Consider the following 98,485-nt stretch of genomic DNA (forward strand, 5'->3'; position numbering starts at 1 on the left):
AATTACAAAAACCAGGTGATAATAATTCTAACCAGCTGAATATGTTTTAGTTATAGTTGGACACTAATGATGTCGTTTTTTTAATTCTTTATAATATATTATGATGCTAGAGCCTCTTAAGCAATTTATCTGCGACACATGCGGAAGTACTATTGAGAAACCTGAAGATGGTTGGGTAGAATGGTTATGTTATTATGATGAGCAAAAAAGTAAGTTAATTAACAAGAGTTTTCGCATTTGCCACCATGAAACCAGATGCATGAAATTAGCAAATCATCGGCATGTTTCGGACAATCATTTGAACAATATACTAGAAGATAACTCAATGGTTATTCAACTGTATGGTATGCTAGATCCTGGTCCTTTTATTAGTCCCAAGCACTATAAGGGGCCCGAAGTTGAAGACATAAGAGAAGTGGTTGAGTTTCTACGAAGGCTAACACTGCCTTATTATGAGGAAGCAAAACAATATTGGCATGATGCTGATGCAGATGAATATTTCTCGGGGTCTAATGAATTATCCAGTTATTTACCATACACACTGAAGAATATAATAGAAAGGTATGGTAACTAATAATACAGAAACTGATACAGCAAATGACCAACTGGAAAACCTGTAAAATCGGTGAAGTAGTAGAACTTAGCCAAGGTCTTGCAATTAATAGCAAGACAAAACACTTATTAGTGCCAAAAAGTACTTTACCTCTTCTTAAAATAAGAAACCTTATCAATGGTATAGAAGAAGAATACGTTGATGAAGATAAAGTATCAACTAAGTGTATAGCTATACCTGAAGACATTATTTATACAAGAACAGGGCAAGTGGGATTAGTATATACAGGTAAGATAGGTGTAGTTCATAACAATTGCTTTAAGGTTATACCTAATCAGGAGATAGATAGAATGTTCCTGTACTGGTTGCTGAAGCAAACTGAAATTATAGAAATTGCTAACAGTATAGCTTCAGGTTCAGTACAGAAAGACCTGAATCACACTGCTTTCAAAAGTATAGATATTTCATTTCCTGAAGACCTCCCTACCCAACGCCGCATAGCCGAAATTTTATCTGCACTGGATGATAAAATTGAGATGAACCGCCGCATGAACAAAACGCTGGAGCAAATGGCGCAAACGCTCTTCCGGCAGTATTTCGTGGATGGTATTGATAAAGAGAATCTGTCAAAGGGATGGCAAGAAGGGAAATTGAGCGATTTAGTTGATGTGAAAGGCGGCACAACACCTAGCACAAAACAGCGTGAGTTCTGGGATGGAAATATAAACTGGACTTCGCCTAAAGATTTATCATCAGTAAGATTTCCTGTCTTACTCAACACTGAAAAGAAAATTACAGCAGCCGGACTAAAGAAGATAAGCTCCGGTTTATTACCTGTTGGCACTTTGCTTCTTTCATCAAGAGCGCCAATAGGTTATTTGGCCATTACACAAATACCAGTAGCTATCAATCAAGGATACATTGCAATACTTTGCGAGAAAGGTTATTCAAACTATTTCATGCTTTACTGGCTGAAAGAGAACATGAGCACCATCATACAAAACGCAAACGGCTCTACTTTCCTTGAGATCAGCAAATCAGTTTTTAAAAATATAGCTCTAAGTATACCACCTATAGAGCTGGTAAAGGAGTTTGACGCCAAAGTTGATGCGCTTTTCCAAAAGTTAGTGCTTAACGAAAAGGAAATCAGTACACTTACTACTCTCCGCGACACCCTTCTTCCCAAACTCATGTCAGGAGAAATTGATGTCATGCAAACCAAACCAGCAGCGCTTTATGAGCCAGTACTTAGCTGAAGAAGCCATAGAGCAGGCGGCCATTGCCTGGCTGCGCGAGCAGGAGCCCTATACCTACCAACACGGCTCCGAGATAAAGCGCGACCTGAGCAAGGCCGTGCTCGAAGACGTATTCGAGGACTTTCTGCAGCGCCGCTACCCGCAGGTGCCGCAAAAGGTGCTGGCCGAGCTGAAGCAGGAGTTCCTCTACAACTCTGGCGCCGATCTGCACCAGCGCAACCACGCCTTCCACCTCAAGCTCAGCAAAGGCATCAGCAAAAGCTGGAAAGACGATACCGGCCGGCAGCACTTCGGTCACTTCTACCCTATTGATTACGAGGACGTTCACCAGAACGAATTTCTGGTGGTCAACCAGTTCACCATTATCGGCAAAAGCAAGCGCATCCCCGACCTCATTATTTTCGTGAACGGCCTGCCGCTGGTGCTCTTTGAGTTCAAAAACCTATTCAACCAGGACGCTACCGTAGAAGCTGCCTACAACCAGGTGCAGCACTATACCTACCAGATTCCGCAGCTCTTCGAGTACAACGCCCTCACGGTAGTCAGCGATGGCCAGACCACCCTGCACGGCATGTACAGCAGCGGTCTGGAGTGGTTCGCCGCCTGGAAAAGTATAGACGGTCGCGAAGTAGTGAACAACGGTTTTGCGCTGGAAACGCTCATTAAAGGTCTGCTCGTACCGGAGCGCCTGTTAGCTTACGTGCGCCACTACATCTTCCATGAGCTAGACAAGGGCCAGCTGGTAAAGAAAGGCGCCAAGTACCACCAGTTCTTCGGCATACAATACGCCCTGCAGGAAACGCTTAAGTCGGTGCGCCCTTATGGCGACGGCCGCATTGGCGTGGTATGGCACACCACCCGCTCCGGCAAAAGCATTACCATGGCCATTTACACCGGCATCCTGCGCCAGTTGCCCGAACTCAAGAACCCGACCATTGTGGTGCAGGTAGACCGCTTCGACCTCAACCGCCAGCTCTTCGACGATTTTGTGGCCGCCAAAGACCTGGTAGGCGACGTACAGATTGCCAACACCACCGACGAACTGCGTGCCCTCTTGAGCGGCGATGGAGGTGGCGTGGTGTTCAGCACCGTGCAGAAGTTCAACCTGAAAGACAACGCCAGCGGCCGCGAGCTGGAGCACCCCGTGCTGAGCACGCGCGACAACATCATCGTGATTGCCGACGAGTGCCACCGCACGCAGTACGGCCTCGTGCAGGGTTTTGCCAACAATCTGCGCCGCGCCCTGCCGCAGGCAAGTTTCATCGGCTTCACCGGCACGCCCGTCGACAGCAAAGACGCCGACACCGTAGCCGTGTTCGGCGACATCATCCATACCTACGACATCCGCCAGGCCACCGAAGACAAAGCCGTGGTGCCGATCTACTACGAGCCGCGTCTGGCCAAGCTGCACCTGGGCAATGCGCAGCTCGAAGAGGAAGCCGAAGAGATAACGGGCGGTCTGGAAGAAAGCGACAAGAACAAGATACTCTGGACTGCGATGGAAGACGCCGCCGGAGCCAAAGAGCGTGTAGAAGCCATTGCCCGCGACATCCTGCAGCATTATATTTCCCGCGCAGAAAAAGGCGCGAGTATAGAAGGCAAAGCCATGATCGTGTGCATGAGCCGCCGCAACTGCGTGAAGCTTTATGATGCTCTCACCGCACTGGAGGGCTGCCCCGAGGTAGCGATAATTATGACCACCAACATCGCCAAAGACCCGTATACGTGGCATCCGCATGTACGTGGTAAAGAGCAAATGGAGGCCGTGAAAGCCCGTTTCAAAGACCCGAACGATCCGCTCAAACTCGTAATTGTGCGCGACATGTGGCTCACCGGCTTCGACAACCCGGCCATGCATACCTTGTATGTCGACAAAGTGATGAGCGGCCACAACCTCATACAAGCAGTTAACCGCGTCGCCACCGTTTTCCGCGACAAGCCCAACGGCCTGATCGTCGACTACATCGGCATAGGTGACAAATTACGTGAGGCTACGAAGAAGTATACCTCCGCAGGTGGAGAGGGCAAAGTAGCGTTTGATATGGAAGAGGCGTTTGAGCTGGCGAGGGAGACCGTTAACCTGTTGCGAGCGATGTTGCCAGGTGGATGCTCCTACAGCAACTGGCCTGCCATGAACGCGGAGGAGCGAAGAGAACTGGCGCTTACGGTCCTGAATCATATGGTGGCAGACGATGACCGGTCCAATCGGTTTCTTTTGAATGAGAAGAAATTGAGCAGCCTTGTGCCCATCGTCAAGAGTCATGCAACCATACAGGAAATCGCCAACGATTATATTTTTTTTCAGAACATCGGTGTGATTGTTCGGAAAGCCAAAAACCCGGTCAGCAACATCCGTAAAAAGGAAGACCAGGTTAAAAACCTGATTCACCGAAGCATCGGAAGCGATAACGTGATTGATGTTTTTGAAATGGCCGGCATTGAGAGATTTGATATCTCTATTATTACCGATGCTTTTTTGGCGACAGCCAAAGAGAAGAAGTCCGGCAACGAATTAAAGCTGGAACTGATCAGGCAGCTCCTTAACAACGAGATTAAATTACGCTCCAGCAAAAACCTGGTGAAGTATAAAAAGCTGAAAGAATCGCTTGAAAAAATAATTCAGGATTATCATAACAACTTTTTCGATAACCTGGTAGCGCTGGAAAAACTCCGGCAGGAAGTGGCAAAGCCTCTGCAGGAAGAAGACCAACGCCGGAATCAGCTCGGATTAACTGATGAAGAAGAAGCGTTTTACGAAATACTGGCTAATCACCCGAACGCTTTGCAGGACTTTGACCTAATTAAAGACCTGGTGCAGAAGATATTGGCAGAGGTAAAAAGAAGTGCCCAACAACCCGACTGGTATAAAAAAGAAGACACCAAAGCCCAATTGATGCTGGCGGTAAAAAAGGTGCTGCGATTTAAAGTAAAGGCCGAGTTGCAGGAGATTCTGGAAGAAGTAATGGAACAAGCCGAGGCCCGATACAAACAGTATAATGTACATGCCGCGTAGGGACAGGTCGCGACCTGTCCAATCGTTCCCGAAAATCGTTCCCAATCGTTCCCGAAAATCGTTCCCAAACGTTACCGAAAATCATTCCCGAAAAAAATAATCCCCTAATCGTTCCACAAAAATTATTTCCTTTCCTTTCTGCTCCTGATGATGCTTTTGATTTGTTGATCGGGTTGGCTTGGGACAGGTCGCGACCTGTCCGTACGAGGTTTGGGGGCTTGGGCATAAAAAAGGCTCCTGCTTTCGCGGTGTGCGTTTGCAGGAGCCTTTTCTTTGTTTAAATCTCTGAAAGTTCTATTTCCCAACTGTTTCCAGCCACTTTCTTGCATTCACGAAAGCCTCCATCCACGGCGACACTTCATCCTGACGACCTTTCGGGTAATTGGCCCACTGCCATTGCAGCAGCGAACGCTCAATGTGCGGCATCATGACCAGGTGACGGCCAGTTTCGTCGCAAATCATGGCCGTATTATAGTCGGAGCCGTTCGGACACGCCGGGTAGGTTTCGTAGGCATACTTTGCCACGATCTGGTACTTATCTTCTAACATTGGCAGGCTAAAGCGGCCTTCGCCATGCGATACCCAAACACCCAGCGTGCTGCCAGCCAGGCTGGATAGCATAACCGATTTGTTTTCGCGGATGGTTAAAGACGTAAAGATGCTTTCGTGTTTCTGGCTCACGTTGTGCAGCATTTTAGGCTTCTTGTCATGGTCCAAGTTGATCAGGCCCAGCTCTACGAACAGCTGGCAGCCATTACAGATACCTACCGATAAGGTGTCTTCGCGCTTGAAGAAGTTCTCCAGGGCTAGTTTGGCCTTTTCGTTATATAAAAAGGCTCCTGCCCAACCTTTGGCAGAACCAAGTACATCGGAGTTAGAAAAGCCGCCGACAGCACCAATAAACTGAATATCTTCCAGCGTTTCTCTGCCACTGATCAGGTCGGTCATGTGCACGTCTTTTACATCGAAGCCGGCCAGGTACATGGCGTTAGCCATTTCACGTTCCGAATTGCTGCCTTTTTCGCGAATAATGGCTGCCTTTATTTTTGGCTTAGAGCTGTCAATCGCCGGCTTCTTCCCATCAAAATTCTCAGGGAACCGGTAGATCAGTTCGTGCTTCTTGTAGTTGTCGTAACGCTCTTTGGCACTCTTCTCACCACTTTGCCTGATATCGAGCAGATAAGAGGTTTTAAACCAGGTATCCCGAAGTTGTGCCACATCAAAAGTGTAACTCTCTGTTCCGTTTTGCAGCTCAAGTGTAGCTGTTGCAGTACTTACACCTAATTTGTGGAATGGAACCGCGTTCGCCTGCAGCGTAGCTTCTACATCGGCAGTCGCCTGAAATACGACACCAATGTTTTCAGCAAATAGCACTTTTATGCTGTCTGCCTCACCAAGCGAGGTCAGGTCGATGTTTGCACCAAGATTGTTATCGGCAAAACACATTTCGAGCAGCGTGGTAATAAGGCCGCCACTGCCAATATCGTGGCCTGCTGCTATTTTACCTTCTTTAATAAGCTGTTGCAACGTATTAAAGCTGTTCGTAAACAGTTCCGCATCGGTCACATCAGGCGTTTCGTTGCCTATTTTATTTACAATCTGCGCAAAAGAAGAGCCACCAAGTTTATAAGCGTCGTTGGAGAGGTTGATGTAGTAGATATTGCCACCATCTCGTTGCAACACGGGCTCTACCACTTGCCGTACATTACTGCAATTTCCGCCAGCCGATATAATGACCGTTCCGGGTGCTATCACATCCTCGTCTTTATACTTCTGCTTCATAGAAAGCGAGTCTTTACCGGTCGGGATGTTGATGCCCAGCGCAATAGCGAACTCAGAACAGGCTTCTACGGCTTTGTATAAACGGGCGTCTTCTCCAGGGTTTTTGGAGGCCCACATCCAGTTAGCCGAAAGTGAAACGCTTTTTAAACCATCTTTCAAAGGAGCCCAAACAATGTTAGAAAGCGCCTCACCAATGGCATTTCGGCTACCTGCTGCAGGATCAATTAAAGCCGAAACAGGTGCATGACCAACTGAGGTGGCAATACCTTCTTTCCCCTGAAAATCGAGTGCCATTACTCCGCAATTGTTCAGCGGTAACTGCAGCGGACCAGCACATTGCTGTTTAGCCACACGGCCACCCACGCAACGGTCTACTTTGTTTGTAAGCCAGTCTTTGCAGGCTACAGCTTCTAATTGCAGTACCTGCTCCAGGTAGTCATGCAGCTGGCTTTTATCGTAGGTTACCGGCTGGTAGGTTCTGGCAACTGTTTTGTCGGCCATCACTACTTTAGGTGAACTGCCGAACATATCGCTTAACTCCAAATCCATTGGTTTTGCACCACTGGATGCAGACTCAAAGGTAAAGCGATGGTCGCCGGTTACCTCTCCTACTGTGTACATCGGAGCACGCTCACGATCTGCTATTTTTTGCAAGGTGGCAATATCGTTCTCGCCTATCACCAGCCCCATCCGCTCCTGCGACTCGTTACCAATAATTTCTTTAGCCGAAAGCGTCGGGTCGCCAACCGGCAGTTTATCGAGGTCTATTTTACCGCCTGTTTCCTCTACTAATTCCGAAAGGCAGTTTAAGTGGCCCCCTGCACCATGGTCGTGAATAGAAACAATGGCATTGTGCTCGCTTTCTACCATACCACGAATAGCGTTGGCTGCGCGTTTCTGCATTTCGGGGTTGGAGCGCTGAATAGCATTTAATTCTATGCCGGAGCCATGCTGGCCTGTATCGGCAGACGATACGGCTGCACCGCCCATACCGATACGATAGTTTTCACCGCCCAGGATTACAATTTTATCGCCGGTTTGCGGCTGCTGCTTCTGTGCCTGGCTGGCTTTGCCATAGCCAACACCACCGGCCAGCATTATTACTTTGTCGTATCCTAACTTTCTGGGAGCTTCCAGGGCATCTGCTTTTTCGTCGTGTTCAAACGTTAAAACAGAACCTGAGATAAGCGGCTGTCCAAACTTATTGCCAAAATCGGTGGCACCGTTCGAGGCTTTTATCAGGATGTCCATCGGCGTTTGGTAAAGCCACTGTCTTTCCTGTGTTGCTTTTTCCCAGGGGCGGTCTTTCTCCAGCCGCGATAAGGCCGTCATGTACACAGCCGTTCCGGCCAGTGGCAATGCTCCCTGGCCACCTGCCAGCCTGTCTCTTATCTCTCCTCCTGAACCGGTTGCGGCCCCGTTAAATGGCTCAACTGTTGTCGGGAAGTTATGCGTTTCCGCTTTAATGGATATTACCGATTCGAAATCGCTTACCTGGTAGAAATCAGGTTCATCGGCTCGTTTTGGGGCAAACTGTTGCACCACCGGGCCTTTTATAAAAGCTACGTTATCTTTGTAAGCCGAAACAATGTCGTTCGGATGCGTTTCAGAAGTTTTGCGGATTAATTTGAAAAGTGAGCTTGGCTTCTCCTCGCCATCTATTACAAATTTGCCGTTGAAGATCTTGTGGCGGCAGTGCTCGGAGTTCACCTGCGAAAATCCGAACACTTCTGAGTCGGTAAGCGGGCGGCCTAACCTGTCGGCAAGCTGATTTAAGTAAGCCACTTCTTCGTCGCTGAGCGAGAGCCCCTCCTGCTTGTTGTAAGCAGCAATATCAGTTACCGGCACAATCGGCTCCGGCTGTATATGAATGGTGAAAATATCCTGATCGAGGCCCTGGTACTTTTGAGAAAGCATCGGGTCGAAATCATTAAAATCTTCTGCTACTACTTTAAACTCCTCTATCCGGATGATTCCCTGAATGTCCATGTTCTGGGTAATTTCCACGGCGTTGGTACTCCAAGGGGTGATCATGGCAGCACGGGGGCCAACAAAAAAGCCATGGAGCGTGGGTTCCTGTTTGCGAGTGGCATCTCCGAAAAGCCATTCAAGTTTTGAGATATCGGTAGAGGTTAATTCTCGCTCTGTCTGGATGGCGAAAACTGTTTCAGGCTGACTAAAAAAGAAGTGAAGCATGCTTAGTTTTTTTCAAGCCACAAAGTTAGGATTTAAATTTTGAAAATCGGACATATGGGCTTCAGGTATCCGGACATTTCTGTGGGTGCTGCCTCACCGGTAGTATTGTCTTCGGGTTCTGCCTAAGGAAAGGCTTCAGAAACCAGGTTTATCTGCAGACAACTTCTGTAGCCATGGAAATAACCTATGCCCTTGGCAAAATTCTGATCAGAAACCTTCTGGAGGGCATTTTCATTTGAATAATTTAAAATTTGTGAACAAAACCAGCTGGCTGGTTTATGTAAGTTACCAGTTCAAATGATGGTAAAGTAGCGACAAACACCCAAGCTAAACCAGACCCTGCGAAACAGCATACTGCACCAGCCCACCCGTGTTGTGTGTATTTGTTTTCTCCATAATTTTCTGACGGTGAGTATTAACCGTGTGGAAACTGATGAAAAGTTTATCAGCAATTAATTTGCTGCTATACCCTTCCGACATCAGTTTAACAATCTCCAATTCCCGCTTGCTCAGGCTTTTAATCGTGCTGCCCGCCTTGTTGTCTTCCACGGAAGTGAAGTGGTACACGCTAGTGCCAGAAGAGATAAAGGAGGTCGCTACATCGGAATGCTTCTTTAAGTGAGAAATATCAGAATAAACTATAAGCACATGCGTAATATTGCCATGGCTATCTGTTTGCAGCACCGAGTTTTGGGCCAGCACTCGCACCACTTTACCGCAGGGTTTAACAATCCTGAAATCATAGGAAAATTTATACTGCACCTGTTCTGCTAAGGGAACATGTAAAATAAAGTCCCAGATTTTCTTTATGAGCTTCCAGGAGTGCTGCAAATCTTCCGGATGGGCAATGGTGTTACTAAACGACAAACCATGTTGCAGGAATTCATTTTTGGAATACCCAAACAACTCGAATACATTGTCGCTTACAAACTCATACTGCTGTGTGCACAAATTAAGTACTTTAATTACACACGGCGAACTATTCAGCATGGCCAGCAGCAAAGGAGAATCCTGAAAAACATCTCCGTAGTTACCCGGAACTGAGGCACAGTTCCTGTTTCTCCAAACATTCACTAAGGACCTGTACTCTTCAGGTTCTGGCGTGGCATGTAACATAGTTGCGGATAATCCTTCTGCTAGTGCTTGCATGGCTTTTCAGTTATGTCTTCTATAGGAACTGTAGGGTTAGGAAACTTCAAGTTTTAAATTAGCTGTTAATGCACCTGGTAAAAGGAGTTTTTAGTCTCTCCAAAGCAGTACTTATGCCATTCTGCTACTGAATAATTGTCTTTTACTTCAGATAATAAAATATAAATAAAAATACATTTTTTATAACTAAAACAAAAGGAATATTCTTCACCAAAAGTAACATAATACTTTTATTCAAAATAATCTATAAATAATTATTAAATTATTATTACTCAAGCTATTAGGGGTTTAGAAGAGATTTATTTGCATTATAAACGATTCAAAGTAACACGGCAGGTCAAGCTCTAAATCGCAATAGAGAAAGTTATTGTATCCAGCGCACTAATTACCTAATGCTGCGTAAAACATTTTTATTTAAAATGAACAATCAAAACTCCTCTCTATGAAAACAAATTTGTTTAAGATTCCCCGTGGATTTTTTTGGTGTATGCTCCTGCTCCTATTGGGCTGTAACAGGGATGAAGAAGCAACTGAAACGTTTATCCAGAAGGTTGATGGAGAACCTTACAAAGGAACTGCTTCTATACAAGTTAACACTGGTAAAGGACCAGGTAACACAATTGAGGGGACAACGAGTTTCCAGTTGATGGATGTGAAAGGAGATTCGGCTACGATTGCCATTACAACGAAGCTTCCCAACAACAACACTCTCAATTTAAAAATAAAAGGAAAACAAGATGGTCAGGCATGGCAATCGGGCGAGAAGGAACTTACCTTTCATGTTTCTGCGCAAGGCATCATTAGCGGCGAAACAACTACTCCGCAGGAGAAATTTAAATTTGATGGCAGCCTTTCTGAAACAAATTTAGTCTTGAAAACACATATTGTGCAACTTGTACAGGTAGATGAATTTCCGGCGGGAACTGAACTGATGATAATGCACAATGCCCAGCGGGAACTGAAGCAAGGTGGCAATGGGTCGAGTGGCGGCTGTAACTTGGTATTACGTCCTATTTCCACACCTACGGGCCTAGTGATGGGGATGGTGCCCGAATGCGACTAATTGAGTTGTATCTGTTATTAATCTTTCAACCGACAGGGGCGCAGGCTACGGTAGTAAGTTTTTTTTAAGTTCTTCTGATTTTTATAAGTTCAAGACTTATCCGGACAAGTACAGAGGGTTATGAAAGGCCGTTTCACACTAGCGGGCTGAAAGGGTTGAATCTTTCAGCCCGTTTTGCTTTACCACTTTGCCAGCCTATCGTCTGGCAGAGTATTTTTAAAATACTGACCAGCAATTACCGTATTGCTGCTGACGTGCGCCAGGGTCTTGTTGAGCATTTTCCTTGTTTTAGCCTTGGTTACATCCAGGTAAACTCCCTGTAGTTTCTCTTCGTAAATCTGTTGGCCGTGCTGGTTGTAGAACCTGACGATAGAATAGTTTTTCTGGGTGAGGTTGGTTTCTACAACCCAACTTCCTTTACCCGGCTCTGGTGCCTGCGCCTTGGCAGACATGCCTGTTCCAAGCACAATGCTTAGGGCACAGACAGTTTTGGTTATTGCGTTTTTCATAGTTTTTAGGCTTGTACATACTTAAAAGTTTATAAAAATAAACATAACATTTATAACCTTTTCAATTTTTAGACAAAGGCTCCTAAAACCTGTCTATACAGGTAAAGAAAATCGATAAACCTATTTTTTCTGCCTAACAACTGATAGCTGCTATGGCACCATATTCCCGATTGCCAAAGAGGCAAATTAGCGTTGAACAATAAATTATTCAAATGAAAATGCTCTTCCAACGGAATTTTGGAGAATTATTGCCAAGGGTAAAAGTTGTTTACGCGTAGCCACAGTTGCCGCAGTACTTTCTGTTTGTCTTTCTGCGACAAAAAGCTTCTAAAACTACCCGAGTTCTTTTCTTTAGATAAGGAGAGTAACGCTGCTTGTGTTTGTTTCAGGTTTGAGTACCCTTATGTCCAGAACTCAAAGCGACAGCCAATAGGTGGGAGTAACAGAATGATTAGAAGAGTCTGAAAATTTTACCCACTACAAACATGGCAATGGTTAAGCCCAGAAAAACGTTGAACCAGATCCAGGCGGTACTGATTTTTTGCTCTTTCTCCAGTTCCTGAATTAAGAAGCGGTGGGCTAGCTGCTCTTTACTTAGCGTCTGCTGTAATGCTTTGTAGCGCTTGTTGGCTACTTCGAGGGCAGCGGTTCGGGCTTCTGTTGTCTGTTTTAGGGCTGCAATGGTTTCGTTATAAAAAGCTACTTCCGGGCATTTTACTTCAGACTTAACCCGAATAACTTTAGCAGGAACAGGAGCAACTTGTTGAGCCAGAGTATCTTTTGGAGCAGGAACAGGTACATGCACAGTTTCGGTTACACGAACGGTATCCCTGATCACTGTTTCAGTCTCTGTGGCTGGGTACCATGCTTTAAACTTTTCAGCCACCAGTTCCTCATGTTGCTCTTTTAGCCGGTCCTGTGTCTTTTCTGCGCGCTCTCTGTTTTTGGTGGCACGCTCTATCGACCTGTCTACGGAGCAGTTTATAAGCAGCAGAAAGAGAAACAGGTAGTAAAGTGGTTTCATAAAACAGGAAGATGCTAGGCGAAGTCGGCACTGGTTACCCATGAATGAGTGGTTTATTTTCCTGATAGAAGCTGTTCTGATAACGGCTACAGTGGCGTTGCTTGTATCATGTTTTCAAATTACTCATACCTACGTAAACTACCAATTTTCTTTGCATCTAAGGCAACAATCCATAACTTTCACATACTTTGGTTTTGATGCACAAGCGTTTATAAGTCACTTCATAACCTCCTGAGTTTTAAATTTGTGTAAGTGATGGAGCACGCGAACAAAGTAAGTATGTAAACTTTACCCTTGGCAGAATTCAGACGAAAAACCTTTTGAAGGCAGTTTTCATGTAAATAATTTGTAATCTATAGACAAAATGGTAGCCTATCTATAGATTCTACCTTACCAATCGGAATTTGAAATTGCACTGCCTCCTGTTAGAAGACACAAGACACAAGAATATCCATTATCCTGTTAAAACGTAAAAATCAACTGTTGATTTCCGATAAGTTGTGTCTCTACCTACAATATTAGAGCTTGCTAATGATAACGCGGTTCTTCCACACCTCCAGCCTTAGCTATGGCTACTTTATGTCAAATGTACTCTCATTAATGCCCAGCTTATTTTTTGAGTGCAGTTCTACCGGAAAGCCCCATAAGTGGCGGATATGTTTCAGGGTGGTTCTGGCAGTTTCAGCATCTAAGCGCCTATCGTTTTGAATGGTGTGGGTCAGGTACAATTTGCTTGTCTGGTGCAAGTCTACTTTGGTGACTTGTATGTTGGGCACATGCACCGACCTGTCATATTGGTTGCTTAGCTGTTCCCGCACCTTTTTGTAGCCACGCTCGTTGTGTATGGCTCCTATTTCGTAACTCGATTCCAGTTCGTTATCTACAATAGTAAACAGCCGCATGTCGCGCATAACCTTCGGCGACAGGTACTGCAGAATAAAACTGTCGTCGCGGAAGTTCTCCATCACATAATGCACCTGCTCCAGCCAGTCTTTACCGATCAGGTTCGGAAACCATTGCTTGTCTTCGGCGGTTGGCTCCTGGCAGATGCGTTTAATATCCATAAAAATATTGAACCCGAGGGTGTAAGGGTTCAGGCCAGAATAGTACTTGCTGTTGTACTCCGGCTGATACAACACCCCACTGTGGCTTTTAATAAACTCCAGCATAAAGCCATCGCTCACGTAGCCGTCTTCGAACATTTTATTAATTATGTGGTAATGCGTAAACGTGGCAAAGCCTTCGTTCATCACCTTAGTGGCTCCCTGCGGATAAAAATACTGTGCCACCTTCCGCACGATCCTGATAATTTCCCTTTTCCAGACAGGAAGTGCAGGAGCATATTTTTCGATAAAGTACAGGATGTTCTCTTCCGGCTCTTTCGGGAACCGCTGTTCTTCTTTGCTGCCTGGTTCCGGTAAATCAGCGGCTGCAGGTAAGGTTCTCCAGAGTTCGTTGTAATTTTCGCGCTTAATCGAAGTTAGTTTTTTCAGCCGCTCGTTCTCTGCCTTAGCCGATACTTTAGATGGCTTTTTGTATTTGTCTACGGCATGGTTCATGAGCGCATGGCAGGCATCGAGCACCTTTTCTACTTCTTCTTCACCAAATTCTTCTTCGCACTTCAGAATATATTCTCTGGCAAACACCATATAGTCTACAATAGAGTCGGCGGAGGTCCAGTCGAGGAACATGTAGTTGTTGGCGAAAAAGGCATTGTGGCCCTGGCAGGCATGGGCAATTACCAGCAACATCATGCAGGTAGAGTTGTTCTCCATGTTGTAGCTGATGCAGGGGTTCGAATTAATTACCAGCTCATAAGACAAGCCCATTCGCCCTTTGGTGTAGTTATTCTGGTTGAGCACAAAATCCTTCCCGAATTTCCAGTGCGGGTACGAGGTAGGCAAACCTGTAAGGGCGTAAGCATCGAGCATCTGCTCAGAAGTCACGATCTCGATTTGGTTCGGGTATGTTTTCAGCTTCAGGTACTCCCGCCCTATTCTGCCGATCACCTCATCTGCCGCCTCCAGCGTTTCGTAGTCCCAGTTCGGGTTACTGAAAAGCGCTTTGTATTTATCTTTGTCTGTCATATTTTTTTCCGTATCACGTATCAAGATACCCGTATCACGACACACGGTTTAAGTAGCACCACTCCTCTTAGCGATAAGGTCAATTGACAAAATGCAACCTGCTGTTCCAGATTTAAAACCTGCCCGCCAAAAGCTATTATTCTCGCTAAGTGGATTAAGAATTCACATCATTCTTTTGCACCTCCAGCCTAAGTAAATTTTTCAAAAACATGCTGGCTAGACCCTTGGATAATTTTTAATCTAAAACCTTCCGGAGGCTGTTTTCATTAGAATAATTCAGAAGCTGATCCTAAATCCTAATAACTTATCTGGCAAAGCTTCCTTGCATGCAAATATTACACAACCAGGTTGTTACTTAAATAAGATCGGCTGTTTATTCTGTTGATGATTAGCTTGATAAGCTTAATTTCCAGTTTTGAATTTACCTACAGATGGCGACACAACATATCGAAAATCAACAGATGATTTTTTTAATATCAACGGAGAGATTGAAAAAAGTCCTGTGTCCTGCATCTAAAAGCTCTGCAATTTCGAATTCCGGAAAATTATGAAGCCGACTTTAGGCACCAGTGGCCTTGTGCAATATACCTTATGCTTCACTCCTTTTCCGAAAGAGTCCCTGGAAAACCGGCCATATCTCGTAAACTTCGTTGATGTGCCTGATGGAGAACTCATCGTCGTTGCTGATTCTGTTGTAGGCTTGCCAAAGGTCGCTTTCGCGGCTCTTGTTATTAATTTCGATGTAGGCCATGTACTGAATGGCAGGAAGAATGGTCTCGAGTACCAGGTTCTTACACTCCCGGGCATCCTCTTTTGACCACACATCACCATCAGAAGCCTGACAGCAGTAAATGTTCCAGTTATCGTCGTACCGCTCCCGAATAATTTTGTCCATGAGTTTAAGTGAAGGGGCCACTACTGTACCGCCACTTTCCCGCGAGTTAAAAAACTCTTCTTCCTCCACTTCTTTGGCCTCCGTATGGTGCCGTATAAACACCAGTTCCACATTTTTGTAAAGCCTGGTCAGGAAAATATACAGCAAAGTAAAAAATCGTTTGGCAATGTCTTTTTCGTGGTAGCCCATAGAAGCCGAGACATCCATAATACAAAACATGACCGCAGAGGTAACCGGCACCGGCACGCGCTCAAAGTTGTTGTACCGCAGGTCTATATCTTCGAAAAAAGGAATGGTGGCTGCCTGTCGTTTTACCTTCTCCAGTTCCAGCGCCAGTGTGGCACGCTCCTCTGGGTCAGAAACAGCTGCCAGTTGCTCTTCCAGCTTCTTCAGTTTCACATCGAAAACTCCTTTCAAGGCCAGCCGCCTCCCCAGCGATTGCTGAAAACTGCTCTTCACGTTTAACCGCGAAGGCACACTGTCGCGGGTATAGCCGGCGCGTTTCATCTCGAAGGTCTCGGTGCTGTTCATGAGTTTCTTCACCATGTTGGGCAGCGCCAGGTCATCAAAAAAATATTGCAGAAACTCCTCCCGCGACAGCACCACCGTAAACTCATCTTCCGTTACCTCGGGGCTATTAGAGCCTTTGCCACCACCGCTGCCGCCCCCGCCTCCTTTTGGTTTCGGAATGCGGTCGCCCTGGTTATAGCGGTCGTTGCCTGGCTTCACGATCTGCTTTCGGCCCGTTTTGGGGTCGTGCCTGAACATCGGTTCTTCCAGCCCCCGCACAGGCACTTTTACGCTCCCGCCAGTTTTGCTGTCTTTTATGCTCTCCTGGCTCATGATATCAGGAATCGCTTTCTTTATCTGGCTTTCGACCCGCTTCAGAAATTTTTGCCGGTTCCCCGTCGATTTCCCTTTATCATTTTTCCTTCTGTCAACGATATGGCTCATGGTGCTTGAATTGAATTGTTGAAAAAATCTGCCGATCGTACGGATAGGTCGCAGTACGGACAGGTCGCGACCTGTCCCTGCATCAGGCCATTGTTTTCCGAACCCGCATAAACCAATCAACCAAAATCCTGATTTGCTTTTCGGTGTAGCCTCTGTCTTTCATCCTTCTGGTAAAATCCCTGTGCTTCTTCTCGTCTTCTTCGTTGGTTTTTACAGTAAAGGTCACTACAGGCAGCAGATCCTCGGTATTGGTGAAAATCTTCTTCTCAATTACATTCTTAATCTTTTCATAAGAGTCCCAGCGCGGACTTTTGCCACCGTGGTTGGCTTTGTGGCGCAGAAAGAAGTTTGTAACCTCGGCACGAAAATCTTTCGGATTGGCAATACCGGCTGGCTTCTCAATTTTCTCCAGCTCATCGTTTAAAATACTTCTATCGAAGATTTCGCCTGAATCCGGGTCGCGGTAATCGTTGTTCTGCATCCAGTGGTCGGCGTACACCACGTACTTCTCAAAAATGTTTTGCCCATACGAGCTGTACGATTCTATGTAGGCTTTCTGGATCTCATCAGAAATAAACTCGGCGTATTTGCTCACCAATACCGATTTAATCAGGTGCAGGTACTTGGTTTCGGTTTCTGGCGGAAGCATCATTTTAATAACCTCCTGCTCCAGCACATACAGCAGGTGCACGGGGTTAGCCGCAATCTCTTCGCTATCGAAGTTAAACACCTTCGAGAGTATTTTAAAAGCAAACCTGGTGGAGATACCTTGCATACCTTCATTTATACCGGCATCGTCGCGGTACTCTTGAATTGATTTGGCATTCGGATCGGTTTCGCGCAGAGTTTCGCCATTATATACCCGCATTTTAGAATAGATATGCGAGTTCTCCGGCTCCTTTAGCCGCGACATCACCGAAAATTCGGCCAGCAGTTCAATCGTTTTTGGGGCGCAAGGGGCATTTTTTAGCGAACTTTCCCTAATCAGCTTTTCGTAAATTTTTATTTCCTCGCTCACGCGCAGGCAGTAAGGCACCTGCACCTTGTAAATACGGTCCAGAAAGGCTTCATTCTTCTTATCGTTCAGAAACTTAGCCCATTCCGATTCGTTTGAGTGCGCCAGAATAATACCATCAAACGGAATAGCGCCAATCGGTTCTGTACCTTTGTAGTTTTTTTCCTGTGTGGCAGTGAGGAGCGGGTTCAGTACTTTTATAGGCGCTTTAAACATCTCCACAAACTCCAGCAAACCCTGGTTTGCCAGGCAGAGGCCACCGGTGTAGGAATAGGCATCTGGGTCGCTCTGCTGATACTCGGCCAGTTTCCGGATGTCTACTTTACCGACAAGTGTCGAAATATCCTGGTTATTTTCGTCGCCAGGTTCTGTTTTAGAAATGGCGATTTGCTCCTGAATAGAAGGATAAAGCTTTACGACTTTAAACTTGTTTATATCGCCGTCGAACTCGCGCAGCCTTTTAGAAGCCCAGGGGCTCATGCAGCCAGGCACATACCGGCCCGGAATATTATACTCCTCCTCCAGTTCTTCGGTATAATCGGCGAACAGCCCCAGCGGACTTTCAAACACCGGGCTGATCTGATCGCCGGCTTTAAGTGCGTAAATAGGGTGTTGCTGCATCAGGTGCTTCAGCTTTTCTGCCAAAGAACTTTTGCCGCCCCCAACTGGTCCCATCAGGTACAGTATCTGCTTCTTCTCCTCAAGCCCCTGCGCCGAGTGCCTGAAGTAAGACACGATTTGCTCAATGGTACTTTCCATGCCATAAAAATCTTTAAAGGCAGGGTATATCTTAATTCGCTTGTTAGAGAAAATTCTGCTCAGGACCGGGTCCTGCCGGGTATCCAGCACCTCCGGCTCCCCGATGGCATCGAGTATTCGCTCTGCTGGCTTGGCATACACTTTTGGGTCCTTCTTACACTCCTCAAGATAGGCAGCTACTGTCATCTCATTCATGGAGGCACTGTAATTAGTCTTGATCTTTTCTAAAATGTTCATAGGGTGCGTGGTCTTAACATTGTCAGAATTATTTTGTCAGAGAGCAGAAGCGGAATCTCAACCTGGGCCGTGAGTTTGGGCAACTGCTACGGAACGCATATAACAAAGGAAATGAAGCGGACGCCTTGCTGCGGCTCTGCTTCTACAACAGAAAATGGGATACTTTTGTGTACGGCGCCTGTCTTAGAGGATCAATGTCCTGAGGTCCCTGCTTTTCTGTCCGTCGGCGTCTGGTAATTACCTGTATAAGTGGCTGCCTGTAACAGCTCCTATAACGAAGTTATATTGTTTCTCATTGTAAGTGGCGAGTACAAACCTTTTAGAATGGCCCGCCAGCATTTATGCTATGCCATACCAACATCTGCACAAGGGCAACACACTATACCCTATGTTACTGCAAACGCATAAATTAGTTGCTTACCACCCTCAGTATTATAAAGTAGTGCAAAAATTTCTGGGTTAAAATTTTTAAGATAAGCTGCGCGGCTCTTTTAGAACACAATTCAAATATTTTAAATTCAAAATTGATAATATTTATTCTTCTTTTTCTAATGCTAATCTGAATAAGACATATTAGCATCTTCATCACTCATGCTGAAAACCTAAAAAACATTGCCGTTTGATTTCTGAAGTAGAAAAGGATGAACATCTTAGCCTACAACTTCTATGAACTACTATTGTCATTAAAAATTAAGGAGTCGATTTCAGAAAGTTGTATCGCAGTTTATAAGTTACAAAAAATTGTTGAGTTGCTAAACAGGATGTTGTAAAAATTAACACACCTTTTGTTAACTTTCAGAGGCAACTTGGCAGCACCAGAATTTATGAACCGTTTAGTACCCCAGGAAACAGCTTTGCAGGTGCTCCAGAAGCTATTGGCTGAAGGTTACGACCTTCGCTACCAGCCCGACAAGCACCGCACCACCGTACTCGACCCGGCCGGAAACGAACTGCTGCACTTCAGGCTTCCGCTTCTGCTGCCACCGCCTTCTATGCTTGGTCAGGTTACGCGCTGGGATATGCATTACATCATCCTGCTAATTCAGTCGGGCAGCTGTGCTGTTGGTTACTTTGAAAATGGTCAGAACCTCGACCACAAGGTTTTCAGGTCGTATATGGTGCGTAAAAAACAAGGCAAGAGCCAGGTAAAGTATTTAAAAACCAAAGGCAAGTCGAGGGCAGGCTCCAGGGTCCGGCTGGGCGAAACGCAGGAGTTTTTCGAAAATATTAATGAGCGGCTGCAGGAATATTTCGAGGAACACGAGATACACCGCATCGCCATGAGCTGCTCCAAAATCCTGATCCCGTACCTTTTCGATTCCAAAGTAGCTACTCCTTTTAACAAAAAGGACGAACGCCTCCTCAAAATTCCGAAGCACATTCACACGCCTATCTATGAGGTGCTACTGAACACGCATAAATTTCTTCTGAAAGGAGAACTGATCTACGACGTAAGCCAGCAACCACTAATCGACAGCTTATTACCTCCTCCTGAAACTGCTGCCTCAGACACCGACTGGGAATTTGAGGAGGAGGAAGCGGAGTATGAAAATGATGAGGAATTTGAAGACGAGGAAGAATAGTTAGTTTTGAGTGGCAGATAAGTTGATTTTCAACAGCTAGTAGCTAACCTTCAAGCTTAAGACGATTATTTTTCTGCAGCCAGCAATTATTCTAATGAAAACAGCTATCCAAAGCTTTTAAGGCCTTTTTTAGCTAAGGGTTGTGTGGTCTGGTTCTTAAAAAGTGCTTGTACAGAAAATCGAAGAAGAGTAAGCAAAGACAAAGGAGCAAGTATAATTTGAAGAGTTGGTGTGGTGCATGTTTATCAGTGGGTACATAAACATAGCGCGTTACACAAACGCTTAGGAAGAAGCAAAGCAGTAAAAACCCCATATACAACCAATTCCGAAGAAAATGTTTCAGTATACTTAAGCTGTAGCGGTTTCTCCATTCCGCCTTCACTATTTTACCCAGTAGCGGCCATAAAAACAGCAAAGGCAATGCATACAATCTCGATTCTACTGCCAAAGTAGTTGTTAGTACCACCGGCGTGTTTATAAAAAGTGTGATGAAAAAGGCTTTCAGCAAGCGTGTATCTTCCTTCCTCCTGTTATGGTTTTCTAAAAACCAATAGACCAGGTAGAGCTGTAGGCCCAGGGTTAAGAAAAAAGAAACAAATGTATTGACAGCGTGAGGAACACTCTGGAAGTTAAAACTGAAATGCAGCAAACGATCCCAGAAATCTATTTTTGAGCTTGGCCATATCTGCTGCTGCTGTATCAGGAAGTACAGGAAAATGATATAAACAGCTATGGGTGTGAGTAACAAGGCAATTTGCTTCAGCACCAGCACCTGAGGCTTATTTGCGTATTTTAATTTGCTCAGGAACAAATACAGCAAACCAGGCAAAAGAAGTATACTACTCTCGCGCACCATCAAACTCAGGCTGAAACAGACGAAGAAGGACAAGTACTTTTCTTTAAAAAAAGCAATCAGGCTCAGTAGCAGAAAGAAATATTGAGCAGGCTCATCATACGTATAAATTGGTGGGAAAAAGATGAAAAGAATGGTGAAACTACCGAAAAAGAAAAGCATGCTGCCAATTGCCTCAGCACCTGTACAGCCAATACACCTGGCCAGAAAATAAACTAACAAAGCGCAGGCAAACAGCAGCAGAAAATTCACAAAGATGAAGGCTTCTCCCAGGCTTAGTGTTGCATGCTGGTGCACCGATTCAATTAAATAAGTGCTGACTGGCCTTCTGGCGAAAGCAGGATGCGCCTTATGATAAGCAACCGCAGCTGCCAGATGGCTCTCAGAAATTTTATCCTTTGCCAGGTTTATCTCCGGTGTTCTAAAATTAAGAATGCTCGGAAAACTATCGGTTAGGTGCAGGGCAAGGATAAGCAAGGTAGCTGCCAAGGCTATGACTGCTGCCAGAAAATTATTTTTCATAAGTTAACTGAAAATCTGCAGCCAAGGCAATTGGCACCCTTGGGCCTAAACCAGGCAATTTCTTTTGGAAGACCGATTTCATCTGAAAAATTTGATGCGTAAGCTAAACCGTAAGCTCATACACCTCCTCCACTTTCGCGGGCTAGAGTTACCGGAAAAAGGCGGTAGTCTGTTAAATTGAGGGCATAATAGAAACCAACCCACCCGATAACCGGAAAATTGCCGGAGCTGCTGATGCCATCGCGGGCAGGCACTGAGAGCATGGCATTACCTGCATAAGAAAGGCCTTCTTTGCCAATGCCCAGCCTGCTGGCCACATGCTGCAAAAAGTCTGCTTTCTCCTGCTCCGACACATGGTAGCCAATTGTTTTTGTAACCGGTCCTGTAGCAGAGCTCTCACGCGCATACACAATAGAGGCATATTTGTCGAGGCTGATGAGGGGCAGCACCACCAGGGGCAACTCCTCGCTGGCAGCTACGGCACCAGCAGATTTCTCCCGCGCTTTTTTGGCAAGATCGGCAACATATTTTACCGGACCAGCCTGTTTTTGCTTTACCGTTTCGGGCTGCGGCCGCTTGGCGATGGGCTCAGGCGGTTGCTGCTCATGTGCTAGTGGCGCACCTGTTTCGTGCCGCTGGTGCACATCTATAATAATGCTGTAAGTAGATATAAAATGATCGGTGTGCTGCAAATGAAACAGCTCCAGCTCATGCAGCCGTTTTTTAGAAACCAGGTAATTATGAATGCGCTTGGTCTTTTCGTGTATGGCTCTGAACTTAGGCTCCTGTGGTGTGCCTTTGTAGCGGTTCTGGAGGTTCAGCAGCATGGTTAGGCGCGTATTGGAGTCGCGGATGTACTGCGCCGCCTTAACGTCTACCTGCACCGGTTGCCCAACAACCATTCTGCTGCCAGACTCCCCCCTCATACCGAAAAGAGAACGCAACATGTCTATCATTTAGATAATATTTTTTTGAGGTGCAGCGTCTCTATCTCTACCTGCACTTTTTCAGATGCTTTTATTGATTCGAAAAAATGATCGAGGTGCTCCTGGTATAAATCCAGCAGCGCGTCCTGCTCCGCTGTCAGAACGCGCTGCTGCTCGTGGGTTTGCGTTTTGTCTTTACTCCGCATTACTCTGTCTCGATCTGTTTAGACTTGCCAAACGACCCGATAATTTTACTGTTCAGCTCTTCCTGCACGGCGGCCAGCTCTTTTACAGCCTCTGCCCGCTTCTTGCTTCCTTCTTCCGATATTTTCAAGACTGCATCCAGCGTCTCCACCATGTCGCGGTTTACCTTTTTCAGGGTTTCCACATCCACAATGCCTCGCTCATTCTCCTGGGCAGCCACCACCACATTAGTTTTAAGCAGCTGCGAGTTCTTGAGCAGCATTTCGTTGGTGGTGTCAGTTACCTTTTTCTGAATCTCAAGGGCCTTTCGCTGCTTCTCCAGGCCTAGCGCAATGGCTACCTGCTGGCGCCACACCGGAATTACGGTAACAATGGAGTTCTGAATTTTCTGGGCCAGCACATCGTTCGTCGTCTGTATCATCCGGATCTGCGGCATAGATTGCGTAGCAATGGTATGCGAGAGCGTGAAGTCGTGTACCTTTTTCTCCAGCCGCTCCTTAAAGGCAATCATGTCGCTCAGGCGCTGCACAGCCAGCTCGTCCTGGTCGCTGCTTTCTACTTCGGCCTGCAGTTTAGGTATGGTTACCGTTTCAATCTCCTCGATTTTCATTTTACCGGCCGCTATAACCGAACGAATTTCGTAGATGTACTCTACCGCCTGGTTAAACATAACCTCCAGGCTGGTGCTGTCTTTTAAAACGCTTTGCCTTGTCTTCTCCAGCTTCACCACCACATCATCCACATTCTCCGAAATAGAGTTGTACTGGCTGGCTATCCGCTTCGACTTGTCCACGAATTTCTTCATAAACGGTATGCGCGAGAGCATGCCGGGCTTTTCGGCCTCGTCTATCTTCACCATGTTTATCTGGTTCAGCAGCTCGTTTATGGCGGCACCGGCATCGCCAGAGTCTTTCACTTTAACCTTGGTCAGGAGCTCGTTCGAGTAGTAGCCCAGCTTGCGCTGCGTTTCCACACCAAAATTGCTTAGCGACTCAGGTTTTGTCGGATCTATGGTTTTCGCCATTGCCAGGGCCTTCTGCTGTATCAGCTCCTTGTTTTCGGCAATCGATACGGGGGTTTTCTCCATCTTATTTTGTTTCTAAAGTAGGTTGTGGTGGGTTAGTGTTACGGAGTTCAGGTATTTTTTAATGTTTTCGTGGCGCTCGGTTACCTCATACCACTCTATTTCGTTTAGCGGCAGGTACTCGCCCAGGAGCCCGTGCACCTCTTTCAGCAGGGCATCACCTTTTTTGGTTCTGAAATCAGGGTTTTTATAAAAGGCGCTCAAATACTGCACCTTTACCTGCCCGTTCTGTGTCACGGCCAGTTCCCTTATTTCCACCACCAGCTCCGACGATTTGTTGTTGTCCGTCACGATGGTGCGGTAAACGCCTTTGTTACCTTCTTCCAGTGCCGCAATGCATTTTTGTTTTACATCTATAAGCGCTGATCGCAATCGCTGGTTTGGCCTGATGTGGTGCCCGTAAATATATCCCAGCACTAATGCTATTACAAACGTCAAAAAAATTGCCATCCTGTTTTAATTTTTACTTTTGAAATTGATCTTCCTGTATATACGCGGAACGCAGCCAGCCGGTCAGACATTGTTAGCGAAGAAGCAGAACTTATAAATATTGGGTATACTTGGACTTTTCTGCTGCATTTACTGTCCTTCTATTCTGATACAATATAATTATTTTTCACCACAAACCCGATGCAGTCGCTTAAATTAACCTTGAAAGCAGATTATAGCACAGCTTCTTCTAATAAAAAAATCGAAATCAACATCTGCTGCTATCACTGCTAAACAAGGGGCTATGCAAACTTGAACCCAGAGCTGCCACTGCTTTAGGATCTCACCCACAAGATGCCGAAGGGATGACAAAGTGGGGGCTGACGGAGAACTAATATGTATTTCGCTTTTGCCGCATAACTTGAATTAATAATAAAAAATTAAAAAAAAAGATTTCAAACATTTTGATACTTATCGAATTGTCGTACCTTTGAATTGAGTTCAGCGCCATGACACACGATACCAAACGACTTACCCGCATCATGAAAGCCCTTGCTAATGAAAACAGGCTGGAGCTTTACCTGCAAATCAGGCGGCAGGAGGCGGTGGCAGTGGCTGTACCTACCGGCTGCGAATGTTTTGTGAGCGACATAGCGGCTAAAATGAAGATCGGGGCTCCTACTATTTCGCATCACATAAAAGAACTGGAGTCGGCAGAGCTGATAACAGTACAGAAAGTGGGCAAACAGATTACGGCAGCCATTAACGAAGAAACATTACGTTACCTGCAGACAATTTTCAAAGTTTAAAAAATTTACTTAAACATTTCGATACTTATCAAATTATTAAATTGAAACCTTACATAAACTTTACAGCTTCTGCAGCATCAAGAATCAACTGCCGGGTTCATGTCAAATTTTTCAAATAAAAATGGCCTTCCAAAGTAAAAACAGGCAAAAGTTGTCAAGGGTCCGGAAGCACGAGTTAATAGAGATGCCAAAGTGCCAGCAGGTACCATAAAGCCTTTCTAGCAGTTATCATCCTGCCGTAAGTACCATAAAATAAAACTATGCAATCACTAAAAAAAACATTAAAAATGATAGGAATACTAATTGGCAGCTTCTTCGGTGTTATCATTCTCGGAGGTGCTATTTTCATGAACGTGAGTCCTCAGTTTGGTGGCAAACCCACTACTGCTCAACAAGCTAGTTTTAAGGAGCTAAGCTATTACGACGATGGCAAATTCCAGAACCAGGTGCCTACCTCAATGGACATGAGCTTTGGAGAAACGGTTAGCACCATGCGCGATTTTATAAAAGGAGACCCCAGTCGCCAGCCGAGCCACCAGTTGCCGGTACACAAACTAGACTCGCTGTCAATTGCAGACCGGTCTGCCGACGAAGCACGGCTAACCTGGTTTGGCCATTCGGCTTTTCTGCTGGAGCTGGAAGGAAAAAACATTCTGCTCGATCCGATGCTGGGCGAGTCGCCTTCGCCGGTCCCGTTCTTTGGCTCTAAACGCTATGCTGCTGATATACCCATAGATGTAGCTAAACTGCCACACATCGATGCAGTTATTATTTCGCACGACCACTACGACCACCTCGACTACAGTTCTATACAGAAGCTGAAAGATAAGGTAGATGCGTTTTACACGCCCCTGGGCGTTGGCGCTCACCTGGCAGCATGGGGTATTGACGAAAAGAAGATTCATGAAATGAAGTGGGGCGACGAGGCGACACATGGTGGCTTCACCTTTATCTGTACACCAGCCAGGCACTTTTCAGGCAGAGGCCTTTTCGACCGCTTCTCAACCTTATGGGCATCGTGGGTTATAAAATCTGGTAGCAAGAACCTGTACTTTAGTGGCGACAGTGGCTATGGCCCTCACTTTAAAGAAATCGGTGAGAAATACGGACCTTTCGACATTGCCATGATGGAATGCGGCCAATACAACGAGCGCTGGGAGAACATCCATATGTTTCCGGAGCAGACGGTGCAGGCGTTTCTGGACGTGCAGGGCAAGCTGCTGATGCCCATCCATTGGGGAGCATTTTCACTGGCCCTCCACTCCTGGACCGACCCTATAGAGCGTGCAAGTGCCAAAGCAAAGGAGCTGAACGTAAACATGGCCACACCCCGCATCGGAGAAACCATCGACCTGAACCAAACCGCCTCCTATACCACCCGCTGGTGGGAACAGCAATAACACTGGAAGAAGGACCCCGCAACTAAATTATTGGCATAAAAAAGGCCTCTGGAAGCTTTTTAAAGAAAATTTAGCCAAGGGTCCTTAAACAGTTAGCTACTTTTAGCTCTTTCATGACTTGCTAAATTTTCAGATTGTACTGCTTTGAGAAACAGGAAAAGCGATGACGAAATTCGTATCACGACCTAATATTTTTTCCTGCTGTTTGAATTATTTTGGAGAACTGGACGGCCAAGACCTCGCAGCGTGCGCAGCTCCTGCGAGCGTCTGAAGGAACAATTGCAGGTTCCTGAAACGAAAAACTTACGGCAACTGGAGCAGTAGTAAATTTTGAAATGTGGCGGTGCAGTTTAGACACAGTGGCATCGGTAATTACGTTGAAGTAGTTACCGGTGCTGTTCATAGGTATTAGCCTGCAACGCGCTACGCAGCTTTTGAACCTGCTCCTCTGTCAGGTCATCAGCTGCAGCTACCTGTATTGCCTCCTGCAGCTGCTTTTGCGTTCGGATACCTACCACTGCCGAGGTAATAGCCGGGTGGTGCAACACAAAACGGGCTGCCACCTCTGCCTCACTCCGCTCCTGCCCTGCCACCTCCGCAACAGCCGCAGCAGCTGCAGTAACCTGCCCTCCGGAATACCCCAGGTATGGCTTCGGAGATTTGCCCAGCAGCAAGCCTTGTGCATAACTGCCCCTTGCCAGCACACCTACTCCATTTTCCTGCAACAGCGCCAGGCTTTCCTCTTCAGGCCGACGGTCCAGGAGGCTGTACTGCATCATCACGCTTACCAGCTTCGAGCGCTGCACATACTCCCGAATTACATTTGGCCTGATGGAGGAAATACCATAATACCTGATTTTGCCTTGCTGCTGCAGCATTTCGAAAGCTTCTATAGTTTCGTCGATGGGATCCTCTAAAGTGCCTCCGTGCAGTTGGTAAAGGTCGATGTAATCTGTCTGGAGCCGCTTCAGGCTTTTTTCAACCGCTTGTAAAATGTAAGCTTTGGTCGGGTTCCAGTCCCAGCCATTGCCATCGAGGCGCATCTGGTTACCTACTTTTGTGGCCAGCACGACCTTATCGCGCATGCCTTTAAAGGCATTTCCAACAAGTGCCTCGTTCTGGCCGTTCTGGTACAGGTCAGCGGTATCGAAAAAATTAATACCTTGATCCAGCGCTTTGTGGAGTAAGGCTTTGCCGGCTTTATCGTCATCACCTAACGACATGCAACCAAAGCTAATTTCACTTACCTGCAGGTCCGATTTACCGAGCAATTTGTAGTTCATGCTGCTATTTTTTAGATAGTTTGTAAAAAGAGGAGGGAAAAAACCTGTTGGCTCCTTCCCTCCTACAATGGGCAGGCAGTATTTACCTGCTGCTTTTTCAGTTTTTGTTTCTATAGTTTCCTAAGAATCCGGGTTATATTTTTTAAAGAAATCGCGGGCACTCTTGTCACCTTTGCGCACAAAAGGCCTGATAATAAGGCGCGTGCCACGCTCAAAGGTAAAGAACCTGTACATCCAGTTACTGATAACTACGAGCTTGTTCCGGAAACCGACCAGGTACATGATGTGCACAAATAACCAGATAATCCAGGCGAAGAAACCACTCAGGTGCAGGTTACCCGGCAGGTCGGCTACAGCACGGTTACGGCCAATAATAGCCAGCGAGCCTTTGTCGAGGTACTCGAAGGGCTCCAGCTTCTCGCCCTTTATTAGCCGTCTCAGGTTTTTAGCGAGCAATTTACCTTGCTGCATGGCAGGCTGTGCCACCCCCGGATGCCCACGCGGGTACTTCTCGGTTTTCATAAAAGCAATATCGCCTATGGCGAAAATATTATTGAAGCCAATTACCTGGCTAAAAGGGTTCACCAGAATACGGCCACGCTCCACCGATTCAGCAGGTAAACCATCGACCAAGGCTCCTGATACACCGGCAGCCCAGATCAGCGTATGCGCTTTTATCTGTTCGCCTCCCTTCAGCATTACCGTGAGCCCGTCATAAGACTCCACCAATGTGCTCAGCTTTACAACAATGCCAAGCTTTTCGAGGTAACGGTGTGTTTTCTCACTCGATTTGGGGTCCATGGGCGGTAACACCCTGTCCAGACCTTCGATCAGGTAAATATTCATTTTACTGAAATCAAGGCCGGGATAATCGGTTGGTAAAATGTGTGTCCGCATTTCTGCCAGCGCACCAGCCAGTTCCACACCGGTAGGCCCTCCTCCTACTATCACAAAGTTTAGCAGGCTGTGCCGTATTTCCTGGTCTTTGGTCATGCTGGCCTGTTCGAAACACTGCAGCAGTTGGCTACGCAGGTTCAGGGCATCCGGAATGTGCTTAAGCGGAAAAGAATACCGCTGAATTTGCTCATTACCGAAAAAGTTAGGCTTGGTGCCGGTGGCTATTACCAGGTAATCGTACTGCAGGTCGCCGATGAGCGTGGCAACCGTGTTGGTAGCATGGTAAATACCTGTTACGCGCACCAGCCGGAAATGAAAATCCTCATAATCGTCGGAGCCGAACATTTTACGAAGTGGTTCTGCAATAGCATCTGGTTCGAGGCCGGCCGTAGCCACCTGGTAGAGCAGAGGCCAGAAACCATGGTAATTCTGTTTATCGAACATCACTACCTGAAAATGTTTGCCCGAAAGCTTTTTGGCGAGGTTAATCCCACCAAATCCACCACCAATTATTACAACTCTGGGCTTGGTTGTGTCTGGTATGTTTAAGGAGAGCTTGTCGAAATTGAGCATAGGTTGTACGGTATATTTTTGGCTGAAAACAGCTGCAGTTTATATGGGGTCTGCAACTTTTCAGGTGTTTACGGTAAATGGCAACAAAGATTTATTTTACCCGATCAAATATTAATTTTTTCTGCTATTACAGCCCCATTGGCGGCACTCCGGCCTTAGGAGTGAGTGAGTGAGAGGGTCTTTTGTTTTATCCTGTTATGTTGCATGAAACCTCATAAAGATCATCCTGCTAACCTGGAGCTATAAATTTTTCTTGTTTTCTCACATACTCACTTATTCTCACCTCCAAAAGTCTGCGCCTTACTTGTTTCATGGAAGCGCTGCGTTAACAGATTATTCTAATGAAAATGGCCTCCGGAGAAGAAAAGGCCTAAAAGTATCCAAGGGTCAGGGGCCTTTATCTAGGTTTGGCGCGCTCGTATTGCAGCGGCCACTGAGGGCTAGCTTGCAACTCATGAGCGGCGTGTAGCGGGAAGTAAGGATCTCGCAGAAACTCCCGGGCCAGTAACACCAGGTCAGCTTTACCGTCGGCAATAATTCTCTCCGCCTGCTTTGCATCAGTTATCAGGCCGACAGCACCTGTTCGTACGCCCGCTTCTTTTTTAATGCGTTCGGCAAACGGAACCTGGTAGCCCGGCTCCACCGGAATTTTAGCTGCTGGCACGTTACCGCCGGTAGAGCAGTCAATTAAATCTACACCGTTCTCCTGCAGCACCTTTGCCAGCCTTACAGAGTCTTCTGCAGTCCAGCCGCCCTCTGTCCAGTCGGTAGCCGATAACCTTACAAACAGCGGAAACTCCTCCGGCCAGACGCAGCGAATCGCCAGTGTCACTTCTGTTATAAGCCGGATGCGGTTTTCGAAGGAGCCGCCGTAGTCGTCGGTGCGGGTGTTGCTCAGTGGCGACAGAAACTCGTGCAGCAGGTACCCATGCGCCCCATGAATTTCTAGCACCTGAAACCCTGCTTCCAGAGCACGACTGGCAGCTGCTTTAAAACTGGTAATAACCTGCTGTATTTCCGTTACCGTTAAGGCATGTGGCGCAGGCTCTTGTTCTGAAAAAGGTATGGCGCTGGGCGCTACTGTTTCCCAACCGTTTTGCTCTGCGACAGGTATGGCTGCTCCACCTTTCCAGGGGCTTTGGTGGCTGGCTTTCCGGCCGGCATGGGCTAGCTGTATGCCCGGAACGGCACCGTGCTGCTTCATAAACCCGCTAATTTTGCGCAACCCTTCTATGTGTTCATCCTTCCAGATACCCAGGTCATCGGGCGTAATTCTGCCCTCCGGGGCTACTGCTGTCGCCTCCACCAGAATTAAACCGGCACCTCCTACTGCCCTGCTACCATAGTGTACAAAATGCCAATCGTTTACAAACCCATCCTCGCTGCTGTACATGCACATCGGCGACATGGCAATTCTGTTCTTTAAAGTTACTTCTCGTATAGTAAGTGGCTGAAATAATGCTGACATATCTTCATTTTTATTTTGACTGCTACTTTAGGCCGGCTCCGGCAGCTGTTAGTAAGCATACGGCAAATCTAGCAAATCAATTACATGTATATACATTATTTGTATAGAAAATTTTCCGACTGCCTTTCAACTTTATACTGCCAACAGTTATAGAAAGGAGGTTTGCCACTTTATGGCTGTTATGGGAGAAGCAGTAGCTGGAGTTTGCAGGCAGTTATACCTTTTAAAGCAGGTCATACCCTTGGCAGAAAACAGGCAAAAACTCTTCCGAAGGCTATTTTTATTCGAATAAATTGAGTCTGGCAGTTTCTGTTCACCTAACATCATAAAAATTGACTTCATAAACCAGCTAAAGGAACAGCCCTAAAAACAAAAAGGCTTCCCGGAAAAACCGGGAAGCCTCTGAACTAGCTTTGTGTTGTGATTATATGTATCGGTTGATCAGGTTTTCGAGGTACTCTTGTTTGCCGCTGCGCGTCTCCGGCTCACCGTGCTCTATGGCATAGGCCCGCAGATCTTCCAGGCTCAGTTTACCTTCCTCAAATGCTTTGCCTTTACCGCTGTCGAAAGAGGCGTATCGCTCTTCTCTTATTTTCTTATAATCTGATTTCTGCAGAATATTATCGGCTGTTACAAGTGCTCTTGCAAAGGCATCGGCACCACCAATGTGCGCGTAGAACAGGTCGGCAGGGTCGGTGGAGTTTCTTCTGATTTTGGCATCGAAATTAATACCGCCTCCTTTAAAGCCACCAGCCTGCAAAATTATCAGCATCGCCTCTGTAAGTTCGTTTATGTTTACCGGGAACTGGTCGGTATCCCAGCCGTTCTGATAGTCACCACGGTTGGCATCTATAGAACCTAACAAGCCAGCATCTACAGCTACCTGCAGCTCGTGCTCAAAGGTATGGCCGGCCAGGGTGGCATGGTTCACTTCCAGGTTCAGGCTGAAATCGTTGAGCAGGTCGTGCTGGCGCAGGAAACCAATTACTGTTTCCGCATCAAAATCATATTGGTGCTTCGATGGCTCGGCTGGTTTCGGCTCAATAAAGAACTGGCCTTTAAACCCTTGCTTGCGGGCATAGTCTTTGGCCGCGTGCAGGAACTGGGCAAAGTGCTCTTTCTCGCGTTTCATGTTGGTGTTGAGCAGGGTCATGTAACCTTCTCTTCCTCCCCAGAACACGTAGTTCTCGCCATTTAAGGCAATAGTCGCATCAAGGGCAGCTTTTACCTGGGCTGCACCATGCGCCAGCACATGAAAATCTGGGTTTGTAGAAGCTCCGTTCATGTACCTGCTGTGCGAGAACAGGTTGGCTGTGCCCCATAAAAGCTTCATGCCGCTTTCTTTTTGCTTCTGTTGCGCGTACTCCACCAGGGTCTGCAGCCGGCGCTCGTTCTCTACCACATCATTGCCGTAATCCACCACATCCACATCATGGAAACAGTAGTATGGCATGTTGATTTTGGTCATAAACTCAAAAGCGGCATCCATCTTGTCTTTCGCTCTTTCTACAGCATCCGATTTTTCATCCCATGGGAAAACATGCGTAGCGCCGCCAAAAGGGTCGGAGCCGTTGCCGTTAAATGAGTGCCAGTAAGCTACTGCAAAGCGCAGGTGCTCTTTCATGGTTTTGCCTGCTACCACGCGGTTCTCGTCGTACCAGCGGTAAGCCAGCGGATTATCAGACTCAAGGCCTTCGAACTGAATCTGGCCAATTCCTTTAAAAAACTCTTTGTCGCCTAAAACTATGTTTGCCATGTTGTTTTGTGTTTTCTACTGTTGATGTGATAATTAAATTCTGGTTAGTTTATCTTGCAGAAGCGTTTTCCACTCCTGGTATACCGGCTCGTATTGTGCGGCCGTCTGGGGTTCTATTAACTGCAAAGGGTGTGTGTTACTGAAAGCTTCGTCGCCGGAGGCATAGGTTTTTGCCCCAATTCCTGCACCCAAAGCTGCGCCAACGCTACCATCGCTTGGGTATAGCTCCACCGGCACGTTGGTGGCATTAACAAACGCTTCGGTAAACAGCGGGCTTAAAAACATATTAGCTCTGCCTGCCCTGATAACCGTAGGATTCATGCCGTTTTCGCGCATAATATCGAGGCCATACCGGAAGGCAAATGCAATGCCTTCCTGCACCGCCCTGAAAATGTGCGGCTGCGTGTGCTTGTAAAGGTCGATGTTCTCGAAATGAGCACCTATTATTTTGTTGTTGAGCATGCGCTCTGCACCGTTGCCAAAAGGCAGCACCCGCAGCCCATCGCTGCCGATAGCCACCTGGCTGCCGAGGCTGTTCATGTCGGCGTAGCTGATGCTGGAACCGATCATATCTTTTGTCCAGCGGTTCAGAATGCCGGTGCCGTTAATGCATAGCAGCACCCCTACCCGCTTCTCATGGCTGGCATAGTTAACGTGCGCAAATGTGTTTACCCGCGACTGCGGATCATATACCAGTTGGTCGCTTACGCCATAAATTACGCCTGATGTTCCTGCCGTGGCAGCGACTTCGCCTGGTTTCAGCACGTTTAACGAAAGCGCGTTGTTCGGCTGATCACCTGATTTATACGTTACCGGAATTCCTTCTGAAAGGCCTAAAGTTGCCGCGATCTCACGCTTCAGCTGCCCATGCTCCGAAAACACTGGTTTGATCTCCGGAATCAGCGCCTTGTCGAAGCCAAAGTACCCGAGCACATCTTCCGAGAGCTGGTCCTCCTGAAAATCCCAGAAAACTCCTTCCGAAAGCGCAGAAATACTGGTAGTGATCTCGCCTGTGAGTTTCATGGAAATAAAATCGCCGGGAAGCATGGCTTTATATATCTGCTCGTATTTTTCAGGTTCGTTTTGCTTTACCCAGGCCAATTTAGATGCCGTGAAGTTTCCTGGCGAGTTGAGCAGGTGCGCCAGGCTTCGCTCTTCGCCGATGGCTTGCAGGGCTCCCTCGCCTATGGCCACAGCCCGGCTGTCGCACCAGATAATGGAATCGCGGATTACACGCTGCTCCCGGTCTACCACTACCAGTCCGTGCATTTGGTAGGCAATGCCAATGGAGCCTATGTCTGCAGGATTAAACCCGGCGTTTGCATTCACTTTTTTTATGGCGGCCTGCACATGCTCCCACCACATATCGGGCGACTGCTCTGCCCACCCCGCCTGGTGCGCGATAATGCCTGACTCTACTTCAGGATATTGTGCCGAAGCCACACACTGCTGGGTGGCAGCATCTACTACCGACACTTTAATGGACGAAGTGCCAACATCTATTCCTAATAGGAGCATATTTTACGAATTTTTAACAGCTTAAATCAACCCATACTTTAGCAGGTTTATAACACTTTCCTGGGCTAATGCGCATAAGTTTATGCCAACGTTGGCATAAACTTAAAAGAAAGTTTTGAAATCCAAAAATTTATCTGCAATTATGTTTAAATTATTTTTCTTTAACGATTAAACATGTAGAAGAAAGGCAACCTTCATCTACCTTTGTAAAAGCGCCATAGCATAACCAAAAAGACAAAAAGTGCAGAAAGTAACCATCCATGATATTGCCCGCGAACTGAACATAACCTTTTCTACGGTGGCAAGAGCCCTAAACGACCACCCCGCCATTAGTGTAACCACCAAAGAGGCTGTGCGCGAAACTGCTAAACGACTCGGGTACCGGCAAAATAAAGTAGCCTCCTCCTTACGCTCCGGTCGCACCAATATTATAGGCGTGGTGGTGCCGAGCCTCGATGTCTCCTTCTTCAGCTCCGTAGTACACGGTATTGAGCGCGTTATGCATGAGAATGGCTACAGTATCCTGCTCTACCAGTCTAACGAATCGCTGAAGCAGGAAACGAAAGGAATTGCCACTTTTCTGGCATCGCGGGTAGATGGTATTATTGCCTCTGTAACGGCAGAAACTTTTCAGTACGAGCACTACACTGAAATAAAGAAACGGAATGTGCCCTTGCTCTTTTTCGACCGGACATTAGATGAACTCCAGGTGCCATCCGTTACGATCAACGACTATAAAGGAGGGTTTATGGCCACAGAGCACCTGATCCGGAAAGGCTATAAACGCATTGTGCACATCTCTTCGGAGCGGAACCTGCCTATTTTTAGCGAACGGCTACGCGGCTACACTGATGCCCTGGCGTATTACGATCTGCCTTTTGATGAGAACCTGGTTTTCAGGGGAAACATATCGATGGAATATGGAAAGACCTGTGTGGATGCGCTACTGGAAAAGCAGGTACAGTTCGATGCCATTTTTGCACTCGAAGATTATATGGCCATGGGTGCCATACACCAGCTATTAGCGCATGGCATTACGGTACCCGACCAGGTGGGCGTTATTGGGTTTGCAAACGAAGCTTTTGGAGCCTACATCACTCCTACCCTCTCAACTATAGATCAGCAAACCGTGAAAATGGGCGAGGAAGTAGCTAATTTATTTCTGAAGCTGTCAAAAAACAAAAAGTTTTATGAAGCAGAACCGGAACGTGTGGTGCTGGAACCTTTGCTCATGATCAGGCAATCTACAGCCAGGTAAGTACAATAAAGGTTTATTACCGGAAAGCAGTAGTGTTTAAATGACGTGCAAATGGCTATACAACTAATTACTAATGTTACGCACTAATTTTTTTGTCTCCTTTGAAAACTCATTTTACAGGGAAAAATCCAGCACTTAGTGCAAAGTGTTTTTCGCTAGTGCAGGCTTACAGGTCGTAACATTATCCCGAAAACTCTGGGTAAAATCAGGTTAGGGCAAGCTGACTCTTTACAATCTATAACTAAACGCGTCTCTTATTTCATCTATTTTACACCAGCGGCCTACGAGCCGTTAAGTGCATGCAATAAAAAATATATCGGGCAGACCCTTGGCAAAATTCGGACGAAAATCCTTTGGAAGGTTATTTTCATTCGAATAATTTGAGAGCATAACATATTACGAGCTATTGTTATAGCTATTTTTCTATGTATACCGCAAGTTTAGGCGCAGCCGCAACTAGTGGGAGAAATGAGGCAAGTTATCAACTTGCGCAAAAGTGAAAGCAGGAGGTATTCGCTAGTTTTGAAAACTTGCCATTATGTTAAACCACAAGTTACGTTACGCTAAACTTTCAGCATAGATAGTTATTACTACCCCTGCATATGTTATACACTCCGATTATTTGAATTCTCTAAATGAACTCAAATTTAATCTATCCGGTAAATTTTAGTTGCATGCACTTAGCATGTTGTACCCAATTTGCACCAGAGTGGCCTGCAATCCGCTAGTCTTTTCAGGCAGCTCAAGACTGCGGTATAAGAGCCAAGTCCGAGGACGCTCACGCCATGTTATATTAGTGCTATGCCGTGGCACCGCAACAATAATTAGGCAGATAGAAGAGTGCTACTTATAGAACTTTACTGTTCACTTAATTTTTGGCAGCCTGCTGATGGCCACAGCAATGCGTAGCTCTAAAAGAGGTTCCTCCTGTTTTACCTTTACTTAAGCTTAACAAATTACTACGGCTATACTTGCCTGCACACACACCGATAGCAAAAGTACCAAGCAGTAGTTAGCTTTATATTGTGCCAGCCAGTCGAGGGCGGCTCTTTTATCGGTAAACATGCGGCTCGGGTTTTTAGGTTTGTTAACGGCTATGTAAAAATTAGCCATCATACGGAGTACAGGAGAGGTAACCAGCAAGGCAGTGGCTGTAACCAGTTCGTTTCCTTCTTTTGCTATAAAATCGCGTGCTTCTTTGGTGGTGTTCCGGACTTTGGTGATGTCAAAAAAGCTGGGGTATGCTGTGCCTGCAATAAGTTCCAACCTATCCTGTACACATTTTTGTGCTATTTCAAGATTCAGTAGCTCAATTTTTTTAAAGTTGCATAGAAAAATGCCGTTATCAATTGACATAACAATATAATCCGTTTCTTTGGACTTACTGTCGCTATTTTTGTCAATATTTGTCATAAGTTTTGAATTAATCTGACCCCGCGGTGTTACACTAGTAACCTAAGCAAATGTACTAATTATATGGCTAAAATCAGGCATAACAATATGCTCGATACAGTTGACTCTGTACTAAACGTTTCAAAGAAAAAAGGCATCATTCACCTTCATGCCGAAGACGAAACCCTTAATGGAAAAACCCTCACCTTAAACGGCCGGCAGGTTCTGCACTTTGGAACCTGCGGATATCTGGGGCTGGAGCACCACCCGGAAATAAAGAAAGGCGCCATAGATGCCATAGAACGCTTTGGCACACAATTCCCGATGTCCAGAACCTACATCTCTAATCCATTATACAGAGAATTAGAAAATTTGATACAGGAAATGTACCATGCACCTGTTGTTATTTCTAAAAATTGTACACTTTCTCATCTCACCACCATCCCTAGTATTATCAGGCAGACGGACTTGGTTATACTTGACCACCAGGTGCATGCCAGCGTGCAGGAAGCGGTAAAGAAAATGCTGAGCCAGGGTATTACTGTGGAGATGATCCGGCACAATAACCTGGAGATGCTGGAAGAACGCATAAAGAAGCAGCGAAGCAAGTTCGACAGAATCTGGTATATGGCTGATGGTGTGTATTCTATGTACGGAGATTTTGCACCTATCAAAGAAATGATAGCCTTAGCAGAAAAGTACGAGCAATTGCACTTATACGTAGACGATGCCCATGGCATGAGCTGGGCAGGCCAACATGGCACCGGTTATGTAATGAGCCAGATGGAAGGCGGACTCTACCGAAAAATGATTCTGACCGCGAACCTTGGCAAAGGCTTTGGGGCCTGCGGAGGTCTGTCGCTGTTCCCGAACGAAGAATGGTACAACAAGGTCAATAACTTTGGTGGCCCGCTCACGTTTTCGGTTCAGATAGAGCCTGCGACCCTAGGCGCTGCCCTTGCCTCTGCCAAAATACACATGAGCGATGAACTCGTAGGTTACCAGCAGGAACTACAGGATAAGATTGCCTATTTCAACGAGTTACTAAAGCAGACAAACCTGCCGCTTGTACACGAATGCAACAGCCCGATATTCTTTATCGGCACCGGCACCATGGACATGGGCAACCACCTGGTACAGCAATTGCTAAACGATGGCATTTACGTTAACCTTGCTACTTTTCCAGCTGTACCCGCCAAAAACATCGGCATCCGGATTACCATATCGCGGAGCAACTCTTACGAAGACATAGCTGAGCTGGTGGCAAAGCTACAGTTGCATTTTAACGAAGCACTGGCTGAAACAAACCAGACGGTAGACAAAATAAGGAAGGCTTTTAAAATGGCCCCGCTGCCGGAAAGCCAATCGCAGGTGAAACTCGTATCGGATGGCACTTTACGCTTAAAAAGCTACAACTCCATAACCGAACTCAATGAAGCCACCTGGAACACCTATCTGGGTAAAAATGCCTTGTTCGATTGGGCTGGACTTAAATTTTTAGAGAATTCCTTTACTGGCAATCATCAAAAAGAAAACAACTGGGATTTCAGGTATTATGTAGTTGAGGGTCCGGAAGGCAATATCGTGCTCATGACCTTTGTAGTAATCGCGCTCCAGAAAGACGACATGTTCTCGGAAGCATCTATATCGAAAGCCATGGAAGAAGAGCGGTTGCTGAACCCCTATTACCTCACCTCCACCGGTATATTAATGGGCTCTCAGTTCACCGAAGGCAACCACATGTACCTCGACCGGCAAAGTCCTTACTGGAAAAGTGCACTGAAGGCACTGATAGCTGAACTGTATCAGGAACAGGAAAAGACAAACGCCAGTAACATTCTGCTTCGGGATTTAAATGCAACCGACCCCGAAATGGACGAGTTTATGGTAGAGCACGACTTCGTTAAAATTGACCTGCCGGAATCTTGTGTTGTTGAAAATCTGGACTGGAAATCGGAACAGGAGTTCCTAAGCACACTTTCCAGGAAAAACCGGAAAAACTTTGTGCAGAAGGTTAAGCGGAACGAACCTTTTTATACCGTTGAAATCAAAAGTAAGCTCACGCCGGAGGAGCTTGCCTATACAATTGAGCTCTATAAAAATGTAAAAAACAATAACTTTGGCATCAATAACTTTGTTTACCCTGCAAATGTGTTCCAGCAGATGAACGAAGACAGTGCCTGGGAATTTGTAGTGCTATATTTAAAAGAGGAAATCACAGACAACAGACTACCTGTTTCTGTTTGCATGTGCCACCTCAACCACGACCAAATTTACAGCCCTGCCCTAATTGGTATGGATTACGCCTACCTGCTGGAGTACGGTGTTTACAGGCAGACCCTGTGGCAGGTAGTAAAACGAGCCAATGCACTTGAGTGTAGAAAAATTAATTTTGGCATCTCAGCTTCCATCGAAAAGAAGAAGTTTGGAGCCAAACTTTATCCAAAAGTAGGGTACTACCAAGCCAAAGATAATTTTACAATGGAAATGATGCAGGCCACCATTGCCATTGAACAAGAATAACCACCTGTTTAGGTTGGCGTAAGTTAAGGCAAATTAAACACCAGTTCCGCTACTGAAATTTTCAGCATCTAATTAGTTTATTTAGAGCCCGAAAATTTCAGTAGCGGACCGGCTTTAAGTATTTGCCAATTTATTTGAAACTGTGTAACAGATAAATTTACATCTGATTTTTTAATGCACTTCACGAACAGTATTCTAATTATTTAAGTGAAAGTTCTGAAAGAAAGAATAGAAGATATAATCTCGCTCATTGCAGAAGTAGCCAACGGAAACTTCGATTACCAGATAGAGGCGACTGAAACTGGTGATGAACTGGATGCCATTATTTCTGGGATAAGCATGCTGGGTCAGGAGCTGAAGAGCTCTACAGTTTCCCGCGACTTTATGCAAAGCATATACCAGGGTGTGGTGGACATGTTAGTTATATTAAACCCGGATCTTACGGTACGCGCTGTAAACGAGGCCTTCGAGGAACTGCTGGACCTAAAGGAGGAAGAAGTGGCGGGCCAGCAATTAGCAGATTTGGTACACCCTAACGATGCCCTTAGGTTACAGGCTGCCTACACCAAGTTTAAGGCAGAAGGCAAATGCCTGAACGTGGAATTGCTGCTGCAGCCCCGACACCGCCAAAACCCTTTGCCAGTTTCCTGCTCTTTTTCTTATCTAAAGAACAGCCAGAAGGAAATTGATGGCATCCTGATAATTGCCAAAGACATAACCGAAATTAAACGAACGGAGCAGGAACTGAAAGAAGCCAAGAACAAAGCCGAAGCAGCGAACGAGGCCAAAAGCAATTTCCTGTCCAGCATGAGTCACGAGATCAGGACGCCACTGAATGGGATAATGGGCTTTACCGACCTGCTCATGCAAACCGACCTGAACAAGTCTCAGAAACAGTACCTGAACCTGATAAAAACCTCCGGCTCCACCCTCACCAAGCTCCTCAGCGACATACTGGACCTGCACCGGATAGAGCAGGACAAAATATCGTTGGAGCTGATACCTTTCGACTTAAGAACTACTGCTTCAGCCAACCTGGAGCCCTACAAACACCTGGCGCAAGCTAAGAAAGTAGCTTTTAGCTACACATTTGATGAAGCCATTCCGGAAATCGTTATCGGAGATCCAAACCGCATAAACCAGGTTCTCATAAACCTGGTGAGCAACGCCATAAAATTTACCGAAAACGGAGCCATTACCATTCATCACCGGGTAGATAAAATTGACCAGGAGAACCTGTTGCTCACCTGCACGGTAACCGATACCGGCGTAGGCATTCCGGCTGCCAAACAAGCTATAATTTTCGATTCCTTTACGCAGTCAGACCAATCTACCTCGCGCCGTTACGGTGGTTTCGGACTCGGACTGACCATCAGTAAAAAGCTTGTTGCTATTCTGGATGGTGAGTTAGGAGTTGTTAGTCCACCGCCGGGGAAGCAGCAGGGCTCTTCTTTCTGGTTTACTGTGAAACTACAAGCAGCCAACAATCAGCCTGAAGATACTTCCGCTGACCTGGTGGAGCTGGACTTTAGACTAGAGAAGGAAAAGAAGATATTGGTGGTTGACGATAATGAAATAAATATCTTCCTGATGCAGGATATTCTGGAAAATTTTGGTGCTACCGTCACCACGGCCCTAAGTGGCGAAGAAGCCATTACATTAGCGCATGACACACCCTTCGATATCATATTTATGGATATACAAATGCCGGATATTGATGGATTGGAAGCCACAGCCGAACTCCGGAAAGCAGGTTTTACAGGAACCATTATTGCCTTTTCGGCCAACGCTTATAAAGATGATATTTACAAAAGCCTGGCCGCCGGCATGAATGACCACCTCTGCAAACCATTCACCCAGGAAGATCTGATTGCCCTGTTAACCAAATGGGGCTGATCCTGTTTCTACAAAACGACTCAAACCAGCAGCGGCCACTCAACTGAAGAGTGGCCGCTGCTGGTTTGAGTACAGAAACTTGGAGGTTTAAACCAGATTTCTTAATCTGTCTGCACTGGCTTCCGGGGTAATATCGCGTTGCGGATCACCTAACATTTCGTAGCCTACCATAAATTTTTTAACGGAGGCAGACCGCAGCAGTGGCGGGTAAAAGTGCATGTGGAAATGCCAGCCTGTATGAGCCTGCCCATCCGTTGGGCTTTGATGTATACCAGCCGAATAAGGGAAAGAAATATTAAATACTCTGTCGTAGGCCATCGTCAACTTTTTAATGGCATCGGCAAAAGCATCTTTCTCGTTACTGTCCATCTGCGCGATGTGCTGAAAATGGCGCTTGCTGATGATGATAGTCTCGAAAGGCCAAACAGCCCAGAATGGTACCAAAACTGCAAAATGCTCATTCTGATATACCACACGTTGCTTCTCCTCCAGTTCCAGCTGCACATAATCGAATAGTAAGCTCCGCCCATGCTCCTGAAAGTAAGCCTCCTGCTGCACCGTTTCTTTTGCCGGCTCACCTGGCACCGAACTCTGTGCCCAGATCTGGCCATGCGGGTGCGGATTACTACAGCCCATTACCTGGCCTTTGTTTTCGAAAATCTGCACGTAATTAATAAAGTCGAGTTTGCCAAGCTCCAGGTACTGCTCCTCCCACAGATCCACTACCTTTCGGATGTCAGCTACCTCCATATCGGGGAGGGTAAGGTCGTGGCGCGGCGAAAAACAGATAACCTTGCTAATGCCCCGTTCACTTTCTGCCTGCAGCAAACCTCCTTTAGAAAATGAGCCAGCTGGCGTATCGGCTTGCAAGGCTCCAAAATCGTTTTGAAAAATAAATGTTGCCTCGTAGGCCGGGTTCTGCTCACCGTTAACGCGCGTGTTGCCGGGGCACAGGTAGCAGGTGGGGTCGTATGCCGGTCTGGCCTCTTTCTCTACAGCCTCCTGCTGCCCTTGCCAGGGCCTTTTTGCCCGGTGCGGCGATACCAGCACCCATTCTCCTTTTAAAGGGTTGTAGCGCCGGTGTGGGTGCTCTTCTAAATCAAATGCACTCATATAGTTATATTATTTATTGCCGCCTCTAAGCGACATACGTTCAGAAAATCAGGTAAAATAGCAACGCAGTTAAGAGATCTGGCTGCTGCCATCCACAATCTGGGCTACATATACTTTAGGTTCCCGCCCGAAATGTTCCTGGTAAGCCGTACTTGCCTGCTGGGTATACTCCTCTATTTTATTGGCGTGCACAATATTAATGGTGCAACCGCCAAAGCCACCGCCCATCATGCGGGCTCCCAGAACAGCTTGGTTCTTGCGCGCCTGCTCTACCAGAAAATCAAGTTCGGGGCAACTTACCTCGTACTGGTGCTGCAAACCTTCGTGCGAGGCGTACATTTTTTCACCGAAGCCTTTCAGATTGCCCTGCGCCAGGTCCTGGCAAGCTTCTAATACTCTGTTATTCTCCTGCACCACATACAGGCAACGTTTATAAGTAACCGGTTCAAATTCCTGCTCATGCTTCTCCAGCATCTCCACCGTTACGTCGCGGAGGCTGTTAACCTGGGGGTAGTGCTGCCGGAGCAAAGCTACGCCTGCCTCACATTCCTGCCGGCGGGTGTTGTATTCCGATGAGGCTAGCGAGTGCTTTACCTGCGTGTCGAGCAACACAATGCGGTATTCGTCCAGGTCAGAGGTAAAGTATTCGTATTCCAATGAGCGACAATCCAGCTTCACGACATGCCCGCTTTTGCCGAACATGCTGGCGAACTGGTCCATGATACCGCACATAACGCCAGCATATTCATGCTCGGCTTTCTGCGCCATCTTTACCAGATCAAATTTTTCTACTCCTAACCCATAGATCTGGTTTAACGCAAACGCCAAGCCACACTCTACTGCCGCCGAAGAAGACAAGCCTGCTCCGATAGGAATATTGCCGCCAAACACCAGGTCGAAACCGGGAATGTGGTGACCAGCCTTCTGAAACTGCGCTACTACGCCCAGCAGGTAATTAGCCCAACCCAGCTGGCTTGGCTGCACCTCCGTCAGGTCGAAGGTGGCACTTTCGTCCATATCGTAGGAGTAGGCCCGGAAGGCTTGGGTGCCGTTGGGCGCTACCGCAAAGTAAATCTCTTTGTTGATGGCAGCCGGCAGTACAAAGCCTTCGTTATAATCGGTGTGCTCGCCTATCAGGTTTACGCGGCCCGGAGACCGGAACAATAAAGGCTCCTGCTGATACAGTGAAAAAAATTTGTCTTTAATTTGATCTATCATATTGGTTGCTTTGAGAGCTGCCCGTTTTGCATTCGTTATAAATATACTTTTCAGGTTATGTATGGAGCCAGACCAATTCTGCTAATGAAATTGGCCTTCCAACGGAAATTTCACTATTTTTTGTCAAGGGTACAGCCTGTAAATATCGGCAAGCCTTAAGCCCTTTAACGCTAAAGCGGCTATTTAAGAGGTTAGGTACACGACACATGCCGGTGAGAGTTTGCGGCATGGGCTGGCACATTATGTTCATAAAAGCGATACACTTTTGTTATGCACCCACCTACTGCTTAAGCACCTTTTTTTACCGAAAATTTGTAAATGGTAGTGTGGTCATAGGTTTCGCCAGGTTGCAGAATAGCCGACGGAAACTCTTCGTGATTTGGAGCATCGGGGAAGTGCTGTGTTTCGAGGCAAAGCGCACACTGCTTAACAAATACTTTTCCGTGCTTGTCTTTTACGCTGCCATCGAGTGCATTGCCTGTATAAAACTGCACGCCGGGCATGGTTGTAAATACTTCCATAAACCGCTTGCTTTCCGGGTCCAGTACTGAGGCCACGTATTTAATTGATCCATCGGCTTGTGGTACAATATAGTTGTGGTCGTAACCGCCAGGAACCTGCGCAATTCGCTCCCCTATCACATGCTGCTCCCTGAAGTCCATAGGAGTTCCTTCAACCTGCTGTACCTCACCGGTTGGCACTTGTGTATCATCCACGAGCGTATAGGCATCAGAAGCGATCTGCACCACATGGTCCAGAATCAACTCCGATTTGCCTGCGGTCAGGTTGAAGTAACTATGGTTGGTCAGGTTAACAGGCGTAGCTTTATCAGTTGTAGCCTGGTATCGTATGGTCAGTTCGTTATCGTCGGTCAGGCTGTAAGTAATGGTCGTTTCCAGATTGCCCGGATACCCTTCTTCGCCATCAGGGCTTGTATAGGTCAGCTTCAGGCCATTCAGGGCGGGCAGTTCTTCGGCCTGCCACACTTTTTTATCGAACCCAGATAAGCCGCCGTGTATGTGGTTTGGAGCTTTGTTAGCGGCCAGTTCGTACTCCTGACCGTTAATAGAAAACCTGGCATTTTTAATGCGGTTGGCGAAACGCCCCACTACAGAGCCAAAGTAAGGCTGCTTCTGCAGGTATCCTTCCAGGTCCTCAAAACCCAGGGCTACCTCTCCTGCCTCACCGTTTTTATCGGGGGTAACAATGGAGGTAATTATGGCGCCATAGTTTGTAATTTTCACTACCATACCTGCGGCGTTGGTTAACCTATAGAGGCTAACCTCCTGCCCACCAGGCAAGGTGCCAAAAGGCTCTTTTTTAATATCTGCTCTCATGAATGTTCGTTATCGGAATTTCGGAAAAGTTGTTTTTCTACTGTTCGAAACAACTAATTAAGTTAGTTCTGCTATAACTCCCAAATCATGCAGACAATAATTAACGTATCTATATTATTATTTATAAATACCAACGTTTGCATAAGCGCTTTGTGCTATTCTTCGGTTCAGTACATGTTGCTCCGATTGCTCCTTCAGTCTGACATTTGCCAGCACAAGATTTGTTTTAGAACAGAAAGTATGTGAGCACCTGCTGCTGCTCTTTTAAAAAATAAATTTTCTTCGGAGCAGGTATACACAGCAACTGAGTAAAATTACGCTGCTCCGAAACGGCTTAACCAAAACTGCATTTCATAAGTTATTTGTAATGAATAATTTAATAGTAACTAAACTAAAAATAGAGCCTCTGCTGAACATTAAGTAAAATTGCTTGTTTTTGAAAGGAGAAAATAAAATTTGACCTGCGTTTTTTGAAGGCTAAAATAGAAAAACCTTACTTGCTGGCCCTTGCAGCCCTAAATTTTGGAGGCACTTCTGCAGCAGATGGATGGCATGTATATATTTTACCAGATAAATACCGGGTTAATTTCATTTTATGACATTTTTACATAATTTCGCTCTTACTAGAGATTCAACCACGGACAAATAAAAAACTCACTCATGTCAGATTTCGCTGAACTAATACTTGAAGGTAAATCCTACAAGCTACCGGTAGTAGTAGGTACTGAAGATGAAAAAGCAATCGATATTTCTTCTTTAAGAGCAGAATCAGGATATGTTACCCTCGATTCGGGCTATAAGAATACAGGTGCCACCACCAGTGCCATCACTTTCCTGGATGGTGAGGAAGGTATCCTCAGCTACAGAGGTTATCCGATCGAGGAGCTGGCAGAAAAATCAAGCTTTATAGAGGTTTCCTATTTATTGATTTACGGAGCACTTCCTACCACAGAAGAGCTTGCTGCTTTCAGTAACAGAATTAAGCGCCATACCCTGGTGAACGAAGATATGCGTAAGATTTTAGACGGTTTCCCGTCTGCGGCTCACCCGATGGGTATCCTGTCTGCGCTTGTAAGCTCACTTACTGCTTTCTATCCGGAGTCGCTAAAATCGAACCAGACAAAAGATGAGATGGACCTGTCCATTATCCGCCTGATGGCCAAACTCTCCACCATCGCTGCCTGGTCTTACAAGAACTCTGTTGGGCACCGGGTTAACTATCCTAAAAACAGCCTCGACTATTGCTCCAATTTCCTGCACATGATGTTTTCGTACCAAACCGAAGACTATGAGGTAAATCCGGTGGTGGTTGATGCACTGAACAAACTGCTTATCCTGCACGCCGACCATGAGCAGAACTGCTCTACTTCTACAGTGCGTTTGGTTGGTTCGGCACACGCCAGCCTATACTCTTCTGTTTCGGCAGGTATTAGCGCACTCTGGGGCCCGCTGCATGGTGGCGCCAACCAGGCCGTTATCGAGATGCTGGAGCAGATTAAAGCAGACGGTGGCGACTCGCAGAAGTTTATTGCCAAAGCAAAAGACAAAAACGATCCTTTCCGTTTAATGGGTTTCGGACACAGAGTATACAAAAACTTTGACCCTCGTGCCAAGATCATTAAAAAGACGGCCGATGATGTGCTCTCCGCGCTTGGCATTAAAGACCCGATCCTGAATATTGCCAAAGAACTGGAGCAGGCTGCTCTTACGGACTCTTATTTTATAGAGCGCAAACTTTACCCGAACGTAGACTTCTATTCCGGCATTATCTACCGTGCACTTGGCATTCCTACTGAGATGTTTACTGTGATGTTCGCCTTAGGCCGCCTGCCAGGATGGATCGCTCAATGGAAAGAGATGCGTGAGCAGAAAGAGCCAATCGGCCGTCCGCGCCAGATTTATGTTGGCGAAAACACCCGCACTTACGTTCCGATAGAGGAAAGATAGTATCTCCTGAATTACTCGCCTTACAGCGATTTTATAATAACAAAGCCTGCAGAGCCTTCTCCTGAAAAAGAAGTTCTTTGCGGGCTTTGCTGCTTTACCAACCCGGTTGGTTTGCTGATTGATTGTTTATTGTTGTTTGTTAATTGTTGATTGCTAAATCATTATAAGTTTAGCATTTTGCATTCCGCCTCCGTGTGCTTTCACCTTTCAGCGCACTTTATGAGGCTTAAAGAAGTTACATGCTGCAAACGAAGGTTCTGCCAGGGAACAGAACCGGGAGATAAAGACAAATTTTGTACTAATCAGGAGTCTTGAATGGCTTTAAAAGTACAAATGAGTTAAAGGAATTCTGAAAATTAGGATTTATCAATACTAGGCTTTTACTACCCTTGGATTCAAAATCAAGGAAAAGCTTCTGAAGGTTAAATTCATTAGCATAATTCAGACTCTTACCAAAACCCAACACTTTCTAAAAGCTCTCAGCATACTTATTCCCTGATTCTCTTTTCTATAAAGAAACACCCTTGACACTTAAAATCAAAAAAACCTTTTGGAGGACCTTTTCATTAGCATAATTGAAGCAAGTGCAAAAGAGATAGCCAATTACAGAATTTTCATCTCAATCCTGCGGTTCAGGCTGCGGTTTTCTTCGGTGGTGTTGGGTTGTTTCGGCTTTGTTTCGCCGTAACCCTTAGAGCGCAACCTGTCTCTGCTGATGCCTTGCCCTGCCAGATGATCGGCTACCGATTTGGCTCTTTTCTCTGATAAAACCTGATTGGCATCATCTGAACCAATATCGTCGGTGTGGCCGGCTATCTCAATTCTTATTTCTTTGTTAAGCTGCAGAAAGCTGATCAGCTTGTTCAGTTCGGTTTTGGAATCCTGCTGCAAGGCATACTCACCGGTATCAAAAAAGAGGTTGTTCAGCACCACGGCAGCTCCGGTTTTTATCGGGTCGAGGTACACATCCAGTGCCAGCGGTGTCAGGGCTTTGGCCGAGGTGTAGTCGAAGCTCAGGCTGTTCATCATATAGGCAGGGGCACTCACGTAGAGCGCATATTTCTTTCCTTCTGCCAAAACAGCGGTATATTCACCAGAAACCTGGTCGGAGCTTACCTGCTGCACCAGCGAGTCGGCGCGCACATCATAGAGTTGTATGGTGGCTTTCAGTGGCTTTTTGGTAACATTATCGAAAACGCGGCCCTGGGCATAGGTACTTTTTTCGCTGCTTTTCCAGACCTCCGGCACCTCAAAACTGTACAATAATATAGAAGGAGCACCTGTATCTGTTATAACTTTGCGGGAGTAGAAACCGGTTTTGTTGTCGGGAGTAATGAACATAGAACCTTCATCAGCATGCGTATTTAAGGGGTAGCCCATGTTCTGCGGCTCTTCCCACTTATGGTCTGGCTTCAGAGCGGTTTTAAACACATCGAGGCCACCTAAGCCCTGGTGCCCATCGCTTACGAAATAAAGCGTAGACCCACTGGCATGAATAAACGGGGCCATGTCGCGGCCAGGCGTGTTAATGGGAGCTCCCACATTTACAGGCTTTTCCCAGCTGCTGTCCTGGCGCATGTGTGTTACCCAAATGTCTTCTTTGCCTTTGCCTCCACTTCTGTTGGAGGTAAAGTACAAGGTTCTGCCATCGGCTGAAAGGCTTGGCTGCGACTCCCAGGCCCTGGAATTAACGGTGCTGCCCATGTTTTTTGGCTTGCTCCATTCGTTTCCTGTTCTGAAAGAAATGTACAGGTCGCAGTCGCCCTGGCTATCGGCCCGGTTACATGAAGTGAACACCAGCGTTTTGCCATCGCCTGATATGGTGGCCGCCCCCTCGTTTGCCGGTGAGTTAATAGCATCCGATATAGAAACAGGGTCCTGCCACTCCCCATTCCGCCACTGGCTTACATAAATATTTTCGTCCTGGTCGGGGCGTGCGCTAATGCGGCCGGTATAAATGAGGTGCCGCTGGTCGGCGGTGGTAGACGGAAAATATTGCAAGCCAAACCGATTGATAACCCCCGGCAGCTGCACCGGGTTAAATTCTACCGGGTTCAGCATGGCTTGCATAGCATACTCGCTGGTTTTGAACTGCTGCCGTGCCAGATCCACTAGTTTAGGGTTCCGTGGTTTCGATTTCAGAAAGGCTTCGTAATTCTGTTTTGCCTGCTCGTAATTGCCACGCTCAAAATAAAGCTCGGCCAGGTCGAAATAGCTGTTCTGCAGCGCCGGATTGAACGGCACAAGCGAGAGACCTTTTTCGAGATAAGTAAAAGTCGCAGCTTTATCGCCCAGCGACCGGGTCAGGCTGGCCGCTTTCAGGTAAGCTTCTGCAAACCGGGGGTCTTTGTCGGTAGCATCGTCTAAGGCCTGTAAGGCTTTCTGGAAATTCCGCGCCTTGGCATACTCATCGGCTTTATGGTACAGGCTCAGTGCTTTCTTGTTGGTGGTGCTAAGCGGTGCCGTTTGGGCACAGGTACTGTAACAGATGCAGGAAAGCAAGCATAAAGTGATGAGCAGAATCTTGTACATAGGGGGTGTTATGGAATGTCCATGTATTTGTGTGTCTGCAACGACACACGCCATTTCGGGTTATTTTTAACGTAATCCACGATCTGGGGCATCAGCTGTTCGGCCTTGCTCCATTCCGGCTGCAGATAAAGCCTGGTTTTAAGCCCTACCTTAGCAGCATGTTCCTCGGCCCAGGCAAAGTCGCTTTTGTTAAAGATAATTACTTTCAGCTCATCGGCAAAAGGGTAAACGGAGGCATCAGGGGCCTTAAACTTTTTAGGCGAAAGGCACACCCAGTCCCAGTAACCGCTCAGCGGGTAGGCTCCCGATGTTTCGATAAACGTCTGGATGCCCTGCTCCTGCAGCAAGGAGGTTAAGGGATTGAGGTTGTAAAGCAAAGGTTCTCCACCTGTTACCACAACAGCTTTGCCCGGAAACTGTTCGGCTGTTCTCACAATTTCCTCTACCTGCGTCAGCGGGTGCAGCTCAGCATCCCACGACTCCTTCACATCGCACCAGTGGCAGCCTACATCGCAGCCGCCCAGCCGTATAAAGTAAGCGGCACAACCTGTGTTTGCCCCCTCCCCTTGTATGGTATAAAAAGCTTCCATCAGGGGCAGGCTGCTGCCATCTTTTGGCACCTGGTGTATAGAGGCTGTCTTCAGTGGTTTAATGCTATCCAACATATTCAATTTTAAGCGCAAAACATAGGCTGCTGCACCTTATTTCATCATTTATAAACTTTTTTTATGCTCCGAAAAAGCAGAACCTGCAATTTAGCATAATTATGCAACATACGGCGCAGGCGGTTCTGTTCCTGATTTTTGCGATAATACTAAGTAATTCTGCCCACGTGTTAGTATTTTTACAAGCATCAGGCCCGGTTTTTTTGCAATTGTTTAAATTAATGTAGATATTGGCTGCTCAAAAAAAAATGAAAAATTCACGTAAAATATCCCTTAGCAGTGCCGGCACACCAATTGGTGCTTACGGTGGGTCGTTTGTTTCAGATGCTTTTTTCATCTACGGAACAGCGCCTGGCATTATTACCCGTTAGGGGGTTCACGTAAATACATCATCCATCCTGTTCGCCTTCCGGGCTACCTTAAGCTGATCTCAAGGCCTTTTAAAACATTACTTTCTAACATCAGAACCATAAACTATGCTGGTTTTAAAATTTGGTGGAACATCCGTAGCCAACGCCAGGGCAATAAATCAAATCGCCTCTATTTTAAGCGATAAGCAAGATGCTACCCGCATGCTGGTCGTAGTGTCGGCTATGTCTGGCGTAACGGACATGCTTATCAGCTGTTTCCAGAAAGCTGCCGCACACGACGACTCTTACCAGGAAGTGCTGCAACTGCTGGAGACAAAACACATGGAAGCTATTGAGCAGTTGGTTCCGATTAACCTGCAGATTAACATTAAAGGCAAGATTAAATTACGGCTCCGCGAACTCGAAGACATGTGCAAAGGCGTGTACCTGCTCGATGAGATCAGCGACAGTATTAAGGCCCGTGTCATGAGCTACGGCGAACTGCTTTCTTCTGCCATTGTTTCAGAGGCATTTCAATACAAAGGGCTGGCCAATACCCTGATCGACAGCCGCCATTTTATCTTTACAGATAATAATTACCTGAACGCGAAAGTAGACCTGAAAAAGACTTACGAGCAGATAAAGGAGCACCTCCCGGAGGCATCGCTTATTATTGCACCGGGTTTTATATCCAGCTCCACTACCGGTAAAACCACTGTGTTGGGTCGTGGCGGTTCTGATTACAGTGCCTCGCTCTACGCAGCGGCCCTGAACGCAGAAAAACTGGAGATCTGGTCTGATGTGGATGGCATGTACACCACCGATCCGCGTAAAGCCAAATCGGCCTACTCTATTCCGGAGCTGAGCTACGAGGAGGCGATGGAGCTGGCTTATTTTGGAGCTAAGGTGCTGTACCCGCCTACCATTTACCCGCTGGTGGCCGCCAAAATTCCGCTGCAGCTGAAAAATACGTTTAACCCAAGCCATAAGGGTACTTTAATTACGGAAAAAGCCACTCCCGGCAACCAGATTATTAAAGGCGTATCGTGCATCGACCATATTGCTATGCTTACTTTAACAGGCAGTGGCATGGTAGGTGTGCCGGGCATAGCCATGCGCATGTTTAAGGCTGTTGCCACCGAGAGCATCAATATTTACTTTATCACGCAATCGTCGTCGGAGCACAGCATCACCATCGGCCTGACGCAAAGTGAGGGGGCGCACGCGCTGCATGCCCTGGAACACGAGTTTGCAGAAGATATCCGGACAGGAATTCTGGATCCGTTGAACTTAGAAGCCCCGATGAGTATTATAGCTTTAGTAGGCAATGGTATGATAAAGCAACCGGGCATTGCCGGTACCACTTTCTCGCTTTTAGGCAGCAACGGCATTAACATCAGGGCCATAGCGCAGGGGGCAACCGAACGCAATATTTCTTTTGTGGTACAGGCCGAGGATGCGCAAAAAGCGGTAAACTTGCTGCACGACAGTTTTTTTCTCTCCAAACCAGACATGCCTGCGTTTGAGATGGCACAACAAGTAGAATCATGAAGAATTCAGAATTTATAAAAGCATATGCACCGGCCACTGTAGCCAACGTTTGCTGTGGTTTCGATGTATTGGGCTTTGCCATGGAGCATCCGGGCGATGAGGTGTGGGCACGCAAAAAAGAAACTCCAGGCGTTACGATATCTGCAGTAACAGGTGTAACCGGACTTTCGCTCGACCCCACAGAAAATGTGATCGGGGTAGTGGCTCAGAAAATGCTTAGCGACCTTAAAATTGGCCATGGTGTGGAGCTACAGTTGCACAAGGGTTTGCCGGTAGGCAGCGGACTCGGCAGCAGCGCGGCAAGTTCGGCTGCTGCAGCCTATGCCATGAACGAGCTGCTTGGCAAACCGTTTACTACTCAGGAGCTGGTGGTTTACGCCATGGAAGGTGAACGCAAAGCCTCCGGTTCAGCGCATGCCGACAATGTGGCCCCTTCTTTATTAGGAGGTTTTGTATTGGTGCGCAGCTACGACCCGCTCGACATTGTACCGCTGGGCGTACCGGTAGAGCTGTATTGCACGGTGGTACATCCGCAGGTAGAGTTAAAAACCTCGCTCGCCCGCAGCATTCTTAAAAAAGATATTCCCTTGCAAAAAGGCATCCGGCAGTGGGGCAACCTGGCTGGCCTGATCACCGGCCTGCTCAAAGGCGATTACAGCCTGATCGGGCGTAGCCTCCACGACGAAATATTTGAGCCGGAGCGTTCCGTACTGATTCCGTTATTTAACCAGGCCAAAGCAGCCGCCATTAGTGCAGGAGCCTTGGGTTGCGGCATTTCCGGCTCAGGGCCATCTATTTTTGCGCTTTCAGCTACCGAAGAGCAGGCAATGGCCGTGCAGCATGCCATGGAGCAGGTATACGGCAGCAGTGGCATCGAAGTAAAATCTTATGTAACGCAGGTGCCTGACCAGGGCGCACGGCTTATAGAACAAACCATATTACAACCCGCACAAGCATGACATTCTATAGTACCAACCGCCAGTCCGCAGACATGAGCTTCAGCGAGGCCGTAATAAAAGGCCTGCCACAGGACAAAGGTTTATTTTTCCCGAAAGAGATTCCGGTGCTGCCTGCGTCGTTTTTTGAGGCGCTGCCAGAGTTAACGCTCGCTGAAATTGCTTACCAGGTGCTGAGCCCCTACACCACTCCTGATCTTACCGCTGATCAGCTAAAGACTATTTGCGAGGAGGTATTTACGTTTCCTATTCCGCTGGTAGAAGTCGAAGAAGGTATTTCGGCACTGGAGCTGTTCCATGGCCCGACCTGTGCTTTTAAAGATGTGGGTGCCCGATTTATGTCGCGCTGCCTGCAGGCTTTCTCTACAAGCGGCAATCCTGTAACGGTACTGGTAGCCACATCCGGCGATACGGGAAGTGCTGTAGCAAATGGCTTTTTAGGCGTTGCCAATATTGAGGTGGTTATTCTGTACCCCGAAGGCGGTGTAAGCGATATCCAGGAAATGCAGTTTACCACGCTGGGCCAGAACATTACCTCTGTAGCCGTAAAAGGCACGTTCGACGATTGCCAGAGCCTGGTGAAGCAGGCTTTCTCAGATGAAGAGCTGTCAAAAGAAATGCAGCTGTCTTCCGCCAACTCTATTAATGTGGCTCGCTGGTTACCGCAAATGGTGTACTATTTCCATGCCTGGGGACAGTGGCGGAAGCAAAACCCCGCTGCGGATGCGTCTGCTGTAACGTTTGCAGTGCCTTCCGGGAACTTCGGAAACCTGGCTGCCGGTTTACTGGCCCGCCAGATGGGTTTACCAATTGCTAATTTTATAGCCGCAACTAACCGTAACAAAATCGTGCCGGATTACCTGGAGACAGGCATTTACGCTCCTGCCCCATCGGTAGCCACCATCGCCAACGCTATGGATGTTGGCGCACCGAACAATTTTCCAAGAATTCTGGAGCTGTTCGGGAACGATTTCGATGCACTGCTGCAGGTTGTGAAAGGTTATTGGACAGACGACGAGCCCATTAGATCGGTTATCAGGGAAGTAAATGCACAAGGAAATTACCTGATGGACCCACACGGAGCCATTGGCTATATGAGCCTGAAAAAGTACTTGCCTGAGTTCAAAACGGCTGGTATTTTCCTAGAGACAGCGCACCCTGCTAAATTCCAACAGAGCATCGAAGCTATTATCGGCACCGATGTTGCCTTGCCGGAGCAGCTACAGGCCTTCCTGAACAAGCCGAAGCACTCTCTCAGCATCAAGAACGATTTCAGTGAACTTGCTGCTATATTACAGGAACAGGTTAAGCTTTAAGTAGCAACTAACATAATTTAAAAGCCTCAGATGCGTGGTGCATCTGAGGCTTTTTTATATGTGAACCCTTGACTTAAAATAAGGCCAAAAGCTTTTGAAGGCAGTTTTTATTCGAATAATTGCCTTCAAAAGCTTAGTTCAATATTAAAAGCTGAAAGGCATCTTTAGTAATCCAAAGATGTTACGCCTCCACGGGCACACCTTTATAAAAATCTGCTTCGTCTACCTCCACTTTATCCATGAGTAGGCTCAGCAGTCTTTCCCTGATAAGTTTGTACTCGGGCATACTGATAATGGCTTTTTTGTTGCGTGGGCGTGGCAGGTGCAGTTCTTCTATTTCGCGTATGGTGGCGGCTGGGCCATCTGTCATCACCACGATTCTGTCTGAAAGGAAAATGGCTTCTTCGATGTCGTGCGTTACCAGGATAATGGTTTTGCTGCGGTTGTCCAGGTTCCAGAGTTTCAGAAGTTCCAGTTGCATGTCGCCTTTGGTCAGGGCATCTAGGGCTCCGAAGGGTTCGTCCATGAGCAGCATGTCGGGGTTAATGGCGAAGGCGCGGGCAATGGCGACACGCTGTTTCATGCCACCCGAAATCTGCTGCGGTAGCTTCTCGCGGTGTGCCGACAGGTTTACCATCTTAATGTATTTCTCTACGATCTCCTTCTTCTCCTCCCGCGTCTTATTCTTCACAGCTGCATCTACTGCCTGAAAAATATTCTGGTACACCGTGAGCCAGGGTAGCAACGAGTAGTTCTGAAACACAATGCCCCTGTCTGGTCCGGGGCCTTTCACAGGAACTCCGTTAATGGTAACAGTGCCTTTGGTCGGTGTCAGCATTCCGGCTACGGCATTCATAATGGTAGATTTGCCACAGCCGGAGTGGCCGATAATTGAAACTATTTCGCCCTTCTTTACCTGAAGGTCTACATTCCGTACCGCCACAAATTTTCCTTTCGGCGTAGCAAAAGATATCTCTAAGTTATTTATTTCTAAGTACATGGCTTTTCTGAAGAAATGAGTGATGGTGTAAATTTTGAGTGAGTGAATAAGAATGGGTTTGCTTCAAGCAGCCTATTTTTGAGTTTGAGAAAGGTCGTCTGTTGCAGTAGCATTCTATTAATTTCTAATGTTTCAGTAGGCGATTCCCACTTAGCTGGCATATGTAAACTTCTTTTCCAGCACGGCGAAAAACCTATCGAGCAGCAAGCCTACAATTCCGATTATCAGAATGGCGGCAATTACTTTTTCGAGGCTCAGGGCGTTCCAGCTATCCCACACAAAAAAACCGATACCCAGACCACCAGATAACATTTCGCCAGCCACAATTACGAGCCAGGCCACACTAATGCTTAAGCGCAAGCCAGTAATAATGTGCGGCAGGCTGTACGGAATCAGAATTTTGGTGATGTAGCGCCAGGTAGAGAAGCCGAATGCCTTAGCCACATTTTTATGGTCTTTCGGGATAGAACCCACTCCAAAAGCAGTGTTGATGAGCGTTGACCAAAGCGAGGTAATAAAAATGATAAAGATGGTAGCTGTTCCGGCATTCTGAAAAACTGCCAGCCCTATCGGGAACCAGGCCAGCGGCGATACCGGCTTCAGGATTTGCACAATCGGGTAAAACAGTTTGTTACAGAAGGAGTTGGCGCCCATTAAAATGCCTATCGGAATAGCTACCACCGACCCGAGCGCAAAACCGATAAATACTTTCCCAAGCGAACTGATAAGTTGCAGGGCAATGCCTTTGTCGTTGGGGCCGTAATCGTAGAACGGGTCCTTCAGCATTTCCCACAGCACAGTAAGTGTGGCAACAGGACCAGGTAACGCACCGGCAGTAAGCTTGCTGAGGAGGTACCACAAAACGAGCAGAATACCGAAGCCGCCAAGCGTATAAGCAGAGGCTTGCAGCGCACCTGACAACTTGTTCAGAAGTGGCTTCAGGGAGATTCGATCTGATAACGCAGCGGAAGAGGTAAGTTCTATAGCTGCAGAGTTTGTTTGAGCGTTCATGTTAAAGTAAATTTTAAATGAAAGAGAGATTTAGTAGCGGAGCGCAGGCTGTTTCTGCTGCACTCCTGCACCTGTCATCGAAAACCAGATTATTTAAATGAAAATGGCCTCCGGAAGCAAAACAGCTTGATTTTGCTCAAGGGTCAGGCCCTCGGCTTTTTTATAATTAGCGTAACTGCTTACTTCTTTGCCACCGGTGCTCCTGCCCCCGGGCTGTTCGGGTCGAAAGTAGATTTGTCAATATCGATGGTGAACGGTTGCATATCATCTTCTGGCACAGCAATGCCCATTTCTTTGGCTACTTCGGCATAGAGGTCCTGCAAAATAAGCTTATCGGCTATGGCTTTGTAGTCGGGGGCATCTTTGAGGTAGCCAAAGCGCACATACTGGTTCATATACCAGATGCCATAGGCTTTGCGCGGGAAATTCACCATGCCTTTGTTGTGGTAGAGCATGTAATCGTCTTTGTAAGTATACTTGCCAAAGTCGCAGCCCAGGTCGTACTCGCCCAACAGGCGCGCCTCAATTTCGTTTGCCGGTGCGTTCACATACGACTGCCTCCCGATAATCTCAGCAGCCTCTCCCCTGTTTTTCAAATCGTCGAGCCAGATAGAAGCTTCCAGCACGGCCTTCATCACCAGCTTCAAGTCTTCGCGGCGGCCTTCGCTGAACTGCTTGTTCACAACCAGGGCTTTTTCCGGGTGGTTTTTCCAGATGTCTTGCGAGGCGAGGTGCGTGAAGCCGATGTTCTGCTTTACAGCCACTTGGTTCCAGGGCTCTCCTACACAAAAACCGTCCATGTTTCCTACTTTCATGTTAGCGACCATTTGTGGAGGCGGAATGGTAATAATGCGTACTTTCTGCTGGTCTACACCGGCAGCTGCCAGGTAATAGCGTAGCCAGATGTCGTGGGTGCCGCCAGGGTATGTCATGGCAAACGTCAGTTCCTTTTTAGCTCCCATAGCCGAAACAGCTGCTGCCATACCATCCAGGTTCTGGAAACCAACCTTGCCACAGAAGTCATTCGATAGGGTAATGGCCTGGCCGTTGTTGTTCAGCATCATGGCGATCTGCATTTCAGAGCCTGCTTTGCCACTCACACCCGTGTAGACAGAGAAAGGCATTCCGAAAAGACAGTGAGCGCCATCCAGTTCACCGGTTAGCAGTTTATCACGCACATTGGCCCAGCTGGCTTCTTTCGATATTTCCACATTCAGGCCATATTTTTTAAAGATGCCTTTTTCGTGGGCAATTACGAGCGGGGCACAATCGGTGAGCGGAATAATGCCCAGTGTAATCTTTTTACCGGCAGGAGCATCTCCAGCCAGAGCAGTACCATCTGCAGCCGTAGTGTTAGAGCTACAGGAGTTCAGGATCGTGACTACGCCCATTACCAGCAGCACCGCCAGCAACGAGGATAAAATGGAAAGAGGACGTTTCATATGTTTTTGTTATGATCTGTTAAGGAAAAATTTGGCAATAAGAAGACATGCAGCACCTGAGCAGCTGCTGAAAAGAAAGCAGAAAAGATAAATTGGTAAGTTACTTAGCCAGGAAATTTGGCTTGATATTGACCATCAGATAAGCCCAGTTGGCTTGCTTATCGGGGTTGGCTATGTTTTTAACGGCCGGAGAGGCGAGTGTAGCAGAACCGAACAAGGTAGAATAGCCAGCCTCCAGGCCAACTACTTTTGTAATGGCAGCGCTCAGCACCAGGTCCAGTTCTGTACCGAAGTTGCGGTCCAGGCTAACGCTTTCAGGACTCAGCACCTCGTTGGCAGCCATAAACTGATGTACATCGAGCGCTACAGAAAGCTTTTCGTTTACCTTGTACCGAGACTTCAGGTAGTAATTCACCAGGCCATTTTTACCAAAACCATCAGCTACGTAAAAGTAGTCCATATAGCCCCAGAACTTGTGCGGTGTGCCGTAAAGCGGGTCGAACTGGCGGTTAACACCATCTGTGGCGGCCGGATTGTTACCAGAAGTATAATCTATACCGGGGCCAAAGCTAAACCTAGGCGACACCGTATAAGTAGCGGCGGCAGAAAGTAAGTGAGCAGCCAGTTTATTGCCGTCTTTGTCGTTGCCACGCTGCACATAGGCGCTGGCCGTAACCCCCACCCGCTCTAGCGGTGTAACCGTAACAAAAGCACCGCTGGTTAAACGGCTCCAGGCTCCTTGCCCCCATATGCGGTTTCCGCCCTCTGTCTGGTATTTGTTAAAGTCGTCTTTCAGGAACAGCAGCGAGGCACTACCTCTCTGGAATTTGCGGCCGGCATACAAAAATTGCATCGATTTGTACATAGTGCCAATGCCGTTGGTGCCCGCGCCATAACCTGCCGGTATACCATTGTAAGGCGTTCCGATTTTGCGCTCCTGGTTCTGGTTGAATGCTACGCCGATGTGGCCCATCCAGCCCTGATGCTCCAGCTTCAGCAAAGCTACATCGTGGCGACGGCCCTGTTGCAGCCAGTCCAGATTGCCCAGCAGCCGCGAGTCGTCATATACCAGTTCCTGTCGCCCTATTTTAAGCGAGAAGTTATCTAGGGCAGAGGTAGTGTCGAGGAGCATGATTTCGCCCCAGGCTTCGTGCACCAACAAGCCGTTGTTGGCATCGAGGGTGATGCGGTTAATACTGGAGGCATCCTGGCCCCACACACGGACATCTTGCACTGCAGCATGTAACTTAAAACGGTGCCCGGCATAGCCCATGTTCAGGCGGGTACGCTGCGAAGTGAAAAATGCTGGCTTTGCCCCCTCCGGCGATAACGTACCTTGCCCATCGCGTAACTCGGAGCGGGTTCGGAGCTGACCAGAAAGCGTGAATTGCGCCTGTGCCACCTGAGAGCACAGTAATCCCAGCACTAGCCCGCCTAAAAGTTGGCTGAGTAGCTTTTTTTTCATAAATTTGAATAGTTTTAAGTTAGAAATAATTTAGAATGAGCATTTATTACCTGCCCTGGGGATTGGCCGATCTTCCAGGGCTTTTTTATTCTAAGAAGGTAATCGAAACTAATTAATAACATCTGCAAAGTTTTGGATCACCGCAGGATGCTACAAGCAAACTAAACTGTTTGGTCCTTAGCTGGTAGATTTATAAATAAGTGGCATTTAAACCTTATATAAAATAAACCTGTTCCCCTTCAAGAACCAGGACGCTAGAATTTCCTCCTTCTGCTGAAATCGAAAAACCTTCCGTTGAATTATAGAAATTAAGTTGTACTCTATAACTGCAAAAACTTGTTCCGCTAAAGCATCTCTTCCTGCATCTGAGTTATATTCAATAAAACAAAAGGGTTTAAGCAAAACTCCCTCATATCATTTACACCCCCTTACCTGAGTAATATTACTTATTTTTATTTAAACCACCTAAATTTTTAAACCATATTTTTAAAATAAATTATCTTTCTTTGCATATACCCCCAAAAAACAATGGGGTGTTTGAAAATTTTTTACTATTATAGAATATAGATTGCAGACTTCATAAAACACAAATGTTAGTTTAATTTCTATATTTATTCCGTCAAAACTATAAGGGCTGGCAACAGAATTTAAAGGCTTTTATTAGAATCAGCTGGTGTGGGCAGGTATTCTGACGCAGCACCATTTTTTTAAATTTCATTAGTTAAACAGTAGATTTTAAACAGGTTAAGTACCACACAGATTAATTCGAAACAAATACCAGTAGAGAATCGCCTATTATTTAAACATAAAAGCTTCTGATCAATCTAAAACCACGCTTGAACTAAAAACGCTTGAAAATCGGGTGCTGCAGCCAGGATAGATTTTGTTAGTCAGCTAAGCGTGTTAAAATTCAGAAATTATAAGCTGCAGTTTAGAATAAAAACAAGTAGTTAGCTGAGGTTTAATCAGCCTCTTACCCTTGACTAATTTTTAAGGAAATAGCGTCTGGAGGTCATTTTCATTTAAATAATTTACTGGCAGTAGATTGAAGCAACAAGTACAAATACCTAGGTAATAGATAAATTAATTTAAACACAGGAGGTGCGCCATACCTCCTGCACCACGTTGGTAAGCTTCAGCATTACAATAGATATTGTTACCTGCTAAAGCATAAAAGAATACACCCTATTATAAGTAAGAATGTTGTACTCTGTCATTGATATCGCTACATGACCTATAGGAGCAAAAACGCTGACCCAAACATTGCCCGTAAAATAACGAGGCTCTACTTGCTGGCCCTCACGGCTGTAGCCCTGCTTTCTGTTGGGGGCCAGGTGCTGGTGCAGCGCTCCCTGCAAAGCCAACTCAGCGACTCGAAGGTTATAAATATAGCCGGCAGGCAACGTATGCTTAGCCAAAAGATCTGTAAAACAGTGCTCCTGCTCGGCAACCACCCCGACAGCCTGAACATAAGCACCTACCTGGCCGACCTCGACGATGCCCTGGAACTGTGGAGCAAAAGTCACCAGGGGCTTAAAAATGGCTACCTCGACTACGTTGCCACTCCCGTTACAAACAGCGATACCATTGCTGAAATGTTTGCCCAAATCGATCCATATTTCAGGGCCATTCTGTTTAATACCATCCAAATTCGCGACTCTTACAAAGCTGGAACTCCGCTTGCCTCTGCAGCCAATATAAGCTCCGTTAACACAATTTTAGCCAACGAGCGGGCTTACCTGCAGGGCATGAACCAGATCGTGTTTCAGTATGATGCGGAGGCTAATCTTCGGGTGCACGATTCGCAGCAAATGGAAATGATTCTGCTGTTTTGCACCCTGGGGGTACTGCTGCTGGAGGGGCTGTTTATTTTCCGGCCGGCTGTTAACCAGATTCAGCATACCATCGGGCTTCTGATACAGTCGGAGCAGCGAACACAGCGTGTAAATGAAGAACTGGTGCATGTAAACAAATCGTTGGAAGAAACGAAAGAGGCCTTGGTAGAAGCCACTAGCCAGAAGTACCAGCAGGAAATGAGCGAACAGAAACTACGGTCGGCTTACCTGGTAGAGGGGCAGGAAGAAGAACGCAAACGCGTTGCCCGCGACATACACGATGGCCTGGGCCAGATGCTGACCGCCCTTAAATTCGGCATCGAAAAAATTGGCGACTCGGTTACAGACACACCCACAGCTCAGCAAAACCTGGCCGACCTGCGCAACCTTGTCAGCCAGACGATTGCAGAGGCTCGCACCATTTCATTTAACCTGATGCCGGCCGTGCTCAGCGACTTCGGAATTTCTTCGGCCCTAAAATTACTAACTGCCCAGGTGGCTGCTAATGCTGGTATTCACGTAGCTTTTAAAACCAACTGGAACGGTGAAAGACTCGAAAAAAATATCGAAATCGGGCTGTACAGAGTGTGCCAGGAGGCCCTGCACAATGCTGTGAAGTATGCAGGTGCGAAAGAGGTAGCCGTTGAACTTCTGGGTAAAAAGAAATATATTCAACTTAAAATTGCGGATAAAGGGCGCGGTTTCGATTATAATAAACTAGTGGTGCAACCACACCAGGCAGGTCCGGCTCACGGCATCAGTAACATGAAGGCAAGAGTCGACATGATGAATGGCCAGATAAACATAACGGCCCGGCCCGGAAAAGGAACGCAGATACAGGTAAAAATTCCGCTGAATGATAACTAACAACATGAACAAAATAAAAGTATTGCTGGCCGATGATCATACCATTGTGCGAAACGGCATCAGGTCGTTGCTGGAAGATCTGGCAGATGTAGAGATTGTGGGAGAAGCGCAGGACGGTGCAGAGGCTATAGAGAAAGTAAAAGAGCTGGCTCCTGATGTACTGATGATCGATATTGCCATGCCCGTAATGAATGGTATTGAAGCCGCTTCGCAAATTAGCAAGCAACACCCTGGCACGAAATGCCTGATGCTCTCAATGCACAACAACGAAGACTACATTCTGAAATCGGTTGAGGCCGGTGCCTTCGGTTACCTTCTGAAAGACACTACCCGCGATGAAATGGTGCGGGCACTACGAACAGTGGCCAGTGGTGAGAAGTACTACAGTCCATCGGTTTCCAACATTATTATAGCCTCTTACCTGCAAAAGGTAAACGATACCGAAAAATCTGCCTCTAAAAAGTCGAAGCTCTCGAAACAGGAAAAAGCGATTCTGAAGTTTATTGTAGATGGCTCGAACAGCCGCGAAATAGCCGAAAAACTGAATCTCAGCGTCAGAACCGTCGATAACCACCGGGCCAGCATGATGAAGCGCCTCATGGTAAAGAATGCCGTAGAATTAGTCAGAAAGGCGCTGGATGAAAATTTGGTGTAGTTTCGTATTAGAGCTTTAAAACGTTTTATAGAAATTATTCAAATAAAAACACCCTTCCAACGCTTTTTTACACATTTTGCTTCAAGGGTATAATTAAAAAGCCTCCCGAATCCGTTGGAATTCGGGAGGCTTTATTCAATGTAATGGCTGCTACCACGCCTGAGGGTTAGGAATAGCAACGATTTAATTTAGGCGTATACCTCTTTTTTAGCAGCTTTTAAAGTATTCTTCAGCAGCATAGCGATCGTGAGAGGACCAACACCACCTGGCACTGGCGTAATGTAGCTACACTTCGGAGCCACTTCCTCAAAATTCACATCGCCTTTTAGTCTGAAACCAGATTTACGGCTCTCGTCTGTAACGCGGGTAGTACCGACATCAATCACCACGGCACCTTCTTTTACCATATCGGCTGTTACAAACTCAGGTTTGCCGATGGCGGCAATAACAATATCGGCCTGGCGGGTATAAGAGGGCAGATCGACGGTGCGGCTATGGCAAACGGTAACGGTGCAGTTGCCAGGGTAAGCGCTTTTCGCCATCAGGATGCTCATGGGTGAGCCTACAATGTTGCTGCGGCCAATTACAACGCAATGCTTGCCGGATGTTTCGATCTGGTAACGCTCCAGCAACTGCAGGATGCCGGCAGGCGTGGCAGGCAGGTAAGCAGGCAAGCCCGCCACCATACGGCCCACATTCGTCGGATGGAAACCGTCCACATCTTTCATGGGGTTTACGGCCTCCAGCACCTTCTCCGCATCGATGTGCTTTGGCAGGGGCAGCTGCACTATAAAACCGTCAATAGCAGGGTCTTCGTTCAGTTCCCCTATCTTGTTTAACAACTCCACTTCTGTAATGGTGTCTTCGTATCGGAACAGCGACGATTCGAAACCGACACGCTCGCAAGCCAGCACTTTGTTGTTAACATAAGTAACAGAGCCGCCATCGTTTCCTACCAGAATAGCAGCCAGATGAGGCACTTTGCCGCCTTTGGCCTTTATATCAGCTACCTCAGCAGCTATTTCGTTTTGTATGGCTTCAGAAGTTTTTTTACCGTCGAGCAGGGTCATGTTGTTAGTTAAGAGTTAAGAGTTTTAAATGTATTTTTATTAAAAGCCTGCTTAAATCCAATAAAGCAGAGGCAGTTTATTGAAAATGATGTTACTAAAATCATTCTGAAAATCCCTTGTTCCCCAAATCCTTGGTTTTCGTTCCAGTAGAGACCTACAGCAAAGGGTACAAAAAGTAAAAAGAATTTATTTATCCGATTCTGATTATTTAATAACGCTGGAAGGGCTGAAAACCCGTTATACAAAATTGCAGGCAACAAAAATATCAACATAACAACTACAATCATTTCTCCATCACTTTCCATAAGGCTAGTGTAAGTAAACAGACTTATAGTTTGCACGAAAATTATTAATAATACATAGAGTAATAAATTTATGCCCGGCATTAGTATCTCCCAAATATATCCTAAACCACAAGCCCCAACATGCGGACATGTTAGGGCTTGTTTTGCTATTAATCCAGTTTGAGCACAGCTAAGAAGGCTTCTTGCGGAATTTCTACGTTGCCAACCTGGCGCATGCGCTTTTTACCTTTTTTCTGTTTCTCAAGGAGCTTTCGCTTACGCGAAATGTCACCGCCGTAGCACTTGGCTAATACGTTTTTACGCATGGCTTTCACAGTTTCGCGGGCAATAATCTTCTGCCCGATGGCGGCCTGAATAGCGATCTCGAACATCTGACGTGGCAGCAGCTCGCGTAGCTTTTCGCAGAGGCGCTTGCCCCAGTCGTAGGCTTTATCGCGGTGCACAATAGCTGAAAGGGCATCTACTTTCTCGCTGTTCAGCATTACGTCCAGTTTCACCATATTGGAGGTGCGGAACCCGATGAGTTCGTAATCGAGGGAGGCATATCCGCGCGAAATGGTTTTCAGCTTATCAAAAAAGTCGAACACGATTTCAGCCAAAGGCATTTCAAAAGTCATCTCTACCCGGTCGCTTGTCAGGTACGTCTGGTTTTTCAGAATACCGCGCTTATCCATGCAAAGTGTAATAATTGGACCAACAAATTCTGATTTGGTAATGATCTGGGCTTTAATAAAGGGCTCCTCAATATGATCGATGTAGTTCGGCTCCGGCATTTCAGACGGTGCGTTTACCTTAATCATATCGCTTTTGGTGGTGTAAGCATGGAACTGCACCGACGGCACGGTCGTAATTACCGTCATGTCGAACTCGCGTTCCAGGCGCTCCTGTACAATTTCCATGTGCAGCATGCCCAGGAACCCACAACGGAAACCGAAGCCAAGTGCAGCCGATGTTTCCGGCTCCCACACGAGCGAGGCATCGTTCAGTTGCAGCTTCTCCATAGAGGAGCGCAGTTCTTCGTATTCGCTTGTTTCTACGGGGTAAATACCGGCAAATACCATCGGCTTCACATCCTCGAAACCCTGAATGGACTGTCCCGGCTTCTCAACGTGGGTAATGGTATCGCCTACTTTTACTTCTTTCGCGTTTTTAATGCCCGAGATGAGGTAGCCCACGTTACCGGCACCCATCTCCTTCCGTTCTTCCTGGTTCAGTTTCAGTACGCCAATTTCGTCGGCCTCGTAGGTTTTGCCGGTGTTAATGAACTTCACCTTCTCCCCTTTCTTAAGCGTGCCGTTAAAAATCCTGAAGTAAACTTCTATACCGCGATAAGAGTTAAACACGGAGTCGAATATGAGGGCTTGCAGTGGTGCGGCAGGGTCGCCTTTGGGAGCAGAAATTCGGTCGCAGATGGCGTTCAGAATTTCTTCTATACCGATGCCTGACTTACCCGAAGCATGTATAATATCGTCTACATCGCAGCCGATCAGCTCAATAATCTGGTCCGACACCTCCTCCGGCATAGCGTGCGGCAGGTCGATCTTGTTCAGCACCGGAATTATTTCGAGGTCGTTACCAATGGCCAGGTACAGGTTCGAAATAGTCTGGGCCTCAATCCCCTGCGATGAGTCCACGATCAGAAGCGCACCCTCACAGGCCGCAATAGAACGCGACACTTCGTACGAAAAGTCTACGTGGCCGGGCGTGTCGATCAGGTTCAGTACATAGTCTTCGCCTTTATAGCGGTAGTTCATCTGGATGGCGTGGCTCTTTATAGTAATGCCGCGCTCACGTTCCAGGTCCATGTTGTCGAGCAATTGGTGCTGCATCTCACGCTCCGCCACAGTTTGAGTAAACTCCAGCAATCGGTCAGCCAGCGTACTTTTGCCGTGGTCGATGTGGGCAATAATGCAGAAATTACGGATGTTCTTCATATAGTATCAATACGGAAACAAAGTTAAGAATATTCTGCTCAAATCGTTTTATTAAGCGAACGTTAAAATTTGCCACCGGCAACTGGCATAAAATTTCGGGAGGCACCCGCTACTTCGCCGATACTCCAGCAACACCTGTCTCCGTAAAAGCCTGCCAGCAGATTATTCAAATGAAAAGACCCTCCAAAAGCAAATAGGCCAACTTTAATACAAGGGTATAACACCACTAAACTCATCGCTTTAAAATATTACAAATCAACCAGTTAAACTAAAAGCCACAATATCAAAGTCATATTATATATCATTTTATTTAAGTTGCGTGTATTGACATCTGTACATTTATTTCTAATTTTATAAGTAAAAACCACTATTTCCACACACCCAAAGATTTACAGAAATTTTAGGGCGCTTAAAGTGCCATTACTTTAACAGACACTCATGGCAGATAACGACCTCGAGAGCAAGTTACAACAGAGAATCAAAGATTTAGAAGAGGAGCTGGCACAAACAAAAGAAAAATGCTCTTTTCTGGAAAGAGTTGTTCATGAGTTACCTGCCAATATTTACATTTCGGATCTAGATGAAGGCGTAGTGTGGTGTAACCGCACCAACGAAGAAACACTTGGGTACAGCCTGTCAGAAATTATCGAGATGGGTGGTTTTAATTACCTGAAGGAGATTGTGCACCCCGACGACCAGACCGTTCCGGAAAACAGCCTTGCGCACTACCGGCATTTTTCGGGTGCTGAGTATGGCGGCATTTTCAGGGCGAGGCACAAGCAGGAGCAAGAGTATAAGTGGTACACCGGCTGGGCCAAATCTTTCAGCAGAAAAGAAAACGGCGAAGTAAAAGACATACTGTGCGTGGATGTGGACCTCAGCTCCAGAATGGATACAGAGGAACAGCTGGTGGCAGCGCTGAAAGATAACTTAAAAAACAAGAACAAACTCCTGATAAAGAACCTGCGCAAACGTGAGGTACAGGTACTTAACATGATCTGCATGGGCATGAGCACGCGCGCTATAGCAGAACAATTATTCCTGAGTTACCATACCGTTGAAACTCACCGCAAAAACATACAACGCAAACTGGGCACCAACAACGTAGCCGAAATGGTCGTGTTAGCCCGCGAGGCAGGTTTGGGGTAAGGATGAATTATTCTAATGAAAAACACCTTCCAAAGGTTTTATGCGGTATTTTAGCCAAGGGCCTTACCTTTACCCTTGACCTTTTACAGATACAAATTGCTTCTGAAGGGTATTTTCATTCGAATAACTCGAATAATTAGAGGCATGTCTTTAAAAGATAATTACCTTATATCTATTGAAAAAATCATTGCTCCCGCGAGCTTTCAGCTCGTGGTTTTAAATGGAACGAGTTTTCAACTCGCGTAAACCGTCACTCCAATTCCATTTAACTCAGTGAGGCTATTCTGCCTTTTCTTTCTAATTTTTTATTGACAGCATTGCCTTGTAAAAACAGTTTCGGTCTCTCTACAGAACAGCACCCCAATTAACCACAGCGCCGTACTTTCTGCGTTAAGAACAGAACCTTCTCATGTTAACTAGCTAAGAGCTTTTCGTATCGGTTAAATTTTGTTAATTTCCTAAAAAAGCAGCTCCGGCACCACCTGCAAATGCAAAAATTGCAGCACCAACCCGAAGATCGGACCTTTTTACTTACATTTGTACGTTATAAAAACAGCACATACCTACACCAACTATGCAAGCGCCTCAGACTGAAATCTACAAACCCGTTCACCATATCCGGCTCGTAACAGCCGCCTCTCTTTTTGATGGGCACGATGCCTCTATTAACATCATGCGGCGTATTATCCAGGCCTCTGGTGCAGAGGTAATTCACCTGGGCCACAACCGCTCGGTGCAGGAAATTGTGGATTGTGCCATTCAGGAAGATGTGCAGGCGATTGCCATCACCTCCTACCAGGGCGGCCACCTGGAGTACTTTAAATACATGTACGACCTGCTGCAGGAGCAGGGCTGTGGCCATATCCGGATTTTTGGCGGTGGCGGCGGTGTTATTCTGCCTACCGAGATAGAGGAATTGCACGCTTACGGCATTGCCCGCATCTACTCTCCCGACGATGGCCGCGCGATGGGCCTGCAAGGCATGATCAACGACATGCTCAGCAAATGCGATTTCCCGACAGGCCAGAACCTGAACGGCGAAGTGCAGCACCTGCAGGAGAAAGATGCAAAATCGATAGCGCGTTTAATTTCCGCAGCCGAAAATTATCCTGAAGAATTTGCCAACATAAAGCAGCAACTCATCAGTCGGGCAACTGCAGGTGGCACAGCTGCTATAGATGCAGGAACAACGCCGGTGCTGGGTATAACCGGTACAGGTGGAGCCGGAAAATCATCGTTGGTAGATGAACTGGTGCGCCGCTTCCTCCTCGATTTTCCTGAAAAGAAAATTGCCATTATATCGGTGGACCCCTCTAAACGCAAAACAGGTGGTGCCTTGCTCGGCGACAGAATCCGGATGAACGCCATCTCGAACGACCGTGTATACATGCGCTCGCTTGCCACACGCCAAAGCAACCTGGCCCTGAGCAAATATGTGCAGGATGCCGTTGACATTGTAAAAGCAGCCCGCTTCGACCTCATCATACTGGAAACTTCCGGCATTGGCCAGTCCGACACCGAGATTGTGGAGCACTCTGACACGAGCCTGTACGTGATGACGCCAGAGTACGGAGCCGCCACGCAACTCGAGAAAATAGATATGCTCGACTTTGCCGATATTATTGCCCTGAATAAATTCGACAAACGCGGTGCCCTGGATGCCCTGCGCGATGTAAAGAAACAATATAAGCGCAACCACCAGCTCTGGGATGTAGAGGATGCGCAGCTACCGGTGTTTGGCACCATTGCCTCGCAGTTCAACGACCCGGGCATGAACCAGCTGTACAAAGCCGTAATGGCGAAGGTTTCCGAAAAAACAGGCATCGCATTCGACTCTAATCTGGATGTGACGGATGAGATGTCGGAGAAAGTATTCATTATACCGCCGAGCCGCACCCGTTACCTTTCCGAAATTGCCGAGACCATTCGCAACTACGACAAATGGAGCAGCGAACAAGCCGAAACAGCACAGAAATTGTATGGCATCCGGAAATCTATGGAGGCGGTGCAGGGGCTGGAGATAGAAGACAAAGACAGGCTGGTGAAGCAGCTGGAGCAGGCATATGCCGAACAGGAACTGCAACTCGACGGGCAAAACAAACGCATACTGGAAAACTGGAAGCAGAAGGTGCAGGCTTACAAAGATGAGTTCTACATTTTTAAAGTGCGCGACAAGGAGCTGAAGATAAAAACCCACAGCAAATCACTTTCGCAGCTCGACATTCCGAAAATAGCCATGCCGCGCTACGAGGCCTGGGGCGACCTCCTGAAGTGGAACCTGCAGGAAAACGTGCCGGGCGAATTTCCTTACACAGCTGGTGTATTTCCTTTCAAGCGCGAAGGAGAAGACCCGACCCGTATGTTTGCCGGTGAAGGTGGACCGGAGCGTACCAATCGCCGCTTCCACTACGTTAGCCTCGGCATGCCAGCCAAGCGCCTTTCCACGGCTTTCGACTCCGTTACGCTCTATGGCGAAGACCCCGATTTCAGGCCCGACATCTATGGCAAGATCGGTAACTCCGGCGTTAGCATCTGCTGCCTCGACGATGCCAAAAAGCTCTATTCCGGCTTTAACCTCTCCCACCCCATGACCTCGGTATCGATGACCATAAACGGGCCGGCAGCTATTCTATCCGGCTTTTTCATGAATGCGGCCATCGACCAGCAGTGCGAACTGTATATCAAAGAAAACGGGCTGGAAGAAGAGATTGACACGAAGATCGACGCTATTTTTAAGGAAAAAGGCGAAGAACGACCACATTACCAGGGTCCGCTGCCCCAGGGCAACGACGGTTTGGGCCTGATGCTGCTCGGAGTTACCGGCGACCAGGTGCTGCCGGCAGAGGTATATGCACCCATAAAAGAACGTACGCTGGCATCTGTTCGTGGTACCGTGCAAGCCGACATTCTGAAGGAGGACCAGGCGCAGAACACCTGCATTTTCTCCACGGAGTTTTCACTACGGCTCATGGGCGATGTGCAGCAGTACTTCATCGACCACAAGGTGCGTAATTTCTACTCGGTTTCCATTTCGGGTTACCACATAGCAGAGGCTGGCGCTAACCCTATTACGCAGCTGGCCTTTACCCTTGCTAACGGTTTTACTTTTGTAGAATATTACGCCAGCCGGGGCATGGACATCAACAAATTTGCGCCGAACCTTAGCTTCTTCTTCTCCAACGGTATTGATCCGGAGTATGCTGTTATAGGCAGAGTGGCACGGCGTATCTGGGCCAAGGCCATGAAACACAAGTACGGTGCCGATGCCCGCTCGCAGATGCTCAAGTACCACATCCAGACATCGGGTCGCTCGCTGCACGCACAGGAGATAGACTTTAACGACATCCGCACTACCCTGCAGGCCCTGTACGCCATCTACGACAACTGCAACTCGCTCCACACCAATGCTTACGACGAGGCCATTACCACTCCTACTGAGGCATCGGTACGCAGAGCCATGGCCATTCAGTTGATCATTAACCGGGAGCTTGGGCTTGCAAAGAATGAAAACCCGCTGCAGGGTTCCTTCATTATTGAAGAACTGACCGACCTGGTAGAGCAGGCCGTGTTGCTGGAGTTCGACCGGATAACAGAGCGTGGCGGTGTATTAGGTGCCATGGAAACCATGTACCAGCGCGGCAAAATTCAGGAAGAAAGCCTGTATTACGAAACGCTGAAACATAACGGCGACTACCCGATTATTGGCGTGAACACCTTCCTGTCGTCGCAGGGATCTCCAACTGTTATTCCGAAAGAAGTGATACGGGCTACAGAAGAAGAGAAGCAGTACCAGATAAAAACCGTGCAGAACCTGCACCAGCGGCACGCCGAAAAAGCGCAGGAGCAGCTCCGGAAACTGCAGCAGGTAGCTATTCAGAATGGCAATGTATTTGAGCAGCTGATGGAGACAAGCAAATTCTGTTCTTTAGGTCAGATAACCAATGCCCTTTTTGCTGTGGGCGGCCAATATCGTCGCAACATGTAAGGCTAAAAACAGACATCGTGCTATCAGAAAAATGACTGTATTTCGGTCCAATTTTCTGATAGCACGATGTCCATAAAAAATTTATATTATTTTTACAAAAAACTAACTAACGTTAGGAACTATTTTCTCATTTCAGCGTTAAGGAAATATATCACCTCCTTAAGCTGTAATGATCATGAAAAAGATATCTACCATCTCCTCCTTTCTGGTACTGGGCACCACTTTAGGCTTTTTACTTAAAAATCTTATGGTACCTACAAACCTTAGCATCGACCTGCAGGACGAAGATTACCACCTGTATTTATAGTAGCTGAAAAGCTATGGTTTGTCGTGCACCTGTTTGCAACATTTGTGCCTTCTGTTCCTTCTAAAAGACCGGAAGGCGCTTTGTTTTAGGAGTAATCCTGTCCAGATTTATTGGGCTTTCCCAATTTTAATGTAAAGTACTTCGACCTCCTTCCCGGAAGTTGCACCGTACGCTTTACCTTTCTGCGCTACCTGCTGTAACACCAGTTGTACCACATCCTGCTTCTGGTAATAGCCTCATCGGCTCAGGATAGTATTTTTACGGTTCCTCCAGACTATCTTGCTTAACGCAATCATAATACTGTCATAATTTCCTCATCATACTACAGCTGTAACTTCAGGCCAGAAAATAGCTTGTTTACCTTTGTGCCCATGATTGAGATCATCAGTAAAAATCAAGTATCGGCTGCCGCAGCCCTCGACAAATTCAAAGTGTCGTTTCTGTCGCCGTGGCTTATGCAGGTGCTCCAGATAAAGAGCCTGAATGAGTTGTATGCATCCGCCCATACCCTCGATGGTTTCACTTTTGTAGAGGAAATTTTGAAACGGCTTTCTATTCAGGTAGAGATCCATCCGCAGGACCTGCAGCATATTCCGGCAACAGGTGCCTTTATAGCAGTAGCTAACCACCCGTATGGTGCCTTAGATGGCCTACTTATGCTGAAGCTCCTGGGTACTGCACGCCCTGACTTTAAACTGATGGCCAACCACCTGCTCCAGCAAGTACCCAACCTGCTGGACGTGCTGCTTCCGGTTAACGCCATGCAGGATACAAAAAAAAGCAGTTTCAGTGGTGTGCGTACGGCTCTCCGCCAACTCCACAACGATATGCCTGTAGGTATTTTTCCTGCCGGGGAGGTATCCAGCTTTCATTGGCAGACTTCTGCTGTCTCAGACCCGGCCTGGCACCCGTCAGTGGGTAAATTGGTACAACTGGCGAAGGTGCCTGTGCTACCAGTTTACTTCAGCGGCCACAATGGCCTTACCTTTAGCCTGGCAGGCCTGCTGCACCCCTTGCTACGCACTGCACAACTTCCGGCTCAGTTGCTGAACAAACAGGGCCAGAAAGTACTGGTTCGAATAGGGAAACCAATCTACGGAAAAGAAATTCAGGCCCTCTCGCCAACGCAACTCCTGCCCTACCTTCGCGCCAAAACCTATGCCCTCGGCGCATGCCTGCGGGATGAGGAAAAAGAGATTTTGCAGCGGCTAAGCTCTACTGTGCAGCCAGCACCAGTTGTAGCCGAAACAGACCAGGAGCTGCTGTACCAGGAAATTTCCAACCTCCGGCCTTCTGCCAAATTAGTACAATACAAGCACCTGGAGGTTTATATGGCGGTGCAGCAGGAAGTACCGCACGTGGTTAACGAAATAGGTCGGCTACGGGAATTAACTTTTCGGGCAGCAGGCGAAGGCACTAACCTGGCCATAGACCTCGACGAATATGACCGGTATTACCACCACCTGTTCCTTTACGACCAGAAAGCCCGCAAACTGGTGGGTGCTTACCGGCTTGGCAAAGGCAAGTTTATACTCAAAAAGTTCGGGAAGAAAGGGTTTTACCTGCACTCACTTTTTAAAATGAAGAAAGGGTTTGTGCCAACGCTAAAAAACTCGCTGGAGCTAGGCCGCGCCTTTGTGCGCCAGGAGTACCAGCGCCAGCCTCTGCCCCTGCTCCTGCTCTGGAAAGGCATTGCCACCTACCTCGAAAATAAACTCAGTTACCGCTATTTAATAGGTTCGGTCAGCATCAGCGATCAGTTTTCATCTATGTCTAAAATGCTGATGGTCGATTTTATAACCACGCACTACTACGACCTGGAGCTGGCAGCGCTGGTGCAGGCGCGTAAAAAATTCCGCTATCGCTTTTCGAAAGAGCATTACGAAACAGTTCTGAACCAAAACGTTTCTTCCATCGATTCGCTGGAGAAGCTCGTTTCGTACCTCGATCCTAAACAGAGAACATTGCCGGTACTGCTAAAAAAATACCTGCAGCAAAACGCCCGCATCATCGGCTTCAATATAGACCCCAAATTTTCTAATTCTTTAGATGGATTTATGGTGATGGATGTTACCACGCTTCCTGCTACCACTGCTCGTTTGCTGGAACGCTACACCAGCAGTAACTCTGAAGAAACCCTTGGCTAATAATTGACAAAAACGGTTCTGAAGGCCATTTTCATTTGAATAATTTAGAGGTGCTTCCAGAGTTCATCGGAAGTCTGCCCCTAGCGCAGGTACAGACTTAAAAGTAAACCAAGTAGTTGTTGCAGTAGTACGTATTGCGGCAGGTAACAACAGGGCAGAAAAGGCAGCCAGTGCACAGCTTTAAAATATACTTTCTGAGCGTTCAGCATAAAATTAAAGAGAGAACAGCAACTATGCGACTTAGAACCCAACTCCCAGTAGCCTTTGCTGATGCTACTCGTCCACAAGATCCCTGCCCAATGACAAAAAGTGTGGCAGTGAAATTAGAGCCGAAGAATTAGCGTCTACCGCACGACTCGGGTCAAATTAATTATTCTAATGAAATTACCCTTCCAAACCTATTCTGACCTTTTTCAGGTCAAGGGTTGATGTTTATAATGTTGCCTTGCCCTGCAGAAAATCGCGGTACCAGTAACCGGAGCTTTTAATGGTGCGCTGCAGGGTTTCGTAATCTACATGCACCAGCCCGAAACGTGGATCGTAGCCTTCTGCCCACTCAAAATTATCCACAAACGACCATACAAAATAACCACTTACCTTAACTCCTTCTGCCTTAGCCCGATGTACCTGCTGCAGGTATTGCTGCAGAAAAGCAACCCGCTGCGGGTCGTGTACCTTCCCATCCAGAACCTGATCAGGGAAGGCGGCCCCATTTTCGGTTACAATGAGTTTCGGGATGTTGGCGTACTGGCTAAATTGGTGCAGCATGTGGTAAATACTTTCGGGGTACACTTCCCAGTTCATGAGCGTGTAGGGCACGTTTCGTTTGCGTGCCGGCACCAGGTTGGCTTGCAGAAATGGGGTCCAGAACGAATGTTTTACAACTTCGCGGGTATAGTTCTGCACACCAATAAAATCGAACTCGAAGGGCAGGAGATCTTCGTCGCCAGGTTTCATGTATTTTTCGATTCGCCGCATAAACTTCAGGTCATCGAGGGGGTAGCCCAAACCTAACGCCGGCTCCAGGAACAGGCGGTTTAGCAGGGCATCTACACGGCGAACAGTGCGAGCATCTTTCTCCTCTGGCCTGTAAGGAGTGATGTAGGAGCAGGAAAAGGTGGTGCCAATGGTTGCCTCCGGTTGCAAACGCCTGATGGTGCGCCCGCCTATGGCCTGGCAAAGGGCTGCATGATGCACCGCTGGCACAAACGACCCAAACCCTCTCCGGCCGGGAGCATGCACGCCTAAAAAATAGCCTGCCCCTGTAAACACCATCGGCTCATTTAGCACCATCCAGTGGTTAACTCTGTCACCAAATTGGTTTACGCACAAGGTTGTGTATTCTTCGAACCAGTCCAGCACAGCACGGTTGGTCCAGCCGCCCTGCTTCTCCAGGGCGTGCGGCAGGTCCCAGTGGTAAAGCGTAACCCAGGGCGTAATGCCGAGTTCCAGGCAATGGTCAATCAGGCGGTTGTAGTAGGCTAAGCCGGCTTTGTTTGGCCTGCCAAACCCCTGGGGCAGGAGCCGCGGCCACGAGAGCGAAAACCTGAAATTCGGGATATGCATTTGCTGCATCAGTTCCAGATCATCGGGGTACCGGTTAAAAAAATCGCAGGCCAGGTTGCCGTTGTGGTTCAGCTTTACTTTGCCTTTTGTGCCCGAAAATACATCCCAGATCGAAGCTCCTTTCCCCTCAGCTTCATGTGCTCCTTCTATTTGGTAGGCTGCCGTAGATACTCCCCAACAGAAGTCGTTGCCAAACGCGTCTCTAGTCAACTAGTATTTGTTTATTGGTTAAAAAATTATTTCGTGCCAGCAGCACCTGCTGTCCGGTGCTGCAACCGAAGCCGGTTTAAGAACTATTTCTGCGCTATGTATTTTCCAGTATAATGCGCTCCACCAGTGCCTCTGTCTCATCGGGGTAATGTACAGGCACTGTCTGCCCTTCTGCCAGCCACTGGTGCAGGGCGGGCAGGTGCTTTTTCTTTAAACTTTTGATGGTAGGTATGCCCATGTGCTGCAGCACGGCAGCATTGCAGACCTGCTCAAACTGGTTTTTCATGGGCACCACCATCAGCTTTTTCTGCAGGTAAAGCACTTCGGAGGGAGTTCCGAAACCTGCTGCACACAGTACACCCGAAGCAGATGCCATGCTCTGCAGAAATGCCTCCTGCTGCACAGGCCGCACCCAAACATTATCTAGCCTGAACTCCTGCTTGTTGTGCTTCGAAAAAACCTGCCACTCTACCCGCTTCAGTTGCGTGAGCCGGTTCACGATTTTATGGTCTTCGTGCGCAGGCAGGTACACCGTATAATGCCCCTGGTTCGTCACCGGTATTTGGCGAACCTCCTTCCGGATAATGGGCGTGTAAATGCTATCGTGAAAGCGGGCAAAATGAAAGCCGTAATGCGCGGTAGTAGGCGCATAGTTCCGAAGTATAAGTTTCCCCAACATATCGTTTTCGAGAGGTTGCGGTACATGCGGGCTTAGCACTGCCACCTGGTTGCTTAAGCCAATACATGCCTTTTTAGCCCAGGTACACGCCCAGGCCGATATTGGCTCAAAATCTGAAATAACCAAATCATATTCCTGCACCTGCAACAACTTCATCTCCCTGAAAAAGCTTCTGGAGTTAACCTGGGCAAAGGTCTTGTAAAAATCTACTCCACCGTTCTTGCCGAATATAAAGCTGAGGCCTCGCAACCTGTATTTAACCGGGTATGGCAAAGCAAGATCTACCTGACAACCGCTAACAAGCAGATCGAGGGTGCCATATTTCTGCAGCACAGGTATTATGTCGAGGGCACGGGTCAGGTGCCCGTTGCCGGTACCCTGAATGGCGTATAGAATTCTCAATGATCAGACCTGATTTTGTGAAGCATCATTATAGGGGTATAGCCAGAGGCGGAACTATCGGTTTGCTTCCGTAAAAGCCTTTCGGTACTTCCGGAGCCAAAATTCACACTCTCCTTTTACCTCATCATGATCAGATCATTATGTTTAAGTAAAACAATTTATGGCAACCATTCACCTAAGCCAGAAGGCAACTATATAAAAGGATAACAGAGATAAGATTATAAGCAAGTGCTGCAGAAGCTGCTAAATTAAATCTTGTTTTTGTCTTATTTAAGCCATTCTACCTGTTCTTAATATTAAGGTTTTGTTATGTCTCTTTAGAAGGCCAACCCCGGTGTAGCGAGAGCGTTCTAATGGTTTTCAGGTATATTTTTTTAGGCCTGCATCTTTAAAAGAATACATTTCCTATGAAACGAAACCACCAGATTGATTTTTTCAAAGGACTATTGCTACTTATTATTACTGTAGATCATTTCATGGATTCTGACAATCTCCTGAAAAAGTTCACTTTTGAGTTTGTAGGACCTGTTTCTGCTGCAGAAGGCTTTGTGTTTTTGTCGGGGTTAACGGTGGGGTTAATATACACTTCTAAATTGAGTAAGGCTGGAATAGCTTCTGTCGTTTCGGCAACACGTAAAAAGGCCTGGCACATTTACAGGCACCACTTCCTGTTGTTTTTGCTGGCCTGGGTATTTCTAGTTTCGGAGCAGGCATCGTTTCAGTATTGGGAAGGCGAATATGCCGCTATACTGGAACTTCCGTTACAGACGTTGCTCCTGGGCGGTCTTCTGGTTTATCAGCCTTTCCTGCTCGATATACTGCCAATGTACGTGCTGTTTATGTTACTCACGCCGTACATACTGCGCTTATACAGGGAAAGGTTTCATTGGCAGGTGTTAGCACTTTCGTTCCTGGTTTACCTGGAGGGTACCTTTGGTATTATAATACCTGCAACAGATTCCTTTTTAACCAATTCTCCGCTGCTATCGGGGTACTTTAACTTGCTGTGCTGGCAGTTCCTGTTCACAGGAGGGCTATTTGTCGGGCATCTTATTTTCTACCAAAAAACAGAGCCGATCCGGAAGAGCAAGCCCCTGCTGTACCTGTCTTTGCTGGTTTGCTTTCCGCTTTTCTTCATCAATTTTTTTTATATATCGCTCGAAGGCATTAACCTGGAGTTCTGGACTGAGCGTGGGCACCTACGGCCGCTCAGACTGTTAAACTTTGCGGCACTCGTGGTTATTCTTTCGCACCTGGCCACTCGTTTTAAAAGCTGGTTTCAGGCAAAAGCAGTGTGCTACCTGGGCAGGCATTCGCTACAGGTGTTTTCGTTACACATTCTGTTGGTGCTTTTCTTTAAGCCGCTTATTACGAACCTGAATACTGTTTACCCGGTTAAGCTCACCAACAACTTTTATTTTTACCCGGTAGGTACCGCTATGGTCCTTTTTATCATGATTCCAACCTTGTATTTGGCTCCCTTACTGGCAGCCTACCGGAAACAAAGTGCTCAGGTAAAACAAACCACCTGATGTTAAAAGAACAATAGTTACTTTAAGCAGATTTGAGGTTAAACTCCACCATTAAACGCTCAAAAAGTTCGAGGTTTGTTTCTACCTGATGCTCTGCCGTATCTTCTTCCTCCAGTTGTTGCATCCGCTGGTCCTCCTGGAACTTATATAACTTCCACTCCCCCTCCTGGTACTCCAGCGAGGTAAGGTTCTCGATCCAGTCGCCGGAGTTCAGGTAGGTAACTTTGCCTTCTGACGTGACAATATCTTTTATTTCCGGATGATGAATATGGCCACACACAACGTAATCGAAAGCGTTGGAGATGGCAATATCGGAGGCTGTTTTCTCGAAGTTGTTTATAAACTTAACCGCCGATTTAACCCTGTTTTTAATGTTGCGCGATAAGTATACTTTCTCACGGTTAAGCTTGCGGCAGCAGAAATTGACAAACCGGTTCAGCAGTATGAGCAGGTCGTAACCCTCGGCCCCGAGTTTGGCCAGCCACTTGGAGTGCTGCATGGTTACATCGAACACATCGCCATGAAAAATCCAGGCTGACTTGCCGTCGAGGTTCAGCACCAGCTTGTTCACGATCTGGAAAGAACTCATTTTGAAACCGACGAATTTCCGTAGCATTTCGTCGTGGTTGCCAGTTACGTAGTATATGCGGGTTCCTTTGGTCATGAGGCTGAGCAGGTGCTTTACAACCTTCATGTGGGCTGTCGGCCAGTAACTTTTGTTAAACTGCCAGATGTCTATAATGTCTCCGTTCAGGACGAGCGTTCTGGGCTTAATGCTTTTCAGGTATCGCAGAAGTTCGGTTGCGTGGCAGCCATAAGTACCTAAATGCACATCTGATATCACTACCAGTTCTACTCTTCTTTTTTTTGCCATGGCAGATTTGTTTTTGCAGCCCACCTGTGCTTTGCCCAAATAAAAATGACAGATTAAAATGTTCTCCGGCGCAAGTACACCTTGCCTGAGGTAACAGTGCCTATGCGTGAAGCTCCTTGGCCTACCTATAACTCCAAAAGAAGCCCGATAAGTAGGAAGACTAACACTTACCCACAAGTTGAAGCAGGTTGATTCGTAGTAGTAAAAAATACATGTTTTCAGGTTGCTAATAGCTGGTGCTATTAGCAACCTGAATTATTCAAATGAAAAGTGCCTTCCAAAGCTTTTTCAGCTAAAATTATCCAAGGCTACTTTCCCGGAAACGTGTTCCTTAAGCTTTGTTGAATTTTAATGGAGAGTTAAAAGAGTGCAACCTGAATAAAAAAAGGCTTAGCACATTGCCGCTTGTCTGCTGAAGTAAATGAAGTAGCTTTCTCATAAGTCATAACATATTTAGTACTGTGCACTAAATTACAAAATGCTTATTACCTGAACATTATGACTGCATCATGTTTGGGTTACGACTTCTCTGCGAGTACCCTTGCCAATAATTTAACTATTTTCCTTTGGAAGGCTGTTTTTATTAGAATAATTCATTTATGTGGTAATTGCTGATCATGCTTTATAGCTGCTGAGAGCTACAAAGAGTCTTTACCAGGTGCACCCGTTCCTACAGCATCAGCCGAAAAAGCAGGCAAAAAAAAGCAGCGACAGGTTTAGTTGCCGCTGCTTTTGCTGATAGTATTATAATCTACTTAGTTAACAATAAGACGTTTTACAGCGCCTTCGCTGGTTCTAATAAAGTATAAGCCTTTGGTATAGTTGCTCACATTCAGAGACTCTACACGGGTGCCAGTAAAAACCTTACGGCCCAAGGCATCGAGAACCTCAATATCCGCTTCTTTACTTAAGAACACGGTAGCCCCATTGGCAGGGTTCGGATATACAAAGAATTCTTTCTCGCTTGCAACCAGCCCGGGGCTGGAAGTTACCATACTCTGAACTTCGAAAACAGCTATTGTGCCACTTAGCTCATTGGCTACCGCCAGGTAAGCTTTGCCGGTTGGGCTGTCGGTAGCAGAAATAAATATAATGCCTTCCGGACCATGGTCGCCTGCAAAGGTGGTGAGGCTGCGGCTGTTTTTATAATCTACAAATTTCGGATCAGCAGGATCTGTCACATTATACACCATAACGCCACCTACGCGCTCCAGGGCTACAAAAGCATACATGTTACCGGCAATCTCAGCTACTGTTACTCCTTCCGGCTCAGGACCTTTGGCACGGCTCCTGCTCTTTTTGGTATTGCTTTCGTTGTCGGAGTTAAACAGGGGCGCTATGGCAGCATCAGTGGAGGTAATCAGTTCAAAATCGTCGCCGCTGTCGTACACGAGAGCTTTTGTTTCGGCATTCCAGATAGAAAAAGAGCGTGAACCTACCACATACAATTCATCAAAGTCGCCGTCGTTATCGGTGTCGCCCTGCAGGTTCGAAATGCGCAGGCGGCCCAGGTTGTGATTTTCCTGCAGCATGGCAGCATGCGGAAAAGCAGCAGGATCTAAGGTTACAGCGCTAACGGTGGTGCGCTCGTTCAGGCCGTTGTACTCTTTTTCGTCGCCTTCGTTGGCAGTAACCAGGTAGGTGTTGCCGCCGAGGGTATAGTTCGCCATACCATCCGGAATGTAAAACGCTTTAACAGGCCAGTTGGCGAGCAGCACCTCGTTGTTGTTATCAGAGGCATCGAACCCGTTGCCCATGGCCATCATGTTTTTGGTGCCGAGCGGAAAAATGCTGGTAACGGTATTGTTTTCCAGGTTTATTTCAGCAACTGCGTTGTTCTCCTGCAGTGTTACCCAGGCTTTTCTAGAATCGGCTGCCACGGTTACATACTCCGGCTCCAGGTCTTGCGACAAGGTGCTGCTGGCTTTTGTTTTGCGAACTCCGGCCGCTACCAAGGCAGCCTCCTGGCTGTTAAAACTATCAAATAAAATAGTGGTTACCTGCGCCTGTGTCAGGTTATTTATTCCTCCTGAAACATCTATCACGCTGACAGAACCTTCCGGGTCAACAGTGTAATCGGGGTTTGGCTGGCCTTCGTTGGCAGTTATCACTTTAGAGCCATCGGGAGTAAAGGTTATCATGTCGGGAAGTGCGCCTACAGTTACCTGCTTTAGAAAATCGCCATCTGTGTTAAAGAAGACGACCGAACCGTTCAGCTGCTCATTTGCATTAGGAGAGGCTACTGCCACTATGCCCTTGTGCACAGCCACACTCGTAATACCTCCGTAACCAGACAAATCAATTGACTTTAACAGAGAAATTTGACCAGGGTCTGAAAAATCAGCAATGTCCAATCGGTCTTGCACGGCACTTGTCATGAACAGGCGCTGCGTCAGAGGGTCGTGTACAACAATTTCGGTAGTGCTGCCGTCCAGAGCATTTGGCTCAAAGCTGCCGACATGCGTTAACTCAATTTCTTTTGTTGGTTGTGGTGCCTGCCGGTCGTTATCTTTAATATAGATGGTAGCCATCGGTTTACCGGTAATTGTAAGACCGGTAGCATTCTCCAGGCTTAACACAAAATATTCGTCCTGCTCCTGTTCCGTATCGTCGATGATGGGAATAGAGATGATTTGTTCGGCACTGCTGCTGCCGGTAAAGCTTAGGGTTTGGGTAGCCAGCGTAAAATCGGCGGCACCTGCCGAACTGAAAGGTGCTCCTTTTACCACCAGGTCAACGGTTCCTTCGGTAGGGTTCTCCAGTGTTAACTGCAGGCGTAAGGTACCGGCATTTTCCTGCACCACCATAAAAGTAGACGCGAAAGCAATGCTGGTTGTATAAGTAAATGTGTAGCTGTAAGGGCTGTACATAGCCTCTCCGGTTGCATTCTGAACACCTGCAACTACCAATGTATGTGTTTCGGCAGGTGCAAAAGGAGTAGCATAGGTTAAGGTAACGGCCTTTTTATCGTCGCTTAAGGTGGCAGCTGATAAGCCTTCCAGACCTGTATAATTAGCTAGGGTGGTGGCCGAAGCCTGATCCAGTTCGTTGTTGAACACCAACCTGATGCTGGTTTGGCTCAGGGTGCTGGCACTAACTATTGCCGGAGGACCAGGGAAATTCCATGCCGGCCACTGCTGTGCGGCTGTTCCTGAAGCAGTTCCTGACCAGTTGGCAGGGTTCAAAATGGCTTGCTGTAGTTGCTCTTTAGTGCCTGCTACCGTGCCTGTATAGTACGCATTTACGGTGTTGCCTTCTACGTTACCTGCTGCAGTACTCAGGTTCAGGGCGCTTACGCCATCTGTAAGGCCAGCAGGCAGCATTGAGTAGCTGCCATTGCAGACAGTGTTGTTCTCGAGCCAGGCATTAGAGCTCAGAGCGGTAATATAGCTTGGCGCGTCTGGCGTACCGGTATATAGTATTACCTGATCACCACCGGAGCTAAGGCCGAAGCCGGAGCCACTTACGGTACCTGTTGTTGCCTGTAGGGCATCGTTCTGAATTCGGATAATAGTTCCAGCTGCAACGCCTTCTTCCAGAGCTGTCCAGGTAAAGCCGCCTGCGCATTGGGCCTGTGCGTTGGTGGTGTATTTGGCATCGGTGATATGCACGCTGGTTCCGGGTAAAATATTAACCAGCGTTAAAAGTGCAATCTCATCTTCTGTGGAGGTGGCATTCATGCGGTAAGCAACCACCAATATATCTCCTGCCTGGAACTGTGTCTGCTCCGGCATGGTAGTGAAAGTAGCAGCTTGTACTGTCGTAATAGCGTTATCAGAAAGGTCTTCTATCCTATTGGCCTTCAGTGCGAGGTAGTAAGTCTGGTTCTGAAGCAGTGCAGCCGCAGGCATAACTGTTAAAACGCGTCCTGCCATTTGAGCAGTAAATCCGACAGCCGTACCAGTGGCATTATTTAGCCGAAGCTCTACTAACTCATGTGCATTTTCATTAGTGATAGCGGCATTGTTCAGCAGGCGAACCTCTTCGTTAAAGGTTATAGTTGGCTGAACTGTTGGTGGAACCAAAGTAGCTCCGGTAGCAGGCGCAAACACAGCAGTAGGTGCCAGCAGGTCTGCCCCCACGGGGTTTGCCTCCAGCGTTACATTATCGAAACGATTATTGCCAACGGTACCGCCACTCCCCTGCTCAAAGCTGATTCTGATCTTAAAATCTGGGTTATCGTTTACGGCCACCAGATCTGTAAAATCGAGTGTCTGGAGCGTCGGGTTGCCATCAGCGGGTGCCAGGGTGGTTAGCCGCTGAAAGGTAGTGCCGTCGGTTGAATAATTTATCAGTTGCGTACCCGCTCCTGATCCTGATCTGCGTGTAGCGTATTTTACCACCACATCTTTAAAACCAGCAGTTGGCAGGCTAAACTCCAGGGCACCACCAATCGGGTCGTTAAAACGGAGGTGTGTACCGGCTTCGTTGTTATCGCGGGCGTTCAGGTTTTCGGCATCGAAGCCTTGCCCGGTATTGCTTGTAACCTGAATGGCACTTATACCACCTGCCACATGCCGGATAGCAGCACCAGATACAGTGGCGGAAGTAGGTGCGAGCAAAGCTGCCTGGTCGGCAGAGTTATTGAAACTCCAGTAATGAAGCAGCGTTTGTGCAGAAGCAGTCTGCTGCAGCACCATCAGAAGCGCAAACACCAATCGTAATTTTTTTCTCATAAGTCAGCTATAAATTATATTTATATAGTTTTTTACAAATATAATCTTGCTGTATTACGGCATAATTATCAATTCATTACCAGGAAGTTAAGTGAAAACAACTGTATAACCAGGGCATACTTTTTCCGCAGCGATTCTAGCAGGAGAACATATGTTGAAGTTAAAACACCCAGCTCAGCAATAGTGGCAGGTACTTACCGTATCATAACATGTAGTTTACATGCAGGTAATAAATAGATGCCTACTTTGTACTATGGAAAAGCTGATAACTATTTACTGTGTGCTGTTGCTATGTCTGGTCTTCACGATACTGGGTATTTTGCTGTGGAATGCCGAAGGCAAATCTCTAAAGGCCGGGGCAGCTAAAGACAATTTGCTCCTGGCCTGTGCCAGCCTGATAGCCGTTATTATTTTACATGTAAACTGGCTGCTGCTGCCTTGGTCCAGGGAGCAGCATGGCGATGTTTATGCTTTTAGTGTATTAACGTTTTTAGGTGCCTTCTGCGCTCTTCCTGTTTTTTTCCTGGCTGAAAGGCTGAAGCTTCCTTTTAAGAACTCTAAGCGGCTTAACCAGTTAAAAGTGCAGCCTTAATACTCCTCCAATTCAGAAATCAAAATGTTCTATGGTAGGAGCATCTTTGGTCAAAATTACTAATCCACAGCTTCTAGTGCTGCCTTTCTAATTTCACACCTGCTATAAAAGATGCCTCTACTCTGTGGTGGCACTGGAAATTGGCGGGCACCATCTCCTATATATCAGGTAATCCCGCCTTTCTTGAGGTTTATTATAAAATCAGCTTAAAAATTATTCAAATAAAAACAGCCTCCAGAAGGTTAACCGTCAAATTTTATCCAAGGGTCTACTTCACTGCCAATTTTGTTTGCACAGCATTTATTAAAAAATAGTAAAACCAGCACGTGCTGTATGGAAAAAGGAGATAGTAAAATTATACAGGCTTCGGATAAAGCATAGGTAGTAGCTAAAGAAAAATTATAGTTCAAAAATATAGGTATTTCAATTTAAATTATTACTTTTATAACCAAGTTATTATTGTTGAAACCACCCTCTACTCAAGCGAACTATTTCTCATTAGTTGTAGTTATCATCTCACAAACTCCTTATACACTTTATTCCGCTGAATTTTATGGATAACCTGATCCTGATTCATTGTATCTTGCTGCTGGTAATTGTACTGGTGGTATTACTTGTGTTTGTATGGGGAGAGCCTTCTCAACCCGGAAAGACCCATTTTAAAATTGAGAAATGGTTACTTGCCTGCAGTAGCCTGGCCGGTTTCGTTATTCTGCATCTAAACTGGTTGTTTCTGCCTGCCTACATCCAGAAATTTGGCGATCCGGTTAGCTTCGCTTTCTTCCTGGTGCTGGCTACTTTTTGCGTTGCACCACTTTTTTTCCTGGCTAAAAAACACAAGCCGGCTAAAAAGAATCCATCATGGTCCGTTTTTATAAACGCCAACCAGGTGCATTCTCCTGAATAGCATGGCTTCATCAAATACAATAAAGTAGTTGCACGAGCCCCTGCTCGCAAAGGTTATGTTAGGGCCTCTTATAAGAATAAACCTCCTTTACTAGCAGATGCTCCTATAGAATAAATTAAGACGAATGTTGCTAAAGCCGGCATGTGGTTATTGCCTTTTTCATAAATTTTTGAAGGGGCATCTGCGGCTTTAACCCTCCTTTTCTGTTTCCGATTTTACGGCCTTACCTGCACTAACTCTTTATGCTATGGTTACAAGTGGCTGCTCTGGCAAGGTTAACCTATAGCTTCTCTTTCCGTTTTAAACAAAATGCGTAGCTTTGCAAAATATCGTTGCTTAACTAACAGATATTAGTTTAATTGCACCTGCAGGTGCACTAATCACTTATTATGGAATTGAAAAACGTAAAAGACAAGATCAGCTACATTATTGGCCGCGACATGGCCACCAACCTCACCAAGCAAGGAATTGAAATTGAGGCAGATGCCTTTGTAGTAGGTCTGAAAGAAGTTTTATCCGGAAAACCCTCTTCCCTCTCCCAGTCGGAGGTGCAGCAGGCCATGATGGCGCTGCAGCAGGAAATGAGCCAGAAACAAGGCGCTCAGGGTGGCGAGAACCAAAAAGCCGGCGAAGCTTTCTTAGCAGAAAATAAAAACAAGGAAGGCGTAAAAACCCTGCCAAGCGGCCTGCAGTACCAGGTGCTGAAAGAAGGCAACGGTAAATCGCCTGCCGCCTCAGATAAGGTTACCACCCACTACCATGGCACCCTTATAGACGGCACCGTGTTCGATTCCTCATATGAGCGTGGTCAGCCAGCCACTTTCCCGGTAAACGGCGTTATTGCCGGCTGGACAGAAGCACTGCAACTGATGCAGGAAGGTGCTAAATGGAGACTATTTATACCATCTGAGCTGGCGTACGGCTCACAGGGTGCCGGCGATGTGATCGGTGCGAATGCGACCCTGGTGTTTGATGTTGAACTTCTTTCGGTTCATTAACAGCAACCGGAAAGGCAATAGAAAAGGAGGCGTGTGTAGCGTCTCCTTTTATTTATTAAAGGCACTTTGCGACTAAGCTACCGGCAGTACCCTTGACCCTAAGATGCCTGAATTAGCTTTGGAAGGGCAAAACCATTTAAATAATTGCAACCATTGCCGATAGGTAGCTGCTCGGAATTACCATTACCGAATTTCAAACAAATACACATCTCTACCGTTCTAAAATATACAATAACTAAAAACTACATTTATGGGAAACAATCATAACGAAGGGAAAAGATTCTTAGACAGTGTACACCAGTTCTTCGACTCCGCTGCCAGCTACTCACGGTTAGATCCGGGTATTCTGGCTCAGATAAAAGCCTGCAACAGTGTATACAAGGTTTCTTTCCCGGTTGAGATTGATGGAAAAGTGGAAGTAGTAGAAGGAATCCGCGTACAACACAGTCATCATAAGCTGCCTTCTAAAGGTGGTATCCGCTACAGCATACAGGTAGACGAAGACGAAGTAAAAGCACTCGCTACCCTTATGACTTTTAAATGCGCCGTAGTCGATGTTCCGTTTGGGGGAGCAAAGGGTGGTGTAAAAATTAACCCACGCACCAGCTCAGCCAAAACCCTTGAAAAAGTTACCAGACGGTTTGCCACTGAGCTGATTAAAAAGAACCTGATCGGCCCTGGCATTGACGTGCCTGCCCCGGATTACGGAACAGGTAGCCGCGAAATGGCCTGGATCGCAGACACCTACCAAACCTTTAAATACGGCGATGCCAATGCGCTGGGTTGCGTTACGGGTAAACCTGTGGGCCAGGGAGGCATCAGAGGGCGTTCGGAGGCAACAGGTTTAGGTGTGTACTTCGGTATCCGCGAAACGCTGCTCGACACAGAACTGCTGAAAGGCAAGGGTCTGGACGGACAAACCATGGAAGGCAAGCGCATTATTGTGCAGGGCCTGGGAAACGTGGGCTACCATGCAGCTCTTTTCTGCCAGCAAGATGGTGCCATTATTACAGGTATCGCTGAGCGGGAAGGTGGCATTTTCGACCCGAACGGCATCGATATAAAAGATGCCTTTAAACACAGAACAGAATCCGGCTCTATTCTGAACTACAAAAACGCCAGGAATTACGAAAACTCCCTCGACCTGCTCGAGATGGATTGCGACATTCTGATTCCGGCTGCCCTGGAAAACCAGATTCATAAAGATAATGCAGCCAACATTAAAGCCAAGATAATTGCAGAAGGCGCCAACGGCCCTGTTACCAGAAACGCGGAAGAGATTTTGATTCAGCGTGGCATTGTCATTATTCCGGACCTGTACCTGAATGCCGGTGGTGTTACCGTTTCTTATTTCGAATGGCTGAAAAACCTGTCGAACGTGCGCTTTGGCCGTATGGGCAAAAGAGCCGAAGAAGCCAGCCACCGTCGTCTGGTAAACGCCATAGAATCGTCGTCTGGTAAAAGCCTGTCGCCACAGGAGAGAGCGTTGCTGATTCAGGGTTCTGATGAGATAAGCCTGGTGCGCTCCGGCCTGGAAGACACTATGATAAATGCTTACCACGAAATACGCGATGTGATGGATCAGCAGAAAATCCAGAGCCTCCGCACCGCTGCTTTCCTGACTGCTATCGAGAAGATTGGCGTGAGCTACGAAGCGCTGGGTATTTTCCCTTGATCTGACACAAGCTGCTTGTTCAAAGTTCCGGACGTGTTATTCAATTATTTAAATGAAATTGGCCTTCAGAAGGAAACCCGTTTAAATTTTGCCAAGGGGCTGCCCTGCTTTTGCTGGCTTTAAGCACCAGCTGTTGCACACAACAAAAAGACCAGGTTATGATATAATCATATCCTGGTCTTTTTTTATGCTCCTGAGCCAATGCAGGGCTTCAGGTAATAAGGTGAAGTAGTTGAAATGAATAAAATTATGTTTGGCGTTGGCTGCCTGTAACATATAATTGTGTACGATGGCATTAAAGTGTTTTTCAGAGAAAACCACGGCAGCAAACACATCGGCATGCAGCAACTTGTTTACAGTGTCGTAGAAATAAGTGGTCAGCCACAGCTCCTGGTCCCGTTCAAAAGCGCCACTTTTGGTAAGGTCGGTACAGTAATACCGGATGTGAGGGTACTTCGCTACAAACTGAAACGCCATCATGTACTCTTTTTTAAAAGAAGTAGTATCAGGTTTCTCCTTCCAGCGAAGCATCAGAACTTCTGTATCTGGCAGGTAAACAAGATCAGCAGCAGGTGTAGAGCTTATCGTCATAAGCACTTTTACATAAAGTACAACATAAGCTTAAGGTAAGCTTTTACCCCCTGTTAAGCAAGTAATATTCCTATTTTAACCCTAACTTTACCCTTCCTTTCTGCAGCTGTACATAGACACGGTTAAACAATGCTATACCTGCTCCTGCCCCAACATTTCTTTAGCTGATTTTCTTTTCCCGCTGCCATTAAGGCTATAAGTTAAATGGAGCGGCACCTGGTAAAATCCGGGTGCCGCTCCTGCTGCTGTTTTTTTGCGATAGTCTACTTCAGGTGTAGCCACTTCTCGAAGAGCTGCTGTTGCTGCGAAGTTGGAGCTTCTACACGCTCAAAACGGTAGCGAACGCTTTCATCTTTCAGGAGCAGCACCTCAAGTGTCTGCAACTTTCCGCTTCTGTTCACCAGTACCTGCACCCTGTCGCCGAGTTCATAATTAGCCAGTGCCGCTGTTACTTCGTCTGCTGAGGCTACCCGCGTGCCTTCTATGGCTAGTAGCTCGTCCTGCACGTTTATGCCTGCCTGCCAGGCGCTGCTGCCTCTGGTAAGGCTCCGTACAATCAGCTTGCCATCAGAAGGCGAGGCAGTAGCACCCCAGTTCACCTGGTTGTTACCGGCATTCAGGTTAACCAGTTGCAGGCCTGCTGCTTCAAAAATGCAGTTGTAGTCGGGGGTTTTGGTGCCGTTTATGTAGTCTCTGAAAAAGTCGTCCAGTTTTTTGCCTGCTACCAGCTCAAGTGCTTGTTTTACCTCCTGTTCGGTATAGCCACGGTTTAGCTGCTTGTAGTAACGGTTGTACATATACTGCATCACATCGTCCAGGTTTTTGGCTCCGTTGGTGGCATTCATCAGCTCCATGTTCAGCAGATGCCCCAATACAGTGCCTTTGGTGTAGTACGAGACTTCGGTGTTCCTGGAGTTCTCGTTTGGCCGGTAGCTCTTGATCCAGGCATCGAAGCTGGCTTCGCTAACCGTCTGCACTTTGTTTCCGGGCGTGTTCTCTACTGCATGTATACTCCCCGATACCGTATCCAGGAACTTCTGGGGTGTGATGATGCCTGCCCGCAAGCAGATAACATTGCTATAGTAGCTCGTGAACCCTTCGGCTACCCAGAGCAGCGTTGTGTAATTTTCCTGGCTGTAGTCGAAGGGGCCTAATGGCTCTGGCCGTAGCCGCTTTACGTTCCAGAGGTGAAAATACTCGTGCGCCACCAGGTTCAGAAAGCCGTTGTACCCGCTTTCGGTGCCATAGCTGGTGCTGGTTGTTTGCAGGGTAGTTGAGTTGAGGTGCTCCAGGCCTCCCCCGCTCCGTTGCAGGTTGTGCACAATAAATACGTATCGCTTAACCGGCAGCTCCCCGAATATGGCAACAGCTGTTTCCGTTACCTTCTTCATGTCGGCGAGCAGGCGGTCTGGCACAAAATTGCCAGGGCCGTACATGGCTACCTCGTGTGGTACACCGGCCGCCGTAAAAGTCAGTACCTCGTGGTTTCCAATTTCCAGCGGAGAGTCGGCCAGCACGTCGTAATCAGGGAAAGTGTAGGTGAAATTACCGGTGCTGGTTAACCCCGTAGACACTTTGCTCCAGTCTTTGTAAGGCTTCACCACCAGTTCGCCACTTTGCTTCTGGTAGCCTTCCGGATACATAAAAACACTTGTGCCGTTTACATACCCATGCGAGGCATCTATGAAACTGGTACGAACGGAAAGCTCAAAAGCGTACACCTTGTACTTAACTTTAACTTCGGAGGCTTTCTGAGAGTAAACCCGCCAGGTGTTTTTGTCTATTTTTTCGGCCCGGAGGTTTTTACCAGCTTTGTCGGTAGCCACAAAACCTTCTACATTTTTCGGGAACTCGCGGATAAGGTATGAACCCGGAGCCCAGACAGGCATTTTATAGTCGATGTGGCCTTTACGGCCGGTTCCCTTCAGGTGTAGTTCTACCTCGAAATAATGTGTGTGTGGCTCCGGCATGGAGAGCGTGTACTGCAGTTCGGCTGCCAGCGCAGCAATGCTTTGGTACAAGCTTAAAAAGGCGACGAGAAGGCAGGTAAGTAGCAGGCGCTTTGGTGCAAGCATGATAAGAGTAGTGAGATTAGATGCGTGTAATTTCGCTTAAACAATGTGTAAACAGGCATTTTACAACAATTTTTCCTTTTATACAAAACGTCTTCCAGCTTTGCTGCCTCTACGGGCTGTAAAACCCGTCTAATTCTATAAAAACATGTCGTTCAACCTCTAAATACATACCATTGATAATCAACCAATTGCAAAATGAATTTAATTTGTTTGGCATTGATTTAGGCTTAAGGTAAACCATTTCTGGTGCAATTTATGTTATAATGCTACACGTATGCAGTTTATGGCTTTTGCAAGGCAGCATAGTGTCTGAGTTTTTGAGCGAAAGTCTTTGCATTTCACCAAACCCTGAACCTATGAAAAAAGTAACGATTGTTGTGTTATCGCCTGTTGTTCTGCTCCTGTTTTTTCTGACTGTGGCAGAACCACGTACCACCGATGCCAGCTGGGTCGACGATGGACTTGAAACAAGTTACCTGAACGAAGAGCCAACAACAGAGGCTACAGTAGGTAAAAGATATAACAGCACGGAGTTTACAAAAAATAAAAAGGCACCTAAGCTACCTGGAGCAACAGACGAAGCATTAGTTACCTACGCGCTAAGCCTGCTTGGCAGCCCTTATCTTTATGCAGGCATGTCAGAAGAAGGTTTCGACTGCTCTGGCTTTACCACCTATGTTTTTGAACAGTCTGGCATTGCCATTGGTCGGTCTTCCTCGTTGCAGGCCGAAGAGGGCGTAGCAGTTTCGAGAGAAGAGGCGCGGCCCGGCGACCTCGTCATATTTACGGGCACAAACAAACACGACCGCACGCCAGGCCACGTCGGCATTGTTATCTCATCGCCCGGCGATACCATTTCCTTTGTGCATTCATCTTCGAACGGAGGTGTTAAAATAAGCCAGGTAGAGGGCTCCGGCTACGACGACAGGTTCCTCGATCTCAGAAGAGTAATGGAGTAAATTGATGTTCCGGGGGTGCGCACCCTTGGCCCCATTTAAGCAAAAAACCTTTTGGAGGGCGTTTTCATTAGAAGAATCTGATGAGCGCCCTTCTACCGTTTCTACAGCTCTAGTAGGTAATCTATAAACTAATCGGCTTTTTATCGTACACCTACTTAGTGCCGCGCCAAATAATAAGCAGAAGTGAGAAATTCTTATGGCGCGATATTTCTCGCTCATGGCTACTATTCAGGGGCCTCAGGCCGTTTAGGAATGTATACCGGAGCAAAACCATTTTATAACGTATAAGTTGGAGAAACACTAGCTGCTACGTTCCGTTTTTACAAGGTAAAGGGCCTGCAAACGCTGATATGTTTGCCTTTAGCAGAAACTTTTTTGGCACCTGCACGCGGCGAAGCAGCCAGTAAGAATTTTCGGAGACACACCCTAACCCATAGAACTATGGTACACCCCTATGTTGTAAACACCATAAACGCCTTGGTGCTGCTTATTGCAGGTCTAACAGCTTATTTTGTAACCAGAGCTCCTGCCCCGGCAGCCCTGCTCGCCCCGGCTTTCGGTGTAGCCCTGCTGGCCTGCACTAGGCACCTGCGCAAACACAACCAGTTCGTAATAAACACAGTTACCGCCTTAACTTTAATAGCCGGCTTTACCTTTCTGCTTTACATCGATTTTGAAGGAGGTTCCTGGAAAATAAACGACATGCTTTACCTCCTGATGGGCATCAGTTGCTTTGTGGCGGCTGTCTTTTATACCGGTACCTTTTTAAGTGAGCGCCGCAAAAAAGACAATACTATTTATAAAGACGATTTATAAAAAAGAAAAGCCTGACGTACCCTTGGGTACATCAGGCTTTATGAATCCTACTTAATCTTAACAAGCAGCTCTTTTGTAAACTTTTATACAGAAGAACTATCCGAAGACTAAAGGCAACAGTTACTGCATAAGCAGCATACACTGCTTACTAAGCCGACTCACCTTTTACGTGAATACTATTACCTTGGCTTACTAAGACTTGTGTGGGATTAGACATAGCACCTCCTTTCTCTTTAGTCCGACATAAACCCTGAGCGATTTCCCTTTAAAACAGTTTAGGTTGATCAGATTCAGAGCCGTAGCACTCGCTACCTTCATTGTACTAAAGGTAAAATATTACAGATAAGTTCACAACTATAAAGAAAGTTTTTTATAAATATTTTTACCCGCAAAATCGACCAGAAACCATACTAGTAGGCTCAGATAGCACAAATTATATAATCGCTTCAAAATCAATAAGCTACAAAGAGCAGGCACTAAATTAAACCTACCTCCATTTCTGGCAAGCCTATTGCTTCTCTTCTTAATTGCTTCTAAACAGGCTCTGGAAGTGCTGGTAAAAGATTATGAGGAATAAGACGTGGGCACTGCAGCATTGAAAGTTTTATTATAAGAATCTGTTCTGCTAGACTAAATTATAAGATTTCGGGCTTTATGTAGCTAATGAACGTTTGTTATTCTTATTTTGTAATATATTGCGTCTTAATTATGGCAGGCGCAGCTACAAGTAAAGCGTTCATTCTATATATTTACATTTAAAACGTATCGTATTTTAACCTAAAACTACATGCTTTAACATGAGAAAGAATTTATTTGTACTTGCTTTTCTCTTTTTGATCTCAGGTTATGCCTGGTCGCAATCGGTATCCCCTACAGGTATCTGGACAAACGAGGAAGGCAAAGCCCGTTTTGAGATATACCAATGCGGCGATAAGCTTTGCGGAAAAATTGTAACCTTAAAAGAGCCTACCCGAAACGGCAAACCAAAAATGGATGATAATAACCCCGATAAAAACCTGCGGAACCGGCCACTGCTAGGACTTGAGTTCTTGAAAGGTTTTGAATATACTGGCAACAACAAATGGGACAACGGCACTATTTACGATCCTGAGAGCGGGAAAACTTACTCTTGCTTTATGAAGTTGCAAGGAAAAGATAAAATGGAAGTAAAAGGTTATATCGGAATTTCGCTTATAGGCAGGTCCCAAACCTGGACAAGAATAAAATAAAATAGGAGAAGGTTAGCATTATTGCTAACCTTCTCCATTTTCAACCCTTTACATTTTTATTAACTGATTTAAAATGAAAAGGTTATCTATATTAGCTTATTTTTTTAAGAGCAGGACGCAAATTTTTAACTAATTAAAAAACCTGCGTTATTCTGTATTCTTTGTCTCTGAAAACAAACGTATCGCCGGATGTTTTACCTGCCATGGCTTTGTAGATCGGCGACATACCGGAAATGGCAAAAAACGACTCTCCGTCTATTTTCAGCTCTCCCAGGCTTACCCCAATAAAATAGTTCTGTAAGTCTGTCATAACCACAGCGCCTAACGTTATGTCGCTGTTCTGCTTGGTGGCATTTATCCGCTTAAGTAAACTCATGGTGGTAATTAACTCATCTAGTTGGCGGGCGTACATGTCGCGTTGTATCTGACATGCCTCTCTAAAAGATTCAAATCTGTCTTCCATTGCTCCCTGGTGCTCATTAGCACTTTCCTGTGCATCATCCATTGCCTCTTTAGCGGCTTGTATCTGCACATTGAGCAATTTGGAACTCTCCTGCAAGAGCCTTTTCTTTAATTCTAGTTCTTGTGTAAGCATGATTCCTGTTATAAGGCAAAACATTAAGTATAAAATAAGTGGCACCTCAGAACAAGATCCCACAGAAGTAACAGTAGCAAGCGGTTGCTATAATACCACCTTTTACCAGGCAGACTGGCAACTTTGGCTGGTGCAATGCACTCTTAAAAACACATCAAAATTACTTTCCCGGAGTAATAAACAACAATGCATAGTTATCTTTCCGGAGAAAAAGCAATTGCGAAACGCCAACCAATGATAGTGCCGGTGCTCTGAGGCTTCAGGCAACAGAACAGATAATTTTTGTAAATGTTTTTACTTTTTCCTGGGTATTCAAGACCGGTTAAACGGAAATAACCAGCATTAGTTTTCTTTTTTTAACCTTAGCTGTTGCCTTCCTCATAACCCAGTAAAACAATTCAGGGGGCAATAAATCTGAACCACTCCATTTCCAGCATCCAATTTTTCTAATGAAAATGCCCTCCAGAAGGAAACTGACTTAAATGTTGCCAAGGGCCCACCAAGCCATTGCTTAATAGCAGATGAACCAAACTGAACGGAAGAAATAGGTGAAGCTAATAAAGAGAACAGGTGCCGTAAGATGTATGATTATCTATCTTTTAAATTCCACTATTTTAGGCTATATTGAGTCACGATAGTACATTCAGCTAGATGTTGGTGCCGGTATGAAAAAGCGTTTATTCCTGTTAATCTATTTACTTGTTGTAGCGTTAGGAGCCTCGGCCACACATATTGTTGGTGGTGAATTCGAACTCAGGCACCTGGCAGCTTATAATTACCGCCTCACCCTAAACTTGTATTACGATGAAGTAAACGGTGACCCTGCGGCTATTGATCCTGTAATATCGGTTGGGATTTTTGAGAAGGCATCTAACAGACTAATGATGACCAGGCAAGTCAGCATCAGGTCGCGATCTAATGTACCTTATACCAACATAGACTGCACTGTAGGGCAGCTTAAAACAGGCAAAGTAGTTTACCACGACGATATTGTGCTGGACCCCAGCCTTTTTACGCACCCTGACGGTTATTATATAGTGTACGAGCGGTGCTGCCGTAACAGAACCATTAATAATATTATTAACCCCGAAGCAGCAGCCAATACATTTTACATGGAGTTTCCGCCGGTGGTGCGCGATCGGCAAGCCTTTAGGAATTCTTCGCCCGTGCTGTTTCCGCCGCTAAGCGATTATGCCTGCCGCAACGAACTTTTCTACTTCGATTTTGGTGGCACAGACCCTGATGGCGATTCGCTGGTATACGACATGGTGACGCCTCTGAATGGGTCTAGCAGCCAGTTTAACCCTGCCCCTCCCCCTTCTCGCGCACCACACAGCACTATTATGTGGCAAGCAGGTTATAGTCCGGCAAGCCAGATACTGGGGTCACCGCCCGTGAACATCGATTCCCGAACTGGTCGGCTGGTGGTGCAGCCAAGTGCTGCCGGCTTATATGTTTTTGGCGTGCGCTGCCAGGAATTTAGAGGAGGCCGTAAAATTGGGGAGGTAAGACGCGATTTTCAGTTGCTGGTACTGAACTGCACCCGCAACGAACCGCCCAAAATATTGGCAACAGAGCGTGGTACCAAAAAATACTATAACAACGGCGAGGTACTGCAGATTAGCCCCTCCAGCCAACGTTGCATCGATATTTATTTTACCGACCCCGACCCGAATGAGCCGCTAGAGTTTTTTACGCGTCCTGTCAATTTCACCGACAACTCTTTTACTGTAGAGGGTAATACCTCGGGCATGGTGAATTCTGGCAACGGAGCCGACACCCTTACAGCTACTCTTTGCTTTCCGCTTTGTTACGACACACAAGGCAAAATTTATGAACTAGACTTTATTGTGCGCGATAATGGCTGCAGCCTGCCAAAACTAGATACTCTCCGGCTCCGGTTCCTCGTAGAACCACTCCCCGATACGCCACCCTCTCTCTCACTTTCCACACCCGACCGGGTATTTGAGGTTGAAGATGGAGGGGTTATCGCCTTTAATGTAACCGGTAACGACCCGGATCAGGATGTTATTTCGGTAACGGCGGCAGGTGTGGGTTTTAATCTTAATTCCCAGAAAATAACATTTGCTCCTAAAACGGGAGTTGGCCCTCTTACATCTGCCTTCAACTGGGAATTAGATTGCCAGGCAATGAAACAAAAGTCGTATCAGATTGAGTTTTTGGTTACCTCCGAGAAATGCGGGAAGCAGGTAGTTACCAAAGAAGTGGTAGAAGTAAGAACCCGCTACGACAACTCACTCCCTATACTTTCAAGCGACCAGACAGCCCGGGTGTTTGAAATGGAACTGAACCAGGAAATGGAAGCTAACTTTTTAGGAGAAGATATAGATCTGCACGGATTGGTGCTCGAAGCCGTTGGAGTTGGCTTTAACTTAGCTGATTACGGGATGACATTTACGGCAGTGAACGGCAATGGCAATGCTACCGGTAAGTTTAACATGGTGGCTAACTGCGAAATTTTTGAACAGGGCGCGGTGCGGGTAGATTTTAACCTGCGGGAAGATGCCTGTGTTGTTTCTCCTGTTCAGACCATAAAACTTGAGTTTAAAGTTAAAGTACCGGACATTTCAGAGTTTTTACCATCGAATATATTTACGCCAAACGGTGATGGCAAAAACGATTTCTTCGGTATGCCTACCTTACCGGCCAATGTGTGCACCGGCAGTTTTCAGAATATTACCATCTTTAACAGGTGGGGCAAGGAGGTGTATAGCAGCACAGAGCAGGATTTCAGGTGGGATGGGAAGCATGTAAATGCAGGCGTTTACTATTACGTTATCGACTACCGAACAAATAAGTTTAAAGGCTCCGTAACCTTGGTTCGGTAGCTTAACTACTTCTGGAGTACAAGTTTACCAACCAGAGTTTTACAAGCTAAAGCTCCAGCAGTTTAATAGATTGGGCTACTGTTATAGCTGCTCTGCTACAAGGGGTACAGCTTCTTTTTCTTCTTTTATATACTGGTAAATTAAGTTAGCAGCGCTTTCAAGCAAAGGGAAATCAGTGGTTCGCTCCTGGCACCGTTTCATATCGAAATGGCAAAGGCTGCCAAATGGGTTCCCATGTTCATCTTTGATTAAAACACCACAGTACGATAAAACCGGAGTTATGATAATTCCTTTTAAACGCGCATCCTCCTGTACATCTAACACCTCTAAGGTTTGTCTTTTTTTAAGTAAGGAGCAATAGGTGGCGCTCAGGGGGGCATCTTCTCCTTTTTCAGTGTTAGGGTCGTACTTATCGTACATGCCTATATTAAGTAGCTTGTTGCCATCGTACCGGTAAATGCCCGAATACCTGTGCGGTGTCCGGCTATTTAGAAAACGAAGCGCTCCATAAATGCCCTTGGTATCAATAGCTAACTTAAAGGCCTGAAGTTCATCAGCAAAATTATCAGTGGAGGGTGTAGTAATGGTCATCTTTATATAAACAGATGTTCTGGTGGTTTGTTGCGAGGTAAAGCTCCTTTTTAACCTGAAAATAATTTTTTTTCACCTGCTATTTTTAATCTTATAGAAAATGATGGACCGCTCCTTCCATCATAGCTTTACTACCATAGAATAAGCCTAATGCATTCATTTCTGCTGAAAGGAAGTGCTGAATTGGCAGCATGTACCAATACACAGGAAGTAACTAGTTAAAAACTTTGTGTTATTAGTTGAACCTTGCAATAACCAGAAAGGCCTTTCAGTTATAAGTTGCTCAACTACCTGCTGAAACCTGGGCTTCTCAAAAGAATGCCCAAATGAATTGATGGCGAGGTCAGGATGCAACACAGGAACTCCGTGGCTTCTATAGGCAACCCTGCTTGTACACATACCAGGGCCTAAAGTAACCGTGAACAGTTTCTACATCAGGAAAAGAAAAACAAGGTAAAGTCCGAGCCAAAGGAAATCCATGAACTGCCAATAAGTGGTGAGCATGCTTAGTTGCAGACTTCGGTACGGGTCCCGGATAAAGATAAGACTTCTGATATCGTCGGTTATAACGTGGGCGGTTTTAAAGAATAGGTACGAAAGGAAAATGATACCACCAGCCAGGTGCAGAATATGCAGCGCCGATATCAGGTATAAATAAGTGCCGGAGGCTTTGCCGGTAAAGTAAACACCTGAAGCAGACATTTCATTCCAGCCAATAAACTGTGTTACAATAAATGCTACGCCCAAGCCCAGTGTAAGGCCCAGGTAGCGGGTCATTTTACGGAGTTTATCTTTTTTGTAATACCGCGACACTTTGCTGATAGTGTAGCTACTGAAGAGCAGAAGTAAGGTGCTTACCGTAAACAACTTCGGCATCTGAAAGCTCTGCACACTAAACCCACCCGTACGGATAAAAGCGATTACCAGAACAAAAAACAGTACCCCTATACCTATCATACTCAAATACAACAGCATCCGGATGGGATGCATTTTCTCGATTTTGCTGAAAGCTGACCGCTGCCTCGAGTGTACCTTATTTTTCTTATCCTGATCCATTTTAACCTAAAGGGAATTACCTGTTTTTAATTTGCCGCCAAAGGTGCATACCTATACTATTCGTTTGCTACTTTATACCTGTTCTGCTTATGGTTAGTTGTACTAAACCTCATTAAATATCGGCCGATTTTCAAAGATTACCATATTACTTTTTTAGTTCTGGTTAAAAGTAGAAAAATATAAAATATCCTATACCAATTTGGCACTGGCGATCTTGTCTGCCACTGGTTCTTCTCCTGCTGATGTACCTGCCTATAGCTTTCTTTCTGCCAAAGTATTTAAAAAAGCTCAAACTATTAAATCGTTAACTTGCCGATTCTGCAGTATATGAGCAGGTAATATAAATTTAAATAAAGTAAGACAATCTACAACCTCTTAACAGCCGGAACTTGAGAAATTGCGTTAGTACAAATAAAACAAACTACTCAGGCTCATGTTTAAAAATATACTTTTTGCATTACTGTTAGCACTTGTGGCTATTAGTACAAACGCTCAACGCAACATAAGTTATACAAACGATAACAACTAGGTCTTCGTTGGGTACGGAGTGCCCACAATGAAGGCCGGGTTGTACTTAACCGGTGCTTTGC

70 protein-coding genes are annotated in these 98,485 nt (G+C 46.6%); 30 read left to right on the top strand and 40 right to left on the bottom strand.

What is annotated here, in order from left to right; translation table 11 throughout:
• Window positions 1–100 precede the first annotated feature (100 nt).
• Genes FVR03_RS01580 through FVR03_RS01590 form a run of 3 tightly spaced genes read left to right on the top strand, consistent with a single transcriptional unit; the run spans window position 101 to window position 4,822 of the window.
• Window positions 101–574, top strand: coding sequence for a hypothetical protein (locus FVR03_RS01580; protein ID WP_187270001.1), 474 nt, complete (start codon window positions 101–103; stop codon window positions 572–574).
• A 23-nt stretch (window positions 575–597) separates the two neighbouring features.
• Window positions 598–1,809: a restriction endonuclease subunit S gene (locus tag FVR03_RS01585; protein ID WP_147920009.1), complete on the top strand. Its 1,212-nt coding sequence runs from the start codon at window positions 598–600 to the stop codon at window positions 1,807–1,809.
• Window positions 1,790–4,822: a type I restriction endonuclease subunit R gene (locus tag FVR03_RS01590; protein ID WP_147920010.1), complete on the top strand. Its 3,033-nt coding sequence runs from the start codon at window positions 1,790–1,792 to the stop codon at window positions 4,820–4,822. The genes FVR03_RS01585 and FVR03_RS01590 overlap by 20 nt, the downstream gene beginning before the upstream one ends.
• A 294-nt stretch (window positions 4,823–5,116) precedes the next feature.
• On the opposite strand, the gene purL is transcribed toward FVR03_RS01590, so the two are convergent.
• Together purL and FVR03_RS01600 are read right to left on the bottom strand one after the other, a co-directional pair.
• Window positions 5,117–8,800, bottom strand: a complete 3,684-nt coding sequence (purL, locus tag FVR03_RS01595) for a phosphoribosylformylglycinamidine synthase (protein ID WP_147920011.1) — start codon at window positions 8,798–8,800, stop codon at window positions 5,117–5,119.
• A 327-nt stretch (window positions 8,801–9,127) separates the two neighbouring features.
• Window positions 9,128–9,949, bottom strand: coding sequence for a LuxR C-terminal-related transcriptional regulator (locus FVR03_RS01600; RefSeq protein WP_147920012.1), 822 nt, complete (start codon window positions 9,947–9,949; stop codon window positions 9,128–9,130).
• A gap of 442 nt (window positions 9,950–10,391) precedes the next feature.
• Between FVR03_RS01600 and FVR03_RS01605 the strand changes: the two genes are divergently transcribed.
• A complete protein-coding gene (locus FVR03_RS01605) occupies window positions 10,392–11,012 on the top strand; it encodes a hypothetical protein (RefSeq protein WP_147920013.1) in 621 nt (206 codons plus the stop codon).
• Between the two features lie 179 nt (window positions 11,013–11,191).
• On the opposite strand, the gene FVR03_RS01610 is transcribed toward FVR03_RS01605, so the two are convergent.
• The 5 genes from FVR03_RS01610 to FVR03_RS01630 all read right to left on the bottom strand — a co-directional run bounded on the left by FVR03_RS01610 (window position 11,192) and on the right by FVR03_RS01630 (window position 18,492).
• Window positions 11,192–11,521, bottom strand: a complete 330-nt coding sequence (locus tag FVR03_RS01610) for a hypothetical protein (RefSeq protein WP_147920014.1) — start codon at window positions 11,519–11,521, stop codon at window positions 11,192–11,194.
• 451 nt (window positions 11,522–11,972) lie between these two features.
• The gene (locus FVR03_RS01615) at window positions 11,973–12,545 is read right to left on the bottom strand and encodes a hypothetical protein (RefSeq protein ID WP_147920015.1); all 573 of its coding nucleotides are present in this window, start codon (window positions 12,543–12,545) and stop codon (window positions 11,973–11,975) included.
• A gap of 572 nt (window positions 12,546–13,117) precedes the next feature.
• On the bottom strand, window positions 13,118–14,632 hold the full coding sequence (locus FVR03_RS01620; protein ID WP_147920016.1) for a SpoVR family protein: 1,515 nt from the start codon (window positions 14,630–14,632) through the stop codon (window positions 13,118–13,120).
• A gap of 589 nt (window positions 14,633–15,221) precedes the next feature.
• Window positions 15,222–16,481 (bottom strand): YeaH/YhbH family protein, encoded by a 1,260-nt coding sequence (locus FVR03_RS01625; RefSeq protein ID WP_147920017.1) that lies wholly within the window; start codon window positions 16,479–16,481, stop codon window positions 15,222–15,224.
• Between the two features lie 82 nt (window positions 16,482–16,563).
• Window positions 16,564–18,492, bottom strand: a complete 1,929-nt coding sequence (locus tag FVR03_RS01630; protein ID WP_147920018.1) for a PrkA family serine protein kinase — start codon at window positions 18,490–18,492, stop codon at window positions 16,564–16,566.
• A gap of 824 nt (window positions 18,493–19,316) precedes the next feature.
• On the opposite strand from FVR03_RS01630, the gene FVR03_RS01635 reads away from it, so the two are divergent.
• Entirely contained in the window at window positions 19,317–20,075 is a 759-nt protein-coding gene (locus FVR03_RS01635) for a VLRF1 family release factor (protein WP_147920019.1), read from the top strand.
• A 133-nt stretch (window positions 20,076–20,208) separates the two neighbouring features.
• On the opposite strand, the gene FVR03_RS01640 is transcribed toward FVR03_RS01635, so the two are convergent.
• The 5 genes from FVR03_RS01640 to FVR03_RS01660 all read right to left on the bottom strand — a co-directional run bounded on the left by FVR03_RS01640 (window position 20,209) and on the right by FVR03_RS01660 (window position 24,114).
• Window positions 20,209–21,450 carry a hypothetical protein gene (locus tag FVR03_RS01640; protein ID WP_147920020.1) on the bottom strand — a complete coding sequence of 414 codons (1,242 nt, stop codon included), beginning with the start codon at window positions 21,448–21,450 and terminating at the stop codon, window positions 20,209–20,211.
• A gap of 116 nt (window positions 21,451–21,566) precedes the next feature.
• Window positions 21,567–22,406: a hypothetical protein gene (locus FVR03_RS01645; RefSeq protein WP_147920021.1), complete on the bottom strand. Its 840-nt coding sequence runs from the start codon at window positions 22,404–22,406 to the stop codon at window positions 21,567–21,569.
• Complete coding sequence (locus FVR03_RS01650) at window positions 22,403–22,582, bottom strand: hypothetical protein (RefSeq protein ID WP_147920022.1); 180 nt, start codon at window positions 22,580–22,582, stop codon at window positions 22,403–22,405. The genes FVR03_RS01645 and FVR03_RS01650 overlap by 4 nt, the downstream gene beginning before the upstream one ends.
• Window positions 22,582–23,667 carry a toxic anion resistance protein gene (locus tag FVR03_RS01655; protein ID WP_147920023.1) on the bottom strand — a complete coding sequence of 362 codons (1,086 nt, stop codon included), beginning with the start codon at window positions 23,665–23,667 and terminating at the stop codon, window positions 22,582–22,584. Before FVR03_RS01655 ends, FVR03_RS01650 begins: the two co-directional genes overlap by 1 nt.
• A gap of 12 nt (window positions 23,668–23,679) precedes the next feature.
• Window positions 23,680–24,114 carry a hypothetical protein gene (locus FVR03_RS01660; RefSeq protein ID WP_187270002.1) on the bottom strand — a complete coding sequence of 145 codons (435 nt, stop codon included), beginning with the start codon at window positions 24,112–24,114 and terminating at the stop codon, window positions 23,680–23,682.
• A gap of 488 nt (window positions 24,115–24,602) precedes the next feature.
• On the opposite strand from FVR03_RS01660, the gene FVR03_RS01665 reads away from it, so the two are divergent.
• A complete protein-coding gene (locus tag FVR03_RS01665; protein WP_147920024.1) occupies window positions 24,603–24,902 on the top strand; it encodes an ArsR/SmtB family transcription factor in 300 nt (99 codons plus the stop codon).
• A gap of 287 nt (window positions 24,903–25,189) precedes the next feature.
• A complete protein-coding gene (locus tag FVR03_RS01670; protein WP_147920025.1) occupies window positions 25,190–26,302 on the top strand; it encodes an MBL fold metallo-hydrolase in 1,113 nt (370 codons plus the stop codon).
• 386 nt (window positions 26,303–26,688) lie between these two features.
• Here the strand turns inward: FVR03_RS01670 and FVR03_RS01675 are convergent, their stop codons facing one another.
• The 5 genes from FVR03_RS01675 to FVR03_RS01695 all read right to left on the bottom strand — a co-directional run bounded on the left by FVR03_RS01675 (window position 26,689) and on the right by FVR03_RS01695 (window position 33,797).
• Entirely contained in the window at window positions 26,689–27,585 is an 897-nt protein-coding gene (locus FVR03_RS01675; protein WP_147920026.1) for an aldo/keto reductase, read from the bottom strand.
• Window positions 27,586–27,705: 120 nt separating this feature from the next.
• Window positions 27,706–29,055 (bottom strand): NAD(P)/FAD-dependent oxidoreductase, encoded by a 1,350-nt coding sequence (locus FVR03_RS01680; protein WP_147920027.1) that lies wholly within the window; start codon window positions 29,053–29,055, stop codon window positions 27,706–27,708.
• 397 nt (window positions 29,056–29,452) lie between these two features.
• Window positions 29,453–30,523 carry an NADPH dehydrogenase NamA gene (gene namA, locus FVR03_RS01685; protein ID WP_147920028.1) on the bottom strand — a complete coding sequence of 357 codons (1,071 nt, stop codon included), beginning with the start codon at window positions 30,521–30,523 and terminating at the stop codon, window positions 29,453–29,455.
• 424 nt (window positions 30,524–30,947) lie between these two features.
• Window positions 30,948–32,279: a xylose isomerase gene (gene xylA, locus FVR03_RS01690; protein ID WP_147920029.1), complete on the bottom strand. Its 1,332-nt coding sequence runs from the start codon at window positions 32,277–32,279 to the stop codon at window positions 30,948–30,950.
• Window positions 32,280–32,312: 33 nt separating this feature from the next.
• On the bottom strand, window positions 32,313–33,797 hold the full coding sequence (locus FVR03_RS01695) for a xylulokinase (RefSeq protein WP_147920030.1): 1,485 nt from the start codon (window positions 33,795–33,797) through the stop codon (window positions 32,313–32,315).
• 241 nt (window positions 33,798–34,038) lie between these two features.
• On the opposite strand from FVR03_RS01695, the gene FVR03_RS01700 reads away from it, so the two are divergent.
• On the top strand, window positions 34,039–35,055 hold the full coding sequence (locus tag FVR03_RS01700) for a LacI family DNA-binding transcriptional regulator (protein WP_147920031.1): 1,017 nt from the start codon (window positions 34,039–34,041) through the stop codon (window positions 35,053–35,055).
• Between the two features lie 948 nt (window positions 35,056–36,003).
• Here the strand turns inward: FVR03_RS01700 and FVR03_RS01705 are convergent.
• Complete coding sequence (locus tag FVR03_RS01705; RefSeq protein WP_147920032.1) at window positions 36,004–36,411, bottom strand: DUF7793 family protein; 408 nt, start codon at window positions 36,409–36,411, stop codon at window positions 36,004–36,006.
• A gap of 144 nt (window positions 36,412–36,555) precedes the next feature.
• Between FVR03_RS01705 and FVR03_RS01710 the strand changes: the two genes are divergently transcribed.
• Entirely contained in the window at window positions 36,556–38,970 is a 2,415-nt protein-coding gene (locus FVR03_RS01710; protein WP_187270003.1) for a bifunctional aminotransferase class I/II-fold pyridoxal phosphate-dependent enzyme/GNAT family N-acetyltransferase, read from the top strand.
• 207 nt (window positions 38,971–39,177) lie between these two features.
• Window positions 39,178–40,866 (top strand): PAS domain-containing hybrid sensor histidine kinase/response regulator, encoded by a 1,689-nt coding sequence (locus FVR03_RS01715; protein WP_147920034.1) that lies wholly within the window; start codon window positions 39,178–39,180, stop codon window positions 40,864–40,866.
• An 87-nt stretch (window positions 40,867–40,953) separates the two neighbouring features.
• Here the strand turns inward: FVR03_RS01715 and FVR03_RS01720 are convergent, their stop codons facing one another.
• The 3 genes from FVR03_RS01720 to FVR03_RS01730 all read right to left on the bottom strand — a co-directional run bounded on the left by FVR03_RS01720 (window position 40,954) and on the right by FVR03_RS01730 (window position 44,534).
• Window positions 40,954–41,979: a UDP-glucose--hexose-1-phosphate uridylyltransferase gene (locus FVR03_RS01720; protein ID WP_147920035.1), complete on the bottom strand. Its 1,026-nt coding sequence runs from the start codon at window positions 41,977–41,979 to the stop codon at window positions 40,954–40,956.
• A 69-nt stretch (window positions 41,980–42,048) separates the two neighbouring features.
• A complete protein-coding gene (locus tag FVR03_RS01725) occupies window positions 42,049–43,197 on the bottom strand; it encodes a galactokinase (protein ID WP_147920036.1) in 1,149 nt (382 codons plus the stop codon).
• Between the two features lie 287 nt (window positions 43,198–43,484).
• Complete coding sequence (locus FVR03_RS01730; RefSeq protein WP_147920037.1) at window positions 43,485–44,534, bottom strand: aldose epimerase family protein; 1,050 nt, start codon at window positions 44,532–44,534, stop codon at window positions 43,485–43,487.
• Between the two features lie 660 nt (window positions 44,535–45,194).
• Here FVR03_RS01730 and FVR03_RS01735 point away from each other — a divergent pair.
• The gene (locus FVR03_RS01735) at window positions 45,195–46,481 is read left to right on the top strand and encodes a citrate synthase (protein ID WP_147920038.1); all 1,287 of its coding nucleotides are present in this window, start codon (window positions 45,195–45,197) and stop codon (window positions 46,479–46,481) included.
• A 603-nt stretch (window positions 46,482–47,084) separates the two neighbouring features.
• On the opposite strand, the gene FVR03_RS01740 is transcribed toward FVR03_RS01735, so the two are convergent.
• Both FVR03_RS01740 and FVR03_RS01745 read right to left on the bottom strand, forming a co-directional pair.
• Window positions 47,085–49,013 carry an OmpA family protein gene (locus tag FVR03_RS01740; RefSeq protein ID WP_147920039.1) on the bottom strand — a complete coding sequence of 643 codons (1,929 nt, stop codon included), beginning with the start codon at window positions 49,011–49,013 and terminating at the stop codon, window positions 47,085–47,087.
• Window positions 49,014–49,021: 8 nt separating this feature from the next.
• Entirely contained in the window at window positions 49,022–49,678 is a 657-nt protein-coding gene (locus FVR03_RS01745) for a 7-carboxy-7-deazaguanine synthase QueE (protein ID WP_187270004.1), read from the bottom strand.
• 248 nt (window positions 49,679–49,926) lie between these two features.
• Between FVR03_RS01745 and FVR03_RS24875 the strand changes: the two genes are divergently transcribed.
• The 4 genes from FVR03_RS24875 to thrC all read left to right on the top strand — a co-directional run bounded on the left by FVR03_RS24875 (window position 49,927) and on the right by thrC (window position 53,851).
• Window positions 49,927–50,049 carry a hypothetical protein gene (locus tag FVR03_RS24875; protein WP_255474019.1) on the top strand — a complete coding sequence of 41 codons (123 nt, stop codon included), beginning with the start codon at window positions 49,927–49,929 and terminating at the stop codon, window positions 50,047–50,049.
• 105 nt (window positions 50,050–50,154) lie between these two features.
• A complete protein-coding gene (locus FVR03_RS01750; protein WP_147920040.1) occupies window positions 50,155–51,579 on the top strand; it encodes an aspartate kinase in 1,425 nt (474 codons plus the stop codon).
• Entirely contained in the window at window positions 51,576–52,538 is a 963-nt protein-coding gene (locus tag FVR03_RS01755; RefSeq protein ID WP_147920041.1) for a homoserine kinase, read from the top strand. Before FVR03_RS01750 ends, FVR03_RS01755 begins: the two co-directional genes overlap by 4 nt.
• On the top strand, window positions 52,535–53,851 hold the full coding sequence (gene thrC, locus FVR03_RS01760; RefSeq protein ID WP_147920042.1) for a threonine synthase: 1,317 nt from the start codon (window positions 52,535–52,537) through the stop codon (window positions 53,849–53,851). The genes FVR03_RS01755 and thrC overlap by 4 nt, the downstream gene beginning before the upstream one ends.
• A 181-nt stretch (window positions 53,852–54,032) precedes the next feature.
• On the opposite strand, the gene FVR03_RS01765 is transcribed toward thrC, so the two are convergent.
• The 4 genes from FVR03_RS01765 to FVR03_RS01780 all read right to left on the bottom strand — a co-directional run bounded on the left by FVR03_RS01765 (window position 54,033) and on the right by FVR03_RS01780 (window position 58,769).
• Complete coding sequence (locus tag FVR03_RS01765; RefSeq protein WP_147920043.1) at window positions 54,033–54,851, bottom strand: ABC transporter ATP-binding protein; 819 nt, start codon at window positions 54,849–54,851, stop codon at window positions 54,033–54,035.
• A 150-nt stretch (window positions 54,852–55,001) separates the two neighbouring features.
• A complete protein-coding gene (ntrB, locus tag FVR03_RS01770) occupies window positions 55,002–55,862 on the bottom strand; it encodes a nitrate ABC transporter permease (protein ID WP_147920044.1) in 861 nt (286 codons plus the stop codon).
• A 179-nt stretch (window positions 55,863–56,041) separates the two neighbouring features.
• A complete protein-coding gene (locus tag FVR03_RS01775; protein ID WP_255474020.1) occupies window positions 56,042–57,304 on the bottom strand; it encodes a CmpA/NrtA family ABC transporter substrate-binding protein in 1,263 nt (420 codons plus the stop codon).
• A 100-nt stretch (window positions 57,305–57,404) separates the two neighbouring features.
• Entirely contained in the window at window positions 57,405–58,769 is a 1,365-nt protein-coding gene (locus FVR03_RS01780; protein WP_147920045.1) for an alginate export family protein, read from the bottom strand.
• A gap of 1,229 nt (window positions 58,770–59,998) precedes the next feature.
• Between FVR03_RS01780 and FVR03_RS01785 the strand changes: the two genes are divergently transcribed.
• Both FVR03_RS01785 and FVR03_RS01790 read left to right on the top strand, forming a co-directional pair.
• Window positions 59,999–61,471, top strand: a complete 1,473-nt coding sequence (locus FVR03_RS01785) for an ATP-binding protein (protein WP_147920046.1) — start codon at window positions 59,999–60,001, stop codon at window positions 61,469–61,471.
• Between the two features lie 4 nt (window positions 61,472–61,475).
• Entirely contained in the window at window positions 61,476–62,126 is a 651-nt protein-coding gene (locus FVR03_RS01790; RefSeq protein ID WP_187270005.1) for a response regulator transcription factor, read from the top strand.
• Between the two features lie 188 nt (window positions 62,127–62,314).
• Here FVR03_RS01790 and folD read toward each other — a convergent pair whose 3' ends face one another.
• The 3 genes from folD to lepA all read right to left on the bottom strand — a co-directional run bounded on the left by folD (window position 62,315) and on the right by lepA (window position 65,435).
• Window positions 62,315–63,196 carry a bifunctional methylenetetrahydrofolate dehydrogenase/methenyltetrahydrofolate cyclohydrolase FolD gene (gene folD / locus FVR03_RS01795; protein ID WP_147920047.1) on the bottom strand — a complete coding sequence of 294 codons (882 nt, stop codon included), beginning with the start codon at window positions 63,194–63,196 and terminating at the stop codon, window positions 62,315–62,317.
• An 8-nt stretch (window positions 63,197–63,204) separates the two neighbouring features.
• On the bottom strand, window positions 63,205–63,501 hold the full coding sequence (locus FVR03_RS01800; RefSeq protein ID WP_147920048.1) for a hypothetical protein: 297 nt from the start codon (window positions 63,499–63,501) through the stop codon (window positions 63,205–63,207).
• Window positions 63,502–63,650: 149 nt separating this feature from the next.
• The gene (gene lepA / locus FVR03_RS01805; RefSeq protein WP_147920049.1) at window positions 63,651–65,435 is read right to left on the bottom strand and encodes a translation elongation factor 4; all 1,785 of its coding nucleotides are present in this window, start codon (window positions 65,433–65,435) and stop codon (window positions 63,651–63,653) included.
• 438 nt (window positions 65,436–65,873) lie between these two features.
• On the opposite strand from lepA, the gene FVR03_RS01810 reads away from it, so the two are divergent.
• The 4 genes from FVR03_RS01810 (at window position 65,874) to FVR03_RS01820 (ending at window position 73,023) form a co-directional block, all read left to right on the top strand.
• Entirely contained in the window at window positions 65,874–66,584 is a 711-nt protein-coding gene (locus tag FVR03_RS01810; RefSeq protein WP_147920050.1) for a LuxR C-terminal-related transcriptional regulator, read from the top strand.
• Window positions 66,585–67,158: 574 nt separating this feature from the next.
• Window positions 67,159–70,569 carry a methylmalonyl-CoA mutase family protein gene (locus FVR03_RS01815; RefSeq protein WP_147920051.1) on the top strand — a complete coding sequence of 1,137 codons (3,411 nt, stop codon included), beginning with the start codon at window positions 67,159–67,161 and terminating at the stop codon, window positions 70,567–70,569.
• A gap of 175 nt (window positions 70,570–70,744) precedes the next feature.
• The gene (locus tag FVR03_RS24880; RefSeq protein ID WP_255474021.1) at window positions 70,745–70,876 is read left to right on the top strand and encodes a hypothetical protein; all 132 of its coding nucleotides are present in this window, start codon (window positions 70,745–70,747) and stop codon (window positions 70,874–70,876) included.
• A 371-nt stretch (window positions 70,877–71,247) separates the two neighbouring features.
• Complete coding sequence (locus tag FVR03_RS01820; protein WP_147920052.1) at window positions 71,248–73,023, top strand: bifunctional lysophospholipid acyltransferase family protein/GNAT family N-acetyltransferase; 1,776 nt, start codon at window positions 71,248–71,250, stop codon at window positions 73,021–73,023.
• 432 nt (window positions 73,024–73,455) lie between these two features.
• Here FVR03_RS01820 and FVR03_RS01825 read toward each other — a convergent pair whose 3' ends face one another.
• Both FVR03_RS01825 and FVR03_RS01830 read right to left on the bottom strand, forming a co-directional pair.
• On the bottom strand, window positions 73,456–74,799 hold the full coding sequence (locus FVR03_RS01825; protein ID WP_147920053.1) for a GH1 family beta-glucosidase: 1,344 nt from the start codon (window positions 74,797–74,799) through the stop codon (window positions 73,456–73,458).
• 94 nt (window positions 74,800–74,893) lie between these two features.
• Complete coding sequence (locus FVR03_RS01830; RefSeq protein ID WP_147920054.1) at window positions 74,894–75,880, bottom strand: glycosyltransferase family protein; 987 nt, start codon at window positions 75,878–75,880, stop codon at window positions 74,894–74,896.
• Between the two features lie 407 nt (window positions 75,881–76,287).
• On the opposite strand from FVR03_RS01830, the gene opgC reads away from it, so the two are divergent.
• Entirely contained in the window at window positions 76,288–77,412 is a 1,125-nt protein-coding gene (gene opgC, locus FVR03_RS01835; RefSeq protein WP_147920055.1) for an OpgC domain-containing protein, read from the top strand.
• Window positions 77,413–77,434: 22 nt separating this feature from the next.
• Here the strand turns inward: opgC and FVR03_RS01840 are convergent, their stop codons facing one another.
• Window positions 77,435–78,286 (bottom strand): UDP-2,3-diacylglucosamine diphosphatase, encoded by an 852-nt coding sequence (locus tag FVR03_RS01840; RefSeq protein ID WP_147920056.1) that lies wholly within the window; start codon window positions 78,284–78,286, stop codon window positions 77,435–77,437.
• 755 nt (window positions 78,287–79,041) lie between these two features.
• Window positions 79,042–82,962 carry a choice-of-anchor I family protein gene (locus FVR03_RS01845; protein WP_147920057.1) on the bottom strand — a complete coding sequence of 1,307 codons (3,921 nt, stop codon included), beginning with the start codon at window positions 82,960–82,962 and terminating at the stop codon, window positions 79,042–79,044.
• Window positions 82,963–83,215: 253 nt separating this feature from the next.
• Here FVR03_RS01845 and FVR03_RS01850 point away from each other — a divergent pair, with 253 nt between their 5' ends.
• The 4 genes from FVR03_RS01850 (at window position 83,216) to FVR03_RS01865 (ending at window position 87,134) form a co-directional block, all read left to right on the top strand.
• Entirely contained in the window at window positions 83,216–83,554 is a 339-nt protein-coding gene (locus FVR03_RS01850) for a hypothetical protein (protein ID WP_147920058.1), read from the top strand.
• Window positions 83,555–84,107: 553 nt separating this feature from the next.
• Window positions 84,108–84,461: a hypothetical protein gene (locus FVR03_RS01855; protein WP_147920059.1), complete on the top strand. Its 354-nt coding sequence runs from the start codon at window positions 84,108–84,110 to the stop codon at window positions 84,459–84,461.
• A 389-nt stretch (window positions 84,462–84,850) separates the two neighbouring features.
• Window positions 84,851–85,459, top strand: a complete 609-nt coding sequence (bamJ, locus tag FVR03_RS01860; protein ID WP_147920060.1) for a BamJ family beta-barrel-assembly machinery protein — start codon at window positions 84,851–84,853, stop codon at window positions 85,457–85,459.
• 250 nt (window positions 85,460–85,709) lie between these two features.
• A complete protein-coding gene (locus FVR03_RS01865; RefSeq protein WP_147920061.1) occupies window positions 85,710–87,134 on the top strand; it encodes a Glu/Leu/Phe/Val family dehydrogenase in 1,425 nt (474 codons plus the stop codon).
• Window positions 87,135–87,290: 156 nt separating this feature from the next.
• On the opposite strand, the gene FVR03_RS01870 is transcribed toward FVR03_RS01865, so the two are convergent.
• The 3 genes from FVR03_RS01870 to FVR03_RS01875 form a co-directional block, all read right to left on the bottom strand.
• Window positions 87,291–87,725: a hypothetical protein gene (locus FVR03_RS01870; protein ID WP_147920062.1), complete on the bottom strand. Its 435-nt coding sequence runs from the start codon at window positions 87,723–87,725 to the stop codon at window positions 87,291–87,293.
• A gap of 132 nt (window positions 87,726–87,857) precedes the next feature.
• A complete protein-coding gene (locus FVR03_RS24215; RefSeq protein WP_187270006.1) occupies window positions 87,858–88,007 on the bottom strand; it encodes a hypothetical protein in 150 nt (49 codons plus the stop codon).
• Window positions 87,989–89,800, bottom strand: coding sequence for a M61 family metallopeptidase (locus tag FVR03_RS01875; RefSeq protein ID WP_255474022.1), 1,812 nt, complete (start codon window positions 89,798–89,800; stop codon window positions 87,989–87,991). The genes FVR03_RS24215 and FVR03_RS01875 overlap by 19 nt, the downstream gene beginning before the upstream one ends.
• Window positions 89,801–90,156: 356 nt before the next feature.
• Here FVR03_RS01875 and FVR03_RS01880 point away from each other — a divergent pair, with 356 nt between their 5' ends.
• From FVR03_RS01880 to FVR03_RS01890, 3 genes are all read left to right on the top strand, one after another.
• Complete coding sequence (locus FVR03_RS01880; RefSeq protein WP_147920063.1) at window positions 90,157–90,759, top strand: C40 family peptidase; 603 nt, start codon at window positions 90,157–90,159, stop codon at window positions 90,757–90,759.
• A gap of 441 nt (window positions 90,760–91,200) precedes the next feature.
• Window positions 91,201–91,575: a hypothetical protein gene (locus FVR03_RS01885; protein WP_147920064.1), complete on the top strand. Its 375-nt coding sequence runs from the start codon at window positions 91,201–91,203 to the stop codon at window positions 91,573–91,575.
• Window positions 91,576–92,372: 797 nt separating this feature from the next.
• Window positions 92,373–92,804 (top strand): DUF2147 domain-containing protein, encoded by a 432-nt coding sequence (locus FVR03_RS01890; RefSeq protein WP_147920065.1) that lies wholly within the window; start codon window positions 92,373–92,375, stop codon window positions 92,802–92,804.
• Between the two features lie 133 nt (window positions 92,805–92,937).
• Here the strand turns inward: FVR03_RS01890 and FVR03_RS01895 are convergent, their stop codons facing one another.
• Window positions 92,938–93,399: a hypothetical protein gene (locus FVR03_RS01895; protein ID WP_147920066.1), complete on the bottom strand. Its 462-nt coding sequence runs from the start codon at window positions 93,397–93,399 to the stop codon at window positions 92,938–92,940.
• Between the two features lie 665 nt (window positions 93,400–94,064).
• On the opposite strand from FVR03_RS01895, the gene FVR03_RS01900 reads away from it, so the two are divergent.
• Window positions 94,065–96,248 (top strand): T9SS type B sorting domain-containing protein, encoded by a 2,184-nt coding sequence (locus FVR03_RS01900; RefSeq protein WP_147920067.1) that lies wholly within the window; start codon window positions 94,065–94,067, stop codon window positions 96,246–96,248.
• An 81-nt stretch (window positions 96,249–96,329) separates the two neighbouring features.
• Here the strand turns inward: FVR03_RS01900 and FVR03_RS01905 are convergent, their stop codons facing one another.
• Both FVR03_RS01905 and FVR03_RS01910 read right to left on the bottom strand, forming a co-directional pair.
• Window positions 96,330–96,839, bottom strand: a complete 510-nt coding sequence (locus FVR03_RS01905) for a hypothetical protein (RefSeq protein ID WP_147920068.1) — start codon at window positions 96,837–96,839, stop codon at window positions 96,330–96,332.
• Between the two features lie 429 nt (window positions 96,840–97,268).
• The gene (locus tag FVR03_RS01910; RefSeq protein WP_147920069.1) at window positions 97,269–97,895 is read right to left on the bottom strand and encodes a cytochrome c oxidase subunit 3; all 627 of its coding nucleotides are present in this window, start codon (window positions 97,893–97,895) and stop codon (window positions 97,269–97,271) included.
• Window positions 97,896–98,485: the final 590 nt, after the last annotated feature.

Source organism: Pontibacter qinzhouensis (assembly GCF_008017455.1).
Classification (GTDB): domain Bacteria; phylum Bacteroidota; class Bacteroidia; order Cytophagales; family Hymenobacteraceae; genus Pontibacter; species Pontibacter qinzhouensis.

What these genes read in the sequence shown, in the direction of transcription:
- FVR03_RS01580 (WP_187270001.1), top strand. Translation starts at nt 101, where the DNA reads ATGATGCTAGAGCCTCTTAAGCAATTTATCTGCGACACATGCGGAAGT.
- FVR03_RS01585 (WP_147920009.1), top strand. Translation starts at nt 598, where the DNA reads ATGACCAACTGGAAAACCTGTAAAATCGGTGAAGTAGTAGAACTTAGC.
- FVR03_RS01590 (WP_147920010.1), top strand. Translation starts at nt 1,790, where the DNA reads ATGAGCCAGTACTTAGCTGAAGAAGCCATAGAGCAGGCGGCCATTGCC.
- purL (WP_147920011.1), bottom strand. Translation starts at nt 8,800, where the DNA reads ATGCTTCACTTCTTTTTTAGTCAGCCTGAAACAGTTTTCGCCATCCAG.
- FVR03_RS01600 (WP_147920012.1), bottom strand. Translation starts at nt 9,949, where the DNA reads ATGCAAGCACTAGCAGAAGGATTATCCGCAACTATGTTACATGCCACG.
- FVR03_RS01605 (WP_147920013.1), top strand. Translation starts at nt 10,392, where the DNA reads ATGAAAACAAATTTGTTTAAGATTCCCCGTGGATTTTTTTGGTGTATG.
- FVR03_RS01610 (WP_147920014.1), bottom strand. Translation starts at nt 11,521, where the DNA reads ATGAAAAACGCAATAACCAAAACTGTCTGTGCCCTAAGCATTGTGCTT.
- FVR03_RS01615 (WP_147920015.1), bottom strand. Translation starts at nt 12,545, where the DNA reads ATGAAACCACTTTACTACCTGTTTCTCTTTCTGCTGCTTATAAACTGC.
- FVR03_RS01620 (WP_147920016.1), bottom strand. Translation starts at nt 14,632, where the DNA reads ATGACAGACAAAGATAAATACAAAGCGCTTTTCAGTAACCCGAACTGG.
- FVR03_RS01625 (WP_147920017.1), bottom strand. Translation starts at nt 16,481, where the DNA reads ATGAGCCATATCGTTGACAGAAGGAAAAATGATAAAGGGAAATCGACG.
- FVR03_RS01630 (WP_147920018.1), bottom strand. Translation starts at nt 18,492, where the DNA reads ATGAACATTTTAGAAAAGATCAAGACTAATTACAGTGCCTCCATGAAT.
- FVR03_RS01635 (WP_147920019.1), top strand. Translation starts at nt 19,317, where the DNA reads ATGAACCGTTTAGTACCCCAGGAAACAGCTTTGCAGGTGCTCCAGAAG.
- FVR03_RS01640 (WP_147920020.1), bottom strand. Translation starts at nt 21,450, where the DNA reads ATGAAAAATAATTTTCTGGCAGCAGTCATAGCCTTGGCAGCTACCTTG.
- FVR03_RS01645 (WP_147920021.1), bottom strand. Translation starts at nt 22,406, where the DNA reads ATGATAGACATGTTGCGTTCTCTTTTCGGTATGAGGGGGGAGTCTGGC.
- FVR03_RS01650 (WP_147920022.1), bottom strand. Translation starts at nt 22,582, where the DNA reads ATGCGGAGTAAAGACAAAACGCAAACCCACGAGCAGCAGCGCGTTCTG.
- FVR03_RS01655 (WP_147920023.1), bottom strand. Translation starts at nt 23,667, where the DNA reads ATGGAGAAAACCCCCGTATCGATTGCCGAAAACAAGGAGCTGATACAG.
- FVR03_RS01660 (WP_187270002.1), bottom strand. Translation starts at nt 24,114, where the DNA reads ATGGCAATTTTTTTGACGTTTGTAATAGCATTAGTGCTGGGATATATT.
- FVR03_RS01665 (WP_147920024.1), top strand. Translation starts at nt 24,603, where the DNA reads ATGACACACGATACCAAACGACTTACCCGCATCATGAAAGCCCTTGCT.
- FVR03_RS01670 (WP_147920025.1), top strand. Translation starts at nt 25,190, where the DNA reads ATGATAGGAATACTAATTGGCAGCTTCTTCGGTGTTATCATTCTCGGA.
- FVR03_RS01675 (WP_147920026.1), bottom strand. Translation starts at nt 27,585, where the DNA reads ATGAACTACAAATTGCTCGGTAAATCGGACCTGCAGGTAAGTGAAATT.
- FVR03_RS01680 (WP_147920027.1), bottom strand. Translation starts at nt 29,055, where the DNA reads ATGCTCAATTTCGACAAGCTCTCCTTAAACATACCAGACACAACCAAG.
- namA (WP_147920028.1), bottom strand. Translation starts at nt 30,523, where the DNA reads ATGTCAGCATTATTTCAGCCACTTACTATACGAGAAGTAACTTTAAAG.
- xylA (WP_147920029.1), bottom strand. Translation starts at nt 32,279, where the DNA reads ATGGCAAACATAGTTTTAGGCGACAAAGAGTTTTTTAAAGGAATTGGC.
- FVR03_RS01695 (WP_147920030.1), bottom strand. Translation starts at nt 33,797, where the DNA reads ATGCTCCTATTAGGAATAGATGTTGGCACTTCGTCCATTAAAGTGTCG.
- FVR03_RS01705 (WP_147920032.1), bottom strand. Translation starts at nt 36,411, where the DNA reads ATGTCAATTGATAACGGCATTTTTCTATGCAACTTTAAAAAAATTGAG.
- FVR03_RS01710 (WP_187270003.1), top strand. Translation starts at nt 36,556, where the DNA reads ATGCTCGATACAGTTGACTCTGTACTAAACGTTTCAAAGAAAAAAGGC.
- FVR03_RS01720 (WP_147920035.1), bottom strand. Translation starts at nt 41,979, where the DNA reads ATGAGTGCATTTGATTTAGAAGAGCACCCACACCGGCGCTACAACCCT.
- FVR03_RS01725 (WP_147920036.1), bottom strand. Translation starts at nt 43,197, where the DNA reads ATGATAGATCAAATTAAAGACAAATTTTTTTCACTGTATCAGCAGGAG.
- FVR03_RS01730 (WP_147920037.1), bottom strand. Translation starts at nt 44,534, where the DNA reads ATGAGAGCAGATATTAAAAAAGAGCCTTTTGGCACCTTGCCTGGTGGG.
- FVR03_RS01735 (WP_147920038.1), top strand. Translation starts at nt 45,195, where the DNA reads ATGTCAGATTTCGCTGAACTAATACTTGAAGGTAAATCCTACAAGCTA.
- FVR03_RS01740 (WP_147920039.1), bottom strand. Translation starts at nt 49,013, where the DNA reads ATGTACAAGATTCTGCTCATCACTTTATGCTTGCTTTCCTGCATCTGT.
- FVR03_RS01745 (WP_187270004.1), bottom strand. Translation starts at nt 49,678, where the DNA reads ATGTTGGATAGCATTAAACCACTGAAGACAGCCTCTATACACCAGGTG.
- FVR03_RS24875 (WP_255474019.1), top strand. Translation starts at nt 49,927, where the DNA reads ATGAAAAATTCACGTAAAATATCCCTTAGCAGTGCCGGCACACCAATT.
- FVR03_RS01750 (WP_147920040.1), top strand. Translation starts at nt 50,155, where the DNA reads ATGCTGGTTTTAAAATTTGGTGGAACATCCGTAGCCAACGCCAGGGCA.
- FVR03_RS01755 (WP_147920041.1), top strand. Translation starts at nt 51,576, where the DNA reads ATGAAGAATTCAGAATTTATAAAAGCATATGCACCGGCCACTGTAGCC.
- thrC (WP_147920042.1), top strand. Translation starts at nt 52,535, where the DNA reads ATGACATTCTATAGTACCAACCGCCAGTCCGCAGACATGAGCTTCAGC.
- FVR03_RS01765 (WP_147920043.1), bottom strand. Translation starts at nt 54,851, where the DNA reads ATGTACTTAGAAATAAATAACTTAGAGATATCTTTTGCTACGCCGAAA.
- ntrB (WP_147920044.1), bottom strand. Translation starts at nt 55,862, where the DNA reads ATGAACGCTCAAACAAACTCTGCAGCTATAGAACTTACCTCTTCCGCT.
- FVR03_RS01775 (WP_255474020.1), bottom strand. Translation starts at nt 57,304, where the DNA reads ATGAAACGTCCTCTTTCCATTTTATCCTCGTTGCTGGCGGTGCTGCTG.
- FVR03_RS01780 (WP_147920045.1), bottom strand. Translation starts at nt 58,769, where the DNA reads ATGAAAAAAAAGCTACTCAGCCAACTTTTAGGCGGGCTAGTGCTGGGA.
- FVR03_RS01785 (WP_147920046.1), top strand. Translation starts at nt 59,999, where the DNA reads ATGACCTATAGGAGCAAAAACGCTGACCCAAACATTGCCCGTAAAATA.
- FVR03_RS01790 (WP_187270005.1), top strand. Translation starts at nt 61,476, where the DNA reads ATGAACAAAATAAAAGTATTGCTGGCCGATGATCATACCATTGTGCGA.
- folD (WP_147920047.1), bottom strand. Translation starts at nt 63,196, where the DNA reads ATGACCCTGCTCGACGGTAAAAAAACTTCTGAAGCCATACAAAACGAA.
- FVR03_RS01800 (WP_147920048.1), bottom strand. Translation starts at nt 63,501, where the DNA reads ATGGAAAGTGATGGAGAAATGATTGTAGTTGTTATGTTGATATTTTTG.
- lepA (WP_147920049.1), bottom strand. Translation starts at nt 65,435, where the DNA reads ATGAAGAACATCCGTAATTTCTGCATTATTGCCCACATCGACCACGGC.
- FVR03_RS01810 (WP_147920050.1), top strand. Translation starts at nt 65,874, where the DNA reads ATGGCAGATAACGACCTCGAGAGCAAGTTACAACAGAGAATCAAAGAT.
- FVR03_RS01815 (WP_147920051.1), top strand. Translation starts at nt 67,159, where the DNA reads ATGCAAGCGCCTCAGACTGAAATCTACAAACCCGTTCACCATATCCGG.
- FVR03_RS24880 (WP_255474021.1), top strand. Translation starts at nt 70,745, where the DNA reads ATGAAAAAGATATCTACCATCTCCTCCTTTCTGGTACTGGGCACCACT.
- FVR03_RS01820 (WP_147920052.1), top strand. Translation starts at nt 71,248, where the DNA reads ATGATTGAGATCATCAGTAAAAATCAAGTATCGGCTGCCGCAGCCCTC.
- opgC (WP_147920055.1), top strand. Translation starts at nt 76,288, where the DNA reads ATGAAACGAAACCACCAGATTGATTTTTTCAAAGGACTATTGCTACTT.
- FVR03_RS01840 (WP_147920056.1), bottom strand. Translation starts at nt 78,286, where the DNA reads ATGGCAAAAAAAAGAAGAGTAGAACTGGTAGTGATATCAGATGTGCAT.
- FVR03_RS01845 (WP_147920057.1), bottom strand. Translation starts at nt 82,962, where the DNA reads ATGAGAAAAAAATTACGATTGGTGTTTGCGCTTCTGATGGTGCTGCAG.
- FVR03_RS01850 (WP_147920058.1), top strand. Translation starts at nt 83,216, where the DNA reads ATGGAAAAGCTGATAACTATTTACTGTGTGCTGTTGCTATGTCTGGTC.
- FVR03_RS01855 (WP_147920059.1), top strand. Translation starts at nt 84,108, where the DNA reads ATGGATAACCTGATCCTGATTCATTGTATCTTGCTGCTGGTAATTGTA.
- bamJ (WP_147920060.1), top strand. Translation starts at nt 84,851, where the DNA reads ATGGAATTGAAAAACGTAAAAGACAAGATCAGCTACATTATTGGCCGC.
- FVR03_RS01865 (WP_147920061.1), top strand. Translation starts at nt 85,710, where the DNA reads ATGGGAAACAATCATAACGAAGGGAAAAGATTCTTAGACAGTGTACAC.
- FVR03_RS01870 (WP_147920062.1), bottom strand. Translation starts at nt 87,725, where the DNA reads ATGACGATAAGCTCTACACCTGCTGCTGATCTTGTTTACCTGCCAGAT.
- FVR03_RS01875 (WP_255474022.1), bottom strand. Translation starts at nt 89,800, where the DNA reads ATGCTTGCACCAAAGCGCCTGCTACTTACCTGCCTTCTCGTCGCCTTT.
- FVR03_RS01880 (WP_147920063.1), top strand. Translation starts at nt 90,157, where the DNA reads ATGAAAAAAGTAACGATTGTTGTGTTATCGCCTGTTGTTCTGCTCCTG.
- FVR03_RS01885 (WP_147920064.1), top strand. Translation starts at nt 91,201, where the DNA reads ATGGTACACCCCTATGTTGTAAACACCATAAACGCCTTGGTGCTGCTT.
- FVR03_RS01890 (WP_147920065.1), top strand. Translation starts at nt 92,373, where the DNA reads ATGAGAAAGAATTTATTTGTACTTGCTTTTCTCTTTTTGATCTCAGGT.
- FVR03_RS01895 (WP_147920066.1), bottom strand. Translation starts at nt 93,399, where the DNA reads ATGCTTACACAAGAACTAGAATTAAAGAAAAGGCTCTTGCAGGAGAGT.
- FVR03_RS01900 (WP_147920067.1), top strand. Translation starts at nt 94,065, where the DNA reads ATGAAAAAGCGTTTATTCCTGTTAATCTATTTACTTGTTGTAGCGTTA.
- FVR03_RS01905 (WP_147920068.1), bottom strand. Translation starts at nt 96,839, where the DNA reads ATGACCATTACTACACCCTCCACTGATAATTTTGCTGATGAACTTCAG.
- FVR03_RS01910 (WP_147920069.1), bottom strand. Translation starts at nt 97,895, where the DNA reads ATGGATCAGGATAAGAAAAATAAGGTACACTCGAGGCAGCGGTCAGCT.